This window comes from Neobacillus sp. DZ-9 (assembly GCF_059587065.1).
Genome location: NZ_JCAIOL010000002.1, coordinates 286,354 through 401,696, shown reverse-complemented (window position 1 = coordinate 401,696; position 115,343 = coordinate 286,354). Strand labels below are relative to the sequence as shown.

The 115,343-nt window shown below is 37.9% G+C and carries 119 protein-coding genes, 1 tRNA gene, 1 pseudogene and 2 riboswitches (2 of these 123 only partly in view); of the genes and pseudogenes, 35 read left to right on the top strand and 86 right to left on the bottom strand.

Going from position 1 to position 115,343, the window contains the following annotated elements; translation table 11 throughout:
• The 5 genes from glpK to ykzS form a co-directional block, all read right to left on the bottom strand.
• On the bottom strand, positions 1-1,185 hold the 5' portion of the coding sequence (gene glpK / locus AC59HZ_RS06495; protein WP_496545033.1) for a glycerol kinase GlpK. Its footprint begins 306 nt before the window's first position; 1,185 of the gene's 1,491 nt are visible here — the first part of the coding sequence; it begins with the start codon at positions 1,183-1,185; its stop codon lies off the left edge, out of view.
• 94 nt (positions 1,186-1,279) lie between these two features.
• On the bottom strand, positions 1,280-2,440 hold the full coding sequence (locus tag AC59HZ_RS06490) for a hypothetical protein (RefSeq protein WP_496545032.1): 1,161 nt from the start codon (positions 2,438-2,440) through the stop codon (positions 1,280-1,282).
• 35 nt (positions 2,441-2,475) lie between these two features.
• Entirely contained in the window at positions 2,476-3,672 is a 1,197-nt protein-coding gene (locus AC59HZ_RS06485; RefSeq protein ID WP_496545031.1) for a DUF58 domain-containing protein, read from the bottom strand.
• The gene (locus tag AC59HZ_RS06480) at positions 3,669-4,619 is read right to left on the bottom strand and encodes an AAA family ATPase (protein WP_496545030.1); all 951 of its coding nucleotides are present in this window, start codon (positions 4,617-4,619) and stop codon (positions 3,669-3,671) included. Before AC59HZ_RS06480 ends, AC59HZ_RS06485 begins: the two co-directional genes overlap by 4 nt.
• A 44-nt stretch (positions 4,620-4,663) precedes the next feature.
• Positions 4,664-4,858, bottom strand: a complete 195-nt coding sequence (ykzS, locus tag AC59HZ_RS06475; protein ID WP_430069218.1) for a protein YkzS — start codon at positions 4,856-4,858, stop codon at positions 4,664-4,666.
• 229 nt (positions 4,859-5,087) lie between these two features.
• Between ykzS and AC59HZ_RS06470 the strand changes: the two genes are divergently transcribed.
• Positions 5,088-5,276, top strand: coding sequence for a YkvS family protein (locus tag AC59HZ_RS06470; RefSeq protein WP_289982512.1), 189 nt, complete (start codon positions 5,088-5,090; stop codon positions 5,274-5,276).
• Between the two features lie 52 nt (positions 5,277-5,328).
• Here the strand turns inward: AC59HZ_RS06470 and AC59HZ_RS06465 are convergent, their stop codons facing one another.
• Positions 5,329-5,448: a DUF6254 family protein gene (locus AC59HZ_RS06465; protein ID WP_430069221.1), complete on the bottom strand. Its 120-nt coding sequence runs from the start codon at positions 5,446-5,448 to the stop codon at positions 5,329-5,331.
• Between the two features lie 110 nt (positions 5,449-5,558).
• Here AC59HZ_RS06465 and AC59HZ_RS06460 point away from each other — a divergent pair, with 110 nt between their 5' ends.
• Entirely contained in the window at positions 5,559-6,173 is a 615-nt protein-coding gene (locus AC59HZ_RS06460; RefSeq protein WP_496545029.1) for a CPBP family intramembrane glutamic endopeptidase, read from the top strand.
• A gap of 30 nt (positions 6,174-6,203) precedes the next feature.
• On the opposite strand, the gene AC59HZ_RS06455 is transcribed toward AC59HZ_RS06460, so the two are convergent.
• Entirely contained in the window at positions 6,204-7,253 is a 1,050-nt protein-coding gene (locus tag AC59HZ_RS06455; RefSeq protein WP_496545028.1) for a YkvI family membrane protein, read from the bottom strand.
• A 189-nt stretch (positions 7,254-7,442) separates the two neighbouring features.
• On the opposite strand from AC59HZ_RS06455, the gene AC59HZ_RS06450 reads away from it, so the two are divergent.
• Positions 7,443-9,593, top strand: coding sequence for an ATP-dependent Clp protease ATP-binding subunit (locus AC59HZ_RS06450; RefSeq protein WP_496545027.1), 2,151 nt, complete (start codon positions 7,443-7,445; stop codon positions 9,591-9,593).
• 238 nt (positions 9,594-9,831) lie between these two features.
• On the opposite strand, the gene AC59HZ_RS06445 is transcribed toward AC59HZ_RS06450, so the two are convergent.
• Complete coding sequence (locus AC59HZ_RS06445) at positions 9,832-11,526, bottom strand: M3 family oligoendopeptidase (RefSeq protein ID WP_496545026.1); 1,695 nt, start codon at positions 11,524-11,526, stop codon at positions 9,832-9,834.
• 95 nt (positions 11,527-11,621) lie between these two features.
• The gene (locus AC59HZ_RS06440) at positions 11,622-12,062 is read right to left on the bottom strand and encodes a MarR family winged helix-turn-helix transcriptional regulator (RefSeq protein WP_496545025.1); all 441 of its coding nucleotides are present in this window, start codon (positions 12,060-12,062) and stop codon (positions 11,622-11,624) included.
• Positions 12,063-12,192: 130 nt separating this feature from the next.
• Between AC59HZ_RS06440 and AC59HZ_RS06435 the strand changes: the two genes are divergently transcribed.
• Complete coding sequence (locus AC59HZ_RS06435; protein WP_496545024.1) at positions 12,193-13,701, top strand: ATP-binding protein; 1,509 nt, start codon at positions 12,193-12,195, stop codon at positions 13,699-13,701.
• A gap of 29 nt (positions 13,702-13,730) precedes the next feature.
• On the opposite strand, the gene AC59HZ_RS06430 is transcribed toward AC59HZ_RS06435, so the two are convergent.
• Entirely contained in the window at positions 13,731-14,255 is a 525-nt protein-coding gene (locus tag AC59HZ_RS06430; protein WP_496545023.1) for a hemerythrin domain-containing protein, read from the bottom strand.
• Positions 14,256-14,480: 225 nt separating this feature from the next.
• On the opposite strand from AC59HZ_RS06430, the gene AC59HZ_RS06425 reads away from it, so the two are divergent.
• Positions 14,481-14,828, top strand: coding sequence for a hypothetical protein (locus AC59HZ_RS06425; RefSeq protein ID WP_496545022.1), 348 nt, complete (start codon positions 14,481-14,483; stop codon positions 14,826-14,828).
• Between the two features lie 132 nt (positions 14,829-14,960).
• Here the strand turns inward: AC59HZ_RS06425 and AC59HZ_RS06420 are convergent, their stop codons facing one another.
• Genes AC59HZ_RS06420 through AC59HZ_RS06405 form a run of 4 tightly spaced genes read right to left on the bottom strand, consistent with a single transcriptional unit; the run spans position 14,961 to position 18,426 of the window.
• Positions 14,961-15,245: a ferredoxin family protein gene (locus AC59HZ_RS06420; RefSeq protein WP_098526926.1), complete on the bottom strand. Its 285-nt coding sequence runs from the start codon at positions 15,243-15,245 to the stop codon at positions 14,961-14,963.
• Complete coding sequence (locus AC59HZ_RS06415; RefSeq protein WP_496545021.1) at positions 15,245-16,540, bottom strand: FAD-dependent oxidoreductase; 1,296 nt, start codon at positions 16,538-16,540, stop codon at positions 15,245-15,247. The genes AC59HZ_RS06420 and AC59HZ_RS06415 overlap by 1 nt, the downstream gene beginning before the upstream one ends.
• A complete protein-coding gene (locus AC59HZ_RS06410; protein ID WP_496545020.1) occupies positions 16,533-17,564 on the bottom strand; it encodes an electron transfer flavoprotein subunit alpha/FixB family protein in 1,032 nt (343 codons plus the stop codon). Before AC59HZ_RS06410 ends, AC59HZ_RS06415 begins: the two co-directional genes overlap by 8 nt.
• A gap of 37 nt (positions 17,565-17,601) precedes the next feature.
• Positions 17,602-18,426: an electron transfer flavoprotein subunit beta/FixA family protein gene (locus AC59HZ_RS06405; RefSeq protein ID WP_496545019.1), complete on the bottom strand. Its 825-nt coding sequence runs from the start codon at positions 18,424-18,426 to the stop codon at positions 17,602-17,604.
• A 425-nt stretch (positions 18,427-18,851) separates the two neighbouring features.
• On the opposite strand from AC59HZ_RS06405, the pseudogene AC59HZ_RS06400 reads away from it, so the two are divergent.
• Positions 18,852-19,161, top strand: a pseudogene (locus AC59HZ_RS06400) (ZIP family metal transporter); the annotation flags it as partial.
• A gap of 27 nt (positions 19,162-19,188) precedes the next feature.
• Here AC59HZ_RS06400 and AC59HZ_RS06395 read toward each other — a convergent pair.
• From AC59HZ_RS06395 to AC59HZ_RS06365, 7 genes are all read right to left on the bottom strand, one after another.
• A complete protein-coding gene (locus AC59HZ_RS06395; protein ID WP_430069256.1) occupies positions 19,189-19,431 on the bottom strand; it encodes a Spo0E family sporulation regulatory protein-aspartic acid phosphatase in 243 nt (80 codons plus the stop codon).
• 368 nt (positions 19,432-19,799) lie between these two features.
• A complete protein-coding gene (locus AC59HZ_RS06390) occupies positions 19,800-20,333 on the bottom strand; it encodes a 1,2-dihydroxy-3-keto-5-methylthiopentene dioxygenase (protein ID WP_496545018.1) in 534 nt (177 codons plus the stop codon).
• Positions 20,334-20,349: 16 nt separating this feature from the next.
• Complete coding sequence (locus AC59HZ_RS06385; protein WP_496545017.1) at positions 20,350-20,544, bottom strand: hypothetical protein; 195 nt, start codon at positions 20,542-20,544, stop codon at positions 20,350-20,352.
• A gap of 4 nt (positions 20,545-20,548) precedes the next feature.
• Positions 20,549-21,178 (bottom strand): methylthioribulose 1-phosphate dehydratase, encoded by a 630-nt coding sequence (locus AC59HZ_RS06380; RefSeq protein ID WP_496545016.1) that lies wholly within the window; start codon positions 21,176-21,178, stop codon positions 20,549-20,551.
• Positions 21,172-21,843, bottom strand: a complete 672-nt coding sequence (locus AC59HZ_RS06375; protein ID WP_496545015.1) for a 2-hydroxy-3-keto-5-methylthiopentenyl-1-phosphate phosphatase — start codon at positions 21,841-21,843, stop codon at positions 21,172-21,174. The genes AC59HZ_RS06380 and AC59HZ_RS06375 overlap by 7 nt, the downstream gene beginning before the upstream one ends.
• Entirely contained in the window at positions 21,844-23,055 is a 1,212-nt protein-coding gene (gene mtnW / locus AC59HZ_RS06370) for a 2,3-diketo-5-methylthiopentyl-1-phosphate enolase (protein ID WP_496545014.1), read from the bottom strand. It lies immediately after the preceding gene.
• A 74-nt stretch (positions 23,056-23,129) separates the two neighbouring features.
• Positions 23,130-23,238, bottom strand: a riboswitch (SAM riboswitch).
• Between the two features lie 78 nt (positions 23,239-23,316).
• Entirely contained in the window at positions 23,317-24,495 is a 1,179-nt protein-coding gene (locus AC59HZ_RS06365; protein ID WP_496545013.1) for a pyridoxal phosphate-dependent aminotransferase, read from the bottom strand.
• 195 nt (positions 24,496-24,690) lie between these two features.
• A riboswitch (SAM riboswitch) is annotated at positions 24,691-24,844 on the top strand.
• 99 nt (positions 24,845-24,943) lie between these two features.
• Here AC59HZ_RS06365 and mtnK point away from each other — a divergent pair.
• Entirely contained in the window at positions 24,944-26,128 is a 1,185-nt protein-coding gene (gene mtnK / locus AC59HZ_RS06360; protein ID WP_496545012.1) for an S-methyl-5-thioribose kinase, read from the top strand.
• A 92-nt stretch (positions 26,129-26,220) separates the two neighbouring features.
• On the opposite strand, the gene AC59HZ_RS06355 is transcribed toward mtnK, so the two are convergent.
• The 8 genes from AC59HZ_RS06355 to AC59HZ_RS06320 form a co-directional block, all read right to left on the bottom strand.
• Positions 26,221-26,805 carry a DUF2087 domain-containing protein gene (locus AC59HZ_RS06355; protein ID WP_496545351.1) on the bottom strand — a complete coding sequence of 195 codons (585 nt, stop codon included), beginning with the start codon at positions 26,803-26,805 and terminating at the stop codon, positions 26,221-26,223.
• A gap of 105 nt (positions 26,806-26,910) precedes the next feature.
• On the bottom strand, positions 26,911-28,032 hold the full coding sequence (locus AC59HZ_RS06350) for an ATP-binding protein (RefSeq protein WP_496545011.1): 1,122 nt from the start codon (positions 28,030-28,032) through the stop codon (positions 26,911-26,913).
• A 142-nt stretch (positions 28,033-28,174) separates the two neighbouring features.
• A complete protein-coding gene (locus AC59HZ_RS06345; RefSeq protein WP_496545010.1) occupies positions 28,175-30,469 on the bottom strand; it encodes a thiamine pyrophosphate-dependent enzyme in 2,295 nt (764 codons plus the stop codon).
• Positions 30,469-31,482, bottom strand: coding sequence for a 2-oxoacid:acceptor oxidoreductase family protein (locus tag AC59HZ_RS06340; protein WP_496545009.1), 1,014 nt, complete (start codon positions 31,480-31,482; stop codon positions 30,469-30,471). Before AC59HZ_RS06340 ends, AC59HZ_RS06345 begins: the two co-directional genes overlap by 1 nt.
• A 276-nt stretch (positions 31,483-31,758) precedes the next feature.
• On the bottom strand, positions 31,759-32,478 hold the full coding sequence (locus AC59HZ_RS06335; protein WP_496545008.1) for a LutC/YkgG family protein: 720 nt from the start codon (positions 32,476-32,478) through the stop codon (positions 31,759-31,761).
• A gap of 2 nt (positions 32,479-32,480) precedes the next feature.
• A complete protein-coding gene (locus tag AC59HZ_RS06330) occupies positions 32,481-33,905 on the bottom strand; it encodes a LutB/LldF family L-lactate oxidation iron-sulfur protein (protein WP_496545007.1) in 1,425 nt (474 codons plus the stop codon).
• 51 nt (positions 33,906-33,956) lie between these two features.
• On the bottom strand, positions 33,957-34,673 hold the full coding sequence (locus AC59HZ_RS06325) for a (Fe-S)-binding protein (protein WP_496545006.1): 717 nt from the start codon (positions 34,671-34,673) through the stop codon (positions 33,957-33,959).
• A gap of 200 nt (positions 34,674-34,873) precedes the next feature.
• Entirely contained in the window at positions 34,874-35,602 is a 729-nt protein-coding gene (locus AC59HZ_RS06320) for a FadR/GntR family transcriptional regulator (protein ID WP_496545005.1), read from the bottom strand.
• Positions 35,603-35,919: 317 nt separating this feature from the next.
• Between AC59HZ_RS06320 and AC59HZ_RS06315 the strand changes: the two genes are divergently transcribed.
• Both AC59HZ_RS06315 and AC59HZ_RS06310 read left to right on the top strand, forming a co-directional pair.
• Positions 35,920-37,614, top strand: coding sequence for an L-lactate permease (locus AC59HZ_RS06315; RefSeq protein WP_496545004.1), 1,695 nt, complete (start codon positions 35,920-35,922; stop codon positions 37,612-37,614).
• Between the two features lie 126 nt (positions 37,615-37,740).
• Positions 37,741-39,483 (top strand): B12-binding domain-containing radical SAM protein, encoded by a 1,743-nt coding sequence (locus AC59HZ_RS06310; protein ID WP_496545003.1) that lies wholly within the window; start codon positions 37,741-37,743, stop codon positions 39,481-39,483.
• Positions 39,484-39,505: 22 nt separating this feature from the next.
• Here AC59HZ_RS06310 and ykzE read toward each other — a convergent pair whose 3' ends face one another.
• Together ykzE and ykzP are read right to left on the bottom strand one after the other, a co-directional pair.
• On the bottom strand, positions 39,506-39,640 hold the full coding sequence (ykzE, locus tag AC59HZ_RS06305) for a protein YkzE (RefSeq protein WP_263297902.1): 135 nt from the start codon (positions 39,638-39,640) through the stop codon (positions 39,506-39,508).
• A 1-nt stretch (position 39,641) separates the two neighbouring features.
• Complete coding sequence (gene ykzP, locus AC59HZ_RS06300; protein WP_166257651.1) at positions 39,642-39,803, bottom strand: protein YkzP; 162 nt, start codon at positions 39,801-39,803, stop codon at positions 39,642-39,644.
• Between the two features lie 134 nt (positions 39,804-39,937).
• On the opposite strand from ykzP, the gene AC59HZ_RS06295 reads away from it, so the two are divergent.
• The 5 genes from AC59HZ_RS06295 to AC59HZ_RS06275 all read left to right on the top strand — a co-directional run bounded on the left by AC59HZ_RS06295 (position 39,938) and on the right by AC59HZ_RS06275 (position 44,645).
• The gene (locus AC59HZ_RS06295; RefSeq protein ID WP_496545002.1) at positions 39,938-40,279 is read left to right on the top strand and encodes a DUF3905 domain-containing protein; all 342 of its coding nucleotides are present in this window, start codon (positions 39,938-39,940) and stop codon (positions 40,277-40,279) included.
• A gap of 85 nt (positions 40,280-40,364) precedes the next feature.
• On the top strand, positions 40,365-41,486 hold the full coding sequence (locus tag AC59HZ_RS06290; protein WP_496545001.1) for a CdaR family transcriptional regulator: 1,122 nt from the start codon (positions 40,365-40,367) through the stop codon (positions 41,484-41,486).
• A gap of 105 nt (positions 41,487-41,591) precedes the next feature.
• Entirely contained in the window at positions 41,592-43,004 is a 1,413-nt protein-coding gene (gene glcD / locus AC59HZ_RS06285; protein ID WP_496545000.1) for a glycolate oxidase subunit GlcD, read from the top strand.
• Complete coding sequence (locus tag AC59HZ_RS06280; protein ID WP_496544999.1) at positions 43,001-44,326, top strand: (Fe-S)-binding protein; 1,326 nt, start codon at positions 43,001-43,003, stop codon at positions 44,324-44,326. The genes glcD and AC59HZ_RS06280 overlap by 4 nt, the downstream gene beginning before the upstream one ends.
• Before the next feature lie 115 nt (positions 44,327-44,441).
• Complete coding sequence (locus tag AC59HZ_RS06275; protein WP_430069313.1) at positions 44,442-44,645, top strand: alpha/beta-type small acid-soluble spore protein; 204 nt, start codon at positions 44,442-44,444, stop codon at positions 44,643-44,645.
• 40 nt (positions 44,646-44,685) lie between these two features.
• Here the strand turns inward: AC59HZ_RS06275 and AC59HZ_RS06270 are convergent, their stop codons facing one another.
• The 6 genes from AC59HZ_RS06270 to AC59HZ_RS06245 form a co-directional block, all read right to left on the bottom strand.
• A complete protein-coding gene (locus tag AC59HZ_RS06270; RefSeq protein WP_496544998.1) occupies positions 44,686-45,777 on the bottom strand; it encodes an anti-sigma factor domain-containing protein in 1,092 nt (363 codons plus the stop codon).
• Positions 45,774-46,520, bottom strand: a complete 747-nt coding sequence (gene sigI / locus AC59HZ_RS06265; protein WP_496544997.1) for an RNA polymerase sigma factor SigI — start codon at positions 46,518-46,520, stop codon at positions 45,774-45,776. The genes AC59HZ_RS06270 and sigI overlap by 4 nt, the downstream gene beginning before the upstream one ends.
• A gap of 243 nt (positions 46,521-46,763) precedes the next feature.
• Positions 46,764-47,231, bottom strand: coding sequence for a hypothetical protein (locus AC59HZ_RS06260; RefSeq protein ID WP_496544996.1), 468 nt, complete (start codon positions 47,229-47,231; stop codon positions 46,764-46,766).
• 106 nt (positions 47,232-47,337) lie between these two features.
• On the bottom strand, positions 47,338-48,876 hold the full coding sequence (locus tag AC59HZ_RS06255) for an aldehyde dehydrogenase family protein (RefSeq protein WP_496544995.1): 1,539 nt from the start codon (positions 48,874-48,876) through the stop codon (positions 47,338-47,340).
• A gap of 15 nt (positions 48,877-48,891) precedes the next feature.
• A complete protein-coding gene (locus tag AC59HZ_RS06250; RefSeq protein WP_496544994.1) occupies positions 48,892-49,989 on the bottom strand; it encodes an SDR family oxidoreductase in 1,098 nt (365 codons plus the stop codon).
• A 206-nt stretch (positions 49,990-50,195) separates the two neighbouring features.
• Complete coding sequence (locus tag AC59HZ_RS06245; RefSeq protein ID WP_496544993.1) at positions 50,196-51,776, bottom strand: peptide chain release factor 3; 1,581 nt, start codon at positions 51,774-51,776, stop codon at positions 50,196-50,198.
• 178 nt (positions 51,777-51,954) lie between these two features.
• Here AC59HZ_RS06245 and AC59HZ_RS06240 point away from each other — a divergent pair, with 178 nt between their 5' ends.
• The 3 genes from AC59HZ_RS06240 (at position 51,955) to AC59HZ_RS06230 (ending at position 54,610) form a co-directional block, all read left to right on the top strand.
• On the top strand, positions 51,955-52,215 hold the full coding sequence (locus AC59HZ_RS06240; RefSeq protein WP_430072197.1) for a hypothetical protein: 261 nt from the start codon (positions 51,955-51,957) through the stop codon (positions 52,213-52,215).
• Positions 52,216-52,337: 122 nt separating this feature from the next.
• Complete coding sequence (locus tag AC59HZ_RS06235; protein ID WP_496544992.1) at positions 52,338-54,077, top strand: AAA family ATPase; 1,740 nt, start codon at positions 52,338-52,340, stop codon at positions 54,075-54,077.
• A gap of 110 nt (positions 54,078-54,187) precedes the next feature.
• Complete coding sequence (locus AC59HZ_RS06230; RefSeq protein WP_496544991.1) at positions 54,188-54,610, top strand: YkvA family protein; 423 nt, start codon at positions 54,188-54,190, stop codon at positions 54,608-54,610.
• A gap of 34 nt (positions 54,611-54,644) precedes the next feature.
• Here the strand turns inward: AC59HZ_RS06230 and AC59HZ_RS06225 are convergent, their stop codons facing one another.
• The gene (locus AC59HZ_RS06225) at positions 54,645-54,773 is read right to left on the bottom strand and encodes a YjcZ family sporulation protein (RefSeq protein ID WP_496544990.1); all 129 of its coding nucleotides are present in this window, start codon (positions 54,771-54,773) and stop codon (positions 54,645-54,647) included.
• 21 nt (positions 54,774-54,794) lie between these two features.
• Positions 54,795-54,899: a YjcZ family sporulation protein gene (locus tag AC59HZ_RS06220; RefSeq protein WP_496544989.1), complete on the bottom strand. Its 105-nt coding sequence runs from the start codon at positions 54,897-54,899 to the stop codon at positions 54,795-54,797.
• Positions 54,900-55,161: 262 nt separating this feature from the next.
• Between AC59HZ_RS06220 and AC59HZ_RS06215 the strand changes: the two genes are divergently transcribed.
• Positions 55,162-55,935: a glycerophosphodiester phosphodiesterase gene (locus tag AC59HZ_RS06215; RefSeq protein WP_496544988.1), complete on the top strand. Its 774-nt coding sequence runs from the start codon at positions 55,162-55,164 to the stop codon at positions 55,933-55,935.
• 123 nt (positions 55,936-56,058) lie between these two features.
• Here AC59HZ_RS06215 and AC59HZ_RS06210 read toward each other — a convergent pair whose 3' ends face one another.
• The 4 genes from AC59HZ_RS06210 to phaQ all read right to left on the bottom strand — a co-directional run bounded on the left by AC59HZ_RS06210 (position 56,059) and on the right by phaQ (position 59,601).
• Positions 56,059-56,889 carry an undecaprenyl-diphosphate phosphatase gene (locus tag AC59HZ_RS06210; protein WP_496544987.1) on the bottom strand — a complete coding sequence of 277 codons (831 nt, stop codon included), beginning with the start codon at positions 56,887-56,889 and terminating at the stop codon, positions 56,059-56,061.
• Positions 56,890-56,994: 105 nt separating this feature from the next.
• Positions 56,995-58,209: a C40 family peptidase gene (locus tag AC59HZ_RS06205; protein WP_496544986.1), complete on the bottom strand. Its 1,215-nt coding sequence runs from the start codon at positions 58,207-58,209 to the stop codon at positions 56,995-56,997.
• Between the two features lie 377 nt (positions 58,210-58,586).
• On the bottom strand, positions 58,587-59,183 hold the full coding sequence (gene phaP, locus AC59HZ_RS06200; protein ID WP_496544985.1) for a polyhydroxyalkanoic acid inclusion protein PhaP: 597 nt from the start codon (positions 59,181-59,183) through the stop codon (positions 58,587-58,589).
• Entirely contained in the window at positions 59,164-59,601 is a 438-nt protein-coding gene (phaQ, locus tag AC59HZ_RS06195; RefSeq protein WP_496544984.1) for a poly-beta-hydroxybutyrate-responsive repressor, read from the bottom strand. Before phaQ ends, phaP (AC59HZ_RS06200) begins: the two co-directional genes overlap by 20 nt.
• Positions 59,602-59,749: 148 nt before the next feature.
• Between phaQ and AC59HZ_RS06190 the strand changes: the two genes are divergently transcribed.
• Positions 59,750-60,532, top strand: coding sequence for an alpha/beta fold hydrolase (locus AC59HZ_RS06190; protein ID WP_496544983.1), 783 nt, complete (start codon positions 59,750-59,752; stop codon positions 60,530-60,532).
• A gap of 63 nt (positions 60,533-60,595) precedes the next feature.
• On the opposite strand, the gene AC59HZ_RS06185 is transcribed toward AC59HZ_RS06190, so the two are convergent.
• The 8 genes from AC59HZ_RS06185 to AC59HZ_RS06150 form a co-directional block, all read right to left on the bottom strand.
• A complete protein-coding gene (locus AC59HZ_RS06185; RefSeq protein ID WP_496544982.1) occupies positions 60,596-61,675 on the bottom strand; it encodes an alpha/beta fold hydrolase in 1,080 nt (359 codons plus the stop codon).
• Between the two features lie 23 nt (positions 61,676-61,698).
• Positions 61,699-62,277: a hypothetical protein gene (locus tag AC59HZ_RS06180; RefSeq protein WP_496544981.1), complete on the bottom strand. Its 579-nt coding sequence runs from the start codon at positions 62,275-62,277 to the stop codon at positions 61,699-61,701.
• 18 nt (positions 62,278-62,295) lie between these two features.
• Positions 62,296-62,883 (bottom strand): hypothetical protein, encoded by a 588-nt coding sequence (locus AC59HZ_RS06175; RefSeq protein ID WP_496544980.1) that lies wholly within the window; start codon positions 62,881-62,883, stop codon positions 62,296-62,298.
• A 53-nt stretch (positions 62,884-62,936) separates the two neighbouring features.
• Complete coding sequence (gene adhE, locus AC59HZ_RS06170) at positions 62,937-65,537, bottom strand: bifunctional acetaldehyde-CoA/alcohol dehydrogenase (protein ID WP_496544979.1); 2,601 nt, start codon at positions 65,535-65,537, stop codon at positions 62,937-62,939.
• Positions 65,538-65,740: 203 nt separating this feature from the next.
• Positions 65,741-68,503: a phosphoenolpyruvate carboxylase gene (gene ppc / locus AC59HZ_RS06165; protein WP_496544978.1), complete on the bottom strand. Its 2,763-nt coding sequence runs from the start codon at positions 68,501-68,503 to the stop codon at positions 65,741-65,743.
• 173 nt (positions 68,504-68,676) lie between these two features.
• Positions 68,677-69,780 (bottom strand): cadherin-like beta sandwich domain-containing protein, encoded by a 1,104-nt coding sequence (locus tag AC59HZ_RS06160; protein WP_496544977.1) that lies wholly within the window; start codon positions 69,778-69,780, stop codon positions 68,677-68,679.
• Between the two features lie 131 nt (positions 69,781-69,911).
• Positions 69,912-70,361: an SRPBCC family protein gene (locus AC59HZ_RS06155; protein WP_496544976.1), complete on the bottom strand. Its 450-nt coding sequence runs from the start codon at positions 70,359-70,361 to the stop codon at positions 69,912-69,914.
• A 72-nt stretch (positions 70,362-70,433) separates the two neighbouring features.
• On the bottom strand, positions 70,434-71,612 hold the full coding sequence (locus tag AC59HZ_RS06150; RefSeq protein ID WP_496544975.1) for an LL-diaminopimelate aminotransferase: 1,179 nt from the start codon (positions 71,610-71,612) through the stop codon (positions 70,434-70,436).
• A gap of 199 nt (positions 71,613-71,811) precedes the next feature.
• On the opposite strand from AC59HZ_RS06150, the gene AC59HZ_RS06145 reads away from it, so the two are divergent.
• Positions 71,812-72,456, top strand: a complete 645-nt coding sequence (locus tag AC59HZ_RS06145; RefSeq protein WP_496545350.1) for a YczE/YyaS/YitT family protein — start codon at positions 71,812-71,814, stop codon at positions 72,454-72,456.
• 239 nt (positions 72,457-72,695) lie between these two features.
• On the opposite strand, the gene AC59HZ_RS06140 is transcribed toward AC59HZ_RS06145, so the two are convergent.
• The 8 genes from AC59HZ_RS06140 to pabB all read right to left on the bottom strand — a co-directional run bounded on the left by AC59HZ_RS06140 (position 72,696) and on the right by pabB (position 81,097).
• Positions 72,696-74,168, bottom strand: coding sequence for a CehA/McbA family metallohydrolase (locus tag AC59HZ_RS06140; protein ID WP_496544974.1), 1,473 nt, complete (start codon positions 74,166-74,168; stop codon positions 72,696-72,698).
• A 13-nt stretch (positions 74,169-74,181) separates the two neighbouring features.
• Positions 74,182-75,480 carry an ABC transporter substrate-binding protein gene (locus AC59HZ_RS06135; protein WP_496544973.1) on the bottom strand — a complete coding sequence of 433 codons (1,299 nt, stop codon included), beginning with the start codon at positions 75,478-75,480 and terminating at the stop codon, positions 74,182-74,184.
• Positions 75,481-75,494: 14 nt separating this feature from the next.
• The gene (locus AC59HZ_RS06130; RefSeq protein ID WP_496544972.1) at positions 75,495-76,325 is read right to left on the bottom strand and encodes a carbohydrate ABC transporter permease; all 831 of its coding nucleotides are present in this window, start codon (positions 76,323-76,325) and stop codon (positions 75,495-75,497) included.
• Between the two features lie 18 nt (positions 76,326-76,343).
• Positions 76,344-77,189 (bottom strand): carbohydrate ABC transporter permease, encoded by an 846-nt coding sequence (locus AC59HZ_RS06125; protein WP_496545349.1) that lies wholly within the window; start codon positions 77,187-77,189, stop codon positions 76,344-76,346.
• A gap of 282 nt (positions 77,190-77,471) precedes the next feature.
• Positions 77,472-78,242 (bottom strand): nucleotidyltransferase domain-containing protein, encoded by a 771-nt coding sequence (locus AC59HZ_RS06120; protein WP_496544971.1) that lies wholly within the window; start codon positions 78,240-78,242, stop codon positions 77,472-77,474.
• A gap of 1 nt (position 78,243) precedes the next feature.
• Positions 78,244-79,110 (bottom strand): aminodeoxychorismate lyase, encoded by an 867-nt coding sequence (gene pabC, locus AC59HZ_RS06115; protein WP_496544970.1) that lies wholly within the window; start codon positions 79,108-79,110, stop codon positions 78,244-78,246.
• A 1-nt stretch (position 79,111) separates the two neighbouring features.
• On the bottom strand, positions 79,112-79,699 hold the full coding sequence (pabA, locus tag AC59HZ_RS06110) for an aminodeoxychorismate/anthranilate synthase component II (RefSeq protein ID WP_496544969.1): 588 nt from the start codon (positions 79,697-79,699) through the stop codon (positions 79,112-79,114).
• 6 nt (positions 79,700-79,705) lie between these two features.
• Positions 79,706-81,097, bottom strand: coding sequence for an aminodeoxychorismate synthase, component I (pabB, locus tag AC59HZ_RS06105; RefSeq protein ID WP_496544968.1), 1,392 nt, complete (start codon positions 81,095-81,097; stop codon positions 79,706-79,708).
• Between the two features lie 200 nt (positions 81,098-81,297).
• On the opposite strand from pabB, the gene AC59HZ_RS06100 reads away from it, so the two are divergent.
• The 5 genes from AC59HZ_RS06100 to AC59HZ_RS06080 all read left to right on the top strand — a co-directional run bounded on the left by AC59HZ_RS06100 (position 81,298) and on the right by AC59HZ_RS06080 (position 85,895).
• The gene (locus AC59HZ_RS06100; RefSeq protein WP_496544967.1) at positions 81,298-82,002 is read left to right on the top strand and encodes a response regulator transcription factor; all 705 of its coding nucleotides are present in this window, start codon (positions 81,298-81,300) and stop codon (positions 82,000-82,002) included.
• Complete coding sequence (locus AC59HZ_RS06095; RefSeq protein WP_496544966.1) at positions 81,999-83,357, top strand: sensor histidine kinase; 1,359 nt, start codon at positions 81,999-82,001, stop codon at positions 83,355-83,357. The genes AC59HZ_RS06100 and AC59HZ_RS06095 overlap by 4 nt, the downstream gene beginning before the upstream one ends.
• 119 nt (positions 83,358-83,476) lie before the next feature.
• Positions 83,477-84,226: a PepSY domain-containing protein gene (locus AC59HZ_RS06090; protein WP_496544965.1), complete on the top strand. Its 750-nt coding sequence runs from the start codon at positions 83,477-83,479 to the stop codon at positions 84,224-84,226.
• Positions 84,227-84,346: 120 nt separating this feature from the next.
• Positions 84,347-84,859, top strand: coding sequence for a hypothetical protein (locus tag AC59HZ_RS06085; RefSeq protein WP_496544964.1), 513 nt, complete (start codon positions 84,347-84,349; stop codon positions 84,857-84,859).
• 151 nt (positions 84,860-85,010) lie between these two features.
• Complete coding sequence (locus tag AC59HZ_RS06080; RefSeq protein WP_496544963.1) at positions 85,011-85,895, top strand: selenium metabolism-associated LysR family transcriptional regulator; 885 nt, start codon at positions 85,011-85,013, stop codon at positions 85,893-85,895.
• Between the two features lie 83 nt (positions 85,896-85,978).
• On the opposite strand, the gene AC59HZ_RS06075 is transcribed toward AC59HZ_RS06080, so the two are convergent.
• Positions 85,979-86,173, bottom strand: a complete 195-nt coding sequence (locus AC59HZ_RS06075; RefSeq protein ID WP_496544962.1) for an IDEAL domain-containing protein — start codon at positions 86,171-86,173, stop codon at positions 85,979-85,981.
• A gap of 188 nt (positions 86,174-86,361) precedes the next feature.
• Here AC59HZ_RS06075 and AC59HZ_RS06070 point away from each other — a divergent pair, with 188 nt between their 5' ends.
• Positions 86,362-87,201 (top strand): alpha/beta fold hydrolase, encoded by an 840-nt coding sequence (locus AC59HZ_RS06070; RefSeq protein WP_496544961.1) that lies wholly within the window; start codon positions 86,362-86,364, stop codon positions 87,199-87,201.
• 60 nt (positions 87,202-87,261) lie between these two features.
• Here AC59HZ_RS06070 and AC59HZ_RS06065 read toward each other — a convergent pair whose 3' ends face one another.
• From AC59HZ_RS06065 to phaP (AC59HZ_RS06055), 3 genes are all read right to left on the bottom strand, one after another.
• A complete protein-coding gene (locus tag AC59HZ_RS06065; RefSeq protein WP_496544960.1) occupies positions 87,262-87,861 on the bottom strand; it encodes a response regulator in 600 nt (199 codons plus the stop codon).
• Positions 87,858-88,997 carry a sensor histidine kinase gene (locus AC59HZ_RS06060; protein ID WP_496544959.1) on the bottom strand — a complete coding sequence of 380 codons (1,140 nt, stop codon included), beginning with the start codon at positions 88,995-88,997 and terminating at the stop codon, positions 87,858-87,860. The genes AC59HZ_RS06065 and AC59HZ_RS06060 overlap by 4 nt, the downstream gene beginning before the upstream one ends.
• A 120-nt stretch (positions 88,998-89,117) precedes the next feature.
• On the bottom strand, positions 89,118-89,663 hold the full coding sequence (phaP, locus tag AC59HZ_RS06055) for a polyhydroxyalkanoic acid inclusion protein PhaP (protein ID WP_496544958.1): 546 nt from the start codon (positions 89,661-89,663) through the stop codon (positions 89,118-89,120).
• A gap of 212 nt (positions 89,664-89,875) precedes the next feature.
• On the opposite strand from phaP (AC59HZ_RS06055), the gene AC59HZ_RS06050 reads away from it, so the two are divergent.
• Positions 89,876-90,655 carry an alpha/beta fold hydrolase gene (locus AC59HZ_RS06050; RefSeq protein ID WP_496544957.1) on the top strand — a complete coding sequence of 260 codons (780 nt, stop codon included), beginning with the start codon at positions 89,876-89,878 and terminating at the stop codon, positions 90,653-90,655.
• 86 nt (positions 90,656-90,741) lie between these two features.
• Here the strand turns inward: AC59HZ_RS06050 and AC59HZ_RS06045 are convergent, their stop codons facing one another.
• The 6 genes from AC59HZ_RS06045 to AC59HZ_RS06020 form a co-directional block, all read right to left on the bottom strand.
• Positions 90,742-91,809, bottom strand: coding sequence for an alpha/beta fold hydrolase (locus AC59HZ_RS06045; RefSeq protein ID WP_496544956.1), 1,068 nt, complete (start codon positions 91,807-91,809; stop codon positions 90,742-90,744).
• Positions 91,810-91,830: 21 nt separating this feature from the next.
• The gene (locus AC59HZ_RS06040; RefSeq protein ID WP_496544955.1) at positions 91,831-92,397 is read right to left on the bottom strand and encodes a polyhydroxyalkanoate biosynthesis repressor PhaR; all 567 of its coding nucleotides are present in this window, start codon (positions 92,395-92,397) and stop codon (positions 91,831-91,833) included.
• A gap of 22 nt (positions 92,398-92,419) precedes the next feature.
• Positions 92,420-93,046, bottom strand: coding sequence for a hypothetical protein (locus tag AC59HZ_RS06035; protein WP_496544954.1), 627 nt, complete (start codon positions 93,044-93,046; stop codon positions 92,420-92,422).
• The gene (locus AC59HZ_RS06030; RefSeq protein WP_496544953.1) at positions 93,030-93,509 is read right to left on the bottom strand and encodes a hypothetical protein; all 480 of its coding nucleotides are present in this window, start codon (positions 93,507-93,509) and stop codon (positions 93,030-93,032) included. Before AC59HZ_RS06030 ends, AC59HZ_RS06035 begins: the two co-directional genes overlap by 17 nt.
• A gap of 118 nt (positions 93,510-93,627) precedes the next feature.
• Positions 93,628-94,407 carry an SDR family oxidoreductase gene (locus tag AC59HZ_RS06025; protein WP_496544952.1) on the bottom strand — a complete coding sequence of 260 codons (780 nt, stop codon included), beginning with the start codon at positions 94,405-94,407 and terminating at the stop codon, positions 93,628-93,630.
• Positions 94,408-94,445: 38 nt separating this feature from the next.
• A complete protein-coding gene (locus tag AC59HZ_RS06020) occupies positions 94,446-96,080 on the bottom strand; it encodes a long-chain-fatty-acid--CoA ligase (protein WP_496544951.1) in 1,635 nt (544 codons plus the stop codon).
• Between the two features lie 503 nt (positions 96,081-96,583).
• Here AC59HZ_RS06020 and AC59HZ_RS06015 point away from each other — a divergent pair.
• Positions 96,584-97,390 (top strand): alpha/beta fold hydrolase, encoded by an 807-nt coding sequence (locus tag AC59HZ_RS06015; protein WP_496544950.1) that lies wholly within the window; start codon positions 96,584-96,586, stop codon positions 97,388-97,390.
• A gap of 212 nt (positions 97,391-97,602) precedes the next feature.
• Here the strand turns inward: AC59HZ_RS06015 and trpB are convergent, their stop codons facing one another.
• From trpB to AC59HZ_RS06000, 3 genes are all read right to left on the bottom strand, one after another.
• The gene (gene trpB / locus AC59HZ_RS06010) at positions 97,603-98,769 is read right to left on the bottom strand and encodes a tryptophan synthase subunit beta (RefSeq protein ID WP_496544949.1); all 1,167 of its coding nucleotides are present in this window, start codon (positions 98,767-98,769) and stop codon (positions 97,603-97,605) included.
• A 130-nt stretch (positions 98,770-98,899) separates the two neighbouring features.
• Positions 98,900-99,262 carry a cytochrome c551 gene (gene cccB / locus AC59HZ_RS06005; protein WP_496544948.1) on the bottom strand — a complete coding sequence of 121 codons (363 nt, stop codon included), beginning with the start codon at positions 99,260-99,262 and terminating at the stop codon, positions 98,900-98,902.
• 121 nt (positions 99,263-99,383) lie between these two features.
• Positions 99,384-99,456 (bottom strand) — tRNA-Val (locus AC59HZ_RS06000).
• Positions 99,457-99,618: 162 nt separating this feature from the next.
• Here AC59HZ_RS06000 and AC59HZ_RS05995 point away from each other — a divergent pair.
• The 5 genes from AC59HZ_RS05995 (at position 99,619) to AC59HZ_RS05975 (ending at position 104,186) form a co-directional block, all read left to right on the top strand.
• The gene (locus AC59HZ_RS05995; RefSeq protein ID WP_496544947.1) at positions 99,619-99,843 is read left to right on the top strand and encodes a hypothetical protein; all 225 of its coding nucleotides are present in this window, start codon (positions 99,619-99,621) and stop codon (positions 99,841-99,843) included.
• A gap of 109 nt (positions 99,844-99,952) precedes the next feature.
• Complete coding sequence (locus AC59HZ_RS05990) at positions 99,953-100,675, top strand: alpha/beta hydrolase (protein WP_496544946.1); 723 nt, start codon at positions 99,953-99,955, stop codon at positions 100,673-100,675.
• A gap of 141 nt (positions 100,676-100,816) precedes the next feature.
• Positions 100,817-101,329, top strand: coding sequence for a YjcG family protein (locus AC59HZ_RS05985; protein ID WP_496544945.1), 513 nt, complete (start codon positions 100,817-100,819; stop codon positions 101,327-101,329).
• A gap of 5 nt (positions 101,330-101,334) precedes the next feature.
• Positions 101,335-101,757, top strand: a complete 423-nt coding sequence (locus AC59HZ_RS05980; RefSeq protein WP_496544944.1) for a GNAT family N-acetyltransferase — start codon at positions 101,335-101,337, stop codon at positions 101,755-101,757.
• A gap of 137 nt (positions 101,758-101,894) precedes the next feature.
• On the top strand, positions 101,895-104,186 hold the full coding sequence (locus AC59HZ_RS05975) for a UvrD-helicase domain-containing protein (protein ID WP_496544943.1): 2,292 nt from the start codon (positions 101,895-101,897) through the stop codon (positions 104,184-104,186).
• A 23-nt stretch (positions 104,187-104,209) separates the two neighbouring features.
• On the opposite strand, the gene spoVIF is transcribed toward AC59HZ_RS05975, so the two are convergent.
• From spoVIF to AC59HZ_RS05940, 7 genes are all read right to left on the bottom strand, one after another.
• Positions 104,210-104,464: a sporulation-specific transcription regulator SpoVIF gene (gene spoVIF / locus AC59HZ_RS05970; RefSeq protein ID WP_496544942.1), complete on the bottom strand. Its 255-nt coding sequence runs from the start codon at positions 104,462-104,464 to the stop codon at positions 104,210-104,212.
• A 132-nt stretch (positions 104,465-104,596) separates the two neighbouring features.
• A complete protein-coding gene (locus AC59HZ_RS05965) occupies positions 104,597-104,713 on the bottom strand; it encodes a YjcZ family sporulation protein (RefSeq protein WP_496544941.1) in 117 nt (38 codons plus the stop codon).
• Positions 104,714-104,820: 107 nt separating this feature from the next.
• Entirely contained in the window at positions 104,821-105,177 is a 357-nt protein-coding gene (gene spoVAE / locus AC59HZ_RS05960; RefSeq protein WP_496544940.1) for a stage V sporulation protein AE, read from the bottom strand.
• A 13-nt stretch (positions 105,178-105,190) separates the two neighbouring features.
• Positions 105,191-106,207 carry a stage V sporulation protein AD gene (gene spoVAD, locus AC59HZ_RS05955; protein WP_496544939.1) on the bottom strand — a complete coding sequence of 339 codons (1,017 nt, stop codon included), beginning with the start codon at positions 106,205-106,207 and terminating at the stop codon, positions 105,191-105,193.
• Positions 106,208-106,684: a stage V sporulation protein AC gene (spoVAC, locus tag AC59HZ_RS05950; RefSeq protein ID WP_496544938.1), complete on the bottom strand. Its 477-nt coding sequence runs from the start codon at positions 106,682-106,684 to the stop codon at positions 106,208-106,210.
• A gap of 16 nt (positions 106,685-106,700) precedes the next feature.
• The gene (locus tag AC59HZ_RS05945) at positions 106,701-107,168 is read right to left on the bottom strand and encodes a YhcN/YlaJ family sporulation lipoprotein (RefSeq protein ID WP_496544937.1); all 468 of its coding nucleotides are present in this window, start codon (positions 107,166-107,168) and stop codon (positions 106,701-106,703) included.
• A gap of 361 nt (positions 107,169-107,529) precedes the next feature.
• Positions 107,530-107,886 carry a DUF1360 domain-containing protein gene (locus AC59HZ_RS05940; RefSeq protein ID WP_496544936.1) on the bottom strand — a complete coding sequence of 119 codons (357 nt, stop codon included), beginning with the start codon at positions 107,884-107,886 and terminating at the stop codon, positions 107,530-107,532.
• 126 nt (positions 107,887-108,012) lie between these two features.
• Here AC59HZ_RS05940 and AC59HZ_RS05935 point away from each other — a divergent pair, with 126 nt between their 5' ends.
• Positions 108,013-108,525, top strand: a complete 513-nt coding sequence (locus AC59HZ_RS05935) for a CotY/CotZ family spore coat protein (protein WP_496544935.1) — start codon at positions 108,013-108,015, stop codon at positions 108,523-108,525.
• A 50-nt stretch (positions 108,526-108,575) separates the two neighbouring features.
• On the opposite strand, the gene AC59HZ_RS05930 is transcribed toward AC59HZ_RS05935, so the two are convergent.
• From AC59HZ_RS05930 to AC59HZ_RS05920, 3 genes are all read right to left on the bottom strand, one after another.
• Positions 108,576-109,055 carry a CotO family spore coat protein gene (locus tag AC59HZ_RS05930; RefSeq protein ID WP_496544934.1) on the bottom strand — a complete coding sequence of 160 codons (480 nt, stop codon included), beginning with the start codon at positions 109,053-109,055 and terminating at the stop codon, positions 108,576-108,578.
• A 117-nt stretch (positions 109,056-109,172) separates the two neighbouring features.
• The gene (gene fabI, locus AC59HZ_RS05925; protein ID WP_496544933.1) at positions 109,173-109,943 is read right to left on the bottom strand and encodes an enoyl-ACP reductase FabI; all 771 of its coding nucleotides are present in this window, start codon (positions 109,941-109,943) and stop codon (positions 109,173-109,175) included.
• 114 nt (positions 109,944-110,057) lie between these two features.
• Entirely contained in the window at positions 110,058-111,917 is a 1,860-nt protein-coding gene (locus AC59HZ_RS05920) for a monovalent cation:proton antiporter family protein (RefSeq protein WP_496544932.1), read from the bottom strand.
• A gap of 98 nt (positions 111,918-112,015) precedes the next feature.
• On the opposite strand from AC59HZ_RS05920, the gene prpE reads away from it, so the two are divergent.
• Entirely contained in the window at positions 112,016-112,771 is a 756-nt protein-coding gene (gene prpE / locus AC59HZ_RS05915; protein WP_496544931.1) for a bis(5'-nucleosyl)-tetraphosphatase PrpE, read from the top strand.
• Positions 112,772-112,787: 16 nt separating this feature from the next.
• Here the strand turns inward: prpE and AC59HZ_RS05910 are convergent, their stop codons facing one another.
• The 4 genes in view from AC59HZ_RS05910 to AC59HZ_RS05895 are tightly spaced (at most 48 nt apart) and all read right to left on the bottom strand, a layout consistent with a single transcriptional unit that may run on beyond the window.
• On the bottom strand, positions 112,788-113,693 hold the full coding sequence (locus AC59HZ_RS05910) for an RluA family pseudouridine synthase (RefSeq protein WP_496544930.1): 906 nt from the start codon (positions 113,691-113,693) through the stop codon (positions 112,788-112,790).
• Positions 113,694-113,707: 14 nt separating this feature from the next.
• A complete protein-coding gene (locus AC59HZ_RS05905) occupies positions 113,708-114,502 on the bottom strand; it encodes an NAD kinase (RefSeq protein WP_223592805.1) in 795 nt (264 codons plus the stop codon).
• Positions 114,503-114,550: 48 nt separating this feature from the next.
• Positions 114,551-115,189, bottom strand: coding sequence for a GTP diphosphokinase (gene yjbM / locus AC59HZ_RS05900; RefSeq protein ID WP_496544929.1), 639 nt, complete (start codon positions 115,187-115,189; stop codon positions 114,551-114,553).
• Between the two features lie 16 nt (positions 115,190-115,205).
• On the bottom strand, positions 115,206-115,343 hold the final stretch of the coding sequence (locus AC59HZ_RS05895; protein WP_496544928.1) for a UPF0738 family protein. It continues 222 nt past the right edge of the window; only the last 138 of its 360 coding nucleotides appear in the window; the start codon falls outside the window, past its right edge; it ends in the stop codon at positions 115,206-115,208.

The following is a 115,343-nucleotide window of genomic DNA, read 5'->3' as shown; positions in this document are numbered from 1 at the left end:
CTCCATAGCAGATAAAACATCTTTTGTTTGATAGGCTAGTGATTCTAGCGTTGCCCGAATGAAATGTTCCTTTGAAGTTCCGCGCGTTAAACCAAAGACGGCACCACGGACATCACTATCCCAGTATGGTGTACCTAATCCAACAAAGGCGGGAACCACATATACCCCATCTGTAGATTCAACTTTTTCTGCATATCCCTCACTATCCTTCGCGTCCTTCAATATTCTTAAGCCGTCACGAAGCCATTGAATTGCTGAGCCTGCAACGAAAATACTTCCCTCTAATGCGTATTCAATCTTACCATTGAAACCCCAGGCAATCGTTGTAAGTAATCCATGTTCCGATCGGACTGCTTTTTCACCTGTATTCATTAGCATAAAGCACCCAGTGCCATAAGTATTTTTCGCCATTCCTTTTTCAAAACATGCCTGGCCGAATAATGCCGCCTGCTGATCGCCCGCAGCACCGGCGATAGGCACTTCCTTACCAAAGAAATGATAATCTATTGTGTTGGCGTATATTTCTGACGAAGGACGAACCACAGGGAGCATTGATTTTGGTACTCCCAGGATTTCTAATAATTCGTCATCCCATTTAAGCTCATGGATATTAAACATTAATGTACGTGAAGCATTCGAATAATCAGTGACATGGGTACGTCCCCCAGAAAGCTTCCAAATCAACCAAGTATCAATTGTGCCAAACAATAGTTTCCCTTGTTCAGCTTTCGCACGGACCCCATCTACATGATCCAATATCCATTTCACCTTTGTCCCTGAGAAATAGGCATCAATCAATAAGCCTGTCTTTTCACGGAATAATGGATCATGGCCTTTTTCTTTAAGGGCATCACATATTTCACTAGTTTGTCGTGACTGCCAAACAATGGCATTGTACACTGGTATTCCTGTTTCTCTATCCCATACTACTGTTGTTTCTCTTTGATTAGTGATACCAATCCCTGCAATTTGGTCTGCTTTTATGCCCGATTCGGATAGCACCACAGCAATGACTGATAATATGGAACCCCAAATTTCATTTGCATTATGCTCAACCCAGCCAGGTTTCGGAAAATGCTGTGTAAATTCCTTTTGTGCAGTATGGACAATTTCCCCGCTTTTATTAAAAAGAATGGCTCGAGAGCTGGTTGTTCCTTGGTCTAAAGATAAAATATACTTTTCCATTTATATATCCCCCTAGAAAGCGCATTCATTAAATATTATAACAGAAGCAGGTAATATATTCTGATTCATTGCCTCCAAACACTTTCCTGTGCTTTCAGCCATTTTTATGAATTTCTTTCAGTTTCTGCTTTATCCGATGAACATCATTTCTTATCGTGTTTTGGTCCTCCATTGAAGATAAAAGCCCCCCATATCTGACTTTTTCATAGATTTCGATTATTTCATTTGATTCTGTTATGCCCACTCTATTAAACCATTCCTGTATGTTTTCAAAAGGTAATCTTCCTAACTGGACCTTTTGGGCAAATTTCTCTAATTCAAATATTTCCTTTCTTATACTATCCTCTGGCGGTTTCTCCCTCTTGCGAAGAAAAGATGTTAGCTTTCCCGAAAACACACCTTCAGAAACATCTACTAAATTAGAAGGATTTCCTGAAAATGTTTGTAATTTTAAATTTCTTTTATAAATGAGATAAACAATAAACCCAATTAAAGCTAATATGAGAATGAGATACAATATATTTTCTGTCATTCCAAATGTCTGCTCTTGATATTTGCCTGAATCAAGCTCGATTTTGGTTTCTTTAATATTTGGTTTATACTGTTTATTTTCATTTGAACTTAAAAGATATTGGAACAAATTTAATAAAGGTTCTGCCATCCTGCTAAGCATCAAAATGCTTAAATGTAAAATACCAAAGAAAGCTTTTTGAATATATTTCAGTAAAAAAGTAAGTATGAAACCTCCTAAAGAAAGCCCAGCGAGAATTTTTATATAATATAATGCAAACCTCAATTTATCCCCATGAATCGCATTCCATTTCTTAAAAAAGTTGGCAGCTAGCACTAAAAAAAACTCAACTATAAGAAGAATGATAATATGATTTTGATAAGCATAGTGGCTCATAGCTGAGTAGATTATAGCAACCATTCCGATAAAAAATGACAATAATAACAAAAGAACGTCCGAATGGCCAGAAAAATCATCATATAAGTTAATCCCGCGCCAAAAAATAAACACACTAATAACCATCCATAAAGAAATCGACAGCCCTGTTTGATAGCCAACGAATAACAATAAAGGAAAAACGGTTAAAAAATAAATCCATTTTCCTTTATTTTGGTATTGATGAAGGAGAATAATAAAAAGGACTATGCCCCCTAAACAAATTGGAAACAATATTAAAAAAGGAGGTAAATCTTGTTTTTTTATAAAGTATAAAAATACTAAAAGCATTCCCAGCATTAATTCCAACGTAAAATGGTAAGAGACAGCCACTACACGATTGATCATATCGAAAGCCTTCTCTCATTCCGATTATCCAATCCCCTTAATACACACCGATCATCCTCAATAAATAGTTCAAACAACCTTATCCCTCTTTTGCTCATATTAAATAACAATCTATTCGTTGTATCCTTCCGAATTCCTGCATGAATAAAAAAGGGTTGTTCTGGTAAATGGTTATTGAAAAACGAAAGCATTTTGTCATAAGGCAAGCTTGTATTTTGCAGACTTATTGAAGAAAGTGTTTCTAATACCTTTTGCAAATGCTCTTTACCTGCTCCTTTTGCTAGATAAAGAAAAGGGGTGTTTCCGGCTGTTCGAACGTTAATGCATAAAGAATAGGGGATATTCCTTTTATATGCATAATAGGCAAACTCAGTTATACCACTGAGCAATTTTTCAAGGTTGCCTGTAATGGAATGCCCATCAGATACATTTAAGGCAATATTCCATCCTATTTCCGAGATGGTTTCATAGATTTTAGTTTGTAACGCTTGGTTTTTAGCACTGGCTTTCCAATGAATCTTGTTAAAGCTGTCAGCTGGTGCATAATCCCTTGTTCCAACCGGTCCGAGGCGGTCCTCATAAAGTGATTGAGGTACAGCATTTGTCCCTTGAAAAATGGACATTTGCTCAATTAAGCCCTTCACTGGTATTGGTTCTGGATAAACAATTGCCAGCTGTTTGAGAAAATACTTTGATTCCATGATAGTTTCCCCGAAACCAAAAAGACTTGGTATATGTATTTCAAGCTTCCGAATTTTTGCTATACCTCTCAATTTCGCCGTATAAGGAATCCTAATTTGTTTGGTATTCTGCATGTAGATGGAAAAGGGGACAGAAATTTCATACATAAAAAGATTGGATTCTAACAGGCTGCTCTCTGGTGCAACAAAGTGATCGAAGAAAACCTTTAACTCCCCTTTTAAAATGGGAAACCCGTCGTTCTGAATGATTATTGTCCATTCGCTTTTTTCATTAACAAATAGACGTTTTTTTTCGGGTATATTATCGATTGAAAGACCTTCCCCTACTCTTTTTAAATAAAACTGATTAGCAATGCTGACAGCTAAAAAAAAGACCGCTAAAAACAAAACTAATTTTGACTGCATATAAAGGCTCATAAAGATTAATATAATGGCTGCTCCGTTAATACCCTGAATTTTCCGTTCTTCCACTAGATGCTTGTTCCAAATCATCCATTAGCCCCCGCTTCAACTGGAACAGGAGTTGAATCAAGAATTTCCGCAATAATAGTTTCAGGTGTTTTGGTTAATGACCCTTCAATGGACAAGTAAATCCGATGACCTAGCACAAACGGTGCTACTTCCTTCACATCCAGAGGGGTAACATATGTACGGCCCTTCAACAATGCTTTTCCCTGTGATGCCCTCATTAAGGCTAGAGTTCCTCTTGGACTCACTCCTAGTTCAATACTATTACTCTCTCTCGTTTTTCGAATAATTTTAAGCAAATAATCCTCGATTTCACTTGATATATGGATTTTATTGATGGACGCTTTTAATTCTTCTATTTCTTCATTCGAAAAAACTTGATCAATAGCGTTTATTTTCTTATCTCCTCGATGAATGTGCATGATTCTTTTTTCATCTTCATAGACAGGGTAACCGATTTTTATTTTGATAAAAAAACGGTCCATTTGTGCAACCGGCAATGCAAAAGTTCCTTGTTGTGATTCGACTGGATTTTGTGTAGCAATGACCATGAAGGGTTCCGGTAATGGGACCGTTTCACCATCGATTGTTACCTGTCTCTCTTCCATTACTTCTAATAAACTGGACTGTGTTCTTGGTGTTGCCCGATTAATTTCATCTGCTAAGACGATATTCGCCTTTATAGGACCATGACGTAATTCAAACTCTTGCACCTTCGGATTGAAAAATTGAATCCCAGTTACATCACTCGGTAAAACATCCGGGGTAAATTGAATTCGGGAAAATTCCCCGCCAATTGCAGTAGCGAAACTCTTAGCAAGCAATGTTTTACCAGTCCCAGGCACACTTTCAAGCAAAATATGCCCATTAAATAATAAAGATATGGCCATTAATTCTACTTCCATATCCTTTCCAACAATCACTTTTCTGATTTCATTTTTTAATTGAACTATTTTTTCAGTTAAAGCCATTCCTGTCTCCCCTAAAAAATCTCTGTTTTTTTTGAATCTCCTGCTTAACTTCTTGGTTCTTTTAAATATTGATATAAAACATCCCCGCCTCTTTGGCCAATGCCGCGGAAATGTTTAAAATCTTTCCGTTTTACAAGGACTTGGCGAAATTCCATAAAATCTTCATTCTTGACGTAGTACTCAGACAAATCTCCTGTCATCAAGCGATCTAAAATTTCAGTAATCATTTCATCCTTCATTTCAAAATACACCACCTTTATCTCTATCTATTTTATCGTATCCGGAAATTATTAAGTCAAAATTGAGAGCGTTTTCAATTATTTTTTCAAATTTTTCTACATATAATCAAATACTTACAAAGAATTAACGAAATTGTCAAATAAAGGGCTTTACGAATTAAGAAAAGTAGTGCAAACTGTTATTTAAATGGATTTCATATAACGCTTTTAGGCAAAGGAGAGAGACTAAATGAAGAAAGCAGAAGTAGGAAATATTATTGAATTCCGTGGTGGTTTACAAGGAATAGTAGAAAAAGTAAATGAAAATTCTGTTATAGTCGACCTAACATATATGGATAATTACCGTGATTTAGAATTAGACCAACGTACCGTTGTCAATCATAAAAATTATAAAGTTGTAAAAGAAAGCGCTTTTTAATTTGATAGTTTAGTAGAAAAGGCAGTCTACCCACTGCCTTTTCTTTTTTGTACTATTTACCCTGTCCTGTTTCTTTCGATAATTGTTTTAATGATTTTACTTTTCCGTGAGGATTTTGATCCTGTTTTCTAACAGTCCATTCCCTCTCTTGCTGACTTTGCGATTTACTCATATCTCTCACTCCTTTCCTGATTATTTTTTTCAATTTTTTATGTTCTTATTATAGGATTTGGATAAAATGTTTAATGATAATAAATTTATTGAAGATCAAAGGAGTTTACAATGATTAAGAACATCTTCTTGGACATGCGCCTTGTGATTGGGATATTAATCGCTCATTTACTTATTTTCTTTTCTTTCCACGATAAAGCAATATTTTGGTACATCTTTTCTGGGTCCTTACTAATATTAATTGTTTATGCAATGTTTCAAGGAGATGTTGATGATAATGCCTCTTTTATTAAATATATCTTTTTTGGCGCCGTATCTGGGGTTCTATTATATGCTGTTTTTTGGCTGGGTTATCACACCCTTGACTTCTTACATTTTCCTTTTAAAAAAGGATTGAATAAACTCTATAAATGGTTTGCCCCTTCATTATTTTGGCAATATCTTGCCCTGGTTTTCGTTGCTGCACCAGGAGAGGAATATTTTTGGCGTGGATTTGTTCAAAAAAGATTATCGAAGCATTTAGGACCGATTATCAGTATTTTAACAGCCTCTTTATTGTATGCCTCTGTACATATTTATTCAGGGTCCTTTTTATTAGTTTTTGCCGCATTTATATCTGGATTTGTTTGGGGCTGCTTATATTTTTGGAAAAAAAGCATGCCATTGGTAATTGTATCGCATATCATTTTTGATATAATGATTTTCATTATTTTTCCCCTGCAATAGGAAGACAGCTATTCAGTATCGAATAGCTGTCTATTTTCTTTCATTTGCAGTAAATGGCTTCATCCAAAGTAATACAAAAAAGGTCATACAAATATACCCAAACAATGGATATAGATATGATAACAGCGTACTGTAATTTACCAGACTTATGAGATAGGAAATGGCAAAAATGCCGGAAACTGATCCAATTGTGGGAATATTCATATACTGTTTCAGTTGACGGTCAAGACCAAAGACATTTCCAATGACCGAAGTAAAAATTTCTCCGTAGATAACGACAACAAAAATCCAATAAAAAAACGGGGCTAAATTTTTCATGATAATCGCCATCGGGATGTCATACAATTCAAGGTTTGGCAGCATGATCAACGTAAAATGGCTTGCTATTAATATTAGAGTCAGCGCAAGACCACCAAGAATTCCTCCCCATTTAATCGTCCAATCATCTTTTATCTCAGTTGCTACTGGCACCAACACAGCCTGGGCTAACCCCAGATTTAAAGCCACATACGAAAATGGAGCCACGACACTCTTCCATCCATCATCAGCATGGGGAATATATAAAAATTGACCCAAAAAATTCGGCATTCGTAATGAATAAACCATTAATATTAAGCTGAAGGAAATCATTAACGGAACGACAAATGTATTCACAGCAAAAAGACCCTTTGTGCCAATTAACATGACCATAAAGGAGAGAAAAATCGTTAGAAATACCCCAACTGTTTTAGGAATTCCCAGCTGTTCCTCAAATACTGCCCCTGCTCCTGCGAGCATAACCGCACTTACCCCAAGCAGCATCAATAGCATAAAAACATTGATGAGCCGGCTCGGCCATTTACCAAATAGGTATTCATTAAACTCCTGATAGGATTTTGCCTCAATCTGAGCAGCCATTCGCATCATCTTAGAGCCAATTGCCACAAAGAAATAACCGCTCATTAATATACTTATAAAGCCAAAGAAACCAAATCGAGAAAAAAATTCTACGATTTCTTTTCCTGTGGCGAAACCTGCACCAACAACAGTCCCGACATAGACCGCTGCAATTTGAAAGGCCGCTGCCCAATTCCGCTTCACACCATCCCCCCCTTATCACCAATATATGTATGGAGGGACAAACTAAGACGAGCTTTTTCTGCAATTGTTAACATTTACTATAAGCAAACATCTTGAAAGTCAAAAATGGTCAGAGTATACTATGCTCATAAGGTCAAAGATAGTCAAAGTCAAATTGATGAAAGCTAAATAACAAGGAGGTTATTACTTATGCTTTGTCAACGATGCAATCAAAACAACGCAAACGTACAATTATCTCTTAATATTAATGGACAACGTAAGGATATGAAGCTCTGTCACGAATGTTATGCAACTGAGAAAAAGGCAATTGGAGCAGGCTTTGGGCCGAATATGAATGCTTTCCCAGGTTTCTCATTTGAAGATTTGTTTAAGGATAAAAACTTCTCACAAAATATAAATTCAAATGGTCAATTTGCGACCCAAAGTACGAGAAAACATGACGGTTTTATTGATCAATTTGGCCGAAATTTAACGCAAATGGCTAAAGCCGGTTTAATTGACCCAGTCATCGGCCGTAATAACGAAGTTATGCGCGTCATTGAAATCTTAAACAGAAGAAATAAAAATAATCCTGTATTAATCGGGGAACCCGGTGTTGGTAAAACGGCCATAGCTGAAGGTCTTGCCCTTAAGATAGCTGAGGGAAATGTACCAGGAAAGTTACAAAATAAAGAGGTTTATCTACTTGATGTCGCTTCCCTTGTAGCTAATACAGGTATACGTGGTCAATTCGAGGAACGAATGAAACAGTTAATTACAGAATTACAAGAAAGAAAAAATATTATCCTGTTCATCGATGAAATACATCTACTTGTTGGCGCCGGTTCTGCTGAAGGCTCCATGGACGCTGGCAACATTTTAAAGCCTGCCCTTGCCCGAGGCGAATTGCAAGTGGTCGGTGCTACAACATTAAAAGAATATCGTCAAATCGAAAAGGATTCCGCATTAGAGCGCCGTTTTCAGCCAGTCCATGTTATAGAGCCTGATAACGAAGCCGCTATTAATATCCTAAAAGGGATCCAAAAGAAATACGAAGACTACCATGAAGTAACCTATACTGATGAGGCAATCCATGCTTGTGTCCAATTATCACAACGCTATATTCAAGACCGCTTTTTACCTGATAAAGCGATTGACGTATTGGATGAAGCCGGTTCAAAATTAAATCTTGCTTCTGAATACAAAAGCAATGACCAAATTGAAGCACGTTTAAAAGAGCTTGCTGCTGAGAAGGAACAGGCTTTAAAAAATGAACATTATGAAACAGCAGCCAAGCTTCGTGATGAAGAAGCAAAACTTGAAAAGTCATTAAATACAGCAGCAAGTACAGAAAGACCCGTTGTCACTGTTTCACATATCCAAGAAATCATCGAACAAAAAACAGGTATTCCTGTTGGTAAACTGCATGAAGATGAACAGCTAAAAATGAAAAATTTAGAAGTAAATCTAAATCATAAAGTTATCGGACAAGAAAAAGCCGTCCAAAAGGTGGCAAAAGCGATTAGACGCAGCCGTGCTGGCTTAAAATCAAAACACCGCCCAATAGGTTCCTTCCTATTTGTGGGTCCGACAGGTGTCGGTAAAACAGAATTAACGAAAACTTTAGCAGAAGAATTATTTGGCACGAAGGAATCGATGATCCGCCTTGATATGAGCGAATATATGGAGAAACACAGTGTCTCAAAATTGATTGGTTCACCTCCAGGCTATATTGGTCACGATGAAGCAGGACAGCTTACTGAAAAGGTCCGCCGAAATCCGTACAGCATTATTCTGTTGGACGAAATAGAAAAGGCGCATCCAGATGTCCAGCATATTTTCCTGCAAATTCTCGAGGATGGCCGTTTAACAGACAGTCAAGGCAGAATTGTAAGCTTTAAAGACACTGTAATTATTATGACAAGTAATGCCGGGGTCGGGCACAAAACAGTTCATGTCGGCTTTGGTACAAATGAAGCGGTTGAAGAGGCAAGTATTCTTGATTCACTGGGAAGCTTCTTTAAGCCTGAATTCTTGAATCGTTTTGACGGGATCATTGAATTTAATTCATTGGGCAGACAGCACATTTTGACTATCGTTGACCTAATGATTAATGAATTACTAGAAACACTAAAAGAACAAGACATGGAATTAACGATTACCACTGACGTTAAAGAAAAATTAGCTGAGTTAGGCTACCACCCTTCTTTCGGAGCCCGTCCACTTCGCCGGGTCATTCAAGAACAGCTCGAGGATAAAATTGCAGATTATATTCTTGAACAGCCTTTTGCGAAAAAGTTAACAGCAGTAAAGGAAGGTGCAGAATTACGTGTTGTGTCAACAGTGAATTCAGTTTCTTAATGAAAAGGCTGTGTTAAACGATATTGTTGTTTTTTTATACTCTGTTGATTGGAGCGGAAGGCGCTCGACTCCTGCGGGAGTACGGGGCTGGGGAGACCCCACAGGCGCTTTCAGCGCCGAGGAGGCTCCCCGGCACGCCCGCGGAAAGCGAGCGCCTGGAGCGGAAATCAACAGACAAATTTAACAGAGCCAATGACAAAAGCGAAGCCCTAACAGGGCTTCGCTTTTTAACGTAAAATTAAAGCTTTTTATCTTCAATAGAATTCAGCCATTTTTCAATTTCACTAACAACAGATTCCACACAACCGTTTTCAAATGGTGAAATTAAATGAGCAGCCTCGACAAGCTTAGTAAAAGACATGCTTCCGCCAAGCTTACAAAGGTTTACATAATCTTCCCAGGCTTCTTCTTGATTTTCTCTAGAACGCTTCCAGAATTGGAAAGCACAAATTTGTGCAAGAGTATAATCAATATAATAGAAAGGTGAATTATAAATATGACTCTGACGCTGCCAGAAGCCGCCCTTTTCTAAATATTCTTGACCATCATAATCTTTATGCGGCGTATATTTTTTCTCAATTTCCCGCCATGCCAGCTTCCTTTCATCTGGTGAAACTGTCGGATTTTCATAAACCCAATGCTGGAATTCATCCACGGAAACACCATAAGGAAGGAATAATAATGCACCACTTAAATGAGAAAACTTGTACTTATCGGTATCTTCTTTAAAGAATAGCTCCATCCACGGCCAGGTGAAAAATTCCATACTCATCGAATGAATTTCACATGCTTCGTAGGTTGGCCAATAATATTCAGGTATTTCAAAATGACGGCTTGAATAAACCTGAAAGGCATGGCCTGCTTCATGTGTTAGAACATCAATATCCCCTGAGGTTCCATTGAAATTAGAAAAGATAAACGGCGCCTTATAATTTTCAATATATGTGCAATAGCCCCCGCCTGCTTTCCCTTTCTTGGCAACAAGGTCCATTAAATTATTCTCCTGCATAAAGCTGAAAAATTCTCCCGTTTCTTTCGAAAGGTCTTCATACATTTTTTGCCCGTTTTCGATAATCCATTCCGGGCTTCCTTTTGGTATTGCATTTCCTGTTTGATAAATAAAATTTTCATCATAATATTTTAATTGTTCAAGGCCAAGACGCTCCTGCTGTCGCTTTTTCAATTTAGTTGTGATCGGAACAATAAAATCTTTTACTTGATCACGAAAATTTGCAACCATCTCCGAGTTATAATCGGTTCTCATCATTCGATAATATCCAAGTTCAACAAAGTTCTTATAGCCCAGTGTTTGGGCAATTTCTGTTCTTACCTTTACGAGATCATCAAAAATGCGATCTAATTCAGCTTCATGTTCAGCTAAAAAACTAAATTTCGCTTCATTGGCCTCTTTTCTCGTATTGCGGTCCGTAACCTGGGTAAAAGGCTCCAGCTGAGCAAGTGTTCTTTCTTCCCCATCAAAAACAATTTTTGCGGAAGCTATTAGCTTCGTATATTCAGTTGAAAGCCGATTTTCCTTCTGAAGCAGTGAAACAATTTCAGGTTTAAAAGTCTTAAGCTGGCCTTCAGCAAGTGCAAAAAGCTGTTCACCAAGTTTTTCTTCAAGCTCTGTTCTGAATTTGGAATCCACTAATGCTTGATAATACTTTGATACCAAACCTTCAACCTCAGGTTGAACTTCATCCATAAAATCCTGTTCTACCTTATAGTATTCGTCATCTGTATCAATCGAATGACGGATATAACAAAGATTGAACATCGTTCCCAGGTCATTTCTTAATTGGTTAATGTTGTTCATTTCCTTAATTTGTTCTTCGACAGACACAGCATTTTTGAAGCGCTCTAACACAGTATCAAATTTTACTGTTACTTCTTCTAAATTCGGACGAGCATATGTATAATTTTCAAAACTCATTGAAACATCCCCTTTGTACTAATTTTCCAGCAATAATCAATTCGACACTATTCAATAATATTCCTTTATAAAAAAAAAATACGGCAATAGCCGTATTAAAATTTCCCTGCAGGGATTCCTAATTTTTTCAAGAGATCAATTGCTTGAAGTTTCTCTTCACCAGAAAGACTAGACATAAGCTTATCAATTTGCTGTGCATGGTCAGGAAAAATATCTTGAATAAATTTTTTCCCTTCATCTGTTATTTGTGCATACGTGACACGTCTGTCCTTGGGACAAGCAATTCTTTTCAGCAATCCTTTTTGTTCAAGTTTATCAACTACATAGGTTATGCTTCCGCTGGCAAGTAGAATTTTCCCGCCAATTTGCTGCATAGGCTGATCGCCTTTATGATAAAGAAGCTCTAAAACAGCAAATTCTGTTGGATTTAAACCATTTGCTTGTATAACCTTATTAACATGTTCATTTATAGCTTTATAGGCTCTTGAAAGAACAATAAATAATTTTAATGAAGTAGAAACTGAATCGTTTTCCATAGAAACTCATCCTTTTAAATTATCTCGATTTCAAAATTATTATAAAAAATTTTTGAAGTACTGTCAAATTCCCTTTTAATGGTATAATAATTTCGTTAAGAGAGATAACTGAAAAATTTGAGGTACGTTCATGAAAATTCACAAAAGTAATATACTTACTTATTTAATCGTTGTGGTTATTCCAGTTTTCCTTTTATGTATATATTTTTATAATGATATTTTAAAAGAAAATGATAGCAGTAGAAAAGAGGATGCTAGTTGGATCGCATCTATTTACCAGAAAAACTGGGACCAATTCATTAGCGAAACCGTGACTAGTTTAAAAATATTATCTCTTTCAGCCGAGGATACCCTGTTCACACCTCAGAAAATGGAACCACTCCTCAATAAAGTGAACCAAAATGATCCAAGGTACAGTGGACTCTACTTACTTGATACGACTGGAAGAATTTTAACAGGTACGGTTTCATTGCGAAATGAAGCTGATTTTTCCAAATTAGACTTTATTCAAGAAGTAATCAAAACGAAGGATATTATTATTTCTGAACATGAGGAAATTCTTAAAAATAACCAAAGAGTCATCGGGTTGGCAACACCAGTTCTTGATGAAGATCACAATTTAAAGGCCATTCTTGTTGCAGACCTCAGGATTGATTATATGCGGAACGTGATGAAGGTTCTTACTCCGGATACCAAACTTTATGTTGTAAATGGTGCCGAAAATCCCCTCTTTGAAATAAATGTGAAGCGAAAAGATATGATAGATACAACAAACTGGGTCACTACACCAATGGATCGTTTGCCATGGAGCATAAAAGTGAAAATGGCCGACCGAAATGGAAAACAGATTGTCAATGAAATGGGAGAAAATTTATTTTTCATTCTTATCATCACACATATTCTCTTTTTGCTAATCAAATATATCTTGTTAAGAATTCATACCGGTAGAGAAAGAAAACAAAATGAACTCCAGAAGCTTGAATTAGTGGGTACATTGGCTGCTAGTACTGCACATGAAATCCGGAATCCACTTACAGGTGTTAAAGGGTTAATACAACTACTGAGTGAAAAATATACAGAACCCCATGACCGCTATTATTTTAATGTTATTAACTCAGAGCTTAAACGAATAAATGAAATCGTCAGCGAGTTTTTAATTCTAGGTAAGCCGACGGCACAACTTATCGATAATGTAAATATAAATGAAATCCTACATGAACTAAGTCCATTAATAGTATCTGAAGCAAATTCTCATAATATAGAGTGTATATGGCGGATTTCAGAGCAACCGATGATAGTAAAATGTGTAAAAGACCAAATTAAACAGGTAATCTTAAATATTACAAAAAATGCCTTAGAATCATTTGAAAGCACTGGGAAGCTTGAAATTGTCCTACAAAAAATGGAAGATGTTTGCAAAATTGAGATTATTGATAATGGTAAAGGGATTCCAAAGGATGAGTTAGAAAAAATATTTCGGCCGTTTTATACCTCCAAAGAAACGGGTACAGGTCTTGGCTTGGTTATCTGTAAACGTATCATCAACTCTTTCGAAGGGACTATCGAGATAACCAGCACAGAAAAAATAGGCACTACGGTTGAAATAACATTGCCAATAGCAAAGGAAAAACGAGACTAATCCGTCTCGTTTTTTCTATTTTTTCCCATTTACTTAATTTCCTGAATTTTACGGTATAATTCTAATTTTTCTTCATTAGAAAGCATTCTCTCTGCCATCGGGAAAAGTACATTTTCTTCTTTTGCAAAATGTTCCGTTAAAATGAAGTATGCGTTTTGAATTAGTTCGGCAAATGTTTTCATTTCTGAAGATGTTGAAGGCACATTTAACGATTTTTCAAGAAATGCTTTGATATTTGCTTTCGCCTGATCATGCTCATATTCCATGACCGCAATTGGACCAGATGTTGTACCAATATAAACACCCATCATTGGAAACAGGACTCCCTCTTCCCTTTCCGAATGAGGATCTAATGCTGCTTTAAATTCCTTTACTTTCGTAATTAATTCATTAAAATTCTTTTCAAGTTCTATTTCTTGATCAATTTTTTGCGTTAAGGTAAATAATTCCTCTAATTGTGTTAATAATGGGGGATGCTCACCCTTTAATTGTTTAAGTCCTTCACTTAATTCGGCCTGCGGCATTCCTCCGAAAGCACTCATACATCCACTCATAATCTTTTTCACCTCTAACCAATTTATTGCCTTAAGTATAAAAAGAAATAGCCGTTTATGTAGTGACTGAGGTCACATTTAACAATTTTCCAGGTTGATCCGTCATTTTTTTGTCAAATTTATGAAAACGTTTTATATTTTTTTAAAATTTTAACATTTATCACTCAAAAATCGTTAATAGTTTCATATAATATAGTTAAGAAAGACAAAGGAGGGCAAAATCCCATGAAAACGCCAAATTATCACGATTTTTACGAAAAGGCATTAATCCCGATTGGTTTGAATGACCTTAACTCCTTAAAGGAAACGGAAGCTCATTGCCCTATTTCTCCCTCAACTCACTGGCTCATTGCAGTAGAAGGAGTGAAGCTGGCACAGCCAAAGATATATTATCATTGGAAAGTGAGTGTTTATCCTGCTGACTGCGAAGGGGATTTCAATTGGAAAACGCCATATTATTGTTCTGCAAACATGGAGTCTATAGACTCTGCGATAGCTTATGCCAGCTCACTAGTAAGTTCAGGCAAAAAAGATGAACTTACCTCCTCCACGATATTAGAGAAAATAAGCTAATCCTCATAAATTTTTCCTTCAGCTTCACCTTCTTTTTATCCCTACTTGTGAAATAACATACATATAGTGTTTTTCTAAATCTTTTAATATAAAAAAGTGCTGTATGCAATGATTGCATACAGCACTTTTTTATTAGGCTAAACGGAAGACAATACCGTGTCCACCCTTCGGATATTCCCATTTAATGTTCTGGTAAGGACAGCCGATACGGCAGCTTCCGCACTCATGACAGCCTTCATAGCCCACTTGCATCCTGGTCCCTTCCCATTTATATACCTCTGCAGGACAAAAGACGGTACAAATCTTGTCAGGACATTTCGTCATGCAAATATCATGATCAAGTACGGTCAAATGAGATTTCGTGTCACACTTAAAACGGAGAAGATACTGTTTTTCTTCGATATTTTTAGTTGACATTATTTCACCGCCTTCCAAGCTCGATAAATATCTTGAATTACCCGAAGCGTCCCTCTTTCTGATGTCACACTCTTCATGATTTGTTTCTGTTTATCGCGTTTTGGTGTTCCATCTACGGTAAAGAATTTGCTCATTGCTTTGTTCATCATTGGTACATATTCTTTGAAGTATTGCGGATATTTTTCAAATGTGTGTGCAGCGTCTTTGTATTTCTCTAAATCTTTAATAATAAAACTATCATAAAGCTTCTCACGATAGAGATTTAAACTGGCTTCAGAAAAGTCTCCCCTATGTTTAGCCTCTATAACGGATTCTGCTGCTAATAATCCTGAATGCATCGCCATGTTCGAACCTTCACGATGAATGGCATTAACAAGCTGTGCTGCATCACCTACAACAATAACACCATTACCTGCCACCTTTGGTACAGAACGATAGCCTCCTTCAGGAATGAGATGGGCAAGATATTCGGCTGATTCACCGCCGGTAATCAACGGTTTCACCATTGGGTGATTTTTCAGGTAATCAAGTAGCTCATATGGCTTCATTTTCGCATTAATCATACTAGATAGGGTCGTTCCTACTCCGATATTTAAGCTATCCTTATTGGTATAAAGGAATGCAGTTCCAAGGTTTCCCTTAGTGGAGTCACCAAATATTTCAATCGTACAGCCTTGATTATCTTCTAAATTAAAGCGGTCATTAATTTTTTCTTTTGGCAGATTAATAACTTCCATGACTGTTAAAGCTACTTCATCTGGACGGAACTCTTTATGGAAGCCCAATTGTTTGGATAGCAGCGAGTTTACACCATCCGCAAGGACCACGACATCTGCGTAGACCTCACCATTCGGACGGTCGGTGCGAACTCCTATCACCTTACCATTTTCAACTATACATTCGGTTACAACGGTTTCGTTGATAAGCAGTGCACCTGCTTCTACTGCTTTCCCAGCAAACCATTGGTCAAACTGAGCTCGAAGTACGGTAAAGTTATTATATGGCTCTACTGCCCATTCAAGACCTTTATAGCCAAAGGAAACAACAGATTCCTTATCCATCATCCAAAAACGCTGTTCTATTACAGGTCTTTCAAGCGGAGCTTCCTTCCAAAATTCAGGGATGAGCTCTTCCATTTGCTTACGATATAATACACCGCCCATGACGTTTTTAGCTCCTGGGTATTCCCCTCTTTCAATAAGCAATACGTTTAAGCCGCTTTTTGCACAAGTAAAGGCACAAGAAGTACCCGCTGGGCCTGCTCCGACTACGATAACATCAAATTTTTCAGACATAGATTATTTCACCGCCTTTTTCCGCTTTTAGCTTCTTAAATTGTGCGATTAGTTTAGGGACAATTTCCATTGCGTCCCCAACAATCCCATAGGTTGCTACATCAAATATCGGTGCATTCGGATCCTTATTGATGGCGATAATGAACTCAGAATTTTTCATACCCACCACATGCTGAATGGCCCCTGATATTCCGATTGCAAAATAAATTTTCGGTGTAACCGTTTCCCCTGTTTGACCAACCTGCTGTTCGTGCCTAAGCCACCCGGCTTCAACCACGTCACGTGTACCCCCAACACTTGCACCTATGGTGTCAGCCAATTCATGAATGAGCTGGAAATTTTGCACATCCCCCATTCCTTTTCCGCCGCAAACGATAACGTGTGCATCGGCTAAATTGGCTTTTTTTGTTACATCATTCACAATTTGAAGGACTTTTGTCCTGATTTCTTCTTCTTCGACAGTAATTTTCTCTTCGATAATTTTACCAAGTCTGCTTGATTCTGGCTCTAATGCCTTCATGACCTTTGGCCTCACCGTTGCCATTTGCGGGCGGTGCTTTTTACAAAGAATGGTTGCCATAATATTACCGCCGAACGCCGGTCGGCTTGCTTCTAGTAATCTGCTATCTATATCCACATCCAGCATGGTAGTATCTGCGGTTAATCCGGTGCTTAAGTCAGTTGCCACTGCGCTTGCTAAGTCTTTACCGTTTGGTGTCGCTCCATATAGGATGATTTCAGGCTTATATTTTTTAGCTACGTGCATAACAGCCTTCATATATGACTCTGTTCGGTAATGTTTTAAGACTGGATTGTCAATAAGATACACGGTATCTGCGCCGTAAGCTATTACCTCTTGAGCTAAAGGCTTAACTCCATGGCCAAGCAAGAATCCCGCCAATGGAACTTGCAATTTATCAGCAAGCTTTCGCCCGGCACCAAGCAGTTCAAGTGATACACCTTCAATTTTTCCGTCATTTTGTTCGATAAATACCCAGACACCACGATAATCGTCCAGATTCATGTAAACCCCTCCCTGCGGCAAAAAGATTTAGTCTTTGTTATTTGGATGATTGTAATGTAAACAGGTCTTTTTTCTCCATCAATACTTCCATGAGCTGGCTAACTTGGTCATCAGCAGAACCTTCTAGTTTTTTTCCACCTTCAGGTCGTGGGGGTGTAAACATTTTTCCAACGATCGTTGGAGAACCCTTCAGTCCCAGCTGTGCCAGATTAACTTTTTCTAGGTCGCTAACTGCCCAAATAATCGGCTCATACCTAGCTGCTTCAATCATGTTAGGCATTGGCGAATATTCGATATCATTAATTTCCTTTTCAACAGTTAACAGGCAGGGAAGCTGCGACTGAATTAATTCATAGCCGTTTGTCAGTTTCCGTTTTATCAAAACCGTTTTTTCCTTCTGATTAACTTCGATAACTTCGATAACATTTGTTACAGGCGGGATATCCATTCTTCTCGCAATCCCGGGCCCAACTTGTCCTGTATCACCATCGATGGCATGTTTACCACAAATAATCATATCTACAGGATGATCCTTGTTGATTCTTTCTAATGCTTTTGATAAGGCGTAACTGGTTGCTAGTGTATCTGCTCCTGCAAAGGCACGGTCAGAAATTAAATACCCTCTATCAGCACCTATTTCAATACTCTTTTTAATCACTGCAGTTGCTTGCGGCGGCCCCATTGACAACACTGATATCGAACCGCCTGTTATTTCCTTAATTTTCACAGCTTCTTGAACCGCATGTGCATCGTAAGGGTTTAAGATTGCCGGGGCACTGCGCCGGTCGAGTGTGTTTGTTTTGGGATTAATTTTAATGATTTTTGTATCGGGTACTTGTTTGACACATACGACAATGTGCATGTAGGACTTTCCCTCCTCCATATAGTCTAAAAATGTTGAAAGCGTTCGCCTTCTTTGGTTATTTAAAATGCTTTTATTAACGATATATGTATCGAAATATAAGCATATTACCCAAGTTTGATAGTTTTCTTTTTTTCCTACATGTTTAAACTAAATTTTAAAGTCATCTGGACAGTTTTCTAGGGAGTTTTAACAAAAGCAATTGAAGAATTATAGAAGCAGCAATGTATGTAGAGAGTCATGATGTAAGTGTTTATTACAAAATAGTACTAATTTAACTATAAGAAATATTGAGATATAAACAATGATAAAAATCACAGTAACTGTCTAATATTGTAGAAATAAATGGTTTCTTTTTTTATGGGATTTTTGTTAAGAGGATTTTATGTTTGAAGTTTTTTTGGCAGCGTTCTTTCAGCTTTAGACTTCATAATATACCTGAAGGTTTATCAAGTGGCGTTAGCTGCGCCACTTTAGGAAGGAGATACCGGGAATTTAATTGCATTGACAATTGGCGCACAAAAATGCGCCCGAAGGCCTCCTTGTCGCATTATTTTTAATCAATCAGCGAATTAGTAAACTGAAGACCTTCATTCTTGCAACCTTAACAGGTGCACTTGAAATTGTTACTTCCTTTTTAGGATATTTATTGACTTCTGTGGTTAAAGGCTTGTCCTATAGGGTTTATCATTTTCCGCAAGAGCTATGTTGTTTAATATTTATAAAGAATTCATTATTGATATTTTTCTATGTAAAGATTCTTTATACTAATACTCTTGGCCAAATCATGATCATTTGTTGAAAGGCAAATTTAACCTCTTCATTTGGCCGTGGAGTTTTTCCCATGATTTTTTGGTACTCATTGATCAATTCATCTAGTTCCTGGCTGTATTTTATCGTTTCTTCACTAGTAAAGCCCTGTGTATTGGCACTATTTATCATTAATTCCCTTTTTGCTTTGATTTCCTCAATCATGTCGGATTGATTATTACTATACTTGTACAATGTTATCCCCCTGCCTCTTACATTATTACTGTAAACTGCTAAAAAAGTAGACTACTTGAAGAATTATGACAAGAATTTTTATAAAAGTAAATACATTCGCAAAAGTAGACAAAACAATCTATTAATCTTGGTATTCGACATGATTTTCGTTTGTTTTCTACTTTTTTCGACATTTTTCTATATAAAAGACCGGAATCATAATTCAGTTTATTCAAAAAATTAAAGTACCTTTTTCAAGTTTTCTAACACTTTCTATTTGTTTAATATTGAAAGGGTTTACATTGTTTTATCAAAATATTTTTTAGTACAAAATTCCTATATTATTTCACAAAAAAACTGGCTAATCGATGCTGCCAGTTTTTTTATCATTATTGATTTACTTCTAATTTTTCATAAATCGGCACCCAGCCTTCAGTTGTCACAAAGATACGCACCGAGACTACTTTACGGTCTTCCTCTAAAGTAAAATAATGCCTTGTATTTTCAGGAACTGAAATCAAGTCTCCTGGATTCAGATGGACTTCAAAAAACTCACCATCTTTTCCTTGGATGACAAAAACACCATGCCCGCTAACAATGAAACGGACTTCATCATCTGTATGATGATGCTCGTTCTTAAAGTTTGTCAATAATACATCCAGATTAGGTGTATGTTCTGATAAGGAGATGACATCCTGAGCTTTATAGCCTCTTCTCGTGGAAATATCAGCAATTTCTCCTGCAAAGGTATTTAAGATTTCTTCTTTTTCTTCATCACTTAATAAATACTTTTCCACTAGTGATGAAGGTAGTTTGCTAATATCCCAATTTTCATAAATTACTTCCTGAGAAGCTAGAAAGCTAGAAACCTCCTCATGTTCATGAAGTTGGTCCTGTTTGTTTTGAAATGTAATATATGCCATTTTTCATCTCTCCCCTTTAAAATATTGGCAGTGTTAAACTAGTCTGTTGATTTCCGCTCCAGGCGCGAGCGGTCCGCGGGCGGTTCGGGGAGCCTCCTCGGCGCTTCAGCGCCTGCGGGGTCTCCCCTGTACCGTACTCCCGCAGGAGTCTCGCACCTTCCTCTCCAATCAACAGGGTTAAAAAATCAACAGGAACCTTTAACACTGCCAAAATATTAAACAACTTTAAATAATTGATTTCGTTTATGTTCTAGCAAGCGTAATTGATAGCGAAATAAGAATTCTGAGGCTTCAAGTATTTTCTTAGCTTCAAAAGCGTTTCTTCCCCAAACGGTAATGCCATGATTTCGAATTAAGACGGCGCCAGTATCGCCTGAAACATGTTCGGAAAATTTATTTGCAAGTGTTGGGATATGAGCATAATTCCGAATAATCGGTATTTTCAGAACGGAATCCTCTTCCCATTTATCAAATGCCTTTATCAGTTCTTGCCCTTTAAAGGTTACTTCGCCATTATCACCATATACTTCTGAAATGACATTATTATCAATCGTATGGACATGGAGACTGCAGCCTGCATTAGTCTTACGGTATATCTCAACATGAAGCAAGGTTTCAGCTGAAGGCTTTAAATGGGTTTCTTCTACTGCATGGCCAAATTCGTCAACGAGTAAGAAATCTTCTTCTGTACGCTTGCGCTTATCTTTCCCACTTGCTGTTACCAAAAATCGAAGCGGGTGATCACTAACTTTAATCGCCAGGTTTCCACTTGTCCCCATAAACCAATCCCGTTCAGCCAATTCATCCTTTACATCAGCTAATTCATTCCATCTTTCCTTTAGCATGATAGTTCACCCACCTCAATTCTTTTTTTTATCTCCTCAATACAATCAAAGAATGTATGAAATTCCCGGTGGTTTATCCCCCACTCCAGGCATTTCTCCTGTAACAAATCTCTTGCCAATACTAAGTCGGCATGCTTTGCAGCTTCAAGATCCGTAACGGAGTCTCCGATGACAACCCTAAAGCTATTTTTATGATTCAACTGACGAATGATGCTCGGTTTACAGCAGCCGCAATCGTTTTTACATAAAGGATCACATGTATGCGGCCAAAGAATCCGAATTCCTTCTTCAGAAAAATCGGATTCATTGCAAAATACTCCTGCAAATGGCCCATAATCAGCTAGAATTGGATAAATAAAGAAATCGATTCCACCACTTACAATATAGAGGGGAATTCCTTTCTCATGTGCAAATGCAACAAACTCTTTGAAACCTGCACGAATTTTCGCATTTTCAATCACAAATTTTGTTATTTCATCTTTCCTATCACTTGGTAACAGAGAAAATAACTTACCTACACCTTTGCTAATTGAAATCTGACGGGATAGAATCTGATCTTTTATTTCCCCCCACCCTGGAGGTGCAAATTTCTTCATGATGGCAATGATATTATCACTTTCTGTTATCGTCCCATCAAAATCGCAATAAATGACTGGCCGGGACATTTACACTGTCACCTCAGCATTCCCCCATAACGTCAATGCCTTTTTGAGATCTGGGAACTGTTCAGCTCCTTGGGCTAGCAGTTTCCCTTGGAGGTTTGTTTCGATTGCCTGACGGAATGCTAAGCCTCCGCCACAGGCACCATCTGGATGACCATGGACGCCGCCGCCTGCGTTAATGACTGAATCGATCCCAAAGTCACGAATTAATAAAGGAACAAGTCCTGGGTGGATTCCTGCGGAAGGGACAGGGAATGCCTTTAGGAAGGTATCCGCCTTCGTTAATTCACTGGCAATCGCGAGCGCAGATGTTTTTTCCAATGCTACAGTTCCATATGGAGATGGAAAAAGTGACAAATCTGCACCCGCATACCTTAGCAGCTTACCAAGCAGCAAGGAATGGGAAAATCCAAATTCTAGCGACGATGTTAAAGCCCCGCTGACTGCAGGATGGGCCATAAGCGGAAGACCTATTTCATCGTCCTCTCTTAATTCTTGAAGAACATCGAGCCCATATGAAAACACATTAAAAAGTAAAAGGTCTGCTCCAAGTTCCGCCGCCTTTCTTGCTTTATCCCTAAGCTGAGAAGTTCTGCCTGTCAGATTAACAGCGTAAAGCGTTTTATGGCCCGTCTCATCATAGACCTCTTTTAACACCTTTTTCCCAGCATCGATTCTTTTTTCAAAGGGTGTTAGTGCATTTTCAAAAAGAATTTCGTCATCTTTAACAAGATCGACACCACCAAGTGCCTGCTGCCTTAGCTGCTCGGCTAAAAAAGAAAGATCTTTACCAAGTACTCCTTTAAAGATGCTCATTAAAAGCGGTCTATCATATACGTTTAATTTCGCTCTAATCCCCTCAATCCCAAATTTCGGGCCTGGGAATAAACGCTTAATATTTTCGGCAAACTCCAAATCCAGTAATTTTATTTTTCCATCCAAAGAAAGTTTTCCAAAAACAGTTGTTAAAATCGCCGGTATATCATTTGAAAAATTAAGTGTCGGATAGGCAATACGAATCAAGGTTTGATTTTCTTTTTCCGAATGAATTCCCTCGATGGAAACGACCCTTCCCTTATGCTTTCGTAATTGGTTTTGTTCGAGTTCGGGCAAATTTGTCCATGAACCCACTGTCAGTCCCAGTGCAATTTCCTCTGCTTTTTTGTCTGGATTTTTTTCATCATGCAGTAAATATGTAGCGATTAATTCAGACATTATTACACTTCCTTTCGTAATAACATAAAAAAACCTCTTCGAAAAGAAGAGGTTAGCATTACCAAACTAACATCTTCTCATCTATCAGCTGTTCGCTGCAAGAATTAGCACCGTGCTTAAAAATGGTTTAAGTCGGTTGCCGGGCTTCATTGGGCTAGTCCCTCCGCCTGCTCTTGATAAGAAAACGATTTGTAATATTCATTATTTTCACATTGGTTAACTTTAGTTTGGATTATCCCAAGAAAGAAATAAAATGTCAACCTATTTTTCAAAAATTTCTAAACTGCTAATTCTTCCGACAGCTTCCCTTAGTTGCTCCTCAGATGATAAAAGTCCAACACGGACAAAACCTTCTCCATATTGACCGAAGCCAATACCTGGAGCGACCATAATATGTGCCTGTTCGAGAAGAATGTTAGCGAATTCCTCTGACGTTAGTCCATCGGGGACCTTTAACCATGCAAAAAAGGATCCTTTAGGTGCGGTAACATCCCAGCCTAGCGAGCGTAAGCCGTCAATTAGGACATTCCTTCTTCTCTCATAAAGCTGATTTAATTCCTTCACACAATCTTGTGATGCAGTTAATGCTTCAGCTGCAGCTTCCTGAACAGCACCAAATAAACTTACATATAGATGATCCTGCAAAAGCTCGATGGCCGAAATAACACTTTCATTTCCTACAGCAAACCCCACTCGCCAGCCGGCCATATTATAGGTTTTGGAAAGTGTATAAATTTCGATCCCCACATCTTTTGCTCCTTCCACCTGCAGGAAGCTGATTGGTTTTTTTCCGTCAAAACCTATTGCCCCATAGGCAAAGTCATGGACAACGCAAATATCATTTTTACTGGCAAGCTTGACAGTGTCCTCAAAAAACTCAGCCGTAGCAGTTGCTCCTGTCGGATTATTAGGATAGTTGAGGAACATTAATTTAGCATTAGATAAAATTTCCGGTGACAGTTCCTCATAATCTGGTAAGAAATGATTACTCTCTCTTAACGGCATCATCGCCATTTCAGCTTGCGCAAGGGCGACACCAGACCAATAATCGGGATAGCCTGGATCTGGGACCAGAATGGTGTCACCAGGGTTTAACAAACACTGAGGTATTTCTACTAGGCCAGCTTTGCCGCCAAAAAGAATGGCGACTTCTTTATCTGGATTAAGGGTAACTCCATATTCTCTCAAATAAAATTCTGATGCAGCCTGTTTTAAATATTGATGTCCTTGGAAGGGCGAATATTTATGGTTGATGGGATTGGCTGCTGCTTCCTGAAGCTTGGCAACAATATGCGCGGGTGTAGGCTGGTCAGGATTTCCCTGTCCCAAATTAATAACATCATAGCCTTGTTCAAGAAATTGACCAACCTTTTTCACAAGGGAGGCAAAAAATTGTTTTGGAAGACTATTTAAAAGATTTGATGGCGGAAATTGTTTCAATACTCTCACCTGCTCTAACTATTTCAATTTTAGTTTGAAATTCTAGTCACAAATGATATAACTTTTATATTTACTTGTAAAGTAAAAATTCCGAAACGTTTTAGATGGCAATACAAATAATTTCCAAAAAATATTGACACTTATCTTTTTATCCTGTTATAGTACTTATCAGATTATTAAATTTATAAAAAGATACTCTTATCATGAGCTGGCTGAGGGATTTGGCCCTTTGAAGCCCAGCAACCGACCATAAACCATTATCAAATGGGGCGGATTTTTCGCCGGGGAAAACCCCAAAAAGGCACGGTGCTAATTCCAACAGAAGGATGTTCTTTCTGAAAGATAAGAGGTGCGACAGACATGAATGTCTTCAGAGCCTCTTTCAAAAAAGAAAGAGGCTTTTTTGTGCTCCATGCACATCCAAGCCTCCAAAAAGGAGAATAAAACAATGAGCCTATTAAAACAACAAACCTATCAACCATTAACCGAAGCTGCAGCAATTGATCTAGCATTAAGTTTAAATGTATTTCCTAAAAATGCGGACCTTACCTGCAAGGAAATTGGTGACGGCAACTTAAACCTTGTTTTTCATATTGTCGATAAACAGCATGATAAAGGCATCATTATCAAACAAGCCCTTCCTTACGCAAAGGTAGTTGGGGAAAGCTGGCCTTTAACCCTAAAAAGAGCCAAGATTGAAGCAGACGCCTTAAAAATTTTTGGCCAAATTGCCCCTGATTTTGTACCTAGGGTTTATTACACGGATGATGCACTCGCTGTAACGGTCATGGAGGATTTGTCTCACCTTTTGATTGCAAGAACAGGCTTTATCCAAGGAGAAGCCTATCCATTAATCTCACAGCATCTTGGAGAATATCTCGCTAAAACTTTATTTTACACCTCAGATTATGGTTTAGGTCCTGCAGTTAAAAAAGAAAGAGTACAGCAGTTTATCAATCCTGAACTATGCAAAATTACAGAGGATTTAATCTTCACAGATCCATTTTATGATGCAGAGACAAATAATTTTGAAGCTGAATTAAGGCCGGCAGTTGAAAAACTTTGGCAGGATGAGGCATTGAAGCATCATGTTAATATTTTGAAAAAAAGCTTTTTAACCGATGCAGAAGTTCTCCTTCATGGTGACCTCCATACTGGAAGCGTTTTTGCCGATCATTCGGAAACAAAAGTTATTGACCCTGAATTTGCTTTTTATGGTCCTGCCGGATTTGATATCGGCCAAGTATTTGCCAACCTACTTTTCCAGGTCATTGTGAACGATAAAAACCGTGATATCTTTATCAAGCATATTGAAACAGTCTGGAATGTATTTGAAAATCAATTTTCTCATTTGTGGGAACGAGAGAATAAGGAACCTATAGCAAAAACATCTGAATTCTTGAAATATAATTTATCTAAATTTTTCGATGACTCTCTAGGTTTTGCCGGCTGTGAATTAATTAGAAGAACCATCGGTCTTGCACATGTTGCTGATTTGGATTCAATCGAAAATAAAGAAATACGTTTAGCTGCTAAACTGAAGACATTGGAACTTGGTAAAAACCTAATTAAACTTCGAAAAGAAATCAAAGACCTACAAGAGTTTATTCATGTAGTTGAAACGGTAATTTAGTAAGGCTATTTTTGCATAAATTGTTAATTAACAAAGTTTACGAAAAGAACCTTTAGTAATGAAACAGCAATCCGAAGGTTCGGATTGCTGTTTCATTCAGGCTTCGCCCACATTTCTTCTGGATTTAGTTCATAAATTCCATTTTCCCGATACATATAATGATTAATGATGAATTCCCGGCGAATCGTCGCATAATCCTCGTGAAATTGTTTAATATACTCATTTATTTCTTTTTCTTCATATTTCTTTCCATTTTTTAATCCCTGTACCATATGCTCAAACACGATTAATTTCTTTTTCCGCTGTGCAGGAATATTTTTTAATTTTCCTTCTCTAGTATAGAAATTCTCAATTATTTTTTGCCTTTCAAGACTATCTTCCACCATATTCTCCAGTTCCTCCCCCCTTTTTTCTAATAGCTGCGAGAGTACTTCGGCCTGCTGTTTGATTAAAGAACTATTTAAATAAAAGTAAATAGTATTTTTATCTCTTCTTTCATATACCAGATGAACCTCGCGCAATTTTTTTAAGTGATGGGTAATTGTTGGTGCGGTTAAGCCAAGCTTGCCTGCAATCGCTTGTCCATGCAGAGGTCCTTTAGCTAAAAGTGAAACAATTCTAACCCTTGTTGGATCCCCCATTGTTTTATAGAACTCGACTAAGCGGTTTAGCTGCATCAAAGATCTCAACCTTTCAAATTTGATATTCATCTAATTAGAAATATATCGAATTTATTTTATTCTGTCAAACAAATAAAACACTTCCTGATTGTGGAAGTGTTTTTATTCTCTCTTTTTATGGCCATGCGGTAAAGTTATATGAAAAATGGATCCTCTTCCCTCCTCACTCTCGATACGGAGGGAACCCTTATGTTCTTCGATAATTCGGTAGCTGACCATTAATCCAAGTCCGGTACCTCTTTCTTTCGTTGTGTAAAAAGGTTCACCTATTTTATTTAGTTTATCTTTTGCTATACCCATTCCCTCATCTTGAATGGAAATTCGAATATGGTTGTCTTTGTAATTTTTAATTGTAATTGAGATGGTTCCGCCATTTGGCATGACTTCAATTGCATTTTTTATTAAATTAATAAAAACTTTTTTTAATTGATTAGGTTCACAATACAAGTGTGGAAGACCATCATCAAATTGGGTATTAAATTGCACATTATAAAGGACTGCTTGAGCATTTAAAAGGTCCAAAGTTTCCTTCATAATTTGAATAATATTCTTTTCCTGAAATCTTATTGCCTGTGGTTTAGCAATAAATAAAAACTCATTTATTATCGTATCAATTCTCGCTAACTCAGAGGTAATCACCTGATAATACATGGAATGCTCTTCTTTAATGCTGCTTTCAAGCAACTGAATAAAACCCTTTAAAGCTGTCATTGGATTACGAATTTCATGGGCAATTCCTGCTGCCAGTTCACCAATGATATTTAACCGGTCCGATTTTCGCAAGTGCTCTTCTAATTGCATTTTTTCTGTTACATTTTTAAATACAGTAAAGTTCAAGCCATCAATTATATTATGTTTAGTGTAATATTCAAAAAACAGTTTTTTACCATTCTCGACGTCAAAAATCATTGTAGATGTGTGGTGCCCTTTATCTTCAACCACTTCAATGTGCTTTTTTATTTCCAGCTGCATTTTTTCAAAATGGTTGAAAGGGTCAAATATGCTCCTGCCAATTAGTTGATTCTTTGAAATTCCAAATAACTTTTCTCCAGCATTATTAATATCTACAATACGATGCCGATGATCCCAAAGAATAAGTCCATCCATCGAATCCTCAAAAATCTGTCTATACATATTCTCACTATAGTCCAAATCATTATTTATTCTTTGCTTTTGACTAAAAAATAGAGGTAAAGCATCATTCTGTTTGTTCTGCCTCTTCACGTACAGCCACCCCACGAAAGCAATTAAATAGCGACAATAATCAAATCAGATATTCGACAAGAATTGCAAAAATCCTTCTCTATATAGAAATTATTATTATAACAGAAAAAGCAAAGATATACACTTTGCTTTTTCATTGATATTATAACAATGGGTTATCATTCTTAGCTTTTAGACGCTGCCATCTCTTTTCAACTTCTGCTTCAAATTCTTCTAATAATGGTTTATTTTCTTCCTTAAGAAGATGCTTAGTTTTACCCATATATTTCAACCAGTCAGAAAGTGGAATCCGTTTTTTCTTATCTTCAGGATTGTACGTAATCGTCGTAATTCCTTGCTCCACTTCATAAAGCGGGAAGAAGCAAGAATCAACCGCTGCTTCGACAATTTTTGTTCCGTAGCGGTCATCTGATTTCCAGTTAAGCGGACATGTGATGAGTATTTTCCCGTAAACAGTGCCAACATTTTGAGCATACCACTGTGCCTTTGCACCTTTTTTCACTAGGTCTTGCGGGAATGCCTCTGAACCTGTAAACACATAAGGAATGTTAGTTGCCGCCATGATTTGTGCGGTATCCTTATGATGGAAGGCTTTTCCCTGCTGGGCTTTACCAACACCAGATGTACTTGTCATATGCCCAATTGGAGTAGAATATGACATTTGGGAACCAGTATTCATATACCCTTCATTATCATACTCAAGCATGATTAGCTTATGTCCACGAAGCGCTGTACCAATTGCAGACCCCATTCCAATGTCCATACCCCCATCACCTGTGATCATCACAAACGTCGCATCATCAGAAATCTTGATTTCACCACGGCGTTTTAATTCCATGAATGCTTCAACTGTACCTGATAAGGTAGCGGCACCGTTTTGGAACAGGTTGTGTATCATCGTTTGCTTATGTGATGTGCTTGGATAACCCGTTGTCGTTACATAAGCACACCCCGTTTGGAACAGAGTAACAATATCGCCCTCAATTCCTTTAAAGAAAAGTTCTAATCCAGCAAATATCCCGCAGCCTGGACATGCCCCGTGACCAGATGCAATCCGTTTTGGCTTACCAGTAAGCGCACGTAAAGGAGGAATTTTCACGTTTAATTTATTGGTCTCTTCATTCATTTTGACATCGATTAAACCCGTTTTAAATACATCTCCATGCTGGGGCAAAATAACCGGCTTAAGAATTTTTTCAGGATTGCCAGGAATATGGCCATAGTAATCAAAAGATTTTTCAGCATAGCCTTTTTCCATTACTTCGATCGCCATATCAAAGAATGCCTGGGCATCACTTGCATAGAAATCCTTACCGCCAAGACCGAAAACACGACTTAAAACGATTGTTTTATTGTTCTTGTCATCTTGAAGTGCTGATTTCACTTCATGTGTTAAGTTTGGCCCATTTGCGCCGTATGAATCTGCACGTTCACCAACTAATAATGTTGTTACATTCTTAAGTGCTTCGCGAATTTCCTGCGCAGGGAATGGCCGGATTATATTCGGGCTGATGACACCTGCCTTAATCCCTTTTTCCCGAAGCTGATCTACTACATCCTTCGCTGACTCTGCAGCTGAGTTTAAGAGGAATAATGCCACTTCTGCATCTTCCATTTTATATACATCGAGAACAGGGTATTCTCTACCGGATAGCTTCGCATATTCTGCAGCAACTTCCTTAAATACTTCACCAGCATTATATATTGCTTCAGATTGCTGAAAGTGATTATTAATGAAATCATCACCGCTCATATGTGCCCCAATTGTTACTGGCTTGCTTAAATCCCTGACAAAGTTGTAATCAGTTGGACATTCGCCAACAAATTGCTGAACAACACGACGATCCTTAAAAAATTCAACTCTGCGTTTTTGGTGGGATGTAAAGAATCCGTCATAAGCCAAAATAACTGGCAGGCGTACTTTTGAGTGCTCGGCAATCTTTAATGCAATAATATTCATATCATAAACGGCTTGGGGCGTTTTAGCCGTTAAAATCACCCAGCCAGTATTCAATGCATAATAAAGATCGGAGTGATCACCGCGAATATCCAGAGGCCCGCTGACTGCACGAGTTACTAGATTCATAACCATTGGAAAACGAGTACCTGATTGGACTGGCATTTGTTCAAGCATGTATAAAAAACCATTGGCACTTGTTGCATTAATAACACGGGCTCCAGTCGCAGCAGCACCGTAACAAATACCAGCCGAACCGTGTTCTCCATCAGCAGGAATAAGCTTAATATCATGCTCGCCGCGTGTTTTCATCTGGTCTAAAAATTGGGCGACCTCTGTTGATGGGGTAATTGGGAAATATCCCATGATGTGATAATTAATTTGCGCTGCCGCCATGGCAGCCATTTCATTTCCTGACTCAAATGTAGAAATCTGTTCTGTGGTTCCTTGTGTAGTTAACTTATCTTCTAAAATAGCCATTAGAGAATCCCCCCTGCAATATAAGGAAAGTTTTGCTTCACTCGGTTTTCGTCTGCATATCCAAGCATTTCACGAAGGTCACCAAGTGCATCTGTGGGACATGCTTCCACACATTTTAAGCAGCCTTTACAATATTGATAGTCAATTCCTTTAAGAAACATTTGCTTTCTGCCGCGCTTATCTTCTCCTTCTTCCCAGACAAAACAAAAATCGGGACAAACATTATCACAGGCAGCACAATGAATGCATTTTTCTTGTTGGAACTCCGGAAGAAATCCTTGGCGTGATCCGCTTAAATCTTTAAAAATACTATTTGCTTGCGAAACCATAACCCCGCCGATTTCCTGCGTCATGTAGCCAAGCTGTGGAAACGAACGTGTGAAGGCCTTTCCTTCTGCTTCTTCCGGCACTTCATATTTTTTAAATTGAACTTCATTATAACCGCGGTCAAACGTTCGAATATTGGGTTCAACCAGATGAGGATATTTCTTAGTAAACGTTTTCCGAATCACATCTCTCATTGAATCAGGATCAAGAAAATCACAAATACGATATAATGCACCAAGCATCGCTGTATTTACCTTTGTTTTTTCCTCAACAGCAATGGATAAAGCATCTACAATGGCAAGTGTGCCATATTCAAGCTGTAAATCTTTTTTAACATCATCAAATTCTCTAGCTGTGTTTACTAAAACGATTCCATCAGCATTCAATCCGCTGACAACATTAACCGTTCTATATAATGCTTCATGGAAAACACCTACAACATGCGGCTGTTCGATCGGACTATGATCTCTAATTTCGACATCAGGATCACAAAAACGGATAAAACTCTTAACCGGAGAACCCTTCTTTTCAGATCCATATGATGAAAAATTGGAACCTTTTAAGCCAAGACTTAAAACGCCAGCTTCTGCTAACATTTTTCCAGCTAAGTTTGCACCAAGCCCACCGATTGATTCAAGACGGATTTCAAAAAATCCTAATTCATTTTTCGTTGGTAAAATAGACATAATGTCCCTCCCACAATTTCGTTCAAAAAAAAGACATAAAAATTTTTCTTCCCCTAAGTTATTGTAGAGCTTCACTTTTTTTTTAGCTGTGACAAAAGTTAAACATAGCAGGAAAAATTTTATAACACCTTTATTCATTTCACCCAAACCGTTAATTCGTATGACTTGAAAGGGTTTACCTTTTTATATAACAGATAAACGTTTGTATTATAACAGTGATTATTCAAAAAAAATAAGGTCTGCCTTTAGTATGTAAAGGCAGACCTTTTCTAAAAATTATAAATCATTAATGACAATATAGGATGCTTTAATTGGACCATGGACTCCAACAACAAGATTTAACTCAATATCTGCTGAATTACTTGGTCCAGTAATAAAATTGATGCATGATGCTACATGTCCAGTCTTCTGATGAATTTCACGCATCTTTTTTGCCGCTTGTGTGATACGGGGAACTAAACCGCTTTTCGGAATTAAGGCAATATAGGTCGCCGGTAAAAAGCTGATCGTTCTTCCTTTATTCTCATCACTAAACAAAACAACCGTTCCAGATTCTGCTAATGTAATCTCACTGATCGTAATACCAACATTTGCCTGTTCCGCTTTTGCGATGTTTTCTTCCCCTTTTGTATAATCCCATTTGTATACATCGATGCTCTGTTTAGGCCAGTCTTCATTCATAAGTTGATCTAGCCCCCACTTAGAAAAACGTACGTCTTTCCAAGTCACAATCGGACCCCCGCCATACGAGGTTACAACTTCATCAAGAGTTGCGGCTAATCCCTTTAGGTCAGTTGTATATAGCTTCGTATGAATTTTCTTACACTGCTCTGTCAAGACTTCTAACAATTCATCCTGTGATGCATCCTTTAAAACCTCAAGCTGCGGCTGGAATGCCCATTTGGGCTTTTCTACAACACCGGTAATTCGCGGACGGTCAAGGCGGCTGGCAATTTGATTTAAAAATTTCTCCCGATTTTGTATCATGCCTGACATGTTTAGTTACCACCTTTATCGCGATTTTTAAACCAATCTCTAAATCTTTCTTTATTTGGAGCCGGAAATTCTCGAATATCCGTCCATGCCTTGAGGGGACCGGGACCTTTTGAGATTTTATCTCCTACGGTAAACGGGTTCATGGCTGCCGGTGCCATTTTAGTGCCGAGCTTATACAATGTCGGAGAGGCCGCTCCTAAACCGAACGCTTTCATCGCCAGCTTTTCAGAAATGGGTGCTTTCCCTTCTTTTTCAACAATGATCTCCCTGTGTTTATGAAGGAGATTGTGTAACGGAATTTTTACAGGACAAACCTCTGTACAAGCTCCACAAAGTGTGGAGGCATAAGGTAATTCTTTATATTCTTCATAGCCCCCAAGCAATGGTGATAAAACGGCTCCAATTGGACCGGAATAAATGGAACCGTATGAATGGCCCCCTACATGACGATAAACAGGGCAGACATTTATACACGCAGCACAGCGGATGCATTGCAAGACTGCCTGGAATTCTCCACCTAGTATATTGGACCGGCCGTTATCGACGATGACAAGGTGAAATTCCTCCGGTCCATCAACGTCTAATTCCTCTCTTGGACCTGTTAAAACCGTAATGTAACTCGTCAATTTTTGGCCTACCGCGCTTCTTGTTAAGAGGCTGACAAGAACCTCCATCTCTTCAAAGGTAGGAACAATTCTTTCCATTCCCATGACAGTAATCTGTGTTTTCGGTAATGCCGTTACTAAATCAGCGTTTCCCTCATTCGTAACTAAGCTAAAGGAGCCTGTTTCAGCAACAGCGAAGTTACAGCCCGTTATTCCGATATCGGCTGACAAGTATTCCTTACGAAGCATTTCCCGAGCATGTGCGGCCAAATCTTCTGGCTTCGATGTTTTTGTATAACCTAATTTTTCTTTGAAGACATCGCGAATTTGTTCTTTATTTTTATGCAGCGCAGGAACCACGATATGTGATGGCGGGTCATGATCATCGACTTGAAGAATGTATTCTCCAAGGTCCGTTTCAATAACCTCACATCCCTCTTGCTCGAGTACTGCATTTAAGCTAATTTCTTCGGTGACCATCGATTTAGATTTTACGATTTTTTTAGCGTTTTTCTTTTGAACAATGCTGCGAATATATCCATTCGCCTCTTCTTTTGTCTGAGCAAAAAAAACATGGCCGCCTCGTTTTGCGACATTCTCGCTTAATTGTTCTAAATAATAATCTAAGTGCTTTAGAACATGCTGTCGGATTTCTTCACCATGTGAACGCCAATCTTCCCAGTTTCCCAATTCCTCAGTTGCTACCCGTCTTTTTACACCCATTCCATCCTGTGCTCCTGCCACAGCACCACGCATAAAGGAATTATGTATTCCTTGCTCAACACGATCCTTAAATTGATCGGTGCCAATCTTCATTGCCATTTGAATATCCCTCCACCCTTAGATTGAATTCACATTCTCTCAGCGATTGATTTAGAGGCTATTTAATACCTCAGCTATATGCAGCACTTTAATTGGCTTTCCTTTTCTTTCAATTCGACCGCCAATATTCATAAGACAGCCTGCATCTGCACCGATTAAATACTCAGCATCGGTTTCTTCTACATGGTGCACCTTTTCATCGACCATTTGCTCGGATATTTGAGCCATTTTAACTGAAAAGGTTCCTCCAAATCCGCAGCATTGTTCCTTGCCTGGCAATTCTGTAAACTTTAGCCCTTTTACATTTTTTAAAAGAATCATAGGTGCCTCTTTTACACCTAATAATCTCGTCATATGACAAGAAGTATGGTAAGTTACACTCGCATCAAATTTAGCACCGACATCTTCTATTTTTAAAACATCAACAATAAATTGTGTTAATTCAAATGTCTTTTCAGCCAGTTTTTTTGCTTTTGGTCCCCATACAGGGTCCCCATTGAAAATATGCTGATATTCATGGAACATGAACGCGCAGGATCCGGAAGGAGACACGACGTATTCTGCATCCATAAAGGTTTCAATCATACGTTTTATCGCTTCCTTTGATTCTTTAACATAACCGCTATTATATGATGGCTGCCCACAGCATACCTGTGATTCCGGAAAATCAATTTCACACCCCAGCCTTTCAAGTAATTCTACTGTCGCTTTACCTACATTGCTTTGAAATAAGTCAACTAAACAAGTTGCAAAAAGAGTAACCTTCATGTGTTTCTCCCCTTTTTATTATCTAATATATTAACTGCTACTGCACAACTGGTTAACCGGTCATCTGATGACTGATACAAAAAAATAAGAATGTTCAAATTTTATATTAATCATATTACTATAAAGTTGCCAAATATAAAAAGGGCTTTCAATAAATTTTTATAAAAAAACGATTCTAATGATTAGAATCGTTTTTAAACTTATTGTGCTAAATTATTATGTTGGAGATACTTTTGAAGAATTTCCTCAACGTTTTCAAGGTGCTTCAACATGGATTGTCTAGCTCTTTCCTCGTTTCCATCCCTTATGGCCTCATAAATAGCCACGTGCTCCTCGTATAACCGTTCTAATGTTGTCTGCTTAGAATATAACCAAACCCTTCTCGTCTCTTTCATTGTTTCACCCATTAAATCGGAGACATGGTTCATTAAGCTGAGTAAAAGAGGGTTTTGTGATGCTTCTGCGATAGATAAATGGAACTGCAAATCTGCTTTCTCACCAAGTTCCTCATTCCCTTGAGCCTCACTCATATCTTTCAATGCGCTCACCATATTCTTTAGGTGGTGATCCGTTCTCTTTTTCGCGGCTGCCCCAGCTGTACCTACTTCAATGATCTTCCGCACCTCTAATAGATGGGTGATATCATCCTTATTCATTAAAATGGCGGTTGATAATGGGAAGGTAATTTGGTCTGTTTCAAACTCTTTTATATATGTTCCTTCCCCCTGCTTCATTTCAATTAGGCCCATTGCCCTTAAGGATGTCAACGCCTCGCGAATAGCAGAACGTCCAACTTGGAAGTTTTCCGCGAGCTGTTGGACAGAATCCAGCTTATCACCAGGCTTTAACTGGCCTGTTCGTATCATTTCATATATGGTTTCAGCAACTTCTTCATATATTTTTTTTGGTTTAATTTTTTTATATTTCATCTAAGACAACCCCTAACAAGCAATCAACAAGTAATTAAATATTATCATACATTTTTTTCAAACAAAGTGCACCCAAACTAATTCTTAACAGGCGGAGTTTTAATTCATTTTCGGATTAATTATTTTCAATTGATAAAAAATTTTAAAAATTTTCTATTGAATTTTATTAAAATTGTCCCTTATAATTCTTTACAGATACAAACATCGAGTCATCTGATGACCAAATCATCATTTGAAAGCGTTTGCCAGCAAATATTAAGAGAGGAGCACTTTTTAGCAAAAAAATTATTTAAAGCTAATTCGGGGGGATTAAGCTAATGACATTTACGCAAAATTTTACCGCAGTGGGAGATAATCTCGCACTTTCCGCAATCGTTGCACTCATTCCAATCCTTTACTTCTTCTGGGCTTTAGCTATAAAACGAATGAAAGGCCATATCGCCGGATTATCAACACTAGCTATTGCTTTATTGGTTGCAATCATTGCTTATAAAATGCCAGCGGGAATGGCATTTATGTCAGCAACTCAAGGAGCTGTTTATGGGATTCTGCCAATCGGCTGGATCATCATAACTTCAGTACTTTTATATAAACTCACTGTAAAAACAGGTCAGTTTGATATTATCCGAAATTCAGTATTATCAATTACCGAAGACCGCCGTTTACAGGCGTTATTAGTTGCGTTTTCATTTGGTGCATTTCTTGAAGGTGCAGCGGGATTCGGTGCTCCAGTCGCCATTTCCGCTGCTTTACTAGTTGGGTTGGGCTTTAATCCTTTATATGCTGCCGGTCTCTGCCTGATTGCAAATACTGCACCGGTTGCTTTCGGCGCAATTGGAATTCCGATTATTGCTGTAGAGGGTCCAACTGGGGTTCCAGCAATCGAAATTTCGAAAATGGTCGGACGGCAATTACCATTCTTATCTGTTTTTATTCCATTTTATCTCGTTTTCATCATGACAGGCTTCAAAAAATCGATGGAGGTTTTACCTGCAATTTTAGTCTCAGGTGTTACCTTTGCTCTTACCCAATATTTAACTTCTAACTTTATTGGACCAGAACTTCCGGATATTTTATCAGCTCTTGTCTCTTTATTCGCTTTAGCGATTTTCTTAAAATTTTGGAAACCGAAAAATATTTATCGATTCGCAGCAGAGCAGGAATTGGCTGCAACTTCTACAGCCAAAAAGCTTCACAGCAATCAGGAACACTACTCCGGAGGACAAATTTTCAAAGCTTGGTCTCCATTCCTTGTATTAACTGGAATTATCTCTGTATGGGGAATTCCAACCATTAAGCTTGCATTAACGGGCCATTATGAAGGAACAAATGCTATTTTAAAAGCGATTAATTCCATTGGCCACGCGTTGACATTTATGCCGGAAGTGCCGCTCTTAAACAATAAAATTCTAAATAGTGCAGGTGCTCCTATTCCTGCCGTTTATAAGCTTGAAGTACTTGGGGCAGCTGGAACTGCCATATTAATTGCATGTATCATAACCAAATTCATTGTCGGCATCTCTTGGAAAAACTGGGCGATTACTTTTGGCGAAACACTAAATGAGTTGAAATATCCAGTTCTCACAATTGGTTCTGTCGTCGGGTTCGCATATGTAACTAATGCATCTGGAATGAGCACAACTCTTGGTATGTCGCTTGCCAAAACAGGCTCCCTCCTTTTTCCATTCTTCTCGCCTTTCCTTGGGTGGCTGGGAGTATTTATTACTGGTTCTGATACATCCGCAAACTTGTTATTTGGTAACCTGCAAAAGATTACAGCAACCTCCATTGGTATGGACCCTGTATTAGCCATTGCAGCCAACTCCTCTGGAGGAGTAACCGGAAAAATGATTTCCCCTCAATCCATTGCAGTTGCTTGTGCCGCTGTAGGACTTGCCGGAAAGGAATCAGATTTATTCCGCTTTACCGTTAAGCACAGCTTCATCCTGGTCATAATAGTAGGAATCATGACCTTCTTACAGAGTCATGTACTGACGTTTATGATTCCGTAATTGAAATCCATGCTTAAGACCCACGCTTAACAAGCGTTGGTCTTTTTCCATGGTTTGCTTCTATCATTTTTGTTTAAAATAGACTATAATAAAATATTGTTTTATTTTAGCAAAAGGAGTATTTTTATGAAGGTTATTTGCTCTACCTTGAATGCCAAGTATATTCATACAAACCTAGCAATCCGCTATTTGAAAGCCTATGCTTCGCCTGAGTATGACATACAAATTAAAGAATACACAATAAAAGACCCAATTATGAACATTGTCTCAGACCTTTATCAACAAAAACCGTCTGTAATTGGTTTCAGCTGTTACATTTGGAATATTGAAGAAACGCTTAAAGTTGTCAATATGATTAAAAAAATAGATCCTTCTATTACAATCGTCTTAGGGGGGCCTGAAGTTACTTACGATACGATTCATTGGATGGAAAACTATCCAGAGATTGATTTTATTGTGATTGGTGAAGGTGAACAAACCTTTAAACAGTTGCTAACAGAATTAGAGACGACTCAAAATTTATTGAATGTCCATGGCGTAGCCTATCGTGAAAATGGTCAAGTGAAGTGCACACCACAACGAAATAAGCTTGATTTGAAGGAACTGCCCTCACCATACCGATTCCTAGAGGATATTCCCCATTTGGGAAAGCGGGTTTCTTATATTGAGACAAGCCGCGGTTGTCCTTTTAGCTGCCAATTCTGCTTGTCTTCTATTGAGGTTGGCGTACGCTATTTTGACCGCGAAAAAATAAAAGATGATATCCGTTTTTTAATGACAAATGGTGCAAAGACGATTAAATTTGTTGACCGTACCTTTAATATCAGCAGAAGCTATGCCATGGAAATGTTCCGATTCCTCATTGATGAACATCTCCCAGGGACGGTATTCCAGTTTGAAATTACAGCAGATATTATGCGCCCTGAGGTTATTGAATTTTTAAATCAAGAGGCACCTGAAGGCTTGTTCCGTTTTGAAATCGGCGTCCAGTCAACCAATGACTATACGAACGAACTTGTTATGCGGAAGCAGAATTTTGCAAAGCTAACCAGAACAGTCACCATGGTTAAAGAAGGCGGCAAAATTGATCAGCATCTTGATTTAATCGCTGGGCTTCCGGAAGAAGACTATGCCTCTTTCCGCAAAACCTTCAACGATGTTTTTGAAATGAGACCGGAAGAATTGCAATTAGGTTTTTTAAAAATGCTGCGTGGAACCGGGCTCCGTCTTCGTGCTGCTGAGCATCAATATGTATATATGGATCATTCGCCGTATGAAATCCTAAGCAATAATGTTCTTTCCTTTGACGATATCGTAAGGATTAAACAAGTAGAAGATGTCCTCGAGAAGTATTGGAATGACCACCGAATGGATCACACGGTTGAATATTTGGTCACGAAGGTTTTCCCTTCACCATTTGATTTCTTTCAAGAATTTGGGTCCTATTGGGACGAGCAAGGCTGGTCAAGAATTGGACATCAGCTTGAAGATTTATTCCGCCGCCTTCATTCCTTTTTGGAGCACAAATCGATAGAAAATCTAGATGTGGCAGCTGGTCTGATGAAGTATGATTACCTAAAGCATCATAAGTACAAGCCGAGAAAGCCGTGGTGGGAGGCTATCTTTAATAAAAATGAGCGGACACAGGTGTATAAACAAATCGCTGAAAATCCCTCTTTATTAGGAGAAGCTTTTATTAAGCTGGAACTTAATGAAAAGGAATTATATAAGCATACAATGTTTGAAGAGCTTTCTTTTGATTTATCAAGTTATTTAGCAACGGGTGAGATAAAGAACATACCTTCCTATCTATTGGCCTATTTCGATCCAACCAATAATCGGACACTTATTTTTCCTATAGATAAATGAAAATAAGCCGGGAATTCCCGGCTTATTTTTCTTTCCTTGCCCCTTTTTGCTTAAATATCTTTTTTATTTCATATAGCTTAACCCCATTAACATCGCCAATTTCCATACTGAAATCTTCTGTCGGAATACGCGGTGGGATTTTACGACGGCCTGCCATTTTAACTTCTTCCTTTTTTTCCTAGTTTTGAATTCCGGTTTTGAAATCGAATAGCATTGTTATTATCAGTGAATTCCGCTGAGAATTCACTTTCCTGGACATTTTTGTGCGGGGTTTTCGTATATTTTTCTACAGCATCAAATTCTGCTTTTCGCTTCGCCATGGTGTAACTCCTCCTAATAATTAATCTTACAGTTTTAGTTTTTTCATTTATAACTCAATCATTCATTTCCTTATTTTTCATTCATAAAATTACTCGCTTGAAAGAAAATAAAATAAAAATGGAGTGGTGAAAAAATGACAAAAGAATATAAAGAAAAAGTAACCATTAACGAAACCATGCCCCACCAAATTAACGCACCCAGTTTTGAAGGTACTGGTATTAAGATGGAGGCTCCCTTTACCAATGAACATGGCGTAGTCATCGGAGACAGCCTTTATGCATCTGAAAACTCGCCATTGGAAAACTGGTCACAAGAAACCGATCCTGCCATTATGTCAGGGGACCAGTGGGTTCATCCCACCAATGATATTGGCTGGAACACCGCTGAGAACCGTGAGCTACTCGAAAGCAAAAGAAAGCCTAAAGGCTATCCATTTATGCATCCTTCCAAAGACGTCAGCCATGGAAGCGACTGAATGTAAGACACTCTGGGACTATGCTCCCAGAGTTTTTTATTTGCATGATATAATAAAAAGGATAGCTTTTTGAGGGGGACAAATCATGTTAATACCTGAACTCGCTGAGAAAATTGTAAAAGAAGTGAGAAAGTTAATTGGCGAGGATATTATCGTCGTGAATAATGAGGGGTATATCATTGCAAGTACAGACCTTGAACGAGTAGGAACCTTTCATGAAGGGGCACTTATTGCTTCTCAAGAAAAGAGAAAGCTGATTATTACAATAGAAGATCAAACCAAACTTATCGGCGTAAAAGCAGGTATTAACTTCCCGATTTTTTTCCAAAATAACGTAATTGGTGTAATTGGTATTACCGGAGACCCCACAAAAGTAACGCCTTTCGGGGAAATCATCCGAAAAATGACCGAGCTTTTAATCAGTGAAAATTATTATGCTGAGCAATTTGATTGGCATTCCCGTGCTCTTGAATCTTTTGTCATGGATTGGGTCCAAGCCAAAGATTGGAATGATGCTTTTTTGAATCGCGCGAGACTGCTTAACATCGATATGGAAATAAAACGAGCTGCTGTGATAATTGAATTTTCTGGACATACCTCCCCAATCACCCGGGAAGCATGGTCCTCGATTTTTAAAAGATTTCAGAAAAATGATAAGGAAGTTGTCACCCGCTCAGGAAATGAACGAATCATTCTTTTAATCAATTGCACAAAGGGTGCTACTCGAGACAGGACGGAAAAACGCTTAAAACAATTTTTTCTTTTTTTATCGGATAATTTTAACATTCATGCAAATGCAGGTGTCGGCCAACCAGCGGACCCTAAAGAAATCAAAGTCTCCTACTCTCAGGCTGAAAGATGTTTAAAAATCGTTAAATCCCCCGGCAATATTGCATTTGATGAGGATTTAACCCTTGAAATGCTCTTAGAAGAAATCAGTCAAAAAACAAAAGCTGATTTTATAAAGCGAACACTTGGTCCTTTGATTCAGGAAAATGAACTTATAGGTACCATCAAGGAATTATTTAAACAAAATCATTCATTAAAAAATACAGCAAAAAATTTACATATTCACATCAATACCCTCCATTACCGTTTGAAAAAAGTGGATGAGTTAACCGGATTAAATTCGAATAATATCCATGATTTATTAACCATGTATCTCGCAACCCTCCTTTTAGATGAACAAACAAAAATTAACGAATAAATTAATATTTTTTTAGATATTTATCCATAGCAGGCGAATGCCTGTTTTTTTTATACTTATATTAGTTAACTTTGTAAGCGTGGTCACAAAAAAAGGAGGAACTTTATGCTTTCGAGTATCGTAAAAGAAAAAATAGTCTCTGTTGTAACCAGTGAAAACTTTGATGATAGTAAGGTTGAAAGACTTTCCTACTCCTATGATTCAACACCAAACTTTCAATCCCTGCCCGATGCGGTTGTCAGCCCAAGAAATACTCAAGAGGTATCTGAAATCGTAAAAATTTGTAATGAATATAAAATCCCGATTGTCCCGCGAGGATCAGGTACTAATCTTTGCGGAGGTACGTGCCCAACAGAGGGTGGGATCGTTATTCTTTTTAAGCATATGAACAAAATTTTAGATATTGATGAAGATAATTTAACTGTAACGGTTCAACCTGGAGTCATTACCCTTGAAATGACAAATGCAGTTGAAGCTAAAGGTCTTTTTTTCCCACCTGACCCTGGTTCCATGAAGATTTCTACCATTGGCGGAAACATAAACGAGAACTCAGGCGGGCTGCGTGGACTTAAATATGGAGTCACCCGGGATTATGTTATTGGACTCGAAGTTGTTGTTCCTAACGGTGATATTATTCGCACAGGCGGAAAACTGGCTAAGGATGTAGCAGGTTATGACCTTACTCGTCTCATGGTCGGCTCTGAAGGAACTCTTGGCATTGTTACAGAAGCAACTTTAAAGCTTATACCAATACCTGAAACTAAAAAAACCATGCTGGCCTTATATCAAGATCTTGAAGCAGCAGCAAAATCTGTATCGAAAATTATCGCCAATAAAATTATCCCAACAACGCTTGAGTTTCTGGATCAGCCAACCTTAAAGGTTGTCGAAGCATTCGCGCAAATCGGCCTGCCTACAGACGTGCAAGCAGTTCTTTTAATTGAACAAGATGGCCCTCCTGAAGTAGTAAACCGAGATTTAGAAAAGATGTCCGAGATTTGTAAACAGGAAAAAGCAGTCTCTGTTCAAGTAGCGGCAACTGAAGTAGAAGCAGAAGCGTTACGAACGGCTCGACGCACTGCCCTCTCAGCTTTAGCTCGATTAAAACCAACAACTATTCTTGAGGATGCAACCGTTCCACGATCCGAAATAGCGAAAATGGTAAATGCCATAAATAAAATTGCCAAAAAATATCAACTCGATATTTGTACGTTTGGTCATGCTGGTGATGGAAATCTCCATCCAACCTGTCCAACGGATTCCCGTAATCATGAAGAAATGGAACGTGTGGAAATGGCCTTTTCTGAAATATTTAAAAAGGCTATCGAATTTGGCGGCACCATTACAGGGGAACATGGTGTTGGAGTTATGAAGGCTCCATACCTTGAGTTAAAACTTGGTAAGGAAGGAATTGCCGTCATGAAGGCAATCAAACAAGCATTGGATCCTAATAATATTATGAACCCTGGCAAGGTTTTTGCAAAAGACAGCAGGAAGCGCGTGGTGGTTGGGAAATGACAACTGTGAAAGAAAGAGAAATCCTTCAAGAAAAATTTAAGGAACAGATGAATAATGATGAGTTACTTAATTGTATGCGGTGTGGGTTTTGTTTACCTTCTTGCCCGACCTATATTGAATCAGGTTATAAAGAATCTCATTCACCGCGGGGAAGAATTGCCTTAATGAAGGCTGTTGTGGATGGGCTAATTGAACCAGACGAGGATTTCGAACGCTCACTCGACCTCTGCCTAGGCTGTAGAGCATGCGAACCAGTTTGTCCTTCAGGTGTTAAATATGGACACCTTTTAGAGGATGCAAGGGATATCATCAATCAAAACAAAAAATTTTCCATGCCAGCTAGAGTAGTACGAAAAACGGTATTTGAAGGCTTGTTCCCTCATCCAAATCGAATGAAAAATTTAACCGGATTAATTGGATTTTATCAACGCTCCGGTATTCAAACGATTGCCAGAAAAATTGGCTTTTTAGGACTATTGCCGGAAAGTTTATTAACAATGGAGAAGGTGCTGCCTAAAGTGCCGACGATGAAAGAAATGAAAAACCGGCCAGACTACCTCCCAGCGATTGGAATACAAAAGCATCGTGTGGCGTTCTTCAGCGGCTGTTTAATGGATACTATGTTTATGAAAACTAATGATGCTACATGTAAATTATTACAAATAGCGGGATGCGAAATTGTCATCCCGCTAAATCAATCCTGCTGTGGTGCCCTTCATGGACATAGCGGTGAAAAACAATCAGCAAAGGATTTGGCTAAAAGAAATATTCAAGCATTTGAAGAATTGAATGTTGACTTTATTATTACAAATGCAGGCGGATGCGGTGCGTTTTTAATTGACTATGATCATTTATTAAAGGACGATCCGGTATGGAGGGCCCGCGCAAAAATATTCGTCGAAAAGATTCAAGACATATCGGAAATTTTAGTGTCGGTTGGTTTTCATCAAAAGGTAAAATTAGAACTTCCTAAGCAAATTATTACCTATCAGGATTCATGCCACCTGCGAAATGTCATGAAAACCGCTTCTGCCCCAAGAACACTGTTAAAGTCCATAAAAGGGGTTGAATATGTGGAAATGAAAGATGCGGACCGCTGCTGTGGGTCTGCAGGAATATATAATATAATTGAATCGGAAATGTCAATGAAGATGCTGGATTATAAAATGATTCAAGCAAAAAATACTTTGGCCTCAACAATTGTCACTGCAAATCCTGGTTGTTTGTTACAAATGAATGTTGGAATCGAACGTGAAGGACTCTCAAGTAAGATGAGAGGAGTCCATATTGTTGACCTCTTATTAGAAGCAATAAATGATTAAAATAAACAAGTATTCCAAATCCGAAAAACATTACCACTCATGAAAACAAAGAAGCAATAGAATAATATTGCTACAGAGATAAAAAATCTCTGGAGAAAAAAAGGAGTTGAATGAGATGGCTAATAGCAGCAATAAATTATTAGTGCCTGGAATTGAGCAGTACTTAGATCAGGTAAAATATGAAATTGCCCAGGAATTTGGAGTTAATTTAGGTTCAGATACAGTTTCAAGAGCCAATGGTTCTGTTGGCGGCGAAATTACCAAAAGACTTGTTCAGCAAGCTCAAGCCCAATTATCAGGTAATTTTACAAACCAATAATTTAATAACATGGAAAAAAGTCCGGGTTTGACCCGGACTTTTAATTATCAATTAAACCATTCAAATTCACTTCAAGATTTACCTTTTTATCATCTAAATTTACATTAAGGTTTACTTTGGCTTTTTCATTTTTCTTTTCATTATTTTTGATTTTATTTTTTTGAGATGGGTTTTCCTTTTCAACCGATTGTTTTTTGGTCTGACCGTAATTCTGTTTTATTGTTTCCTCCTCCATCTTTTTTAATTGACCAGGAGGAACTGAGTTTCCGCCAACATGATTATTTTTATTTTCTGAACTCGTGTTATTAATAGTGGTGTTTTCGGTCTGTTTTTTCATTTGACCAGGCGGCTCGGTTTTTTCTACTTTTTCTGTTTTTTCTGTTTTTTCTGTTTTTACTGACTGTGTTGGAAGGTCAGGTTTTTTATTTTCTTTATTTATTACATTTGTTTTCTCTTTTTCTTTAACCGTATTGGACAATAAATCCCCCATTGATTTTCCTTGTTTATTTGCCTTTTCTCGCGTTGCTTCTGATCCGCTAAACTCGGTAAGCTTTAAATGCTTCTCTTTAATTGCTGATTTGATTTCCTTGATATTTTTTTGAAATTTTCCCTCAACATCCTTTTCCATTTGTTTGGTTCGGACAGTAGAGAGGATAATTTCTTTATTATTATCCAGATATCCTTCATCCTTCATTTCAGCTAGAATTGCTTTAGTTACGTCTGAAAGGTTCCTATTTTTCCAATCATCCAGCTGCGAAATAACCTTTTTTCCTTCAGGATTATATCCAGTCATTTCAATAACCTGCGATTTATTATTGATACCAAGCTCAATGCTTGGATTTACATCTATAGACATATAAGCATATGCTTTATCATTTTGGAACATTGGAATAATTGCTCCGCAAAGGATAATAATGACCGCCATTGCCGCAGCCCATACAGATTTTTGTCTTAAAATATTTTTTGCTCCACGAAATGATTTATTAGTTCTACTACTTTCAATGGGAAAAAAATGTATTTCTTCCCCGATTGAATATGCTTGATCTTGCTTTCGGGCACGCAAAAATTCGCCTTCAGGGGTTAAAAGTGTCAGAAAGCTGTTATCAATTTTCATTACAATTCCCTTTTTCATTCCTCAAGCACCCCCTTTAAATAATCTTTTAAATAAACATAATCACTCGATAAAATCAGCGCAATCGCAATAATGTATTTTCGATTCCGCTCAATCGTTTTTCTGCTTACATTCACCATTTTTTCTAGTTGCTTAATAGGAAGACGCCGTTTTTCAAATAACAAATCCTTCATTTCCTGATTCTCAATCAGCATTTTCGCAGCATAAATGGCGTTTTTCCTCGCATCGGCATGCTTTGGAGAATTTTCAACCAAATCGCTGAAATTTAAATCAAAAGTCGTTAATAAGGTTTGAAATTGTATAATTTCATCTTTCCTGAGCTGATCATCATTTTTTTTATGAAAATCATCAAGGGAAAGCTCATTCACAATCACGGTACCAGGTGACTCTTCTTCATTTGAAGCATTGGTTAAGTCAATACTAATATGTTGGTTTTTAGTTTGTTTACGAATATAATCAATGACTCTTCTTTTGATTATTACTTCTGAAAAGCTTAAAAGCGAGCTTCCACGGTCGGGTGAATATTTTTCAATCGCTTCATTAAATGCGATAAGACCAATGCTAAATTCATCATCGGATTCATATATATATCGTCTGCATACGGAAGATACTGTTTTGGCAATAAAAGGTTTATAGGCATCAATAATTTCATTAATTAAAGATTTATCACCCTGTTGAATTAAGGTGACCGTTTCTTCTAACGTTCTTTTTTTCTTTTTGGTCATAAACAATAAACTTAGCATTTGCTCACCTCTATTCGACCAATTATAACATACGAATGTTACTTTGGACTTTATGTTGGTTAAGCATTTTCCAAAAAAGATAGACCCCAACGATGGCTATCTTTTCCAGTTTATTGTTTATAAAAATTGCGATCGCGTTTTTCATTAAATAGTTACGTTTCATATGATGGTGTTTGTGGGGGTTATCAAAAAGTTTTTTTTCCCAATAAAAAAGCATCAAACCAATACACGATTTGATGTTTTTTATTCGTTATGAAATTTTACAGATAACAAAAATTTTATTAAGAAGCCAGTTATCAGCCCTGGGATTAAAAACAACATGGGTAAAAAAACGGGTCCAGGGTGCACTTGAAATATAGAAATTTTTGGGGAAAGCATCAATCCCACTGTAACAAAATAAGCACCAAATACAAATGGTAAATAGGAGTATTTCTCATCCTTAGGCATTGCGGAACGATAACCATCCCAAAGGGAAAACATATAAACACATGGGTAAAACATGAGCCATTGATAATTGGTGACCGCTTCTGCTTTATCTATTTCCCCTAAGAAGCTGTACATAATCGCCTGATTAAAATGGCTATTCACATTCATTACAAATTCTAATACAACAAGCAATAATCCTTTGATATACTGTCCCATTAACAGTTGACTAAATCCAGGGAAAGCAATATTCCATAATACCGATTCCAATTTACTCATCTTTTTCATTGTACAATCTCGCTTCTTCTAGGCATTATTTTGAATTCCAAACTCTTTAATTTAGCTTATCCAGTCTAATGCCAAAATAACGATGGACCACTGAAATTTCCCAAGTTTAACTTTTCTTTAAGATGCTCAAATAACTTTTGACAAATTGCAGCCAATTCCTTTTTGCTTTAAAATAACTCTTAAAAAGAGTAAGAAACATTGGGTACTTATCTTCATAGGGGTACCAATGAATTTCAGTCTTCTTTCGCCCACGATCCTCAACGATTGATTTTTCATGGCAGAAGATTTTCAAACCAGCATCTCCATGATATCTGCCTATGCCGCTTTGCTTTGTACCGCCAAATGGAAGACCATGATTGGCAACTGTAATGATGACATCATTGATAACAACCGCCCCTGAAATAAGGTTCGAAGCTACTCTGCGTGCTTTTGAAATATCACTCGTCCAAACGCTTGCATTTAATCCGTAAACTGTATCGTTTGAAAGCCTAATTGCCTCTTCCTCTGTTTCAAAAGGAATGATAGGGAGAATAGGTCCAAACGACTCGTCTTGAATAATTTTCATCTGATGATTGACGTTTGTTACCATCGTTAACGGCAAAAACATTCCATTTTGCCATTTCTCCGGAGGGACTCCAGTTTCCAGGACAGCACCATTGTTTAGGGCATCCTCCAGCTGTTCCTTTACAATTTGAACTTGTGCCGGAAACGTCATCGAGCCAACATCTGCATTTACATCCGTTCCCTGCCGAAGTTCTGATATTTCCTTTTTCAATAAAGAAATGAATTTCGAATACACTGCTTTTTCTACATATAATCGTTCTGCACTCATACAAACTTGACCGCTATTGGTAAATGCTGCCCATGCAGCCCCTTTTGCCGCCCTCTCCAAATGGGCGTCCTTAAAAACAATCATTGGATCCTTGCCGCCAAGCTCCAGTGTCGTTGGTATCAGTTCTTTCGCTGCTACTTCTTGAATGATTTTTCCCGTTTTAACAGAACCGGTAAAAAAGATGTAATCCGGCCTTCCATTTGTAAAGGCTGCTCCAACTTCTTTTCCCCCGTGGGCTACTTGGACGACTCCGTTTGGAAATCCGGCTTTACGGAACAAATCTTCAATACATTTCCCAACCAACGGAGTTACTTCTGATGGTTTTAAAATCACTGAATTTCCTGATGCTATGGCGCTAATCATCGGTACCATCGCAAGCTGTAAAGGGTAATTCCATGGTGAAATTACGAGTACGATCCCTCGTGGCATATATTCGATATAGGACCTTTTACCAATTAACAATATTGGAGTTTTGATTTTCTTCTGATTTAAGATTTTTTCTGCATGCTTGCAAATATGATCAATGCTATCCAAGGTTGGCATGATATCTGCTATAAGCGCCTCAGTTACAACCTTCCCTGTATCAGCAGCAATAATTTTTGCCACTTCTTCCATCTCTTCGACCATTATTTCTTTTAGTTTTTTTAAATAGTTTAGGCGTTCCTCTATTTGAAGCTTACTCCATGCTTGAAAAGCAAGACGTCCTTTATGATAAAAAAAGCTTACTTGACTAGCAGGAGTTTCTTCAATCTCTCCAATTTGCTCTCCTGTTGCAGGGGCAATAACTTTTAGTTTTTCATGAACCGCATCCATGAACCTTCACCCTTTTTATAAGATTTTTATATGATAGCTTGCGTTATCCTTTTGCCTTAAATAGAAGCTTGCCATCGGTTTAATTCCTTCCCTAAAGTCGGGACATTTGATGCCGGAATCCTTTAAATCATTTTGTGCTTGTGTGTTATCAAAATTGCCCATCCAAGTAAAATAATCTAAAGCTTCTTTTTCTACACCAAGATATTTCCTTATTGATTTTATGGAAAGAAACCATTTACCAAGGGTTAAAGGAATCACTCCTTTTGGCTGTTTATTCAGAAGTTCTTGCATAATAATTTCATATAGCTCTGATGCACGACACGGCCTGGGATCCGTTAAATGATACGTTTTTCCCGCTGCCTTTTCGAAGAAGCTGAGATACGCCGTTGCTTGAATGATATAGTCGACAGGTACAAGATTGACAAACGCTTCTCCCTTTCCTAATCGGGGTATAAAAGGTAAAAACTTTAACCGCTCTAGAAAGTTCATGAAAAAATAAGGCCCATCAAATTTTATTGTCTCACCAGTATGAGAATGACCTTTGACAATACCCGGGCGGATAATTGTCACTGGTACATCCTTTTTTATTCCCTCTACCAAAACCTCAGCTTCAAATTTCGTTTCTTCATAATGATTTTTAAAACGTATAGGCCTGATTAATTCTGATTCATAAAGAGTACCCTCTCGTACTCCAACGACATAAGCAGTACTAAAATAGGTATATCTTTCTATATTGGGCAGCCATTTTAGCCATTCATTAACATTGGCTGTTCCGTATACGTTTACTTTATAAGCAATATCTCGCGGAACCGCCAGGTCATAAATAGCAGCTAAATGAAATACATGGGTTATCTTTTCCTTTAAATTAACCAGTTCTTCAGGATTCATCAACAATCCAGGATTTGTAATGTCTCCCTCAATTATTTTAAAAGAGGTATCGGGAAGCCCAAGTTCTGATAGAATGGTTTTTCGTTCCTTTTCTGCTTTATTGATCATACTCGGCAGCACGAGTGCAAAAACCTGCCCTTGTAAATTATTTTTCTTCCATACTTCCCGAATTAGTTGATTACAAATGAAGCCTGGAAAACCAGTGAAAAAATACCCTTTTTCCAATTTATCTCCCCCTAGATAAATTATCGATAATTGTTTTCATTGTAATTTCTTCCAAAAAGCTCCGTCTACAGGTAATTGGTCTGAATTTTCACAACATTATCCCATTAGACTTAATTGTTGATTTGAGCTTCAATCAACAGTGTTAAATTATCACCAAGGACGTTAACTGAGCAAAAAAAAACGGCGGGATATTTCCCGCCTTGTGTTTATTCATGTTGATCCATTGGATTATAAAGCTTTACATTTGGATTTTTTTCTTGGAACCATCTAAGGGCAAATTCGTTTTCGAATAAAAATACATAATGATCATAACGATCCTTTACCAGCAGGCTTCGTGAACTTGAAAGATTTTCATCTACTTCATTATTTTCCACCCACCGAGCAATCTTAGAACCGATACGCTCCATTAAAACCTCAGCATTATATTCATTTCTCATCCGATGCTCAAATACTTCAAACTGAAGCTGGCCAACTGCCCCTAATAAATACTCTTCCATCCTTACGGATTTAAACAGCTGAATGGCCCCCTCTTGAACGAGCTGCTGAATTCCTTTATAGAAGGATTTTTGCTTCATGACGTTCTTCGCAGAAACCTTCACATATAATTCAGGAGTAAACTGAGGTAATCTTTCATATTGGAAATCATCTTTACCGGTGGTAAGGGTATCACCAATTTGATAAGTACCAGTGTCGTACAAACCGATAATATCGCCGCTGACAGCCTCGTCCACCGTATTTCGTTCTTCAGCCATAAACGAAGTGGATTGGGAAAGCTTTAATTGTTTACCTAATCTTGGGATATTAACAGTCATCCCTCGCTCAAATTTTCCTGAACAAACGCGAATAAATGCAATACGATCACGATGGGCAGGATTCATATTGGCTTGAATTTTAAAAACAAAGCCTGAAAACTGTTCTCCCAATGGATCAATTTCACCAACAGATGAGTTCCGTGCCTTCGGTGGTGGAGCAAACTTCAGGTAGGACTCTAGGAAGGTCTGAACTCCAAAATTCGTTAACGCACTTCCAAAAAAAACAGGTGTCAACGTACCTGCTGCTACTTTTTCCGCCGAAAAGTCATTCCCAGCTTCATTCAAGAGCATAATCTCATCCAATGTTTGATCATAAAGACCTGAGCTCTTTATTGCATGGTCACCTTCAATTTCTCCCTCTTTATTCAAGGAGATAAATCGTTCTTCTTCACTAACTCGAAATTGCTCAACACGATTATTAAAACGGTCATAAATACCAAGGAATTCTTTCCCCATTCCAATAGGCCAGTTCATTGGATAGGACTCTATTCCGAGAACCTCTTCAAGTTCAGCCAGTAATTCAAGCGGTGCTTTCCCTTGGCGGTCTAATTTATTCATAAAAGTAAAAATCGGAATTCCACGCATCCGGCACACTTTAAAAAGCTTCAGTGTTTGTTCCTCAATCCCTTTAGCTGAGTCGACAATCATTACCGCACTATCAACAGCCATTAAGGTTCTATAAGTATCTTCACTGAAATCTTGGTGCCCTGGTGTATCCAAAATATTAACGCGGAATCCGTTATAATCAAATTGCATCACACTGGAAGTGACAGAAATTCCCCGCTGCTTTTCAATTTCCATCCAGTCACTTGTTGCAAATTTTCCTGTTTTCTTTGCCTTTACAGTTCCGGCATCGCGAATCGCTCCACCAAATAATAATAACTTTTCCGTTAGTGTTGTTTTTCCGGCATCAGGGTGGGAGATAATCGCAAATGTCCGGCGTGACAATACATCTTGTTTAAAATTGTTACCCATCTTGTCTTCCTCTCTTTTGACAATGAAAATTTTTGTCCATAACTTCAATCTTATCAGAGAAATCGTTACCTTTGCAATATTTCAATTTAGTACATGAAGTATTTCTTTTATCGAGTAACCGAAAAGACTATAATGTAATTATGTTCTTTAACTAGATAATAAAAGCTTAGGAGGCATTATGGATATCACGAAGATTGACCAGCCAACCTTAGATTTAATGACAAAGGCTTTTGCAATTGTCCTTGAGCAAAATAAGGTGTCTTATAAAAAAATTGGGATCGTTGAAGAAGGCGATCAGCTATTATTTTTGTATGAAGGAAAAGACGAAAAAGTTCATGTTTTCAAATGGAGCAAAGCATCAAGTGTCGGCGTTAGCATCGGAGTACTTGCACAAAGCGTTTTAATGCCAATAATCCCTCATCTTCGTCTATTATCATAACTACCAAAACACACCAGCCTACTAAAAATGGCTGGTGTGTTTTTTCCCACCGATTCCCACATCCATTTTTCTGGTAATGCCTTTATAATAGAGAAGTACTCTGTTAAAGGAGATGAGGATTAATGAATGAAAGCAAAAGAAAAGTTTCTAAGTTCATCCCGCTGTTCGCAGCGTTCATTATAGTTATATCCGGCATTATTTGGTTTGTCCAAAGCACGAAAAATGAAGTGTCTATCCCATTTTCATCTGTAGAAAAAACTATTCAAGCGCAAAAGGGAAAAACAGTTTCCCTAACGGAACAAGCAGATGGCAGCATATATATTAAAGCTGGGGAAGCGGAATTTGTTTCCCATGTTCCGCCAAATAGCCAAATGGTCGACAAACTTGTTGAAAAATATAATATTAAATACTCCTATTCAACTAGCAGCCGCTACGGAAAATGGATTATGGGCGGAGTGGTTTTACTATTAGCAGGTGCAGCTTTTACGTTGCAAAAAGCAAAAGGCGGATTTGGTCTTAAAAACTCCATGAAAAACAGTGTTGCCAAGTCAAGACCTTTGCCATCTATTACTCTAGAAGATATAGGCGGTCTTGGCGAGGAAATGAAGGAAGAGATTCTTCAGACGCTCACAACCTTAAAAGAACCTGAGCGTGCTATTAAATTAGGAATTAAACCGCCAAAAGGCATCCTGTTATACGGACCTCCAGGCACAGGTAAAACTCTGCTTGCTCAGGCGATTGCCCGTGAATTAAATGCTTCATTTTTTTCTGCAAGCGGCTCAGCTTTTAATGAATTGTTTGTTGGTGTTGGTGCAAGCCGGGTTCGTTCCTTATTCCAAACAGCAAGAAAACAAAGTCCCGCCGTAATTTTCATCGACGAAGTGGATGCACTTGCTGGCAAACGTAAAGCACATGGCGGTGAGGAAGCAGAAAAAACACTTACTGAACTTCTTGTTCAGCTGGATGGCGGTCATTCCAATGATGGGATTTTATTTATAGCTGCTACCAACAGAAAGGATATGCTTGATGAGGCCTTTCTTCGTCCTGGCAGAATTGATTTCTCCTTTCATGTTTCGCTCCCTGATACGAAAGGAAGAAGAGAAATCATTAATATTCATACGAAAGGAAAAGCTCTCTCAGAAGATATCCATGCTTCACTAGATGAATTAGCGGAAAGTACATCCGGCTTTTCTGGAGCAGAACTTCAATCTTTATTTGAAACTGCCAGCAGACGGGCTGTTCGAAACGGTCAGGATATAATTCAAAAAAGGGATTTGGATTATGCACTTGACCGAACCATCTTAGGGAGCACGTCCCGCTCTTTACAAGATTTTGATACAAAACGGCGTGTTGCGATTCATGAAGCAGGACATGCAATAATTGCATCATTAACGAAGCCGGGCTCTGTCAGAAAAGCGACGATTATTCCTCGCGGAGAGGCTCTAGGATATGTCGCACCAATTCCAAAAGAGCTTCATTTATCAACAACGAGTGACTTATTAGACCGCGTAGCTATGGTTTTAGCGGGCGGGGTTGCTGAGAGAATCTTTCTTGGTGAACATAGCATTGGTGTAAGCGGTGATGTTCAGCAGGCTAAACAGATTATTGAGCAAATGGTCGATACAGGTATGCTCCAAAACGGATTTAGCCTAACCTTTAATAAACAGGATAAAGAAGCTAAAATGCAAGAACTGTTTGAAAAAGGCATAGAAAAAGCTGAAAGCTTAATAAACGGTCATCAATATCAGTATCAGCAATTAGTTGATGCCTTATTAAAAAAAGAAACATTAGATGGGTTTGAGTTAGAAGAAATTGTTGGAAACCGTTCAAACCATCACACTGAAAATTTAGTATTAGCATAAGAGTCAAAACAGGTGCGGTGATGCACCTGTTTTTTCAATTTCGTCATGAATAATGGTTTTTTATTTTGGTGGCAAACTATAGGTGGAAACTCCTTAAAGGAAGTGACACTATGTTCGGGAAAAATGAAATTTTGGAATTAGAGCAGAATAAATATAAAATCAAAGCAGAAGATTATTTGAATAATCCAGAAAAAACGGAGGGACTTCTGAACAAAGCAATAAAAAAAGCCAATCTACGGAAAGGAAACCTTGGTGAAGCCTGGGAGAAGCTGCAATTACTTTTTGAAATGATAAAAGCCTATTCAAAAGGGGACTACAAAAATGTTTCCACCAGTACTATTTTGACCGTCATCGGGGCTATCGTTTATTTCGTTTCGCCTCTGGACATGATTCCTGATTTTATCATTGGACTTGGAATTATGGATGATGCAGCGGTAATTGCCTACACTATTAAAAAGGTAGGGAATGAAATAGATGAGTTTAAAAAATGGAAACAATCCGCCCTTTTTTCATCAGAAAACCCGTTTGATTAAATCAAACGGGTTATATTACAAAATCTTTACAAAATTAAAACCTAAAGCAAGCAGCACCCACAATAATCAAAAGGATAAATAAAACTACGATTATTGCGAATCCGCCGCAATGACCATGACCATAACCATAGCAACCATGGCCGTATCCATAACCATAAAACATATTTAACCCCTCCTCTTTATATTAATAGTGTCCGCAACACCAAGAAGCCCCAATAATAATTAACAAAATGAATAAAACGACGATTAGGGCAAATCCGCCGCCATAGCCCCCTGCTACACCAGACATATACATTACCTCCTTTTCTTAATTCCATATATCCTATTCACCTAGATAAAAATGTGCGATAGAAACTAATCCCTATAACCCAGGATTGAAAAAAAAGAATAAGCCCATTCTAATCAAAAATTGCCCCTTATTAACGGGATATTTGTCCATAAAAAAATTAAAAATTTGACAAATACAGAGGTTTTCCTTAATATGTTCACAACTAATTATGGATTGGAGTAAAAACTTGAGAAATGTTGTTACCATTTTCATGTTGATTTTTTTGACTTCATTTCGACTGATTAAGGGTTTGACTAGGAGTCCCCAAAGCCAAGCACCATTAAAAATAGGCCATCGTGGTGCAGCTGGGTACTGTCCTGAAAATACCTTTGCCTCTTTTAACAAAGCATTAGAATTGGGGGTCGATTTCCTTGAAATTGATTTACAGATGACAAAGGATGGGGAATTGATCATCATTCATGATCCGACAGTAAACAGGACTACGAACGGCAAAGGAAAAGTAAAAGATTTAACTTTAAAGGAAATTCATGAGTTAGATGCTGGCAGCTGGTTTCATCCGCGCTTTTCAGGCGAAAAAGTTCCTACCTTCTGTGAATTTTTAGATAAATATGCAGGTGTTACAGGATTGCTCATTGAATTAAAGAAACCCTCATTATATCCTCAAATCGAAGAAAAAGTAGCAAATGAACTGATAAAAAGAGGGCTTGATTCTGGAGAGAATAAACAAATTATTATTCAATCGTTTGACAAAATCTCTTTAAAACGATTCCATCACTTGCTTCCTTCAGTGCCAATTGGTGTTTTGATTAAAAATACAGTGGTAAATGGAATCTCAACGAATGAATTAATTGGTTTTTCCAGTTTTGCTTCCTATGTAAATCCGAAAATTACCATAATAAATAAGCGTCTAATAAAAAGAATCCAACGCCATGGGTTTAAAACAATTATCTGGACTGTTAAAAAGAAAAGCGACGTAAAACTACTTAGACATTTTGATATTAATGGGATTGTAAGTGATTACCCTGATTACATTTAAAAGAAGACTGTGTTAAACTTGGCTGTTGATTTGCGCTCCAATCAACAGAGTTTCAAAATCAACAATGACCTTTAACACAGCCAAAAAGAAAAGGCAGCTCCGTTAAGGATGCTGCCTAAATTTTTAAAAGAAAACAATATAAATAATGAGTGCCAATACAATTCTGTAAACTGCGAATGGCAAAAGTTTTATTTTATTAATAAGTTTTAAGAAAAAACGGATCGAAAGTAAGGCAAAAATAAAAGCACTAATGAATCCAGCAATAAAAAATGGCAGGGAATCCATCGTCATATATTGCCAGTTTTTCAGTAAGGAAAGGAAACTTGCTCCTGCCATAATCGGCACCGCCATGATAAAGGTAAAGTCAGCGGCAGCGCGGTGGCTCATTCCCAGAAGTACACCACCTGATATGGTGGAGCCTGAACGTGAGAATCCCGGCCATAATGAGAAGCATTGAAAAATACCAATTGCAATTGCCTGTCCATATGTGATTTGATCTACCGTTTGAGTTTTAGGTTTCTTTGGTCCGATAATATCAGCAAGGATCATAAACACAGCCCCAATTACGAGGCCAATTAAAACAGTTTTAGTAGAGAATAGGTGTTCGTCGATATAATCGTTAAACAAAACGCCTAGAACACCTGCAGGAATTAACCCAACAATAACCTGAGTTAATTTAAGCCTGCCTTGATTTTGATTTTCATACTTAATAAATCTCCCTAATCCTAACAATTCAATAAATCGATTTTTAAAGGTAACCACAACCGCTAATATCGAACCAAGTTGAATAACTACCTTAAAAGTGTTAGCTCCGTGCTTTGTTAAAAACGCTTCTGACTTAAGCCACATGTCATCGACTATAATCATATGGCCAGTTGACGAAACAGGAGCAAATTCTGTAACTCCTTCCACCAACCCTAAAATAATTGCTTTTAAGATCATAAGTAAATCCATTTTGTGAAATCTCCTAACTTTTTGTCCCAAAATCAATATTTCAATGAACTTTCCCATTTTACTCATTTTCGAACTTTATAGCAAGATTAATATTATTCAATTAATTTAATCATTAATAACTCTCATTACACGTCCATTAAATTTCTTTGCGTAGTACGCTGAACTCAAATCAGCAATTGCAATCCCGGTTGAACTTTGTGAACCAATAAATTTTCCGTCTCCAAGATAAATGCCAACATGGCCGTCAATTTTATATGTATCAAAAAATACCATGTCCCCTGGGCGTGCTTCACTGTAAGGGACTCTAGTACCAGTATTTTTTAAAATATCTGTGTGGGCCCCTACTTTAATCCCTGCCTGAGCAAATGCCCAAGATACAAATGCCGAGCAATCGAATCTGCCATTGGCTATATCGGCTTCATTCCTGCCGCCTCCAAAAACATAAACTGAGTTTCCAATATATTTTTCTCCTGCATGGATAACTGTATTGATTGCTTCATTTTGTGAAATTGGTATTGAAAAATTCACGGAAGGATCCGAAGAAAAGATTCCCTTTGCCAATACGCCAGCTTCTTTTGCAGCTAAATTACGATCTTGTTGCTGCAAATTTGCCTTTTCATTGAGTTTTTCCTGTTCCTTTAATTTTAGCTCTTCTTTTAAAGCGTCATTCTGCTCTTTTTGTTCTAAAATCAGAGCCTGCATACCCTCAAGCTCGGTTTTTAAACTATTTAGTTCAGCAAGTTTCTTTTCAACAGTAAATTGTTTACTTTCAACATCAATCTGATCCTCTTTATGCTGCTTAACAAGATCTTGATCTGCCTCTACAATTGTTGCAACTGCTCCCAATCTGTCAACAAAATCACTGAAACTCGAGGCACCTAGTATCACATCTATGTAACTTACCTTTCCACCACTTTCTTGAAGAGAGAGGGCACGCTTTTTTATAATCTCATTTCGTATGTCTATTCTTCCTTTTATGTTAGAAACTTCTTTCTCTAACTCTTCAACTTCCTTCTTTGAAGCGATTACTTTTGCTTCAGTCTGAACGATCATATTGTTATTATCAATAATTGCCTGATCAACTCTTTTTATTTGTTCTGTCAGAATTGTAAGTTCATCTTGAACCTTAGTAATTTCCTCATTCGTTTTGGTAATTTCATCTTTGATCCCTGATCTTTGATTCTGAATAGTATTTATCCCCTCTGCTTTAACATTAATCCCCGGCATTGCACTAAAACTGCCAAGTCCAATAATGAGTGCAGCACTAAATGGCATTAGTTTCTTAAACAAACCTGTTCCCCTGCCTTCTAAAAGATTCAAGATATCTAGAGTAATAGAAATTAATCTTTGAAGACTAGAAAAAATATCCGCCAATTTCTACTTAGTTTACTTATTATCTATGTATTGCAAATTTTATCTAACTATTGGTCTATGTGTATGTAAGACTATAAGCATAATCAATACCCAATATCATCCTATTTTGTCTATATTAGAAGTATAACATCTTATTTTGGCAAATTAATATTTAAAATATTAAAATTTTATTTCAACGTGGAGTTTCTTGTAATGTGCAAATTTATTCAATAAATAAAAAACCACAATCTCTTGCCTTGGCTTGAGACTGTGGCTTTCAATATTTTAAGTAGTTATGATTATTTCTCAATGCTGAATACTTCCCCTTTAATTTTTGAAAAATGTTACTGTGTTTTTACGAGTTCTCTAAAACTATTCTTTCCCCGTTCTAAAATGTTTAAGTGAGTATTTCTTGCAAGTTTAACATAGTCCTTTCGAACTTGATCCCACGCATTACGTCTTTCTCTTGCATAGGCGACACTTGCTTCAGTACTTTTTTCTAAATTATCCTCTAATTGATCCACAACATATAAGAAAGATTTAATTGGGGTTAGCGCAAGTTTCTCTAACTGTCCAGTAACCTCTTTCAATTGTGCTTTTAAGTCTCCACGGTCGTTATTGGTTACCGCTGACTCTTTCATGGTCTCTTTACGGGAATTAATTTGATCCAACAGCTCAGATGTCATTTCTTTATTGGTCTTTTTCGATTGATCGTACAATTTTGCAATGGAATTTCTGTATTGCTTATTGAACTTGATGACTTCTTTCAATGCATTAATATAGGCTTCCTCACGGTTTTCGCGAACCCTTTCTGCACGTACCTGTGACTGCTCATATTGGTCCCAAAAAGTGTTTATAAAAGAACCGAAAGCTACTGATTCATCCACTAATGGCAGCTCTTTTTCTTCCGCAGCCGATGCTTCATTTTTCTTTTGTGCCATCGTCCTTCCTCCCCTTACTATTATTTTCTTTCTCTATTGAATCCTTCTTATGAAACGAAGGGATATAGAGCTCAAAGAAACTGGTATACATTTTGAAAAATTGATCCAAAAGCGATTGATATGTTTCTAATTGATTCGCATAGCCTTTTAAGTATGTAACTCCAGCTTTTGTTATTGCATATCTTCTCTTAGCAGGTCCTGTTCCCGTTGTATCCCATTCTGAAGATACAAGCTCGTCCTTTTCCAGTTGTCTTAGGAGCCTATATAAATTCCCCTGATCAAGCGTCTTAAACCCGAATGTTTCTAGCTTCTGGCTTAGTTCATACCCGTGAAGAGAAACCTTGCTAAGAAGCAATAAAATAAATGGAAGAACAAAATTTTTTGATGGATTAACTGTCTGTTTATCTTGGTTTACCATATCTTTACCACCTCACCTATATGTATTTTACACTTATAAGTAATATTTTGTCAATCTTGTAAATAAATATTATTAAAACTTGAATTTAATTGTTTACAATTTACTAAACTTGGTTATAAACTTATTAAAAATGAAAAGGTGGTGTAAAATGGAAGAAGCAAAATTTAGTAAATCTGGTGTTCCATATATGCATTTTGGCAACGGGCAACCATTGGTACTGATTCATGGTCTAGGTGAAGTTAAAGAAGGATGGCATAATCAATTTGAACTAGCCGATCAATTTGAGTTGATTATCCCAGACTTACGCGGCCATGGAGAATGTACCAAGACAGAGGGAATTACTATTCAAAATTTTGCTGCTGACGTCATTGGTTTACTTAAAGAGTTAGAAATCGAAAACGCTCACATTCTTGGTCTATCAATGGGTGGAGCAGTTGCACAGGAAATATACCGCCAAGAACCCTCCCTAGTCCGTTCTCTCCTGTTGATTAGCACATTCCATTATATCCCAAAAATATTTAAAGGATTATTATTAGAAAATCGGAAAGCAAAGTTTGAATCTCTATCCTCATCAGGCAGCCAAAGTGAACATTTAGCGCATATGGCACTTTACTCCTGGAATAAAGGAATTATGGAAAAATTCATCCACACTTTCCGACCAAAACATCAGATTTTTATTGATTCTTTGAAGACCTGTCTTGAAGTCAATAATCATTCATTGTTACCTAAGATACAGGTACCTACCCTTATTATCGGCTCTCAATATGATTCCGTTTTACCCGTTTGGATTCAAGCATGTATGCATAAGTTGATTCCTCATTCTAAGTTTATCATAATGAGGAATACTGGTCATCTTGCAAAACTGGAAGTAAAGGACCGGTTTAATAGACTGCTTAGGAGTTTCCTTACCCAGCAAAAGCATGCTGCATAAAAAAGATAAGCGGGAAGGATATAAATCCTTTACCGCTTATAATTTATTCATTAAATTTAAAAATTATACAAGTACCTCTTGAATTTCCTGTGAACGAGCTGAAAGCCACTTGTCCCAAATTTCAGCGAACACACCCGTCAATGCAAGTGAAACATGTCCACCTTCATAAACCTCATAAGTCTTATCCTCACTTGAAACAAGTTCCATCACTGGAAGGCTTTGCTGCTCTAAAACAAGTGTATCACGTGAACAAGAAAAGACGAATAGCGGGCACCTAATATTCTTTAAATCCACTTTCCTGCCGCCAATCTCCAATTCTCCCTTTAGGAGTTTATTGTCCTTATAAAGGTCATTAAACAACTGCTTGAATGCTGCGCCTGCAAACGAAGCAGTATCTTTTGTCCATTTATCCATACGGCGCCACTTTTCAACATATTTGTCATCATGTGCCCGGCTGATCAGATTCATTTTAGGATTTCCATAACTTGGTGATAACATCCTAAACATCAAATACAGAAATTCTGATGGAATTGTCTCATGTGCATCAGCAAAGCGGTCAAAACTTAGCTCCCCTTTTTGCAGTCCCTCTAGCCACTTATCAGGAACGATACCAACACTGAAATCTATTGGAACAGCGGCAAGGGATAAATTCTTAATTGGCAATTTTGTTATTGAAGCCAGGATGGCTGCTATTGTTCCTCCTAAGCAGTATCCGGCCAATGATATTTCCTTTGCACCTGAATGTCTTAAAGCTCTTTTAAGCGAGTTTTCCAAATAATCAATGATATAATTGTCTAGTGTAATGCCGGAATCTTCAAGTCCGGGAGAACCCCAATCCAACAGGTAGACATCATAGCCGCGTTCTGTAAGACCGCCGACAACACTGCTACCTTTACCAACATCTAGAATGTACACCTTATTCAGCAGAGAGTAAATTAAAAATATTGGAACTGGATGCTTTTTTTCCGTAGCAGGATGATACCATAAGGTTGTTTTATTTTTTTTCCAAACACATTGACGTGGTGTAGGAATAATCTCTGGTTTTGGTTCGGTCATAATTTTATAAAGTTGGGTCCATCGTTTCGTTTCTTTTTCTAAGTTTACGAGTGGAATAAAGTTCGTTCCCTGTGCTTTCTTGCTCATTATTTTCATAGCTCCTTTCAATGTTATTTAGTTGTATTAGTACCCGTAAGTACTAGATCTTTCTCCCGCTTTTTTTCCGGTTCTTTTTTCTGTTTTTCCTTTTCTTTTCCTATAAAATCTAAATCCACCTTGATACTCTTTAACTGATCTATTTCCTTACGTAATTCCTGGAGGTCAACTTTAATCTTTTGAGTTTCCGCCACCTCTTGGGTCATCTTGTGGAATTCATTCTTCATTTGCATGACGATATTTACTACTTCTTCAAACATTCCTAAATTCTGTTTTGAAATGGAGCTTACGCTGTCTTGTAAATTCCAAATTTGTTCTTCTAATAGATCAATTTTTTCTTCTGTTTGAATTGAAAGCTTTGCGGCATTCGCGATATCTTTCTTTGTCGGGATATTCATTAGAGCTGCAATAAGCTCTTGGTTTTTTCTGATTCGATCGAGGTAAAATGAATAAGTGTTTAGACCGAAACTTGCTGTACGAACAAATTCATTATTGTCTGACAGCTTATATAATAGGCCATTTACTTGTTTGTCCCACATTCCACTTAACTGCTTGAAACCAAAAAATGGATCAAAATTTTTTTCACTTGTCATGCCGCAACACTCCTTCAATTATGATTTTGTAAGTTCCTCAGTTTTTTCCATGTATTTATTCAGCGGAAACATCAAAGCTTTAATTTGCATAGCAAACAAATTGACAAACCCTTTTTGATTTTCATAGAGCAGATTTCCTGCTTGTTTCACAGTTTTGATATATTGCCTTCTTCCTTTTTTCCTAAAAGTAATATATTGATCAAGCATTTCTAGATATTTCCCAATCGCCTGAAAATTTCCGATAATTTGACACGGAGTGCTTAAAAGCGAAACTGCCTTTTTTTGTATTTCATCAATTTGTGCATTAATTTCCTCATAAGACTGAATGGGAAAGAAATGCTGAAGGGCGGTAGTTGACATTAAAAATTCATCACGTGCAGTCTTTTCCCATTCAGCCAATTCTCCTGTAAATTGCTCGGCTACTGTTATCAAATTCGCTTGATTCCGTTTGACACTCTCAGTGAATTGTTTAACCTCTTTTAAGAGGGCTTCATCGCGATTATCTGCACGCATTACCCATTCATCTAATTCACGGAATGCATGTCTCCAAATCAGGTCCAAACTAGAAAGTGAAATTTCATTATCGTTATCCTTTTTAGCAGCCATATCACTCACATCCTTTGATGATTTTTTTAGATTTAAAATTTGTGTTTGAATTTCTATCCTTCAAAAGCTAAACGATAGATTCCCGCAAGTTCACTAACAAGGGGTAATTTTGGATTTGGAATTGTATCTTGGTCATGGAAGGCATGTTCAGCAAGTTCATTCACTTTGTTTTCAAACTCTGTTTTATCAACCCCAGCTGCTTTGATGCTCGCTGGCATTTCTAATTCTTCGGCCAGCTTAATAATTGCTGCTATTAAGCTTTCCACCCCTTCTTCTGTAGTGCTGGCAGAAAGGCCAAGCATTTTAGCCAATTCCGCATAGCGCTTGTCTGCAATGAAATGCTCATATTTCGGGAATGTCATGAATTTATTTGGCTTCATGGCGTTAAAGCGAATGACATGCGGCAGCATTATAGCGTTGGCACGTCCATGAGGTATATTAAATTCAGCACCGAGCACATGGGCGAGACTATGATTAATTCCAAGGAAGGAATTAGCGAATGCCATTCCGGCAATTGTTGAGGCATTATGGATTTTTTCACGCGCAAGCTCATCACAGCCATCCCTGAATGCCCTTGGTAAATATTCAAAAATCAATTGAATCGCTTTTAAAGCCAATCCATCAGTATAATCATTAGCTAACACTGAAACATATGCTTCAATTGCATGTGTCAAAACATCCATTCCGGTATCTGCCGTTACATGTCTTGGGACTGTCATGACAAATTGTGGATCTACGATCGCCACATCTGGTGTCATCTCTGTATCAGCGAGCGGGTATTTCCTATTTGTTTTCTTATCTGTGATGACTGAAAAGGAAGTAACTTCTGATCCTGTTCCAGAAGTGGTCGGTATCGCAATAAATTTTGCCTTTTCACGAAGTACCGGGAATTTGACCACCCGCTTGCTCGGATCAAAGAATTTTTGGGTTAAGCTGTGAAAGTCAGTTTCTGGGTGTTCGTAAAACAGCCACATCGCTTTTGCCGCATCCATTACTGAGCCGCCGCCAATGGCAATTATATAATCCGGTTCAAACTTTCTCATCCGTTCAGCACCGCCCAAGACCGTTTCAACACTTGGTTCTGGTTCTATGTCTGAAAAGGTTTCCACCTGGATTTTGTTAGGGTTCTTATTTAAGTAATAAAGAACTTTATCAACATAGCCATTTTTTACAGGGCTTCCGCTAGTCACAATAAATGCCCTTGAAATGGATGGAATGGCCGCAAGAGTTTGGATGGAATTTTTTTCAAAGAAAATCTGTGACGGAACCTTAAACCACTGCGTCATAGTTCTTCTTTTTGCTACTTTTTTAATGTTAATTAAATGTGCTGCTCCTACATTCTGTGACACAGAGTTCCCTCCATAAGTGCCGCATCCAATTGTTAAGGATGGTAAAGATGAATTATAGATATCGCCAATAGCTCCATGTGTGGATGGTGTATTAACAATAATTCGTCCTGCTTTCATTCGAAGGGCAAAAGCATCGATAGCATCCTGATCCGATGTATGAATTGCCGCTGAATGACCAAGGCCTCCGTATTCGAGTGTTTCTTCGGCAATTCGTAATCCTTCTGCAAAACTATTAACCTTGTAACAGGCCAAAATTGGGCTTAATTTTTCACAGGATAATGGATAATTAGGACCAACCCCTTCAATATCGGCAATTAATATCTTTGTGTTAGCAGGGACATTTACTCCTGCCATTTTCGCAATTATGGCAGCATGTAAACCAACTATCAGTGGATTAAGAGACGCAGTCTTAGGGTCAATTGCAATCCTCTCCACCATTTTGCATTCTTCTTCATTAAGGAAATAACACTGGTTTTCAATTAACTCCTGTCTTACTTCATCATAAATCTCTTGGTCGATTATAAGTGCTTGCTCAGAGGCACAAATCATGCCGTTATCAAATGTTTTAGATAAAATAAGGTCGTTGACCGCCCGTTTAATATTGGCTGTTTTTTCAATATAACAAGGCACATTCCCCGCTCCGACGCCAAGAGCCGGTTTTCCTGAACTATAGGCTGCCGTTACTAAGTTAGGTCCTCCCGTCGCAAGGATGAGAGATATCTTTGGATGCTTCATTAATGCTTGAAAGGCTTCATGAGATGGAACTTCAATCCACTGGATGCAGTTTTTAGGGGCACCTGCCTGAATCGCTGCTTCCTTTAGCAATTCCGCAGTTCTTACACAGCATTTCTGTGCAAATTTAGGAAAGGCAAAGATGATTGGATTTCTTGTTTTAAGTGAAATTAACGATTTAAAAATAACTGTTGAGGTTGGATTTGTAATTGGGATAACACCAGCAATAACACCGACTGGCTCGGCTATCTCAACCATACCCTCATTCTCATTTTTACTTATCACACCTACGGTTTTCATATCCCTAATATTGTTATAGATGCATTCAGTCGCAAACATATTTTTAAAGACTTTATCTTCATAAACGCCTCTTTTTGTTTCTTCTACTGCAAGCATCGCTAGCTCCTTATGGTGCTCCAGTGCAGTCAAAGCCATTTCTTTTACGATTTTATCCACCATTTCTTGATTGTAACAGCGGAATTCACTCAGAGCTTTTGCTCCGTTAGTTCCTAAAACGTCAATCATAAGAGCGACATCATGATTTTCTCGTACCACTCTTTCTTTTACTGACATTTAAACATCCCTCCAGGTTATCTATAATTCTGGCTAAAATATATCATGGTCACTGTTGCAAAATTTGTCGAATTTCGCATAAAAATGAATGAATAACCATTCATTTATTGATAATTCATAAATTGTTCACAATCATCAGCGAAAGATAAGTCTATAAAATAAAAAAACACAAACCCATGAAAATGAGTTTGTGTTTTACTTTATCAACCAGTATTACGCAATCCAGCAGATATTCCACTTATGGTAAGTAATACTTCAGTTAAAAGTTCATCATTCGGCTCTTCCTGTTTACGTAATTCCTTGATTAACTCCACCTGTAAAAAATTCAATGGATCGACATATGGGTTTCTTCTAAAAACTGAATCCTTAATGTTTGGTGTGTGATCCAGCAATTCTTTATCGCCCGTAATTTTCAATAAAATTTCTTTAGTTTTTACATATTCTTCTAATATATTAGTGAAAATCCTATCAGCAACCTCTTTATCTTCAACAAGTGTTAAATACTCCTTGGCTGTCGTTATATCTGCTTTCATTAATGCCATTTGCAGATTATCCACGGTAGATTGAAAGAATGGCCATTTTAAATACATTTGCTTTAGAAGCTGCATATTTTGCTCACTTCTTGAAGCAAAGCTTTCTAAACCTGTTCCTGCAGCATACCATGCTGGCAGGAGCTGGCGGCTTTGTGTCCAGGCAAAAACCCATGGTATAGCCCGCAAATCTTCAAATCGTCCGCGATTTTTTCGACTCATTGGCCTCGAGCCAATATTCAAATCACCCAGCTCTCTTAATGGAGTAGCTTCGTTAAAGTAAGTCAGGAAGTCAGGGTCGCCAAAAACGAGTGATTGGTATTTGCCCAAAGCAGAGCTTGAAATTTCTTCTATTGCTTCTTCCCATATTAGTTCCCTAAGTTGCCCTTGTTCTGCTTCATTCGAAACGTGTGTTGCTGCCTGCAGTAAAGTTGAGGTTGCCTGCTCTAGACTGCGGTAAGCGATATCCTCAAGTAAATAACGGGCAGATAACACTTCTCCTTGCTCCGTAATTTTAACCCCATCACCAATGGTTTCAGCTGGCTGCGATAAAATACTTTTATTTAAAGGACCGCCCCCACGGCCTAAAGACCCGCCTCGACCATGGAAAAATTTAAGACCAATTTGATACCTTTTTGCCATTTCATGAATTTCGATTTGCGCTTTATATAGCTTCCAATTCGCGGTTAAGGTACCACCATCTTTGCTGCCATCTGAGTAGCCCAGCATAATTTCCTGCTGATTCCCTAGGATTTGCAAATGATTACGGTAAACAGTCATTTCAAAGAGTGTCTCCATTATCTTAGGTCCGGAGGTTAAATCATCAATGGTTTCTAAAAGTGGAGCAACATTTAAATGACTTTCCAACGTCCCATCCGAATGAAGCCTATAGATGCCTGCTTCTTTTGCCAATACTAGAACCTCTAACAAATCGCTAGGTGATTTTGTCATACTGACCAGGTAGACAGAAATAGCCCGTTTACCGAATTCTTCATGTGCATTCTTAATCATTTGGAATACTTTAATAATTTCTTGCGTTTCATTAGAATAATCCTCATTTAATAAAAGCAGTGGGCGCGGGTCGCTTAGAATACTTTGAAGAATTTTCAACTTTTCTTCTTCTGCAAGTTCAGCGTAATTTTCACTGATCCGGACCTTTTTCAAAATTTCTGAAATCGCTGCTTCATGCTCACCACTGTGATTTCGGATATCAAGTGTTGCTAAATGGAATCCAAACAACTGGACTTGACGAATCAGTTTCTGAATTGTTTTTAATTCATGGGCAGCTGGATGATGTTGATTTAGACTATTTTGAATCAAGTATAGATCCTTTAATAATTCATCAGCAGTTTTATAGCCGATAACTGATTTACCAACTTGCTTTACCCGTTCAATAATGATTGCAAAAGCACGACGATATACTTCCGTTTTTACTGGCCATTTTTTATCATCGGTTAAATAATAGTCCTCTTTTTCCTCGAGATAATTTAGGAGTTCGCTGCTTACCTCAACCCTTGTAGTAGAATGGCTATATCGTTTCATTAAATCCACTAAAACAGCTTTATATTTTTTTAGAACAAGCCTTCTTTGCCTTAGTAATGTTTCCCATGTTATATCATGAGTTACATTTGGATTGCCATCACGGTCGCCGCCAATCCATGAACCGAAGCGAAGGAAATTTGGAACCTGCCAGTCGGTTTGTGGAAAATTTGTTTCCAAGCTTGCTTCCAATTCACGATGAATTTCAGGGAGCACATCAAAAAGGGTTTGGTCAAAATAATACAAACCATTTCGCACTTCATCCATAACCGTTGGTTTATAATAACGTAATTCATCTGTCTGCCAAAGAATAGTCACTTCATTAAATAAACTCTCCTCGAGCTTATTTTTTTCTTTTTTTGTTAGCAAAGGATGGTCAAGATTTTTTAATATATCGGCGATTCTTTGTTGAATCTCAAGAATCGACCTCTTTGTTGCCTCTGTCGGATGGGCAGTGATAACAAGTTCTAGGGACAATGTATCTAAAACATTTTGAATGGTCTCTTCTTCAATATGCTTTTCTTTAAGTGTTAAAATTGCACTTTCAATTGAATCAGGTTGGACACTATTATTGTCTTGAAGTTGGTATTGTCTTCTTCTCCGGATTCGGTGATTCTGTTCAGCCGCATTGATTAAATGGAAATACATTGAAAATGCACGGATGATTTGTTTCCGCATTGGAGTGCTGAGAGAAGCTATTTCTAGTTTTAAGGCCGCATATTCTTCTTGGCTATAATCCGTACGAAGATTTTTGCACATCAGCCGTATTTTTTCAACTTTGTCAAATAACTCGGTTCCGCCATGGTTAATAAGAATTTCACCTAGTATTTTCCCTAATAATTTAACATCGCGACGTAATGGAAGACTGCTGTCATTTAGTTTCAATTCGGTTGCCATACCTTTTCACCTTCCCTTTCTGTGATTCGGTAAAATTTTTTATTTATTAATATAACATAACTTTAGTAGGATTGTTAAAAAAATGTTTTCTTTTTTTTCAAAAAATAGAGAAAAAATTTTTAATATAAAAAAAAACCTGTAAATATACAGGTTTTTTTGGTATTCTTATAAGATTATTTTTCTTTATCAAATACAAGAACATATGTTTTCCGATCGTCATCGTCATAGTTTACCACCACTGAAATAATTGTTTGATTATCATTCTCGAGCTGGATTGTTTTGTTTGTACCACCCTCAATCTTAATGGAAGAACTACTGTAAGCAGCTGTTGAGCTAATCGTTATTGTTTTTACATCACTTGCAACCGCAATATGGTAGGTAAATTCATCGGAAGAGAAAGCACTGTCCCAAGTACCTGTTGAAACAGATAAGGCTGACAACTTGGCCTTTGTTGTTTTTTGAACGGATCCTGAACCGCTGCTAACTTGTTGCAAGGAAGGTTGAAAAGAACTGTTTCGGTTATTTTGTGCTGAAGCGTTCATTTGTGAAGTGTTCATTTGTGAAGTGTTCATTTGTGAATTCGCCGCTTGGGCCTTCGTTACATGTATCGTATAGGTTCTTTGCTCCCTGTTTTCCGCAGTTACAACAATGGGAATATCCGTCTTCCCAACAGGAAGTTCTATTTTAATCCCCGTTTCATTCATTGCAGCTCCATTCACGCTAATGACAGATGTACTTTCGATCTCAGAAGCCGTGACAGTAATCGCTGAAACAGCGTTTGTTACATCGATGTCATAATCGGTTATCATGGAGGAAAAAGCTGGTGACAATTTTCCTGTTGATAGTTTAATATCTTTCAGTAGATTATTATTATTTTGTTCTCTTGTGACCGTTAGCGTATAGGTTTTCGTTGTGTGGACTCCATCATTAACCGTAATTGTGAAGGTATTTTCACCCGTTTGAAGCGTAAAAGGGGCTTCATTTCCATCTGCAAGTGATTTGCCATTGATGGATATGGCTGAGGCTGGATCATCACTTTCGGCATGAAGTGTAATCGTTTTAATATCATTTGAAACAGTAGCAGTATATTCAAAGATTTCTGCAGAAAAATCTTTGTCCAGGGGTATCCCTTTAATCTCTAACTTGGAAAGTGAATTTGCTTCGACTTGTGCAATACTTTCTGCAGAAGCGGTTGGTACATACGAAACCGTCCCCAAACTAACCAATGAGACCACCAGCATGGCGTGAATACCTTTTTTTTGTATCATTTTAAGCATTGTTAATCCTCCTATCTGCTTTCCTATTGGAAATGGAATTTGGACTAACTGTAACACTTGATGCTTAAGTTTATCTTAATTTTTTTTAAAAAAATGCCGCAAACTGTTTAAGCCAGTTTGCGGCATTTCGGTTATCTCTGTTTGAATTCCTCTAATTTTGAAGAAATGGCTGCAGCTGCCTCTTCATCTGAAATTTGGATTGCTTTTTTAAAAAGGGAATTTGCTAGTGAACCCATAGGACCAGTGGCATTTATGTCAAGAAAGCCTGTGATGCGAGTCTTATGCTTATTTAATGCATTTACTTCAAAATACCCTTCTCCAATGCACTTTTCGTTCTTACGCCTCAATTCAAAGCTTACTTTTTTTGGTTCATTCCACTCTTTTATATCAATTAACAGCGTAACCTTTTTTTTCACTATAACGAGGTCGCTCTTAAACTCCCAGCTGATAAGTCGCTCATTGATATTTTCATGCAAGATATAACCAGGTACAAGTGGGGCCCAATTATTCGCATCTCTTATGAAATCCCAGATGACTTCGATGGGGATATCTAGTTCTAAATGTTGGAGTTCGCTTGGCATTTGTATCCCTCTTTCGTTTTCAAAGTAAAAGACCTTCAAGTGGTTGAAGGTCTTTTTTTTAATATATATGTTTTATTTTACTGAGTATGTCAAAAGAAACTGGGTGATTCTTTCAGCCGCTTCATATAGCCGGTCATGCGGCTGAACCATGGCAATTCTGACATATCCTTCCCCTTGTGTTCCAAAGGCATCACCAGGAATGACCGCCACACCTGCTTGGTCAATCAATTCAAAAGCAAATTCCCTTGACTTCCATCCTGCTGGTATTTTTGCCCACACAAACATCGTTGCTGGGGGCTTCGCCACCTGCCAGCCGCTTTTTTCAAGCCCCTCTACCAGAGCATCACGACGGATTTCATACTGTCTTGCTTGATCTTTAAGAAATGAAAAATCAGAAGTTAAGGCCTTGACCGCAGCTTTTTGAATCGGATAAAAAATCCCATAATCGATATGTGATTTAAAAGAAGCCAAAATATTAATTACTTGTTTATTTCCAACCACATAACCAATTCGACAGCCAGCCATGTTAAAGGTTTTAGATAGTGAGTTAAATTCAATACCGACCTCTTTTGCCCCTGGTACAGTCATGAAACTAATTTGTGGGTTTTCATCAAAAATCAATTCTGAGTATGCAAAGTCATGTACAATTAAGATATTATGAAGCTTTGCAAAGCGAACTATCTCCTCAAAGAAGCTTTTATCAGCAAGAGCAGTTACCGGATTCCCGGGATAACTAATAATCATCATTTTTGTTTTCTTCAATACGTCTAAAGGAATATCTTCAAGTTTGGGTAAAAAGCGATTCTCAGCCAATAATGGCATGGGATAAATAACCCCTCCAGCGATGTTGACACTTGCTTCATAGATTGGATAGCCGGGGTCTGGTACCAGTACGTAATCACCAGGGTTTATGATTGCTGAGGCTAAATGGGCCAGCCCATCCTGGGACCCCATTAATTGCAGGACTTCACTGGCAGCATCAAGGTGAACTGAATAGCGCTCTTTGTAAAAATAAGTGACTGCTTCGTGAAATTCTGGAATTCCCTTTAAAGTATATCCATAGGTTTTCGGGTCTTTGGTGAATTCAACCAGCGTTTCCATAACAAACTCTGGCGGTGCAAAATCTGGACTGCCAACACTTAAATCAATGACATCCTTCCCATTCTTAATCGCTTCCTGTTTTCGTTCCGCAATTTCTTGAAAAATACTTGATGACATTTTTTGAAGCTTTTCCGATGCAACAAAATTCATGGCACATTCCCCACAATCATTTTCTATTTGAATATTTCGTAGAATAATAATTTTATTTATTTTAACATATTTCAGATTATAGCAATCTAATATTCTGTAATTCACCCACAAATTAACCATTGATAATTATTGGCTCATATTTTAAGATATTAGGATAGCTTTGAATATTCGGAAAAGTCACCGAGATCATTGGGGGTTGCTGGAGTTGAAATTCTTTCAATATGTTTTATTTTTCCTAGGATTAATTTTTTTTGGCTTAGGAAATGCAATAGCCGTAAAAGTAAAATATGTGGGACTGCACCCATGGGAAGTACTTAATGTAGCACTTTATCAGCATTTTGGATTAACGATTGGCACTTGGGGAGTAATCTGCGGACTCTTTCTGATCATCATTTCTTTCTTTGCTGATCGAAGATATATTAGTATAGGGACAATCTTAAATGCCTTATGCATTGGTCCAATCATGGACTTTTTCCTCTGGCTGGATATACTGCCAAAAGCAACCAATACTTGGGTTGATTATTTCATCCTTTTATCCGGAGTTGTCATTACCGGAATTGGCGGCGGAATGTATGTAGCGGCTGGGATTGGTGCCGGCCCGCGGGACGGCTTCATGCTCTCCATTTCTGATAAAACAAAGTTGTCGGTTAGTCAAGCACGAATCATCGTTGAAAGCCTTGTTTTAGTTATCGGATTCCTTTTAGGAGGACCGGTATTTATTGCTACTTTTATTTATACCTTTATCCAAAGTCCTGTTTTTCAACGTTCCTTAAAAATTTTTAAAGGATTAGTTGAATCCATCAAAAAAAAGAGAAATTCCACTCAAAAAGGGATTGCCATATAACACAAACCCAATTCAAGCCCTCACCATTACGAGTGAGGGCTTTTGGTTATATAGGTCTGTTGATTTGCGCTCCAGGACCTCCCCGCGGAAAGCGAGTGCCCGGAGCGGAGATCAACAGGCCCGTTAGCAGAGACAATCAATTCATAAAATTTAGATTCAGTCAAAATAAAAATTGCCGAGAAAAATACCCTTTCTCGACAATTAAAGATGATGCCATTGGCAATCTTCTGTTTTGTTCACTATAAGTTTGCAGCTTTTAATAAGTCTCCCCATGTTATAAGAGATTGTTTTTTTTCTCCTGAATAAATAGGATTGATGAAACTTATGAGTTCCCCGTCTTGTGTACGAATTTCAAATCTAATCCATGAAACCTCTTCTTTATTTAAAGTAAACTGTTTTTGAATAATTTTACCTTCATGAATCCGTTCCTTGGCAAGTAAAATACCGTCTTTTATCCACCAAAGGCACCCATTAGCAGGAATTTTCACAAACATTACTTCGTACCAAATATGGATTTCATCCTTCCAATCAAAACACATGGACAAATCGCTTCCAGGGAGATAGGATTCTCCATCCACGATTATATTTGTCAAATATTCAGGTCCGCGTGAAACGTAGGCTCTTCCTTTTTTAACTCCATCCAATAAAGTACTGGCTGAAAGACCTTGGCAAAAGACATACGTTGCTGGATCGCCTATCACGGAGGGGAGGCCCCCTTCTTCATAGGATTCAGTTGGGAGCAAATGAGAATCTGAGCCGCCAATCCCATAAATACGATAGCCGTCATTCCAAAGGGTGTTCCATAAGTGGAGGGCCTCTTCGGTTGCCACTGGATTATCTTTATAGGTAGGGTCATTCCAAATTTCCACAGCATCTATGTTTGCAAGTAGGGTTTTCCGATATTGCCATTCCCATGGCTTCAGCATCGGATGATTGATGCTGACAATGGCGCCGGAAGCTTTTACCTCCCGAATAATCCGGTTCATCCCTTCCTCCGATTCCATCCCGCCATCATGGCCATTTGGGCGCCAATCAACCCACTTGGTAAGCCCTAGAGCATTAAAATGCCCTTTAGAAGAGGTGATTTCTACTCCAGGCAAAACCATGATTGAATCATCAGTCCACTTTGTTGGAATGATATTATGGTCAGTTGCCGCAAAAAAGTCGAGCTCCATAATTTTAGCCTGGTTCATGCCGCTCTCCGGAGTCATCTTCCCATCGGATTCGGTTGTATGGGTATGAAAATCACCTTTATACCACCGTGCTGCACTATTATAGATACTCTCGTTACAATATTGGTTGAGCTCAAATCCGTCTTTTATTCCGCGAGTCGCCCAGTTAACCCCAGCAATCTCTTTTTGATTGCTCTTGCCAAAACCACCGACATATTGAATGGAATAATGATGTTCTTCTGAAAAACCAGAACTTAGAATTTCGATTGTCCAGCATCCAGTCTCGATTTCCCCTGCAACGGCTCCAAAGCTTGTTACGTTTGGATCTAATGATATCATTATTTTTTTCGGTTCTTTAATAAGTAGAGATTGGGCGCTAAGGCATCGTGTTGGGTCCCAAATTAATATGGAATACCAGCCTTTTTTAGAAAGAGATACATTTAGCTCAATCCAATCATATTTTTGTTCCACATCAAACGTTATTGCAATAGCCGGTGAATGGACGACACCGTTTATCGTCGTTGTATATGAAGCTTTCAAGACTGGTTCCCCCTTATTTTAGTACTTTATCAAGGGCACGCTGTGCTTCTTTTTGTGCTTCATTTAATGCCTTCTCAGCAGAAATCCCTTCAATTTCAACTTTATCTGCTGCCTTAACTAGAGCATCATAGATTTTTCCGCCGGTTGGGTCAACAAAAGGCGGTGTTGCGATTTGTGCCTGCTGAAGCGGAATATTAATTTGTGGATTCTTTGCCGCAAACTCTTTGTAAGCAGGAACATCCTGAGCCGATTTTCTAACTGGAATATAACCTGAATTAATCGACCAATCGGCTGTGTTTTCAGCATTAGTAAAAAACTTCAGCCATTTAAAGGCTGCTTCTTTTTGCTCTTTAGAAGCGAGTGTCGGAATCGCTCCCATTTGTGCTCCAGCATGAGGAGCAGCTTGTTTTCCTTCCCAGCCTGGCTGCGGATAAGCCGCTAAAATGGAAAAGTCTAAATCTCCTTGATCACCGCTTGAACCAGTATAGCCTGCAGCACGTCCCTGCATGACATCATCAATGGTTTTATACCAATATTCCCAGCCCTGGCCATCATGATGGATCGCCATCGTTTGGTCTTCATGAATTCCTTTTTTGAAAAATTCCCATGCCTGGGTCCATTCAGGGGAATCGATTAACACTTTTTTACCATCCTCACTTAAATATTTCGCTCCATTACTTAATGCTGCATCAATCATATTATCTGGTCCCCACATTGGCTCCCATCCATAAACGTCAGTGCTGCTGTCATTTTTCTTCGTCAATTGTTTAGCTGCAGCTGACAGCGATTCCCATGTTTTCAACTGTTCCGGAGCAATTCCTGCTTTTTCAAACATATCTTTTCGGTAATATAGGACTTGTGTTGTTCCATAGAGCGGCAGTGCATATTGTTCACCGTTAATCGTTCCCTGTTGATAAAAGGCTTCTATGAAATCCTCTGGCTTGAATTCTGCATCCTCTTTTATGTATTTAGTCAATGGTGCAAGGGCTCCCTTTTTAGCAAAAGCATTCATTGGGTCATTTTTAAGCAGGACTGCTGCTGGCACTTTTTTCGCTGCGATAGCCGCTTGCAGCTTTTGAAGGGTTTCATCATATGAGCCTTGTGCAACACCTATGACCTTTACTTCATTTTGACTTTCGTTAAATTCTTTGATTCTTTTTTCAACACCTTCTCCAAGCTTGCCGCCGAGTCCATACCAAAATTCAATTTCAACCTTCCCGTCCGATGATGACTTTGTGGATGAACAGCCTGTAATCAATGAAACTAGTAAAATAAGAATTGCACTAAATGAAAGTATCTTTTTAGTAAACATTATTTCATCTCCTTTTAACCTTTTAGTCCCTGGTCACTAATGCCAGAGATAATCCATTTTTGAATAAATACAAACAATAATAGCAGCGGCAGTACGGCGAAGGTACTTGCAGCCATGATTAGCGGCCACTGAATACCATAGGCTCCCTCTTGAATAAAGAATTGTCTCAGCCCTGTGGTAATCAAATATTTAGTTTCACTTGTCGTGATAAGTGTAGGCCATAAGTAGTTATTATAGTTTTGCACGAAACTTATTAATGCAAATGTAAGAAACGTAGCTTTCGTTGTTGGAAAGATAATTCTCCATATGATTGTCCAGTGTCTTGCACCGTCTACCCTTGCCGCTTCGATTAATTCTTTAGGAACCTGGAGAAAAGCCTGCCTAAACAGAAAGATCCCAAATACACTTACTGCATTCGATAATATCAATCCTTTATAGGTATCGAGTAAATGAAAATCTGCTAAAATGACATAGCTTGGTACATATGTCGCTGCAACAGGGAGCATGTATGTCATTAATATGATTGAAAACAGAAGATTTCTTCCTGTAAATTTCATTTGCGTAAAGGCGTAAGCGATTAAGGCCGAATTTATCACCTGAATTAAAACAATTGTGACTGCTGTAAATACGCTATTGAAAATATAATGGTCAAATGGCGCCATCGACCAAGCTTCGCTAAATTGATTCCACATCGGTTTTTCCGGCCAAAGGGTTGGCGGGAATTGAAATATTTCCTCCTTCGTTTTAAGGGCACTTACCACCATCCAAAAGAAAGGAAAAATCATCATGATACTTATAAAGATCAAAATTAAATGCTTTACGACTAAAATAGGTGTTTTGATCAAATACTTGATGCCCCCTCTTTATTGATAATGAACCCAGCGTTTTGCTAAACCAAACTGAATAAAAGATAATATTGCTGTAATTATTACGAGCAAAATGGCAAGTGCCGTTGCTTTGCCCATATTAAACTCTTCAAATGCCGTCTGGTAATAGAAATAGAGAATTGTTCGCGTACTTCCAGCTGGCCCTCCCTGGGTTAGGACCTGAATCTGATCATAGGCCTGCAAAGTATCAATAGATGTAATCACTATTAGAAATAAAGTGGTTGGTGAGATCAATGGAACTGTTATATGTACTAATCTGCGCCATTTACTTGCACCATCCAGTTCGGCTGCTTCATAAAGACTGATGGGTACCTTTTTCAATGCATTTAAATAAAAAATCATCGACCACCCAACACCTTTCCAGATGCTTACAATAATTACCGCTGGCATGGCCCATGTCGAACTGGAGGTCCAATCAAGAGAAGGTAGGTGGAACCAGTTTAAGACCCAGTTCGCAACGCCGACCTTTGGCTCATATATCCATGACCAAACGATAGAAACCGCAACAGTGGGTGTAACCCATGGAGAAAAAATCAATGTCCGATAAATTCCCATCCCCTTTCCTTTTCCACCTACCATAAGTGCTAGTATTAATCCTAAGGCAACACTTGGAATGACTACCCCCATCGAAAACAAAATTGTTTTCAGCAAAACCGCATAAAAATTGGAATCCGTTAATAGTTCACTATAATTACTGAAACCAACATATTCATAATCAGGGCTGACATAATCCCAATCTGTAAAACTAATGAGCAGTGATTTTACCATCGGATAAAGCCAAAAGATTGCCAGAGGTATGATTGCAGGCAATAGAAAGAGGATTGGAGTAAAAGATAGTTTTCTTTTTCTATTTCTTAAATCTACTAGACCTTTAATCGACTTTAGTTTTGCTTCAGGTACACTCAAATACCTCACCTCCCTATTTCAATTTATGAATCAATTAAATAAATATTCATTCAAAAATTGAACATATTTTTCATCTTACCAGTCATTTCCTATTAAGTAAATATAAAAGTTAAAAAAATTGTCATATTTTCTGAATAACTAATACGCAAAAAGCCGCTAGGTGGACTATGGACCACCTAGCGGCTTTAAATAACAGTATTATGACCACGCTTCTTCTAGTATTTCTCTGAATATTTCATCGAGCATAGGTGTGAGGTCTTCTTTCGATACAGATAAAGTTTTCGTATATGCCTCTATGCGTATGATTTCTTTTTCGATAAATTCATTTATAGCAGTAACTCTTGGTTTAAGATTTAGCTCGTCACCTCTTATTTTCCGAAATAATAATGTATTGATTTCGTCTTTCAACTGTCCTTCTTCAAGAAGGTCTTTAACCAATTCCTGAAATTCATTTGGAGGCACTGTATTATGCTTTTCAATCCATTTACATGCTAAAATCGGCCTTAATACATAAAAGTATTTCTTGATCTTTACGTGTTCACCTTGAAGATAATCTCGATAATTTCCCTTTGCCATATTTAAATAATGATAAAGAGCCGATTGCGGTAAAAATACTTTGTTTTGAAGATCCCTCATTTTTTTCACTAATGAAAAAGCTTGATAATAAACAATTCCAGAATGTAACCATTCCATAAGCGGCGGGTTGGACTTTTTAAATAGTCTTAAAGCCTTTCGAATCTCCCATCCATTAATATCAAGAAGTTCATTGATTGGAAGCTCAATCACATCTCGTTTTTGGTCAATTGACAAATACCATTCTTTTTTTTGGACATATATAAACCTGACATCGTAATCACTGTCCTTGGAAGGAAACCCCCATGACCGACTCCCTGATTCAACCGCATAACAAATTTTCACATCATACTGATTTTCGATTCTATTAATTTCTTCAAGAATCTTCTCTCTCAACTTAATCTCTCCTTAAACCATTCCTTGTCCAAAGACGTTGACAAGAATTGCGATATTCCTGATGAAATCGTTGAACCCAATGTCCCATCATCCCAGGCAATTTGTGGCCTTCAAGAGAGGAAATAGGGACTATTTCTTGAATGGAATTGGTTACAAACATCTCGTCGGCATCCAGTGCTTGTTCTAGAGTATAAAGGCCCTCTTTTACACTTAGGCCCATCTTCGCTGCTAGCTCCATTACAAATTGACGTGTTATGCCATTTAAAATACCAGTGCACAAGGCTGGGGTATAGAGTTCCTTGTCTTTAATCCAAAAAATATTGGAGACAATTCCTTCAGCTAAATAACCATCCGATGTTAAAAAGATTCCTTCTTGCTCAGGAGAAGGCCCAATCTCTCTTTTTGCCAGTAAATTATTCATAAAATGATGAGATTTAAGACGCTCTTCCCCCTCGGGGGTGTTACGTTTCAGCCTTAGTAGGCTGGCTCTTTTTTCGAATAATTCACCTGCGGGTGGCAGCTCTTTTGCAAAAATAATAAGGTTTGGCTCCATGAATGGTTCAGTCTGCAGCCCAATATCCCCGGAACCTGCTGAAACATTTAAGCGGATATAAGCATTTGTAAAATTATTTTTTTCTAGTAACGCCTGCAGAATATTATTTGTTTCCTCTCGATAAAAGCGATAATTAATGTTAAGAACACTTAATCCATCATTAAGCCGCTCTATATGATCGTCTAAGAGAAATGGATGCCCATCATAGACACGAAACGTTTCAAAGAGGCCCAGCCCATATAAGAAACCATGATCGAAGGGTGATATCAATGCAGCTTCTTTTTCCACCATTTGACCGTTTAAATAAATAAACATATTAATTTACCAATTGAACATTTCGATAATGTTGGACGAAATTGCGCAATAACTCTTTACCGCATGTTGTCATGATTGATTCTGGGTGGAACTGTACCCCTTCTATCGGAAGCTCTTTATGTCGAATCGCCATAATTTCCCCTTCCTTTGTCCATGCTGAAATCTCAAAGCACTCAGGCAATGTTTCTCTTTTGACGATTAAGGAGTGATATCTGGTAGCCTGGAACGGATTGGGCAGCCCTTGAAAAATGGTTTTCCCGTCATGATACATTTCGGATGTTTTACCATGCATGAGCCGTTCTGCTTGAACAACTTCCCCGTTAAAGGCCTGAGCAATGGCTTGATGCCCAAGACAAACACCGAAAATAGGTGTACGTCCTGCAAAAGCGTGAATTGCCTCCAAACTAATCCCTGCTTCATTAGGACTGCACGGCCCAGGTGAAACCATTAAAAATCCTGGCTTTAATGCATCTATTTCTTTAATCGTGGTTTGATCGTTTCGTTTCACGACTAATTCTTCTCCAAGCTCTCCTAGGTATTGAACTAAATTAAAGGTAAAAGAATCATAATTATCAATCATAAAAATCATTGCTGCTCACCCTTCTGCCATTTCTTTTGCTTTCCATAACGCTGCTGCCTTCTTCAGTGATTCTTTATATTCATGTTTAGGATTGGAATCAATCACTATTCCTGCACCAGCTTGAACATGTGCCATACCATCCTTTACAAGCATCGTTCGAATTATAATGTTTAATTCTAAATCCCCGCTAAAATCTATCCAGCCAAGAGAGCCCGTATAAATTCCCCTTCGAACAGGCTCAAGCTCTTCAATTATCTCCATGGTCCTTACTTTGGGTGCACCCGTTATCGTTCCTCCGGGGAATACCGCGTCAATGATATCAAAGCTTGTTTTATCATCCGCTAATTCTCCCCTTACATTTGACACAATGTGCATCACATGAGAGTATTTTTCGATCACCATAAATTCATTTACTTCGACAGTTCCGTATTTGCATACTCTCCCAAGGTCATTCCGCTCAAGGTCGACAAGCATCACATGTTCTGCTCGTTCTTTGTCATTCTCGATTAATTCATTGGCAAGATTGACATCCTCTTCATGGTCCTTCCCTCTAGAACGGGTACCAGCAATCGGCCGTGTGCTAACTTCATCTCCACTCTTTTTCACTAAAAGCTCTGGCGAACCGCTTACGAGCTGAAAGTCTGGCGTATGAAAATACCCCATATATGGAGATGGGTTTAAAGACCTTAATTGTTGGTAAACATCAATCGCTTCTACTTGCAGCGGTTTGGATTGGCGCACTGCGAGATTGACTTGGAACACATCCCCTTGTGCAATATATTGCTGAATCTGTTTGACTGCTTCTTTAAATTCTTTCTCCGTCATTGAAACCTCTAAATGATTGTTGTCAATCTCCCTGTCCCTTGAACGTGAGGGCGCAGAAGTTTCCTGATGCCAGCGGCTTTCCCAAACAGAAAGCTTCTCATCGATATTCCGATCATTCTCAGCTAAAAACATTAACCATAAAGTATCATTTTCGTGATCAAATACAAACCATTCTTTAACGATAAAAAAGAAAATATCAGGTGTATCTAAATCATCCTTCGCTAATTTTGGAAGCTTTTCAATATAACGAGCGTAATCATAGCTTATGTATCCGATTGCTCCGCCTAAAAAACTAGGGAGACCCTCTATTTTATCGACGTGATACTTGTCCATCCATTCCTTTAATAAATAAAGGGGATTTCCTGCAATTGATTCTGTACCGTTTTCATTTATTATTTCCAGCTGATTATTTTTCCCTTTCATAATTGTTTCAGGGTCAAAGGCTGCAATACTATAACGTCCTCCACGTCCGCTTTCTAATAAAACGTGATACTTACTGTTTTGAGCGAGGTTACGAAATTGATGGAAAAACCTTGAATATGAATATGGTATTTTTTTACTATACACATGAAACTGCTGCAAATCATTCACTCCTATCAAATTCTCTTTATTCATCATACTTTAACAAAATATAAACTTAAACATTCACTTAAGAATTATTTATTGAATGTTTTTTTATTGTCCGCAATAAGAAGGATAAACTAGTGCTTCTGTGGAAAAAAAAGTAATAAAATGAATCATTGGAATTATTTGAATTTTGGAACTTAGGGGGGGAGCCTTCGATGAATAAAGAATCAATATTGGTTGTTGAGGATGAAGAAAAGATTGCCAGGCTACTTGAGCTTGAACTTGAGTATGAAGGATATACCGTTACAAAAGTGATGGATGGTTTGGAGGCATTTGATGCATATCGGGCTGGTGAATGGGATTTAGTTTTATTAGATGTCATGCTCCCCGGCTTAAGTGGAATTGAACTGCTCCGCCGGATTCGATTAAATGATAAACAAACTCCTGTTTTATTATTAACAGCAAAAGGGTCTGTAGAAGATAAAGTCTCAGGTCTCGATTACGGTGCCAATGACTATATAACCAAGCCTTTTCAAATTGAGGAAGTTCTTGCACGAATTCGTGCTGCCCTGAGATTCAAAATAGTAAAAGAAGTTGAACAAAATATAGGCGAAACCGATGTCTTAACTTTTGCTGATTTAAAAGTTAATCAAAAAACGCGTGAAATATTACGTGGACAATATTCCATCGATTTAACTCCTAGGGAGTTTGATTTGCTCGTTTATTTATTAATCAATAAACGTCAAGTATTAAACAGGGACCAAATATTAGAGGCTGTATGGGGTTATGACTTTATGGGAGATACAAATGTTGTTGATGTGTATATTCGTTACGTAAGGAAGAAAATAGACCTTCCAAATATGCCAGCCTTAATTCACACTGTCCGCGGGGTCGGTTATGTATTGAAGGAAGCCAAATGAAGCTAAGCAGTAAAATCAATATGTCAACGGCTGTCTTGTTTGCCTTCCTTTTAATTATCATGAATTTTTCAGTGTATATTTCTTTTAGCAAATTACTTCTCGGTAGTGAGATAGAAACTGCTAATAGGGAATTAAAAAAAACTGCAGATGCCATAGGTCAGTCACTCGGCTCCGTTCCCGATTTGGATTTGCTTCGCTCTTATGTTCCTATAGACGGAATGATTCGATTTGTTCCAAAAGATAACCAACAAAGCATTTCAGTGACAAGTTCTACTGAAAATAAACTTAAAGAAAGAAATACGAAATTTTCCGATACTGAAATCAGTCAATTCATTGAATTTCAAAATCAATCCTATATCTTTGAATCAATACCAATCATAATGTCTGACGGTAATGAAGGGAACCTTCAAATCATAAAAAGCATAAAAACAACCACAAATAATTTAAATATTCTTCGCCTTGTTCTCATCTTGGTTACCTTCCTTGCATTGGTTCCAGTGATTGTCTCGAGCAGGATTCTAAGCAAGCTGATTACCATGCCGGTGACCTCGATGATCAAGACGATGACCGAAATTAGGCAGAGCGGCCGCTTTAAACGACTAATAATCGAGGAAAAGTCAAAGGATGAACTTTATCAAATGGGCAAGACCTTTAACCATATGATTGATTTACTTGAAACCAATTATGAAAAACAAAAGATGTTTGTCTCCAATGCTTCGCACGAATTTAAAACCCCTTTAACAATCATTGAGAGCTATTCCAGCCTATTAAAAAGAAGAGGTTTGGCTGACCCAAAAATTTTCAACGAATCAATTGAAGCTATTCATTCAGAAACCATACGTATGAAAGACATGACCGAACAGCTATTATTACTTGCAAAACATCACGAACAATGGAACATTCATAAGATAGAAATTAATCTAAAAAATTTTTTAAAACAAACATTAATTACTTTCCGGAATGCTTATAACATTGACATTCACTATGCCGAGGAAAATGACGGTGATCCTCCACTAATTGTTATTACTGATGAAAAAAAATTAAAGCAGCTATTATATATCTTTCTTGATAATTCACGAAAATATAGTGATGACACGATAAAAGTTGCTACAGGAATTATGAATGGTGAGGCTTATATCAAGATAATGGATCGCGGTATAGGCATGAGCACTGAAGAGCTGACAAAGGTTTTTGATCGCTTTTACCGAGTTGATAAGGCCAGAAATAGAAATAAAGGAGGTTCTGGCCTTGGACTCTCATTAGCAAAGGAAATCGCAGACGCCATTGATGTAAGTCTGCAGCTTGATAGCAAAGAAGGGGTTGGAACCACTGCAACTCTTTTTCTAAAAAGGTAAGAAAATAACCATTTTCTCAGCATTTTCTAATTTTCATATAAGAAAATAAGAGTATGCATATGTGGTGAGGTGGAAAAATGAAGAAAAAAGGATGAAAATGGCTGATTCTTTGTGTTTTTTTGGCAGGTGTTATTTTTATAGGCTGGAATAAGCTTGGACCTTCAAAGGCAAATGCTGAAATTATATCAGAAAAGGAAGCAAAAATACTCGTCGAAAACCGATACCTGGGAACGGTCACACAAATTAAACTGGCAGGCAAACAATATCAGATGAAATTAGAAAAACAAAAACTTCTATATCGAATCAAGATAGATGCCACAAACGGAAAAATAATATCTTTACAGAAGTTAGATAACAAAACCATACTCCCTGATGAACCGCCTTCAACAGTTTTATCGGAAGAAAAAATAAAAGCAATCATCCTAACTGAGGCAAATGGGACAATTGCGTCTTTAGAAAAATTGGAGAGTAATGGAAGTCTTATTTACAATGCTGTTGTCACTACAGAAGGCAAACAGACAACGATTACCGTTGATGCCTTAACAGGCTCAATCCTCTCAACAGAAGCAATCAATATTAATGAACCGCCAAAGAGTTTAACTGAAGCAGAGGCCGGGCAGATTGCCATTACTCAGGTAAAGGGAATTGTGGACCATATTTGGCTTGAAACAAAAGGCAATGTCACCTATTACCTTATTAAAGTAAAATCACCATCCGGCCAGGAGGCTGTTGTCCAAGTACATGCCATAACCGGCAAGGTGCTTTCTGTAACATGGGATGACCGTAAAAAAGAGGATGATGACAATAAGGTCGATAGTAAAGCTGATGATGATCAAAAAAAAGACGATAAGAAACATAATGATAACTGATAACGCCCACGAGAGAAACAATAACTATTCTCATTATTTTCTAATGTTTCTCTTCCCTATCCTCTAATCTTCGCTGGATATTCTATCATTGTAGAAACAAATTTGAAGGAGGAATTTACAATGAAAAATAAGATTATTGTTGGGGCGGTATCTACATTATTAATTCTGGGTGGTGCGGCATTTGCAAGTGCATCAAAAAATGATACTCGAGCCGATGACTCGATTCATCAGGATGACAGTAAGAGTAAAGTCAAAACAAGTGTAAATGGGCAAAAGGTTGAAATCGAAACAGAGCATGGAAAGACATTTATTAAGGTAAAGTCCGATGATAGTAATGGCTCACAGTCTGCTAATAATAGCGTGAATGATGACAATAAAACAATGGATGGAGCACATCAAATCAGACATAGCGGCGATGACGATAATAAAACCGTTGATAGCGTGAATCAAAACAGACACAGCGACGATGATGACCAAAAAGCTGACGATGGGACACACCAAAACAGACATAGCGGCGATGACGACCAAAAAGCTGACGATGGGACACACCAAAACAGACATAGCGGCGATGACGATAACAAAACAGAGGATGGCGCACATCAAAATCGACACAGCGGCGATGATGATAACTAATATCATGAAAAAGGAAAAGAAGTCCCTTCCAAGTGGATGGGGCTTCTTTTTTTGCTTTATGATTTTTAGGTAATGCTATAATAGTATTTATTTAACTTATCTATTAATTCTATAGAACCCAATCGACTTTTTATATAGGTGGCGTATAGGCATGGATTTGCATCAGTTATATGTTTTTACAAAGGTTGTGGAGCATAAAAGCTTCTCAAAAGCAGCTGAGGATATTTTTTTAAGCCAATCAACGGTAAGCTCTCATATTCATTCATTAGAAAAAACGCTGAATGTTAATCTATTTGACCGCGTGGGAAGGGAAATTGTCCTTACTCCTCATGGTGAACGTTTGTACCAGTGGGCACTAAAAATTTTATTCTTAAAGGAGCAAGCCTTGCTGGACTTAAATCAAGGAATGACAGAGTTACGGGGAATGATCCGAATGTCAGCCAGTTCTGTCCCAGGACAATATCTTGTACCAAAGATGGTCAAGCGATTTAGAGAGCAATTTCCTAATGCAACATTTCATATTAATCAATCCTCTTCCAAATTTGTTGCTGAACAGGTGCTTAATGGTTCTGTTGATATTGGGATATTGGGTGAAAAATATGAAAATGATAAGCTCCATTTCATTCCCTTATTAAAAGAAAAATTAGTCCTTGTAACTTCAAATCAGGTGCCGCTGATGGAAAAGATGACCATAAAGACCATCACTAAATATCCCTTTATTATGAGAAATTCTGCTTCAGGGACTAATGCGACGATAGAAAGAGTTCTAAAGAGGAATAAAATTCAAAAAGAAGACATGAATATAATAACTTATACCGACAGTGTCCAGAGTATTATCCAATTTGTGATGCAAGACATTGGGATATCGATTATTTCAGAAGTCGCAGCCAAGGAACATGCAAAGCATAATTCCATTAAAATATATGATCTTGATGATTTCACGGAAGAAAGATACTTCTACCTCGTCTATAATCAAAATAGAACCCTATCAATGATTTCAAAATTATTCATTGATGAAGCAGCGAACTTAATTTAATAATACCTGCAAACAGAATGAAGCCCATATCCACGTAATGGATAGGGCTTCATTTTTTAGTCGTAAATACGTTTGTCATTGAATTAGGAAATTTTCTTTAGCTCTTCCGTTAACTCTAGGAATAAAACTTTGTTCCCGTCTTGTAATGTTTGGTCGATTTCCTTGCGGAGCTTTTCCCTCTTAAATTCTTTAATGGCATTGTTTAAAAACATCTCTGCAACAGCCGAATCTGTATTTTCATCAGAATGTTGTGGTGAATTTAGCAATTTCTTTTCCATGGAAATCAACTCCTTGAGCTTTTTTTTATTATACTAGTAGTTTTCTAAAAATTCAAACATTTTATTTCAAAAAAAACAAAAAAATTGAAAAACTTAAATAAGATTGCCAAAATTTTTATTGGTGTAAGGTTGAAAAATTGGGGAAAATTAATTTAAACTATTAATTTTGGAATGGGAGGAAGGAATTGATGAAGCAGGATGTCTTAACTGGTTTTATTCCAGTAAATAACATTAATGTTTATTATGAATTTTATCCTAATCAAAAATCGGACAAAACGTTCGTTTTACTACATGGTTTTCTTTCTTCCACCTTCACTTTTCGCCATTTAATTTCCTTACTCAAAAAAGATTATCAAGTGCTATCAGTTGATCTTCCCCCTTTTGGGAAAAGCGCAAAATGCAATCGATATGTCTACTCTTATAAGAATTTAGCTCAAACGGTCATTAAACTTACAGAGTCTTTTGGATTAAAAAAGATGACCTTTATCGGGCATTCAATGGGTGGGCAGATTGTCTTGAATATTCTTCACATGATGCCTGAGCTTGCTGATAAGGCCATTTTGCTGTGCAGTTCGGCCTATCTCAAACGATCAAAACTGCCTCTAGTCCTAACCAGTTACATTCCTTACTTTCACCTATTTGTGAAGTATTGGTTCGCTAGAACAGGGGTGAAAAAGAATCTCCAAGAGGCGCTTTATGATCACTCAATCATAAATGAAGAAATGATAAACGGTTATTTACAGCCCTTTTTAGAGGATGAAATCTTTGTTGCTCTGACTAGAATGATAAGGGACCGTGAAGGGGACCTTCCACCGGAAATCCTAAAGGAAATCAAAACTCCCTGCCTGCTGCTCTGGGGTGACCATGATAAGTCCATGCCGCTTAAAGTTGGCGAAAAACTAAACAAAGATTTAGCTAATTCTGAACTGATAATACTTAAAGAAACTGGCCATGCAATCCCCGAAGAACGTCCAAACGAGATTTTTGACTACATTCAAAGCTTTCTAGGGAAATTTCAAGCAGTCTAAAAAACCACCAAGCTCCTTAGATGCTTGGTGGTTCTGATGTTTAATTAATGTAAATATGATTTATTTAAACCAGCCTTTTTCCTTCGATTGGGTAATTGCTTCGATACGGTTTTTTACTTCAAGTTTATCTAAGATGATGGAGATATAATTTCGAACGGTTCCCGCTTTAATGCTGAGTTCCTCTGCAATTTCTTTTGTATTTTTGCCATCAGCAACAAGCTCTAACACTTCTTTTTCACGGTCAGTTAAAGGATTTTCTTCACCGTATACATCGTCCATTAATTCCGGTGCATAAATTCTTCTGCCTGCCATCACGCTGCGGATTGATCCCGCTAGTTCATCACTAGGGCTGTCCTTTAATAAATACCCGCTAACCCCAGCCTTTAATGCCCGTTGAAAATACCCCGTCCGAGCGAATGTAGTTAGGATGATTACTTTGCAGCCAAGTCCTTTAAGCTCCTCAGCTGCTTCAAGTCCACTTTTTCCCGGCATCTCAATATCCATGATACAGACATCTGGTTTGAATTTTTTCACAAGTGAGACAGCTTCTTCCCCATTTGAGGCCTTTCCTACAACTTCCATGTCTTCTTCCAAATTAAGCAGTGATCCAAAGGCCCCTAGAAGCATTTGCTGGTCCTCAGCGATAACGATTCTTATCATTTTCGCTCCTCCTTATCCAAATGCGGCTTCACATCATTCGGTACTTTTAGGATTAAGGTTGTTCCATTGTTAGTCACAATTTCAAGACTGCCGTTAATGAATTCAAGCCGTTCTTTCATTCCAATTAGTCCATGCCCTTCTGCTAAAAACCCTTCTGTACCTTTAAATTTACCATCATCACGAATGGTTAATACAATTTCCTTCCACGATTGCTCAATTGAAACATAACAAGATGTGGCTCCGCTATGTTTGACCACATTATTAACGGCCTCTTTCAAGCACATACTTAATATATTCTCAGTCAATAACGAAACATTCGTCAGAGTGAATTCTTCTTCACAAACTAATTGAATTTGGGCGGCCTTCAGAATTTCCTTAACTCGGAAAATTTCATCTTTTATACGAATACCCCTCATCGAAGAAACCATTTTTCTTACTTCACTTAGAGCCGTCCTTGCCGTTTGCTGAACATCCTTCAATTCATTCCTAGCTTGCTCGGGGTCTTTCGTGATCAATTTTCTTGCCAAATCCGTCTTTAATCCAATCAAGGAAAGCTTTTGTCCTAATGTATCATGAAGATCCCGGGCTATCCGCTGCCGTTCCTCCAATTTTACCAGCTCAGAAATTTTTTTATTGGCATATTCCAATTTTTCTTCAAGCTGCCCTCTTTCCTTCCGGTTATAAATACTGAATGGAAGAAGGATCACACTTATCCAAATGATAATGACAAACGGCAATTGCTGTAAAAAGAGCTTTTCATGCATAACGATGCTGTAATTAATCGATGCCGATGTACTGAGAAGATGAATAAAATACAAGGTTAAAAAAGCAGCGCGATCTTTTATATTTCCAATAAAATAGGCAAGAAAAAAGGCAAAATAAACATAGCTGAATAGACTGGTCGCTGTTATGGAGATACCAATAAGGATTAATGTCCAAAGATAGACAGGCCATCCTTTCGAAATAAACGCTATCCGATAAAGGATAAAAAATAGCAGCGTAAGTAAAATTCCTACAACGATTTCAAGGGTGGTGGGCGCTTGAAAAATGAAATAAAACGGTAAAATGCAGAGAACAGTCCAAATATATGGAGCAATCCCATTATTCTTTTGGAATGTCATATACTTTTTAATCATGAACTGTACCTCATTTTCAAAGTAATTATCTTATCCTCTATCTTAACGCAAAGTACCTCCATTTGGAAAGAAAACGAAAAAACTCCACTATTTGAGGTCAGTGGAGTTTAAATCTTTTCCTTATTTAGAGCTTACTAAAACTTTTCGGCTTTCCTCAAGGCGACGAGCTACCTTTTTGTGGTTTTCCCTTGCAGCCTTTAAATATTCATCGGAAACTTTTTGCCATCCATTACGGCGCTCTCTTGCATATTTCACATAGTTTTCACTGCCCTCAACAAAATTTTCCTCAAATCGTTGAAGTAAATCTAGACCCGCTGCAAGTGGAGCCATAGTTATCTGCTCGATTCGTTCAGATACTTCACCTAACTGATCCTTCAATTCAGGGCGTATTGCCTGATTTTCATCCACTCTTTTAGCCAGGTTGCTGGAAACGCCTTTAACAAGTTCTGTACCTGTTTGCCTGGAAGTTTGAAAAAGATTGGCAACTGAGCCTCTAAATTCTTGATTAAACTTTACCGCTTCTTTTACAACATTAAGATACGCATCTTCTCTTCTTTCACGCAGCTTTCTTGCTCGATTTAATGATTGCTCATATTGATTCCAGAATGTGTCTACAAAACGATTGGAATCAAATACTGCTTCTTGATCAACTTTCTTAGTAGTCATAGTTTATCCCTCTCCTTTTTGCTTGTTCCTCAATTGGAACTTCAGATTCTATGTATGCATTTTCTTAGCTAGTCTATATATGTAATTTACACCTATGTGTCATAATCTGTCAATACTGATTATATAATAAAATAATCAGAATCTTATAAATGTTTATACCTTAGGAATGTTGGAAACATAAATTATTATTAAAACTTGAGGAGGAATGCATTTTGAGTGAAGTATTCAAAAGCTGTACAGGAATTCCCTATTTAAGACTCGGTACTGGTGAGCCATTAGTTTTTATTCACGGTCTAGGAGAAGTTAAGGAGGGATGGTCTAATCAATTTGAATTTGCCGATCAATATGACTTAATCATTCCCGATTTACGGGGTCATGGTGAATATCAATCACCTGGTGAGATATCAATTAAAAATTTTGCTCTCGACGTCATCTCCCTTTTAAAGGGTCTTGAAATTGAAAGCGCACACATTTGCGGCTTATCTATGGGGGGGATGGTTGCACAGGAAATTTATCGCCAGGCTCCTGAAATGTGCCGTTCCTTAATGCTTGTCAGCACCTTCCATTATGCACCGAAGCAGCTTGGGAAGTTATTTTTGAAATTCAGGGAAGCGCGTGCGGAAAATAAGTCTCCTGACGACCTAAAAGAAACAGCTGCAAGGGTTTGTCTTTACTCATGGTCAAAGGAAAATTTTGATCACTTTTATCAATTTTACAAACCAAATAGTGAATATTATTTTAAATCAATGGAAGCGTGTCTAAAAGTTAATAATCTAAGCCTGCTTCCTAAAATTAAAGTTCCAACCCTAATCATTGGAGGTCAATATGATTCAGTGATCCCCGTTTGGGTTCAATTACTCATGCATAAACAAATTCGCCATTCGGAGTTTGTTATTTTCAGAAACACTGGCCATATTGCTAAACTTGAAGCGAAGGAAGCCTTCAACGAAGTACTACGCAACTTTTTAAATAAACACAAAAGGGCAAGTTAGTGGGGAAGGAATGAGTTCCTTCCTCCTCCCCAATTACTCATACTTATTATATATTTACTTGTACTGGATTTTATTACAGAATAATTTTATATCGGATTAGAACGACCTGCAGCCCATTTATCGACAATGCCAGCAAACATTCCGGACAGCGCCATACCAACATGGCCAGATTCTACCACGATATAGGTTTTATCCTCACTTGAGACTAAATCCATTATCGGCTTGCTCTGTTCTTCCAAAATCAAATGATCTCTGGAGCCAGAAACGACGAAAAGATTCGCCTTAATATTCTTTAGATCCGCTTTTTTGTTGCCGATCATAAATTCTCCTTTTACGAGCTTATTCTCTTTGAAAAAGTCATTCGCCAATTGGCGGTATGCTTCCCCTGCAAATGGAACCTGGTCAATTGTCCATTTATTCATTCTACGCCACTTATCCACATAACGCGGGTCGTGAGCCCTGCTTAAAAGCATGGTATAGTTTGTAAAATAAATTGGTGCTCCAATGGCTCTGAACATGCCTTCAACTAATTGAGGTGGCATATTTCCATAAACATCAATAAAATGGTCAATATTCATATCACCATTTCTCATACCTTCAGCCCATTTATCCGGTCCCACGAATGGGCCGAAATCGATTGGCACCGTTGCTACAATCAAGTTTTTAATTGGTTCATCTGCAACTGCAGCATAGAGTGAAGCTATAGTTCCGCCTAAACAGTAACCGACAAGGGTAATTTCTTCCGCACCGGAATGACGAATGGCCCTTTTTACTGCCGTTCTTAAATATTTATCAATATAGGTGTCTAAACCAATTTTCTTATCTTCATAGCCAGGTGTACCCCAGTCTAATAAATACACTTCATAGCCCATATTAGTAAGGCCCTCGACCACACTAGCCTTTGGAGCAATATCTAAAATATACGGTTTATTAAAAAGTGAATACACTAAAAATAATGGAATCTCATACTTTTTCTGTTTGGCAGGATAATGCCATAATACCGACTTATTCTTTCTCCATACTTCATTTTTTGGAGTAAGCCCTATTTGGGGCTCTGGTTCACTTAAAATCTTAAACACCTGTGACCAGCGCTGCATTTCCTTCTCATAATTCAAATCGGGGATTACGTTCTTTAAAGGTGATTCTGTTGCCACTATCTTCCCTCCATTCTGTTATTATTTGGTAGCCCCGGCACCAGCAAGCTCACGCTCAGCACCTTTGTCTTTTTCAATCAAACCTTTTAGTGTTTCAAATTCTGCTTTAAAATCATTTAACTTTAAGAGTTCAAATTTCATTTCCTGCAGCTCGGCATGTAAATCCTTAGAATCTGAAAGCTCTTTTTTTGTTTTCACCAGCTCTGTTTTAAGCTGCTTTGTCAGTTTAATAATTTCCTTGGATACTTCTACAACACTCTCAATATCCTTGCTTTGAGACTTTACAGAATCTTGTAGATCCCAAATTTGTTCCTCAAGAGCTTCAATTTTTTCTTCTGCCTGAATCGTCAAGGCTGCCACGTTCGTCACATCATTTTTAGTAGGCAAATTTAAAACACTAGCAAGTGCTTCTTGATTTTTTTTAAATTGATCAAGATAACGGGAATGAACCTCTGTTCCAACATTGGACATTTTGACAAATTCTTTATTATTCGTCCAAAGATAGATAAAATCATTTATCTGCTTTTCCCATAATTGGCTAAACTTATGAAGAGATTCATATGGATCATATGTTTTTTTGCCTGTCATCGTTTCCACCCCTGCATTATTATCATTTATTTGTAAGTTCAGTTACGCCTTTCATATATTGTTGAAATGGGAACATCGCCGATTTAACTTGTTTTGCAAATAAATTTGCAAATATTCTTTGATTTTCATAGACCACATTCGTTGTTTTCTTTACGCTGTCAACATATTTTTCTCGGCCTGTTTTTCTAAAAGAAATATATTGTTCCAGCGCTTCTAAGTACTTTTCAATTGCTTGGCCATTCGTTAACGAACGGAATGGTGTTAAAAGCAGAGAAGTAGTCTTAGTCTGAATATCATCAACCACTTGATTGATTTCTTCATACGATTTAATTGGGAAAAATTGCTGGATGGACGTTGTCGTTACAAGTAACTCCTCTCGTGCTCCTTTTTCCCATTCCTTAAGCTCTTTGTTAAATTGCTCTGTAATTGCTTTAATATTTTCTTGATTACTTCTAATTCTTTCAACAAAGCTTTTTGCTGCTTTCAGGAATAGATCATCCCGCGTGTTAAATCTTTCAGCCCATGAATCTAATTCATCAAATCCAAGTCTCCACAACATGTCTAAGCTTGATAGCTGTTCTTCAGGACGAAATTCTGATTCTTGATTTTCAATTACTGCTTCGAGCTCTTTTTCATTTTTCTTTGCCATCAATATTCTCCTCCATCTCAAAATCTGTAATAAATAGCTGCTTTAATTCCAACAGCTCTTTCTCTAGTTTCTTTATTTTATAAACTTGGATTGTCTTTACTTCTTTTTCTAAAATAGTCAATAATTCTTCAAGTGATTTTTGGACTTTTTTAAGCTTAAGTCGGTTCTCCTTCAGGCTTTTTGTTAATATATAAACTGTCTCGTCCAGAAAATCCAGCTTTTCCTCACAATCTACCATTCTTACAGAAAGTTCAGCTATTTCATCTTTATTCGCCAGATCTAAGCGGTTCAACCACCTAGTTGTTAACCTTCTGTGAATCTTTAATCGGGAAAGATGCTCATCCATTCCCCTTCCAAAGGCGCGAGTAAAGGAACGACAATTGGAACGGGCATGGATGCTTTTATTGAGCTCATCTTCAAGTTTTTTATAAAAAGTCATTCGATCTTGGTGTTCGGAATCCATTAAATTCCCTCATAACTAACCGGTCGGTATGTTTATCTAATCATAGTAAATTCAGGCCTTTAAGTCAATTTACAATTTGTTAAAAATTCAAAAAATATTCAGCTTTATTGATAATTGCTTAGAGAACTCCTGCTGACGATCCCCCATCAACAGCTAGAACATGGCCCATTACATAATCTGAAGCACTTGAAGCAAGGAAAAGTGCTGGCCCTTTCATATCTTCATCGGAGCCAAAACGTCCAGCTGGTGTACGCTCAAGAATTTTCTCTCCTGAATAGCCCAAAATAGCTTTTGTCATTTTGGTAGGGAAAAAACCAGGTGCAATCGCATTCACATGAACATTATAAGGCGCTAATTTAACTGCTAGTTCTTGCGTTAACGTGATAACAGCACCCTTACTGACGGAATAACCAATCGCATCCATTACTAATGGATTCTGGCCACCCATTCCGGCAATTGAGGCAATATTAATAATCTTACCAGAGCGCTGTTCCTTCATCACTTTACCTGCTGCCTGGGAAAATAAGAAGACTGCTTTAAGGTTAATGTCCATTACTTTATCCCATTTATCAGCTGGCATCTCTAAGGCAGGCGCTCCCCAGCTTGTCCCGCTATTATTGACTAAAATATCAATTCGGCCAAATTCTTTTACTGTTTCGTCCACAACATGCTGGATGTCGTCAGGATTGGATACATCACACTTAAATGCAAGTGAGCGAACTCCTTTTTCTTTCAATACATCGCTTAATTCCTGACAAGCTTCGATATCTCTAGAGCAAATTACAACATTGGCTCCAGCTTCGGCATATATTTCTGCAATTTGCTGACCTAAGCCCCTGCCGCCACCAGTAACAATCGCCGTTTTTCCTTTTAGACTAAATAAATCTATCAAACTCATCTTTACCCCTCCATTTTTTTATTAAGCATTTATTTTTATTAAGCCTTTATTTTTATTTCTTCTTGATCTCTTAAAACCCTTCTTAATAATTTGCCGACTGATGATTTTGGCAGTTCAGGAAGAATTTCTACTTCCTTCGGAGCCTTATATGGTGCAAGTTTTTCCTTGCCAAACTGTTTAATTTCCTCTTCAGAAATCGAATACCCCGCTTTTATCTTGACAAATGCTTTCACCGTTTCTCCGCGGTACGGGTCTGGAACCCCAATTACCAGTGCTTCTTCAATTGCTTCTAACTGATAAAGCACTTCTTCAATTTCACACGGATAGACATTGTAGCCGCTTGCAATAATCATGTCCTTCTTACGGTCAACAATATAAAAGTATCCATCCTCATCCATTTTGGCGATATCTCCTGTAAACAGCCATCCATCTCTTAATGTTGCCGCTGTCTCTTCTGGACGGTTCCAGTAACCTTTCATTACTTGTGGACCTTGAATTATTAATTCCCCTGCTTCGCCAACAGGTACATCAGCAATTCCATCACCTGTTTCATGGACAATTCTTGCGAGTGTGCTTTGGACAGGAATACCAATGCTGCCAAATTTCCTTGGCACGAATGGAGGGTTAAAAATGACGGTTGGAGATGCCTCTGAAAGACCATACCCATCCAGTAACCTTAAACCAGTCCTCTTTTCAAACAATTTTGCTTGTTCAACTGGTAGTGGACCTCCGCCGCTTCCAATGTAATAAAGTTGGTCAAACCCACAATCCTCCAGTCCCTCTTGACTGTTTAAAGCAAAAAACATGGTAGGAACACCAGACAGTTGGAATGGTTTTTCTCTCTTAACAATCTCCATTACTTCTTTAGGATCAAATCGTGGTAAGATAATCTGATTTGCTCCTTCCCTAATTCCGCAAAGTGCAACACTCGAGAGACCATATACATGGAACATTGGCAAAACAGTTATCATCTTAAAATCTTCTGGTTTGTTTTCACAGGTTTTATAGGCAAATTCACACACTTGATTGAAGTTTGCTAAAAGATTATTATGGGTAAGCATAACACCTTTGGAAAGTCCTGTAGTTCCACCTGTATATTGTAAAACGGCTACATCTTCAAATAGGTCAATTTCTACCTCAGGAATATTCAATTCTCCAATAAGGAATTCATCGAAATAATGATCCCCATCAGCAAGGTCAAAACGTTCTCCTCCAAAGCTGACAACAAGAATCTTTTTCAATGATGTCTCAGGCTGAACTTTTTTTACTTTTTGATAGAAAGCATCTAAAACGACCATATATTCAGAGCCTGAATCCTGCAAAACATGCTCAATTTCTCTTTCAACGTACATCGGGTTAACTTGGACAGCAATTCCACCTAAGCGAAAGGTCGCAAATAAGGTGAAAATGTAATGAGGGGAATTGGGAAGCATTATGGCCAAACGGTCACCTTTTGTAAATCCCGCTCTATGTAATGACGAGGCCAATTGATCTGTAATTACTTTTGTAGCGTTAAATGACCAAACATTTCCAAAGAATGTGAAAGCAGGTTTGTCTTTATAACGGTCCACTGCACCTTGTAAGAAATCATAAAGGGAATTGTTCTCAATCTGAACATGTTCATCAATTCTCGAATCATAAACTTTCAACCACGGCTTTTGCTGATAAACCATAAAACATGATGCCTCCTCATGATATTGTCATATCAACATTCTTATTAAAATTGCTGTCCTACCTTGATGTTATGTATTAACTATTAAAATAATTAGAATATTAATATAATTATAATTATTGTAGAAAAGTATAGATTTGTAAACCTATCATTCTCGACATTTTTCTGCAATTGTCCTTTGGTCAAATGAGATTCGGATAGAAAACTCTTGATAATACTCTTAAATTAAGTGCTTTATAGATTTACTTCTAAAAAATAATAGCGTAAATTGTCGAAAAATTTTCCGTTCGACAGATACAAACATTAATAATACATGGGTAATTCAACCAAATAGTATTTCATCTTCCTCCCTTTATTACCCTTATATTCATAAAAACAATATTCCTATATAATATTTTTCATCTTTCAATAACCGTAATAGGTCTTTTTGAAGGCTTTAGGTTCTTGCAAAGCAATCGAAATCATATAATCTATTATTATCTAGAAGAAAGGGAGTTGCCCTATATGCCTATAACAAATGCAAATGGAATTGATCTTTATTATGAAGTACATGGTGAAGGTGAACCTTTGCTGCTAATTATGGGATTGTCACTTAATTCAAAATCCTGGTTTAGAACTTTGCCGGCTTTAAGTGAGCATTACAAGGTTATTATTTTCGACAATCGAGGCGTAGGTCTCAGCGGAAAACCGAACACCCCTTATTCCATTGAGCTCATGGCAGAAGATACAAAAGCCGTATTGGATGCTGCGGGGGTTGAATCTGCCCATGTTTATGGTATTTCGATGGGAGGTATGATTGCGCAACGATTTGCCATTAAGTATCCAGAAAAGGTCCGCTCACTTATCCTTGGCTGTACAACCTCTGGAGGTGTCAATCATGTACAACCTAGTGCGGATGTCTCGATGCTTATGTTATCAAGAGCTTCTTCAACAGCCACTCCTGAGGAAATGGCCTGGGCAACGGCTCCAATTCTCTATAGTCAATCGTTTATCGAAAATCAGCGGGAACTAATTGCAGAGGATATCAATAAAAGAATTGAGCTTCCGATTCTCCCTTATGCTTATATGCTTCAATTGCAAGCCTGCCTATCCCATGACACCTACAATGAAATTAAACAAATTAAAGTACCTGTGCTCGTCATCCACGGGGATGAGGATAGGTTAGTTCCTTATGAAAATGGTGTAACCTTAGCAGAGAAAATTCCAAATGCAGAATTTCTAACCATCAAAGCTGCGGGACACATTTATGTGACGGAAGCAAATGATTTAGTAAATAAAAGAGTGTTAGAGTTTCTTGATAAACAAAGGTAAAATAATAAACGCCCGGTCAAAAATTGATCGGGCACTTTTTATCTCCTAATAGTTATCTCTCTATTAAGCTTCTACCTTGGCTAGTTCTATATCACGAAGCGCTCTTCTTAATAATTTTCCAACAATAAATTTTATAAATTTATTTGAACAAAAAAAGAATCGCCAGTTAAGTCACCAGCAATTCTTCTTCCTATTGTGTCAGTCACCATGATTTATTTTTTTAGCATATGAAAAACTTGTTCTACGTCCTTATCACCGCGGCCTGATAGGTTCACGATAATTACCTCATCGTTTGACAATTCTTTTGCTAACTTAATAGCATAGGCAACCGCATGAGAGCTCTCCAAGGCTGGGATTATTCCTTCCGTTTTACTTAATAGTTGAAAAGCTTCCAACGCTTCCTGACCAGTTACCGTTGCATACTCCGCTCTGCCACTTGTTTTCAAATAGCTGTGCTCAGGTCCAACACCTGGATAATCCAAGCCTGCCGCGATTGAGTACGTTGGTTTTGGTTCCCCATTATCATCTAAGAGCGTCAAACACTTGAATCCATGAATAACAGCCGGAACTCCCTCCGTTAAAGTTGGCGCCTCGGCAGGTTCTACGCCAATTAGGCGGACATTTTTCTCTTCAATATAATGGGCAAAAGCTCCAATCGCATTGCTTCCGCCGCCTGCACAGGCAATTACCGCAGTCGGGAGCTTTCCTTCCTTTTCAAGCACCTGTCGCTTAGATTCCTCACTTATAATCGCTTGAAAATGTTTGACCATTGTTGGATATGGATGTGGTCCCACTGCCGAACCTAGTAAATAAAAAGTATTTTGATAGTTTTGCACCAAATCGCCCAGAGCCTCATCTACTGCGTCCTTTAAACGGCCTTGTCCCTTAGCCACAGGAACTACTTTTGCGCCTAACAATTCCATCCGAAATACGTTTAACGCCTGGCGTTCTGTATCGAGCTTGCCCATGTAAATCACGCATTCCATTCCAAACATCGCACATGCTGTGGCAGTTGCTACACCATGCTGACCAGCACCTGTTTCGGCAATGATTCGCTTTGCTCCCATTCGCTTCGCTAATAATATTTGACCAATGGCATTATTAATTTTATGGGCGCCGGTATGGTTTAAATCCTCCCTTTTTAAATAAATTTTAGCTCCGCCAAGCTGTTTAGTTAAATTTTCAGCTAGCGTTAACGGATTTTCCCTACCAATATATTCTTTTAAATAGTATTTGAACTCCTCTTGGAACTCAGAATCATCCTTATATTTTAAAAATTGTTCTTCCAATACGTTCATTACCTGTTGAAGCTCCTCAGGTATAAAACTTCCGCCAAATTCTCCAAAATAACCTTTACTCTCGGCACTGACTTTCTCCATACTCCACTCGTCTCCTTCAAAAACTATTATTTTGGTTCAGTTAAATTATAAAATCTTTTTCCTGAATATTCAAATATCCATAATAAAAAAAACCAGATTGGTTCTCAACACCATTCTGGTTTTTTTACATTTATTTTTTCTCTGAAAGCCAGGTAGCAACTGCATCAGCGTCATCGCCTTTAAGGAGTCCCGCTGGCATACCGCCTTCTTTCCCGTTTTGGATAATATTCAGAATTTCAGCCTTTGAATATTTCGAACCAATCTTATCTAGATCTGGTGCACTGCCACTTTTTAAATCTGCGCCATGACAGGCTGAACAGGTTTGCTGAAAGGTAGCATCAGCATTAGCAGTATTAGTGGCTGGCGCTTTTTCCTCGGTTTTTTTAGTGGTAGTTTTATTATTATCTGCAGTATCCTTATCATTGCCGCCGCCACAGGCTGCCAGAAAACCAAGAAAAACAATACAAATCACACCATTTATGAGTTTCTTCATATTCTCACCTCCATCATTTATAGATTTTGTTATCTAAAACTGTAATATTCATTCCATTACATGTTATCCATTTTTTTTGCACAAAAAAATCCTAACATCGTATTGATGTTAGGATTTGCGATGACCTGTGAGGGGTTCGAACCCCCGACCTCAACCCTGTCAAGGTTGCGCTCTCCCAGCTGAGCTAACAGATCGATTATTAAGTACAAATTTAATTATATAAAAAATTTATAGAATGTCAATAACTTTTTTGGAAAACATTAATCAAACAAACAAGAACATAAGTTCTATTTATTATTGAATAAAGAACTAATGTTCGGTTATAATAATATTAATAAATGAAAGGAGTGATTTATATGGATGGACTATTTATTCGTTCAATTGAAGAAAATATTCCTTTAGAAATGATTTATCTCGCTGAAAATCAAGAATTGTCACAGCGTTCATTAATCGTTAAGGAAATATCCGACGAATATATTCGTGCCTATTGCCTTCTTAGGAAACAAATCCGTACCTTTAAACGTGAAAATATCTTATCCATCATGCCTGAATCCCGCTCTAAAAAAAGCTACCTTCACTAACTACTGCACAAAATCCCCTCAGGTCCTAGTCCCCATACCTAAAAGCATTTCCATTCAAGATATGATAAAATGCAGTTGTATTCTATCGATTTATTGGGGGTTATGTCACATGAAGTTTCCAAAAGGCACGATTAAAGAACTTACCTTTCATAGCAAAGAGCTTGGAGAAGAAATGCAGCTGCTTATTTATCTGCCTGCAAACTTTTCACCACTATATAAATACTCACTGCTAATCGCCCAGGATGGCCGGGATTATTTTCAACTTGGCAGAATCGGACGCTTAGCAGACGAGTATCTTTTTGAAAGGGAAATTGAAAATTTAATAATTGTTGGGGTACCCTATAAAAATGTGGAAGACCGCCGCAAAAAATACCACCCCGAGGGTGTACAAACTCAGGCCTACATCCGCTTCCTTGCCCATGAATTAGTTCTTTTTTTAGACCAGGAATTCCCTACTTATCATATGGGTTCAACTAGAGCATTAATTGGAGATTCTCTGGGAGCGACTGTATCGTTAATGACAGCGCTTCAATATCCGCATACATTTGGAAAAGTGCTTTTGCAGTCACCATATGTAGACCAACAAGTGATGGAATTAGTCGCTGACTTTTCTGAACCGCAGCTTTTAGACATTTACCATATCATCGGAAAGCAAGAGACTAAAGTGCAAATGACGAACGGCAAACTAGGTGACTTCCTAACACCTAATAGACAGCTCTCCAAGCTTCTAAAAGAGAGACCATTTACATATTTTTATGAGGAATTTAACGGAAATCACACGTGGACATATTGGCAGCCCGATCTAAGAAGGGCACTTAAAATGTTATTTTAGACTTACGTCTAACGAACCAAAATCTTATCGGTTCATTTTTAATTATTTAATAAATTTAGAAAATTTGATATAATGTTAGGAAGGCTAAATACAGCATTTATTTTTCTATAAAAATAATTTCTTCAATATGGAGGTATACTTATGAAATTTGGCGTTGTTATTTTTCCATCCAAAAAGCTTCAGGATTTAGCTAATTCCTATCGAAAACGCTATGACCCGCACTATGCCCTAATTACTCCACATCTTACTTTAAAAAATTCTTTTGATGCGACGGAAGAAGATGCAAAGGAATTTGCTGAAAAGTTACGACAAATTGCCAGAAATACAAATTCTTTCACATTAAAAACAGCCAAAATCAGTTCATTTCAGCCTGTTAATAATGTAATTTATTTTAAAGCAGATCCTACGGAAGAGTTAACTGCTCTTCATGCCGAAATCAATCAAGAATTTAGCGAGCAAAACTTAGAATACGCCTTTGTCCCGCATATTACAATTGGTCAAGAGCTATCCAATGATGAACATTCCGATGTTTATGGTTCACTCCGTATGACTAAATTAAATCACGAAGAAACAGTTGACCGTTTCCATCTTCTATATCAATTAGAAAATGGTTCTTGGACCGTTTATGAAACATTTCGACTCGGAAGGGAATAATTGCAGTGAAAGTTAAGGTTGTTCAAAATCAAAAAGAATTAGAAGATGCTTATTCCGTCAGAAAAACCGTTTTTGTGGAGGAGCAAAATGTCCCTCTAGAAGAGGAAATTGACCAATATGAAGATGAAGCCACTCATTTTGTCATGTACCAGAATGATTCTCCCATTGGGGCTGGCAGGTTTCGGATTGTGGATGGATTTGGAAAAGTTGAACGGATTTGTGTAACGAAAGAAGCCAGAAAAACGGGTGCTGGAAAAACGATTATGGAGAAAATCGAGGACCATGCCAGTGAAAAGGGGCTTCACAAATTAAAGCTAAATGCTCAAACACACGCCATTCCCTTTTATGCCGGTCTTGGCTACGAAATTGTTTCTGAGGAATTTTTGGACGCAGGAATTCCACACAAAACGATGGTAAAAGAAATATAACGTGAGAAGCACTTGCTGAAAAACAGCAGGTGCTTTTTTGGTTATTTCAACCTATCCTGATGAAATACTTTTAGATAAGGTATGGTTTTGATATGATAGAACATGTGTTATTTTTCGAAATTGAGGGTTAATAAAATATGAAAACTGTAATTTATAAAGAACAAAACATTACTCTTAGTTATTTAAAACGTGATGAGTACCAAAAATTTTTTATAGCTGGAAAAAACGGAGAATTACAATGCCCAGTATGCGCCGAAAAGATGAGGATGTCCCTTGGCATTAAAGAGTCTCCTCATTTTTTTCATTCACTTTCGCCTGAGAAACGATGCACTGAACCAAGTCAACCAAAATTAAATGAAAACTTTATCGAGCGAAACGGATTTAAGATACCTCAAGGCAGAACCATTACCGAAGCCTCCACTTTCCAAGAATTATACAAACCTGCTAAAACTATTGAATATGAAGTCCCTTTTAACAAGAAAATGGACGGATTACACCAAGATGGCTCGCCCTATTTGCTTCTCCTAGCAGAAAATGGGGTAGTCCTAGATAAAAGTCAAACTGCAGCTGTTTTAGAAACAGATGGCTCTTTATTAGTACTTGCGGGTGCAGGAAGTGGAAAAACGCGCGTGCTTACCGCCCGGACTGCCTTTATGCTTGAAGTGAAGCAAATTAATCCACAGACCATCATGCTCGTTACCTTTACATCCAAAGCAGCTTCTGAAATGAAAAACCGTTTGCTATCCTATCCGCAAATGAAGCGGGAAAAAATCAATCAGCTTGTCTCTGGAACCTTTCATAGTATTTTTTATCGCATCCTCATGTTCCATGATGCGGCTAATTGGTCATCAAACAATCTGCTGAAGAAGGAATGGCAGCGGGAAAAAATCTTAAAGGATGCTGGAAAAGAGCTGGGTCTTTCGGAGAAAGAATTTGCTTATGATTTAGCCCTGCAACAAATTGGTTTTTGGAAAAATTCGCTGCTAATGCCCAATGAAATAAGGCCCGCATCAGAATGGGAAGAAAGTGCAGCATTATTATATAAAAGATATGAAGAATTTAAACAAAGTGAAGGACTGTTTGATTTTGATGACATGCTGCTGGGCTGTTATCAGCTCTTAAAAACATCCCCTTCTCTTCTTGAACAATACCAAGAACGATTCCATTATTTTCTAATCGATGAATTTCAGGATATTAATAAAGTTCAATATGAACTGATTAAATTATTATCAGGAAAGCATAAAAATGTTTGTGCTGTTGGTGATGATGATCAAGCCATTTATTCCTTTAGAGGCAGTGATCCAAGCTACTTATTGGACTTTGAAAAGGATTTCCCCTATGCAAAACTAATCACTCTTGATCAAAACTATCGTTCTACCCATGAAATTGTTTCTGCTTCTAATCAAATGATCGCTGTTAATAAAATCAGAAGAACGAAAAAAATGGAGGCACAATTTTCTTCAGGTGCCCTTCCGATGTTGTTTTTTCCTTATGATGAAGAGGAAGAAGCAACAATGATTGTTACCGACATTCAAGAAAGGATCACAAATGGTGCAAATCCTTCTGATTTTGCTATTCTTTACCGAACCAACGCCGGCTCAAGAGCGATATTTGAACGTTTAGCAAGCTCAAATCTCCCTTTTAAAATTGACCTTGATGCTGAAGCCTTTTACGATCGATACATTGTCAGGAGCGCCCTTTCTTTCTTTAAGGTAAGTTTAAATGAGGATGATCCTCAGGCAATAGCGGATATTTTACCGCTATTATTTTTAAAACAGTCGGTTATGAAGGATATTAAAGCAATTAGCATATTGCAAGATTGTAGTTTTCTAGAGGCAATATCGCACCTTCAAACGGCCCATGCGTTTCAAGCAAAAAAATTAAAGCAGGCTGTTAGTATCATTAGAGGAATAAAGCATTTGAATCCTCAGTCAGCAATTGGAAAAATTGAAAAGGATATTGGCTTTCTTGATTTTCTCAAAAAACGCGGCAATGAAGCGAGCATGCTGGAAAAAGGATCTGATGACCTTAAAGATTTAAAGGTTGCAGCTAAAAGCTTCGACTCGATTGAGGGATTGTTGGCACATGCCGAGCATATGTCCGCCATGAATAAGGAAATTAAGAATTTAAGTAAGCATTTTACTGATGCCATTACCCTAAGTACCATACACCGGGCAAAAGGACTTGAATATAAAATTGTTTATATTCTGGATGCCGTCGATGGCAGTCTGCCTCATGACTTTGCCCTCGATGCTAATCGAAATGGCGACTTTAATTCACTGGAAGAAGAGCGGAGATTATTTTACGTTGCCATGACACGTGCCCGAGACCAGCTTTTTATTGCCGTTCCGGAAAATAGACGAGGGAAAAAAGCTAACCGTTCAAGATTCCTCGTACCACTCACAAAAAAGAAAAAGACCCACTCCTGAGCATAGGAATGAGGTCTTTCTTTTTATTTTTTATTCATCATTTTTGAAATGGTATTAAAGTCAAGCTGTTTTCCATCTTTAACAATAGTTTGAACAATTTGATCTTCAAGTTCTTTACTAACTGATTTACCGGCAATTCGAGAAACTTTTTGAATGACACTTCGAACAGTATCTGGGTCCTTAAAATTGGCATGCTGTAAGGAGTTCGCTAATTCAAAGATTTCTTTCATATTGACTCCAGTTTTCTTTTCTATATTTTTAAAGAAACCATTATCCATGGTAAAAATTCACACTCCTTCATAAACTACTTTATTGTATGAAGGCAGGGCGATTTTGTGAATAAAAGACAAAGAAAGGGCTGGCCACAAATATGACCAACCCTATCCACCGCTGTCAAGCTTTCAAATGGTTTAAAAAAAGCTTGCACCTACAATGATTAACAGAATGAATAATACTACGATTAAAACAAAAGTTGAACCGTAGCCAAATCCACCACCATAACCGTAGCCGCCACATCCATAGAACATAGATAGTCACCTCACCTTAGTATTTTCATTAATAACATATGAAAGTACTTAAAAAAATGTATAGGCACGATATCTTAATCCATAAATTGGCTTAAAAATTGTTTTCATTACCCTTTAGGTTTAAAGAATAGGGCTCCAATAAATCCAAAAATAATTGCGGCAGACACTCCAGAACTTGTTACCTGAAACATGCCGGTTAACACCCCAATGATACCGTGTGCCTTGGCATCCTCTAAGGCTCCGTGGACTAAGGCATTCCCAAAACTGGTAATGGGAATGGTTGCTCCAGCCCCTGCAAAGTCAACGAGCGGTTCATATAATCCGAATCCATCCAATACAGCCCCCGCCACAACAAGGAGGCTTAATGTATGCCCTGGAGTCAACTTAGCAACGTCAAAAAGAAGCTGCCCAATGACACATATGAGTCCGCCAATCACAAACGCCCAAAAAAACATTGCGAGCATAAACTCACCCCTTTTATCCATTCATTTCAATGGCAACAGCATGTGCAATACATGGAATGGATTCGTTTTGTTGAAAGCTGAGCGGGGATAACAATGCCCCCGTTGCAACAATTAGGATCCGTTTATATATACCTTTTTTCAATTGGTTTAGTAAATGTCCATATAAAACCGTTGCAGAACAACCTGCACCACTCCCTCCGGACTGAACTGGCTGATCATCCTTATACATTAATAATCCGCAATCCTGAAATTGTTTTCGTTCCATTTTTAGACCACTTTTATTTAATAACTCAAATGCAGTGTCGTGTCCAACCCTGCCTAAATCACCGGTTATGATTAAATCATAATGAGAAGGATCTAATTGCAGGTCGCGGAAATGTGCCATAATCGTATCGGCCGCAGCCGGTGCCATGGCCCCGCCCATATTAAATGGATCCGTTAACCCCATATCAATAACCTTCCCAATTGTCGCAGAGGTAGTAACCGGGACCAAGCGTCCGGATTCATTAGGCTCGACGAGTGCTACCCCTGCACCGGTTATCGTCCATTGTGCCGTTGGGGGTTTTTGCCCGCCGTATTCAGTTGGGTAGCGGAACTGCCTTTCCACAGCGGCATTATGACTGGATGCACCTGTTAAAACCTTTTTTGCCCCTTGGTAATTGACGACAAATGATGCTAAGGCTAATCCTTCCATTGAGGTTGAGCATGCGCCAAATAGCCCGAAATAGGGTATTTGCATCGTCCTCGCCGCGAAGCTTGTTGGGGTAATTTGATTGATTAAATCACCAGCAAATAAAAATTGAATTTGTTCTTTTTGGAGGTTCGCTTTTTGCAAGGTGATTTTAATCGCTTCTTCAAGCAATAGCCTATGCGCTTTCTCGTAAGACTCTTTACCCATCCACAAATCTTCATATAAGAGATCAAAATCATTCGCCAATTTTCCATTTGCTTCGAACGGGCCGCCCGTTACCCCTGTCGCTGAAATCATTGGCCGGTTTTCAAACACCCATGATTGATGCCCTTTTAACAATTACAAAACCCCCCAAATGACTAGTAACGTTTTAACAAGTGCTACTACAAAGGCGGAGAAGACACCAAAAAGAATGACTGATCCTGCAAGCTTAAACATATTACCGCCAACTCCGAGAACAAATCCTTCCGTACGGTGCTCGATGCAGGCAGAAATAACGGCATTGCCAAAACCTGTTACAGGTACTGCACTGCCTGCGCCAGCAAATTGTCCAATCCGGTCATAAATTCCAAAGCCGGTTAACAGCATCGATAAAAAGACCATCGTCGCAACTGTTGGATTCCCTACACTTTGTTCCGTAAAATTAAAGAAATATATGTAAAAATAACTAATAGCTTGGCCAACAACACAAATCAAGCCTCCAACAAAAAATGCTTTTATACAATTTTTTAGGACAGGTCGTTTTATCTCATGTTTTTGCTGAAGCTGTTGATAGTTTTGCTGTTGAGGAGTCATGTTTTTTTGCTTGTTTGTCATCCTGCTTCACCCTTTCTTACTTCATTTCTTCGGTCATTTTGACGATTTCCTCTAAACGTTTTTCCGCATCTCTTTGGGAAAATTTAGAAGATTTCATCCGTTCATCAAGCCTAACGGCTTCAAGAAAAATTTTATAGTCACTTGAGACTGTAAAATTTTCCTTTGGATATTTTTCTTCAAGCTTTTTATTAATATTCTTTTCGATTTTTTTCATTTGAAAGCGATGTAAATGTTTCACTTTATATACTACGAGTGTATCCTTTTTTCCTTTCACGACGGCGACATCATATAATTCCGGCAAAGAACTTACATCCTTTTTGATCGCTGTAACTCCGTCACGTTTATTATTTTTATCTGTTATTACTGGCTTAGGATTGGTCGTTTTTAAAAGCGCCAGTTGACTATCCTTACCTTGCTGATGCTGATTACAGGAAGAGAGTAATACAAAGCAAGCCAATACAATCAAACGAAAAGTAATATGCATATAATTTCCTTCCCTTGATTAATTTTTATGACATACTGATACCATTTATTTTTTTCGAGATTCGCTAAAATTATGACTAGATAAGTTTAATTTTTAAACCGTTAGTATATTTAAAAAATAAAAACTGCCAGTCAAAACTAGCAGTTTTCCTATTTACATTGAAGTTTTTTTACCACAGCCGCACCCTTGCGACTTAATAGGTTTTGAAGGTTGGTAACCTTGATTTGATTCTGAGCTCTTTTTCTTTTTGTTCGTGTTATTGGAGTCATTTGTGTTGCTCATGTAGTCTCTCCTTCCAAATTATTCTTAAACTACTAATTAGGATATGAACAACAAATTAGTCTTGTCTCCACGAACAACATTATTTTTCAATAAAAAATTGAACAATTGTTTCGATAAAAGAAGCTAAACCAGCTATTGCTAGGATAAGAATAATCGGTGCGGAATAGATGGGAAACAGCATATAGGCTGTGACAATAATCGCCGATGCCCATATTCCTGTACACCAAAAACAGCTTAATAGCTCACCAAAAAACTTTTTTATCCCCTTTTTCTTAGGAAGATAGTAGACCTCTATTTCACCATCGTCCTTTTCTTCTTTTATTTCATCAAAGAATGGCTTCCGAATAAATACAGTTATTTTGTCAAAAACAAGCAGCCTTGTTAGTCTAAAGCAGGATAATGATAAAAGGAATATGTTTAAAAAAGTTATTTTCATTATACATTTGTCCTTTCTATTCATCCGCCTAATTTTTTTAAAAGAGGCAATTGTCCGTAACCCAAAAACGTTCTTTAAAATATGTTAGTAATGTAAGATATAAAAGGGATTAAGGAGGAAAAATAAATGGGTTGTTGTGGAAGTCATGATCATGATCGTCACATAAACTGCGTGTGTGAAGTAGTTCGTGCGATAAAAGATATCCAGGATAATGCAGTTGAAGAAGCGGAATGCGCGGAATGTTCCAGTTGTTTTAACGAACCTCTTGGTTCACTAGTTTCGCCAACTAGAAGAGATCCTGTTGATACTCGTGTTTTTGTACTGAGCACTGCGGATGGGACTCCATTCCACGCATTCTTTAGCGGCGAAAATAACGCTTGTGTATCAATCTTCTTCCGTGTCGAAGACGTATTTGATAACTGCTGTGCAACGCTTCGTGTGTTAGTACCAGGCCGCAGAGATGGCGGTAACTTTGTACCGGTAAATCTTGTTTCAAGCGGAGACAAATGCTGTGTTGACCTTACAAAAGTTTGCCAAGTTGAACGCTTCCGTGCTAGTAACGACTGTATCACAGTAGATTTAAAATGCTTCTGTGCAGTGCAATGTATTGCGGACGTGGACCTAGGAATTTGCCCCTAAATAAATGAGCCAGTCGGTTAATCGGCTGGCTTTTTAAATTTCTACCTAACCTATCTTTTAATCCCAATCATAATCACATTTTTAATATCTTCGAGAAGTATGGTATTAGAGGATTGATCTGGAGATTGAATGGTTACTCGATTGTCAGTATATTCAGTAATATAACCTTGGTATCTGTTTTTTGCAGTATAAATAACGCATGGAGCAGGCGGAAGAACCTTTGGGAAGTTTAGTAAATATTCAATTCGCTCCACTATATTCATTTCTTTAAAAGGCTTTACTCTGGACATTGAGGACTGACTTTTCTCTTGATTTGACTTACTTTCTTTTTTTGTTATATCCATTGCTATGTCGTCAGGTATTGCCTCTTTTTTTACCCTCTTTTTTGTTTCTACTACATGATTATCTTCCTTTTGCTGCTCCCTTTCATGTCTGTTTGTGTAGATTTCCTGCATATTATGGTTCGATGGAGTCTTGGAGATTGGCTGATTAGTAAAAAGTAACGGTTCTTGACTCCTTTTTTTCGACATGCTCAAAGCACCTCCATTTACATATTCCTTCACTTTATATGTATGCGAAATGCCTATACCCGTCACACTGTTTTAAAAAAGAAAAAGCCTGCTTTAACAGCAGGCCTTGAGTAAAAATTATAAAATATGGAATCCTGAATCAACGTGGATGTTTTCTCCTGTGATACCACGGGATAGTTCACTGAAAAGGAATACAGCTGTGTCTCCAACCTCTTCAGGGGTTGTTGTTCTTCGTAATGGAGCTTTTTCTTCAATTTCTTTTAAAATAGAGTTAAAGTCACTTACTCCTTTAGCTGACAATGTTCGGATTGGACCAGCAGAGATAGAATTAACTCGGATATTATCCTTACCAAGGTCTGCAGCTAAATAACGAACACTTGCGTCAAGTGAAGCCTTAGCTACACCCATAACATTATAATTGGAAATAGCACGCTCACCACCCAAGTAGGTAAGTGTCACGATGCTGCCGCCTTCTGTCATTAAACCGCGTGCTTCCTTTGCCACAGCTGTTAAAGAGTACGAGCTGATATTATGAGCGAGTAAAAAGCCTTCTCTGGTTGTATTCATATACTCCCCTTGCAGCTCCTCTTTATTGGCAAATGCAATACAGTGCGCTACTCCATGAATGGTTCCAACCGCTTCTTTAATATCTGCAAAGCACTTGGCAATAGCCTCATCACTTGTTACGTCACATGGAAGGACAATTGTTCCTTCTGCTTCTAAGGAGCCAGCCAATTCTCGGACACTGCTTTCAAGTCTCTCGCCTGCGTAAGTAAATACTAAGCGTGCACCTGAATTATGGAGTGAACGTGCAATCCCCCATGCAATACTGCGTTTATTGGCAACACCCATTACTACAAATGTTTTTCCAGCTAATGAAAAATTCATCTTGAAAAATTCCTCCCACAATAAATACGTGTTATTAGTACTTGGTACTAATTCTACACTAATTTAAGAAAAATGAAAAGTACAGTAACAAGAAGGGTGAATAATTTAACAGGTTTAACTGGTTTCACAAAATTCCAGTTCTTTTTTTAACTCATCGACATATTCCCTTGAACCAGTTACAATCAAACGGTCCGCTAGTTGAAGCTCCGTATCGCCATGGGGCACAATTGAATCCTTACCTCTAAATATCCGCACAAAAATAATATCGCCTGTAAATGGAAATCTTCTTAATGACATTCCCTCAAAATGTTCATTCATCATTTTGATTTCAAACAGGCCGGTTTCTTGATTGGTTAAAATATTAATAATACTTGGAGTTTCAATTAACGCCCGCAGCAACGCTTTAGTTGACATAAAGGCAGAAAATACTTCTATATTATGCTCACGTAAGGTTTGCTCTAATTCAGGAGTTTCAATTCGAGCAATGACCCTTGGTACACCTTTTTCTTTAGCAGCAATGGACAAGGTGGCATTTTGCTCCTCATCACCAGTTGAAATCACGACAACCTCTGATTGATAAACTTTTGTTTTGGCAATGCTCTCCATGGAATAATCATTGATTTCCTCAATATCAAAAAGCGAATCGGCAATTTGCCTGTCTGATTTATCCATAATTGTATGATATAGAACTGAATTATATAGACCGGATTTTAATTCTCTTGAAACAGGCAGTGTGACTTGATTTGCTCCTAAAAAAGCAACGCTAACCTTTTTCCCCTTAGCCGCTTCATTTGGAAATAGCTTTTTGAAGACCATTGGTGTAAAAATAGACGTAATCACGGCAACTAATATTAATGTTCCACTCATTTGCTCGGTTATGACTTCCATCCGCTCTCCTATTGTTGCGGCAGCAATGACCAGCGAGAGTGTCGACGTTAAAAGAAACCCTGATGCAATTACCGTTTTCGTATCATACCAAAATTTCAAAAGATAGACGGGGATTAGTTTAGATAAAAGGAGCCCCATTAATAAAAGAGGGATTAGTAACAATAATTTTTTTTCACTAAATAATGACCAAACATCTAGATTAACACCAACCATCACAAAGAAAATCGGGATTAAAAAGCCGTAGCCGAATGAGTCAAGTTTATGTACAAGCTCTTGGTTCGGAGATAGCAATGAAACGAGAACCCCAGCTAAGAAAGCACCTAAAATATTTTCAGCACCCACTGTTTCAGAAAGCCCAACTAAAACAATTATTAAGGTAAACACTGCCCGTGTACCAATCTGTACTGTTCCTGTAGATAGAGCTTGAAAAAAGGTCCTATTTTTAAATCTTTTTCCGATAAAATATAGTCCGATTCCTGCTGCAAACAATATCAGCAGCAGCCAAGTATTTCCATGACCTGCCTCATAGACTGAAACGAAAATGGCAAGTAAAATCATCGTGGCTAAATCGGCGATGACGGCAACCAGCAAAATAATTTGGCCAATGACCGTTTTCATCAAATGGGCTTCTTTCAAGGTGGGAACAACAACCCCCAATGAAATAGTTGAAATGATCAATGTCATTAAGAGGGCATTATCAATAAAACCAGCCCAAACAAATAGGTATGATAATCCAAGCGAAAAAATAAAAATTCCTAAAAAAATGAAAAAGGAGACAACAAACGAATTTGGTTCTATTTTTCCATTTGAAAGAGTATCACGTGCTTTTCCCTTCGAGAAGGCAGTAAAGTCAATTTCAAGTCCGCTTAAAAACATCAGAAAAATAAATCCAAGAGTCTTTAGAGTAGATAGCCACATATCCTCATGAACTAAATCAAAACCGCTTTTCCCAATAATAAGTCCCATAATAATTTCAGCTACCACAACCGGAATAAAATTTAACTTAAATCGATGCAGCAGGATCGGTGTTAGAAAGGCCATCATAACCACAACAAGTAAGGAAATAATTGAAACATGATGTTCCATTTTTCTACCTCCCTTTAAAATCACATATACCAAGAATTCTTTTTATAAAAATCGACTTCAGTACAAAAAATAAAGGGGATTGAAGGGGGTTTCTGTCAATGAAAATTGATATAATCGGCGATATCCACGGGTGTTTACCGGAATTCCAAAATCTCACGAGTAACCTAGGTTATAAATGGGATAACGGTATCCCGCTTCATCCGGAAAACAGAGTCCTAGGGTTTGTTGGCGATTTGACTGATAGAGGTCCTGCCTCACTTAAGGTAGCCGAGATTGTTTGGGAACTTGTGATTAAATACAAAAAGGCTTATTACACCCCAGGGAATCACTGTAACAAATTATATCGCTTTTTCTTAGGCAACAAGGTCCAGATCAAACACGGGCTTGAAACAACGGTTGCAGAATATGAATCATTATATAAAAAAGACCAACAATCCATTCGTAAAAAATTTACCGAGCTTTATGAAAGGTCATCGCTTTATTTAATATTAGATACTCAAAAGCTAGTTATAGCACATGCAGGAATAAAACAGGAATTTATCGGAAAGAAAAACTCAAAGGTCAAAGAATTTGTTCTATACGGTGATATTACAGGTGAAAAACACCCTGATGGTTCACCAGTCAGAAGGGATTGGGCAAAAGAGTATCATGGGAATGCTTGTATTGTTTATGGGCATACACCAGTGAATCAGACAAGAATTCTTAACAATACGTATAATATTGATACCGGCGCTGTTTTTGGTGGACATTTGACAGCATTAAGATATCCTGAAATGGAAATCGTGTCTGTTCCTTCTACTATGCCGTCTGTTCCTGAAAAATTTAAACAATTTGATTTAATAAGCAGTGAATAATGAAAAAGGCTGTCCCTTATAAATGCGAGGCAGCCTTTAAAATATCTTCCATATCTTCAGGAAGAGGTGCAGTAAAACACATAATCTTATGTGAAAATGGATGAGTAAATTTGATTTTTTTACAATGCAGGGCTTGCCTTTCAATTAAGGAAGTCTCTCCGCCATATAAATCGTCACCGAGGAGGGGATGACCTATATAGGATAAATGAACTCTAATTTGATGGGTCCTACCCGTTTCTAGCTGAAGTTCTATATGGGTAAAGGAACGATTCCTTCCGATTACATGAAAATGGGTACAGGCATATTGGCCATCGTCACGGACTTCTCTTTCAATGATACTCTCTACTTTGCGACCAATTGGTGCAATGATTGTTCCTTTATCTTTCATAATTGAACCACCAGCAAAAGCTTCGTAAGACCGCTTCACCTTTCCGCTCCGCTGCATTAGACTAAACAAATGATGTACATGCCGATGCTTTGCGATTAAAACGATTCCTGAGGTATCCCGATCGAGGCGGGTAACAATATGGGAAGTCGCTTGAATTCCCTTGTCTTCATAATAGCCAACAAGACCATTGGCTAAGCTTCCATCAGGATGTTCACGTGATGGAATGGTATTCATTCCTGCAGGCTTATTGACGACGAGCATAAAATCATCTTCAAATATTATTTCTAAGGGGATTTCTTCCCCTTTTAGGCCTTCACTTGGGCTTTCAGGCGGAAAAATAATTCTTAAAATATCACCCTCCAGCAGTTTGTAACGAACATTCACCTCTTCATCATTTACAAGAATATTCCCGCCGTTAAACTTGATATCAGTTAAAGCGGATCGGGATATTTCTTCCATTTTTAAAAATTCTTTGACCAGCATTCCGGCATTGCTGGCATCAATACCCCATTCCAATTGAAATTGTGATACCATCTTTGGCCCCCTTCTCAATCAGAAATAAACGAATCATGCACTCTTTTCCAAAAAGGAAATGGGCGGAAGCGGGCAAATCTGATTTTTTCATCTGGCACCCTGAATTGAATCGACTTTACATCTTTATGTAGCAAAGTCAAATGGTCGATCGTTATCTGGAAATCAGACCGATTTACAGGCTTTAGCATACAGGTATGATGAGCCGGGAGAATGAGTGGTGACCCCACTGTTCTAAAAACTTTATTATTAATCGAAGCCATTTCTGCAACCTGAAGGGCAGGAATCGATGGATGAATTATGGCCCCGCCTAATGCTTTATTATAGGCTGTACTGCCGGATGGTGTGGATACACACAGGCCATCTCCACGGAAACGTTCGAAATGCTGACCGCGAATCTCGACATCCATTACAAGTGTCCCTTCAACACTTTTTACTGTCGATTCATTTAAAGCTAAATATCTTGATTCCTTCCCAGCATGAGAATAGCGAATGATAACCTCAAGGAGCGGGTATTCGACTACTTGAAAAGGGGTTTTGGCAATAGCGATCACAAGCTTTTCAATTTCATCTGGAATCCAATCAGCGTAAAAGCCTAAATGGCCTGTATGAATTCCGACAAATGCTGTTTTATCTAAACGGCTGCTGTAGCGGTGAAAGGCATAAAGCAACGTACCATCACCGCCGATAGAAATAACGATATCCGGTTGGTCTTCATCGTACTTAAGATCAAAATCAAGCAAATATGTCCTCATTTTATGCATCAAAATATTTGATTTTTGATCTCCTTTTGAGGTAATCGCAAATTTCATTTGATTATAGCTCCTTGTTCAGAATGATTCTTAAGGCTGCCCTGGTTATCAGTCTTTTTCTTCTTGTTTCTGCTCTTTTTTTCTAGTAAAAAATGCTTGGGCTTCCTGAATTTCACCGCGAATTAATGACATCTCCTCATCTAAACGGAAAGCCGCTTCTGCCGCCCTTTGCAGCCTCATCTTAATATCGGTTGGAAAAACGCCCTTGTATTTGTAATTTAGCGAGTGCTCAATCGTTGCCCAAAAATTCATCGCCAATGTTCTGATTTGAATTTCCGCGAGTATTTTCTTTTCCCCATTAATCGTTTGAACAGGGTAGCTTATGACAACATGATAGGACCGATAACCGCTTGTTTTTTCATGCGAGATATAATCTCTTTCCTCAACAATTTCAAAATCATTGCGGTTTCTTAATAAACCAACAACTCGATGAATATCTTCGACAAACTGACACATGATACGCATCCCCGCGATATCCTGCATCTCTTCTTGCAATTTATCCAGTGGAATTCCTTTTTGATTTGCTTTATCTAAAATACTAGCGATTGGTTTAACTCTTCCTGTTACAAATTCAATTGGTGAATGAGAGGAATCAAGCTCAAACTGTCCCCTAATTCCTTTTAGCTTTATTTTCAATTCATTAACTGCTTGTTTATATGGTGCTAAAAATTGGTCCCAATGCTTCATGAATCCCACCTCAATGTTAGAAAATACTCTCTACTTTAGTGACCATTTCTTGTCCATAATTACTATTACCCTTAATATTGGTAATAAGGTATTCCAATTCATCATTGAAATCTATTAGTTCAACTTCTTTATCGTTCCCTTTTAGCCATACTGG

Bases quoted from the DNA above. Each gene is read 5' to 3' on its own strand.
- AC59HZ_RS06485 (WP_496545031.1), bottom strand. From the start codon at position 3,672: ATGATTTGGAACAAGCATCTAGTGGAAGAACGGAAAATTCAGGGTATT.
- AC59HZ_RS06480 (WP_496545030.1), bottom strand. From the start codon at position 4,619: ATGGCTTTAACTGAAAAAATAGTTCAATTAAAAAATGAAATCAGAAAA.
- ykzS (WP_430069218.1), bottom strand. From the start codon at position 4,858: ATGAAGGATGAAATGATTACTGAAATTTTAGATCGCTTGATGACAGGA.
- AC59HZ_RS06470 (WP_289982512.1), top strand. From the start codon at position 5,088: ATGAAGAAAGCAGAAGTAGGAAATATTATTGAATTCCGTGGTGGTTTA.
- AC59HZ_RS06465 (WP_430069221.1), bottom strand. From the start codon at position 5,448: ATGAGTAAATCGCAAAGTCAGCAAGAGAGGGAATGGACTGTTAGAAAA.
- AC59HZ_RS06460 (WP_496545029.1), top strand. From the start codon at position 5,559: ATGATTAAGAACATCTTCTTGGACATGCGCCTTGTGATTGGGATATTA.
- AC59HZ_RS06450 (WP_496545027.1), top strand. From the start codon at position 7,443: ATGCTTTGTCAACGATGCAATCAAAACAACGCAAACGTACAATTATCT.
- AC59HZ_RS06445 (WP_496545026.1), bottom strand. From the start codon at position 11,526: ATGAGTTTTGAAAATTATACATATGCTCGTCCGAATTTAGAAGAAGTA.
- AC59HZ_RS06440 (WP_496545025.1), bottom strand. From the start codon at position 12,062: ATGGAAAACGATTCAGTTTCTACTTCATTAAAATTATTTATTGTTCTT.
- AC59HZ_RS06435 (WP_496545024.1), top strand. From the start codon at position 12,193: ATGAAAATTCACAAAAGTAATATACTTACTTATTTAATCGTTGTGGTT.
- AC59HZ_RS06430 (WP_496545023.1), bottom strand. From the start codon at position 14,255: ATGAGTGGATGTATGAGTGCTTTCGGAGGAATGCCGCAGGCCGAATTA.
- AC59HZ_RS06425 (WP_496545022.1), top strand. From the start codon at position 14,481: ATGAAAACGCCAAATTATCACGATTTTTACGAAAAGGCATTAATCCCG.
- AC59HZ_RS06420 (WP_098526926.1), bottom strand. From the start codon at position 15,245: ATGTCAACTAAAAATATCGAAGAAAAACAGTATCTTCTCCGTTTTAAG.
- AC59HZ_RS06415 (WP_496545021.1), bottom strand. From the start codon at position 16,540: ATGTCTGAAAAATTTGATGTTATCGTAGTCGGAGCAGGCCCAGCGGGT.
- AC59HZ_RS06410 (WP_496545020.1), bottom strand. From the start codon at position 17,564: ATGAATCTGGACGATTATCGTGGTGTCTGGGTATTTATCGAACAAAAT.
- AC59HZ_RS06405 (WP_496545019.1), bottom strand. From the start codon at position 18,426: ATGCACATTGTCGTATGTGTCAAACAAGTACCCGATACAAAAATCATT.
- AC59HZ_RS06390 (WP_496545018.1), bottom strand. From the start codon at position 20,333: ATGGCATATATTACATTTCAAAACAAACAGGACCAACTTCATGAACAT.
- AC59HZ_RS06380 (WP_496545016.1), bottom strand. From the start codon at position 21,178: ATGCTAAAGGAAAGATGGAATGAATTAGCTGATGTAAAGGATGAATTG.
- AC59HZ_RS06375 (WP_496545015.1), bottom strand. From the start codon at position 21,843: ATGTCCCGGCCAGTCATTTATTGCGATTTTGATGGGACGATAACAGAA.
- mtnW (WP_496545014.1), bottom strand. From the start codon at position 23,055: ATGTCTGAATTAATCGCTACATATTTACTGCATGATGAAAAAAATCCA.
- mtnK (WP_496545012.1), top strand. From the start codon at position 24,944: ATGAGCCTATTAAAACAACAAACCTATCAACCATTAACCGAAGCTGCA.
- AC59HZ_RS06355 (WP_496545351.1), bottom strand. From the start codon at position 26,805: ATGCAGCTAAACCGCTTAGTCGAGTTCTATAAAACAATGGGGGATCCA.
- AC59HZ_RS06345 (WP_496545010.1), bottom strand. From the start codon at position 30,469: ATGGCTATTTTAGAAGATAAGTTAACTACACAAGGAACCACAGAACAG.
- AC59HZ_RS06340 (WP_496545009.1), bottom strand. From the start codon at position 31,482: ATGTCTATTTTACCAACGAAAAATGAATTAGGATTTTTTGAAATCCGT.
- AC59HZ_RS06335 (WP_496545008.1), bottom strand. From the start codon at position 32,478: ATGTCAGGCATGATACAAAATCGGGAGAAATTTTTAAATCAAATTGCC.
- AC59HZ_RS06330 (WP_496545007.1), bottom strand. From the start codon at position 33,905: ATGGCAATGAAGATTGGCACCGATCAATTTAAGGATCGTGTTGAGCAA.
- AC59HZ_RS06325 (WP_496545006.1), bottom strand. From the start codon at position 34,673: ATGAAGGTTACTCTTTTTGCAACTTGTTTAGTTGACTTATTTCAAAGC.
- AC59HZ_RS06320 (WP_496545005.1), bottom strand. From the start codon at position 35,602: ATGAAATATAAAAAAATTAAACCAAAAAAAATATATGAAGAAGTTGCT.
- AC59HZ_RS06315 (WP_496545004.1), top strand. From the start codon at position 35,920: ATGACATTTACGCAAAATTTTACCGCAGTGGGAGATAATCTCGCACTT.
- AC59HZ_RS06310 (WP_496545003.1), top strand. From the start codon at position 37,741: ATGAAGGTTATTTGCTCTACCTTGAATGCCAAGTATATTCATACAAAC.
- ykzE (WP_263297902.1), bottom strand. From the start codon at position 39,640: ATGGCAGGCCGTCGTAAAATCCCACCGCGTATTCCGACAGAAGATTTC.
- ykzP (WP_166257651.1), bottom strand. From the start codon at position 39,803: ATGGCGAAGCGAAAAGCAGAATTTGATGCTGTAGAAAAATATACGAAA.
- AC59HZ_RS06295 (WP_496545002.1), top strand. From the start codon at position 39,938: ATGACAAAAGAATATAAAGAAAAAGTAACCATTAACGAAACCATGCCC.
- AC59HZ_RS06290 (WP_496545001.1), top strand. From the start codon at position 40,365: ATGTTAATACCTGAACTCGCTGAGAAAATTGTAAAAGAAGTGAGAAAG.
- glcD (WP_496545000.1), top strand. From the start codon at position 41,592: ATGCTTTCGAGTATCGTAAAAGAAAAAATAGTCTCTGTTGTAACCAGT.
- AC59HZ_RS06280 (WP_496544999.1), top strand. From the start codon at position 43,001: ATGACAACTGTGAAAGAAAGAGAAATCCTTCAAGAAAAATTTAAGGAA.
- AC59HZ_RS06275 (WP_430069313.1), top strand. From the start codon at position 44,442: ATGGCTAATAGCAGCAATAAATTATTAGTGCCTGGAATTGAGCAGTAC.
- AC59HZ_RS06270 (WP_496544998.1), bottom strand. From the start codon at position 45,777: ATGAAAAAGGGAATTGTAATGAAAATTGATAACAGCTTTCTGACACTT.
- sigI (WP_496544997.1), bottom strand. From the start codon at position 46,520: ATGCTAAGTTTATTGTTTATGACCAAAAAGAAAAAAAGAACGTTAGAA.
- AC59HZ_RS06260 (WP_496544996.1), bottom strand. From the start codon at position 47,231: ATGAAAAAGATGAGTAAATTGGAATCGGTATTATGGAATATTGCTTTC.
- AC59HZ_RS06255 (WP_496544995.1), bottom strand. From the start codon at position 48,876: ATGGATGCGGTTCATGAAAAACTAAAAGTTATTGCCCCTGCAACAGGA.
- AC59HZ_RS06245 (WP_496544993.1), bottom strand. From the start codon at position 51,776: ATGGGTAACAATTTTAAACAAGATGTATTGTCACGCCGGACATTTGCG.
- AC59HZ_RS06240 (WP_430072197.1), top strand. From the start codon at position 51,955: ATGGATATCACGAAGATTGACCAGCCAACCTTAGATTTAATGACAAAG.
- AC59HZ_RS06235 (WP_496544992.1), top strand. From the start codon at position 52,338: ATGAATGAAAGCAAAAGAAAAGTTTCTAAGTTCATCCCGCTGTTCGCA.
- AC59HZ_RS06230 (WP_496544991.1), top strand. From the start codon at position 54,188: ATGTTCGGGAAAAATGAAATTTTGGAATTAGAGCAGAATAAATATAAA.
- AC59HZ_RS06225 (WP_496544990.1), bottom strand. From the start codon at position 54,773: ATGTTTTATGGTTATGGATACGGCCATGGTTGCTATGGTTATGGTCAT.
- AC59HZ_RS06220 (WP_496544989.1), bottom strand. From the start codon at position 54,899: ATGTCTGGTGTAGCAGGGGGCTATGGCGGCGGATTTGCCCTAATCGTC.
- AC59HZ_RS06210 (WP_496544987.1), bottom strand. From the start codon at position 56,889: ATGGATTTACTTATGATCTTAAAAGCAATTATTTTAGGGTTGGTGGAA.
- phaP (WP_496544985.1), bottom strand. From the start codon at position 59,183: ATGGCACAAAAGAAAAATGAAGCATCGGCTGCGGAAGAAAAAGAGCTG.
- phaQ (WP_496544984.1), bottom strand. From the start codon at position 59,601: ATGGTAAACCAAGATAAACAGACAGTTAATCCATCAAAAAATTTTGTT.
- AC59HZ_RS06190 (WP_496544983.1), top strand. From the start codon at position 59,750: ATGGAAGAAGCAAAATTTAGTAAATCTGGTGTTCCATATATGCATTTT.
- AC59HZ_RS06185 (WP_496544982.1), bottom strand. From the start codon at position 61,675: ATGAGCAAGAAAGCACAGGGAACGAACTTTATTCCACTCGTAAACTTA.
- AC59HZ_RS06180 (WP_496544981.1), bottom strand. From the start codon at position 62,277: ATGACAAGTGAAAAAAATTTTGATCCATTTTTTGGTTTCAAGCAGTTA.
- AC59HZ_RS06175 (WP_496544980.1), bottom strand. From the start codon at position 62,883: ATGGCTGCTAAAAAGGATAACGATAATGAAATTTCACTTTCTAGTTTG.
- adhE (WP_496544979.1), bottom strand. From the start codon at position 65,537: ATGTCAGTAAAAGAAAGAGTGGTACGAGAAAATCATGATGTCGCTCTT.
- ppc (WP_496544978.1), bottom strand. From the start codon at position 68,503: ATGGCAACCGAATTGAAACTAAATGACAGCAGTCTTCCATTACGTCGC.
- AC59HZ_RS06160 (WP_496544977.1), bottom strand. From the start codon at position 69,780: ATGCTTAAAATGATACAAAAAAAAGGTATTCACGCCATGCTGGTGGTC.
- AC59HZ_RS06155 (WP_496544976.1), bottom strand. From the start codon at position 70,361: ATGCCAAGCGAACTCCAACATTTAGAACTAGATATCCCCATCGAAGTC.
- AC59HZ_RS06150 (WP_496544975.1), bottom strand. From the start codon at position 71,612: ATGAATTTTGTTGCATCGGAAAAGCTTCAAAAAATGTCATCAAGTATT.
- AC59HZ_RS06135 (WP_496544973.1), bottom strand. From the start codon at position 75,480: ATGTTTACTAAAAAGATACTTTCATTTAGTGCAATTCTTATTTTACTA.
- pabC (WP_496544970.1), bottom strand. From the start codon at position 79,110: ATGTTTATTTATTTAAACGGTCAAATGGTGGAAAAAGAAGCTGCATTG.
- pabA (WP_496544969.1), bottom strand. From the start codon at position 79,699: ATGATTTTTATGATTGATAATTATGATTCTTTTACCTTTAATTTAGTT.
- AC59HZ_RS06100 (WP_496544967.1), top strand. From the start codon at position 81,298: ATGAATAAAGAATCAATATTGGTTGTTGAGGATGAAGAAAAGATTGCC.
- AC59HZ_RS06095 (WP_496544966.1), top strand. From the start codon at position 81,999: ATGAAGCTAAGCAGTAAAATCAATATGTCAACGGCTGTCTTGTTTGCC.
- AC59HZ_RS06085 (WP_496544964.1), top strand. From the start codon at position 84,347: ATGAAAAATAAGATTATTGTTGGGGCGGTATCTACATTATTAATTCTG.
- AC59HZ_RS06080 (WP_496544963.1), top strand. From the start codon at position 85,011: ATGGATTTGCATCAGTTATATGTTTTTACAAAGGTTGTGGAGCATAAA.
- AC59HZ_RS06075 (WP_496544962.1), bottom strand. From the start codon at position 86,173: ATGGAAAAGAAATTGCTAAATTCACCACAACATTCTGATGAAAATACA.
- AC59HZ_RS06070 (WP_496544961.1), top strand. From the start codon at position 86,362: ATGAAGCAGGATGTCTTAACTGGTTTTATTCCAGTAAATAACATTAAT.
- AC59HZ_RS06065 (WP_496544960.1), bottom strand. From the start codon at position 87,861: ATGATAAGAATCGTTATCGCTGAGGACCAGCAAATGCTTCTAGGGGCC.
- AC59HZ_RS06060 (WP_496544959.1), bottom strand. From the start codon at position 88,997: ATGATTAAAAAGTATATGACATTCCAAAAGAATAATGGGATTGCTCCA.
- phaP (WP_496544958.1), bottom strand. From the start codon at position 89,663: ATGACTACTAAGAAAGTTGATCAAGAAGCAGTATTTGATTCCAATCGT.
- AC59HZ_RS06040 (WP_496544955.1), bottom strand. From the start codon at position 92,397: ATGACAGGCAAAAAAACATATGATCCATATGAATCTCTTCATAAGTTT.
- AC59HZ_RS06035 (WP_496544954.1), bottom strand. From the start codon at position 93,046: ATGGCAAAGAAAAATGAAAAAGAGCTCGAAGCAGTAATTGAAAATCAA.
- AC59HZ_RS06030 (WP_496544953.1), bottom strand. From the start codon at position 93,509: ATGGATTCCGAACACCAAGATCGAATGACTTTTTATAAAAAACTTGAA.
- AC59HZ_RS06025 (WP_496544952.1), bottom strand. From the start codon at position 94,407: ATGAGTTTGATAGATTTATTTAGTCTAAAAGGAAAAACGGCGATTGTT.
- AC59HZ_RS06020 (WP_496544951.1), bottom strand. From the start codon at position 96,080: ATGGTTTATCAGCAAAAGCCGTGGTTGAAAGTTTATGATTCGAGAATT.
- AC59HZ_RS06015 (WP_496544950.1), top strand. From the start codon at position 96,584: ATGCCTATAACAAATGCAAATGGAATTGATCTTTATTATGAAGTACAT.
- trpB (WP_496544949.1), bottom strand. From the start codon at position 98,769: ATGGAGAAAGTCAGTGCCGAGAGTAAAGGTTATTTTGGAGAATTTGGC.
- cccB (WP_496544948.1), bottom strand. From the start codon at position 99,262: ATGAAGAAACTCATAAATGGTGTGATTTGTATTGTTTTTCTTGGTTTT.
- AC59HZ_RS05995 (WP_496544947.1), top strand. From the start codon at position 99,619: ATGGATGGACTATTTATTCGTTCAATTGAAGAAAATATTCCTTTAGAA.
- AC59HZ_RS05990 (WP_496544946.1), top strand. From the start codon at position 99,953: ATGAAGTTTCCAAAAGGCACGATTAAAGAACTTACCTTTCATAGCAAA.
- AC59HZ_RS05985 (WP_496544945.1), top strand. From the start codon at position 100,817: ATGAAATTTGGCGTTGTTATTTTTCCATCCAAAAAGCTTCAGGATTTA.
- AC59HZ_RS05975 (WP_496544943.1), top strand. From the start codon at position 101,895: ATGAAAACTGTAATTTATAAAGAACAAAACATTACTCTTAGTTATTTA.
- spoVIF (WP_496544942.1), bottom strand. From the start codon at position 104,464: ATGGATAATGGTTTCTTTAAAAATATAGAAAAGAAAACTGGAGTCAAT.
- AC59HZ_RS05965 (WP_496544941.1), bottom strand. From the start codon at position 104,713: ATGTTCTATGGATGTGGCGGCTACGGTTATGGTGGTGGATTTGGCTAC.
- spoVAE (WP_496544940.1), bottom strand. From the start codon at position 105,177: ATGCTCGCAATGTTTTTTTGGGCGTTTGTGATTGGCGGACTCATATGT.
- spoVAC (WP_496544938.1), bottom strand. From the start codon at position 106,684: ATGACAAACAAGCAAAAAAACATGACTCCTCAACAGCAAAACTATCAA.
- AC59HZ_RS05945 (WP_496544937.1), bottom strand. From the start codon at position 107,168: ATGCATATTACTTTTCGTTTGATTGTATTGGCTTGCTTTGTATTACTC.
- AC59HZ_RS05940 (WP_496544936.1), bottom strand. From the start codon at position 107,886: ATGAAAATAACTTTTTTAAACATATTCCTTTTATCATTATCCTGCTTT.
- AC59HZ_RS05935 (WP_496544935.1), top strand. From the start codon at position 108,013: ATGGGTTGTTGTGGAAGTCATGATCATGATCGTCACATAAACTGCGTG.
- AC59HZ_RS05930 (WP_496544934.1), bottom strand. From the start codon at position 109,055: ATGTCGAAAAAAAGGAGTCAAGAACCGTTACTTTTTACTAATCAGCCA.
- fabI (WP_496544933.1), bottom strand. From the start codon at position 109,943: ATGAATTTTTCATTAGCTGGAAAAACATTTGTAGTAATGGGTGTTGCC.
- AC59HZ_RS05920 (WP_496544932.1), bottom strand. From the start codon at position 111,917: ATGGAACATCATGTTTCAATTATTTCCTTACTTGTTGTGGTTATGATG.
- prpE (WP_496544931.1), top strand. From the start codon at position 112,016: ATGAAAATTGATATAATCGGCGATATCCACGGGTGTTTACCGGAATTC.
- AC59HZ_RS05910 (WP_496544930.1), bottom strand. From the start codon at position 113,693: ATGGTATCACAATTTCAATTGGAATGGGGTATTGATGCCAGCAATGCC.
- AC59HZ_RS05905 (WP_223592805.1), bottom strand. From the start codon at position 114,502: ATGAAATTTGCGATTACCTCAAAAGGAGATCAAAAATCAAATATTTTG.
- yjbM (WP_496544929.1), bottom strand. From the start codon at position 115,189: ATGAAGCATTGGGACCAATTTTTAGCACCATATAAACAAGCAGTTAAT.